At 62.8% G+C, this 114,541-nt stretch carries 98 protein-coding genes, 3 tRNA genes and 2 pseudogenes (2 of these 103 only partly in view); 54 read left to right on the forward strand and 49 right to left on the reverse strand.

The features are described from left to right. Positions 1-774, reverse strand: partial view of an ATP-binding protein gene (locus H3221_RS01400; RefSeq protein ID WP_196473756.1) — the 5' portion only. It extends 480 nt beyond the left edge of the window; the window shows 774 of its 1,254 coding nt (coding positions 1-774); the start codon lies at positions 772-774; its stop codon lies off the left edge, out of view. Positions 775-970: 196 nt separating this feature from the next. On the opposite strand from H3221_RS01400, the gene H3221_RS01405 reads away from it, so the two are divergent. The 3 genes from H3221_RS01405 to H3221_RS01415 all read left to right on the forward strand — a co-directional run bounded on the left by H3221_RS01405 (position 971) and on the right by H3221_RS01415 (position 5,165). Continuing rightward, complete coding sequence (locus H3221_RS01405) at positions 971-1,684, forward strand: SIMPL domain-containing protein (protein WP_196473757.1); 714 nt, start codon at positions 971-973, stop codon at positions 1,682-1,684. 225 nt (positions 1,685-1,909) lie between these two features. Next, entirely contained in the window at positions 1,910-3,508 is a 1,599-nt protein-coding gene (locus H3221_RS01410) for an ABC transporter substrate-binding protein (protein ID WP_196473758.1), read from the forward strand. A 61-nt stretch (positions 3,509-3,569) separates the two neighbouring features. Next, positions 3,570-5,165, forward strand: a complete 1,596-nt coding sequence (locus H3221_RS01415) for an ABC transporter substrate-binding protein (protein WP_196473759.1) — start codon at positions 3,570-3,572, stop codon at positions 5,163-5,165. 58 nt (positions 5,166-5,223) lie between these two features. Here the strand turns inward: H3221_RS01415 and H3221_RS01420 are convergent, their stop codons facing one another. Beyond that, entirely contained in the window at positions 5,224-6,453 is a 1,230-nt protein-coding gene (locus H3221_RS01420; RefSeq protein ID WP_196473760.1) for a M24 family metallopeptidase, read from the reverse strand. Between the two features lie 187 nt (positions 6,454-6,640). Between H3221_RS01420 and H3221_RS01425 the strand changes: the two genes are divergently transcribed. The 6 genes from H3221_RS01425 to H3221_RS01450 all read left to right on the forward strand — a co-directional run bounded on the left by H3221_RS01425 (position 6,641) and on the right by H3221_RS01450 (position 13,202). Next, on the forward strand, positions 6,641-7,207 hold the full coding sequence (locus H3221_RS01425; protein WP_196473761.1) for a cupin domain-containing protein: 567 nt from the start codon (positions 6,641-6,643) through the stop codon (positions 7,205-7,207). A 172-nt stretch (positions 7,208-7,379) separates the two neighbouring features. Further along, complete coding sequence (locus H3221_RS01430) at positions 7,380-8,975, forward strand: ABC transporter substrate-binding protein (RefSeq protein ID WP_196473762.1); 1,596 nt, start codon at positions 7,380-7,382, stop codon at positions 8,973-8,975. A gap of 148 nt (positions 8,976-9,123) precedes the next feature. After that, positions 9,124-10,134 (forward strand): ABC transporter permease subunit, encoded by a 1,011-nt coding sequence (locus H3221_RS01435; protein WP_196473763.1) that lies wholly within the window; start codon positions 9,124-9,126, stop codon positions 10,132-10,134. 117 nt (positions 10,135-10,251) lie between these two features. Further along, on the forward strand, positions 10,252-11,154 hold the full coding sequence (locus H3221_RS01440; protein WP_196473764.1) for an ABC transporter permease subunit: 903 nt from the start codon (positions 10,252-10,254) through the stop codon (positions 11,152-11,154). 102 nt (positions 11,155-11,256) lie between these two features. Further along, on the forward strand, positions 11,257-12,231 hold the full coding sequence (locus tag H3221_RS01445) for an ABC transporter ATP-binding protein (RefSeq protein ID WP_196473765.1): 975 nt from the start codon (positions 11,257-11,259) through the stop codon (positions 12,229-12,231). Further along, positions 12,231-13,202, forward strand: a complete 972-nt coding sequence (locus tag H3221_RS01450) for a peptide ABC transporter ATP-binding protein (protein ID WP_196473766.1) — start codon at positions 12,231-12,233, stop codon at positions 13,200-13,202. The genes H3221_RS01445 and H3221_RS01450 overlap by 1 nt, the downstream gene beginning before the upstream one ends. A gap of 90 nt (positions 13,203-13,292) precedes the next feature. Here H3221_RS01450 and H3221_RS01455 read toward each other — a convergent pair whose 3' ends face one another. Then, complete coding sequence (locus tag H3221_RS01455) at positions 13,293-14,465, reverse strand: HD domain-containing phosphohydrolase (RefSeq protein ID WP_196473923.1); 1,173 nt, start codon at positions 14,463-14,465, stop codon at positions 13,293-13,295. Positions 14,466-14,636: 171 nt separating this feature from the next. Between H3221_RS01455 and ada the strand changes: the two genes are divergently transcribed. Beyond that, positions 14,637-15,659: a bifunctional DNA-binding transcriptional regulator/O6-methylguanine-DNA methyltransferase Ada gene (ada, locus tag H3221_RS01460; RefSeq protein WP_196473767.1), complete on the forward strand. Its 1,023-nt coding sequence runs from the start codon at positions 14,637-14,639 to the stop codon at positions 15,657-15,659. A 41-nt stretch (positions 15,660-15,700) separates the two neighbouring features. On the opposite strand, the gene H3221_RS01465 is transcribed toward ada, so the two are convergent. Beyond that, the gene (locus tag H3221_RS01465) at positions 15,701-16,252 is read right to left on the reverse strand and encodes a DJ-1 family glyoxalase III (RefSeq protein ID WP_196473768.1); all 552 of its coding nucleotides are present in this window, start codon (positions 16,250-16,252) and stop codon (positions 15,701-15,703) included. A 199-nt stretch (positions 16,253-16,451) separates the two neighbouring features. On the opposite strand from H3221_RS01465, the gene H3221_RS01470 reads away from it, so the two are divergent. Both H3221_RS01470 and trmA read left to right on the forward strand, forming a co-directional pair. Further along, positions 16,452-17,744, forward strand: coding sequence for an NCS2 family permease (locus tag H3221_RS01470; protein WP_112211801.1), 1,293 nt, complete (start codon positions 16,452-16,454; stop codon positions 17,742-17,744). A 211-nt stretch (positions 17,745-17,955) separates the two neighbouring features. Then, entirely contained in the window at positions 17,956-19,044 is a 1,089-nt protein-coding gene (trmA, locus tag H3221_RS01475; RefSeq protein ID WP_196473769.1) for a tRNA (uridine(54)-C5)-methyltransferase TrmA, read from the forward strand. A 3-nt stretch (positions 19,045-19,047) separates the two neighbouring features. Here the strand turns inward: trmA and H3221_RS01480 are convergent, their stop codons facing one another. Both H3221_RS01480 and H3221_RS01485 read right to left on the reverse strand, forming a co-directional pair. Then, positions 19,048-19,512, reverse strand: a complete 465-nt coding sequence (locus H3221_RS01480) for a hypothetical protein (RefSeq protein ID WP_196473770.1) — start codon at positions 19,510-19,512, stop codon at positions 19,048-19,050. A gap of 101 nt (positions 19,513-19,613) precedes the next feature. Beyond that, a complete protein-coding gene (locus H3221_RS01485; RefSeq protein WP_196473771.1) occupies positions 19,614-19,991 on the reverse strand; it encodes a DUF4345 family protein in 378 nt (125 codons plus the stop codon). A 129-nt stretch (positions 19,992-20,120) separates the two neighbouring features. On the opposite strand from H3221_RS01485, the gene H3221_RS01490 reads away from it, so the two are divergent. Together H3221_RS01490 and ypfJ are read left to right on the forward strand one after the other, a co-directional pair. Further along, positions 20,121-20,555, forward strand: coding sequence for a DUF411 domain-containing protein (locus H3221_RS01490; protein WP_196473772.1), 435 nt, complete (start codon positions 20,121-20,123; stop codon positions 20,553-20,555). A 50-nt stretch (positions 20,556-20,605) separates the two neighbouring features. Beyond that, complete coding sequence (gene ypfJ / locus H3221_RS01495) at positions 20,606-21,466, forward strand: KPN_02809 family neutral zinc metallopeptidase (RefSeq protein WP_196473773.1); 861 nt, start codon at positions 20,606-20,608, stop codon at positions 21,464-21,466. A 9-nt stretch (positions 21,467-21,475) separates the two neighbouring features. Here the strand turns inward: ypfJ and H3221_RS01500 are convergent, their stop codons facing one another. From H3221_RS01500 to H3221_RS01510, 3 genes are all read right to left on the reverse strand, one after another. Further along, on the reverse strand, positions 21,476-22,645 hold the full coding sequence (locus tag H3221_RS01500; protein WP_196473774.1) for a Bcr/CflA family multidrug efflux MFS transporter: 1,170 nt from the start codon (positions 22,643-22,645) through the stop codon (positions 21,476-21,478). A 105-nt stretch (positions 22,646-22,750) separates the two neighbouring features. Next, on the reverse strand, positions 22,751-25,873 hold the full coding sequence (locus H3221_RS01505) for an efflux RND transporter permease subunit (RefSeq protein WP_192980026.1): 3,123 nt from the start codon (positions 25,871-25,873) through the stop codon (positions 22,751-22,753). Positions 25,874-25,878: 5 nt separating this feature from the next. Continuing rightward, positions 25,879-27,030, reverse strand: a complete 1,152-nt coding sequence (locus H3221_RS01510; RefSeq protein ID WP_196473775.1) for an efflux RND transporter periplasmic adaptor subunit — start codon at positions 27,028-27,030, stop codon at positions 25,879-25,881. A 124-nt stretch (positions 27,031-27,154) separates the two neighbouring features. Here H3221_RS01510 and H3221_RS01515 point away from each other — a divergent pair, with 124 nt between their 5' ends. Then, entirely contained in the window at positions 27,155-27,775 is a 621-nt protein-coding gene (locus H3221_RS01515; RefSeq protein ID WP_196473776.1) for a TetR family transcriptional regulator, read from the forward strand. 12 nt (positions 27,776-27,787) lie between these two features. Here the strand turns inward: H3221_RS01515 and H3221_RS01520 are convergent, their stop codons facing one another. Beyond that, complete coding sequence (locus H3221_RS01520; RefSeq protein WP_160019429.1) at positions 27,788-27,985, reverse strand: heavy-metal-associated domain-containing protein; 198 nt, start codon at positions 27,983-27,985, stop codon at positions 27,788-27,790. A 113-nt stretch (positions 27,986-28,098) separates the two neighbouring features. Here H3221_RS01520 and H3221_RS01525 point away from each other — a divergent pair, with 113 nt between their 5' ends. From H3221_RS01525 to cueR, 3 genes are all read left to right on the forward strand, one after another. After that, positions 28,099-28,491 carry a hypothetical protein gene (locus tag H3221_RS01525; RefSeq protein ID WP_196473777.1) on the forward strand — a complete coding sequence of 131 codons (393 nt, stop codon included), beginning with the start codon at positions 28,099-28,101 and terminating at the stop codon, positions 28,489-28,491. Between the two features lie 63 nt (positions 28,492-28,554). Next, positions 28,555-30,936: a heavy metal translocating P-type ATPase gene (locus H3221_RS01530; protein WP_196473778.1), complete on the forward strand. Its 2,382-nt coding sequence runs from the start codon at positions 28,555-28,557 to the stop codon at positions 30,934-30,936. Continuing rightward, positions 30,933-31,370 (forward strand): Cu(I)-responsive transcriptional regulator, encoded by a 438-nt coding sequence (gene cueR / locus H3221_RS01535; protein ID WP_196473779.1) that lies wholly within the window; start codon positions 30,933-30,935, stop codon positions 31,368-31,370. The genes H3221_RS01530 and cueR overlap by 4 nt, the downstream gene beginning before the upstream one ends. Before the next feature lie 119 nt (positions 31,371-31,489). Here cueR and H3221_RS01540 read toward each other — a convergent pair whose 3' ends face one another. Together H3221_RS01540 and H3221_RS01545 are read right to left on the reverse strand one after the other, a co-directional pair. Continuing rightward, complete coding sequence (locus tag H3221_RS01540; RefSeq protein ID WP_196473780.1) at positions 31,490-32,377, reverse strand: PA4780 family RIO1-like protein kinase; 888 nt, start codon at positions 32,375-32,377, stop codon at positions 31,490-31,492. 89 nt (positions 32,378-32,466) lie between these two features. Continuing rightward, on the reverse strand, positions 32,467-33,354 hold the full coding sequence (locus tag H3221_RS01545) for a LysR family transcriptional regulator (RefSeq protein ID WP_196473781.1): 888 nt from the start codon (positions 33,352-33,354) through the stop codon (positions 32,467-32,469). A 100-nt stretch (positions 33,355-33,454) separates the two neighbouring features. Here H3221_RS01545 and H3221_RS01550 point away from each other — a divergent pair, with 100 nt between their 5' ends. Together H3221_RS01550 and H3221_RS01555 are read left to right on the forward strand one after the other, a co-directional pair. Beyond that, positions 33,455-34,096 (forward strand): NAD(P)-dependent oxidoreductase, encoded by a 642-nt coding sequence (locus H3221_RS01550; RefSeq protein WP_196473782.1) that lies wholly within the window; start codon positions 33,455-33,457, stop codon positions 34,094-34,096. A gap of 61 nt (positions 34,097-34,157) precedes the next feature. Continuing rightward, on the forward strand, positions 34,158-34,448 hold the full coding sequence (locus tag H3221_RS01555) for a DUF2218 domain-containing protein (RefSeq protein WP_196473783.1): 291 nt from the start codon (positions 34,158-34,160) through the stop codon (positions 34,446-34,448). 4 nt (positions 34,449-34,452) lie between these two features. Here the strand turns inward: H3221_RS01555 and H3221_RS01560 are convergent, their stop codons facing one another. Beyond that, positions 34,453-35,196, reverse strand: a complete 744-nt coding sequence (locus tag H3221_RS01560; RefSeq protein ID WP_196473784.1) for a 5-oxoprolinase subunit PxpA — start codon at positions 35,194-35,196, stop codon at positions 34,453-34,455. Positions 35,197-35,424: 228 nt separating this feature from the next. On the opposite strand from H3221_RS01560, the gene H3221_RS01565 reads away from it, so the two are divergent. Continuing rightward, positions 35,425-37,632 carry a TonB-dependent receptor domain-containing protein gene (locus tag H3221_RS01565; RefSeq protein ID WP_196473785.1) on the forward strand — a complete coding sequence of 736 codons (2,208 nt, stop codon included), beginning with the start codon at positions 35,425-35,427 and terminating at the stop codon, positions 37,630-37,632. A 151-nt stretch (positions 37,633-37,783) separates the two neighbouring features. Here H3221_RS01565 and H3221_RS01570 read toward each other — a convergent pair whose 3' ends face one another. Together H3221_RS01570 and H3221_RS01575 are read right to left on the reverse strand one after the other, a co-directional pair. Continuing rightward, on the reverse strand, positions 37,784-38,947 hold the full coding sequence (locus H3221_RS01570) for a type III PLP-dependent enzyme (protein WP_196473786.1): 1,164 nt from the start codon (positions 38,945-38,947) through the stop codon (positions 37,784-37,786). Between the two features lie 419 nt (positions 38,948-39,366). After that, positions 39,367-41,895: a PepSY domain-containing protein gene (locus H3221_RS01575; RefSeq protein ID WP_196473787.1), complete on the reverse strand. Its 2,529-nt coding sequence runs from the start codon at positions 41,893-41,895 to the stop codon at positions 39,367-39,369. A gap of 236 nt (positions 41,896-42,131) precedes the next feature. On the opposite strand from H3221_RS01575, the gene H3221_RS01580 reads away from it, so the two are divergent. The 3 genes from H3221_RS01580 to cobB all read left to right on the forward strand — a co-directional run bounded on the left by H3221_RS01580 (position 42,132) and on the right by cobB (position 44,975). Further along, the gene (locus H3221_RS01580) at positions 42,132-43,715 is read left to right on the forward strand and encodes a peptide chain release factor 3 (protein WP_196473788.1); all 1,584 of its coding nucleotides are present in this window, start codon (positions 42,132-42,134) and stop codon (positions 43,713-43,715) included. 210 nt (positions 43,716-43,925) lie between these two features. Then, on the forward strand, positions 43,926-44,231 hold the full coding sequence (locus H3221_RS01585) for a hypothetical protein (RefSeq protein WP_196473789.1): 306 nt from the start codon (positions 43,926-43,928) through the stop codon (positions 44,229-44,231). Between the two features lie 36 nt (positions 44,232-44,267). Further along, positions 44,268-44,975 (forward strand): Sir2 family NAD+-dependent deacetylase, encoded by a 708-nt coding sequence (gene cobB, locus H3221_RS01590; RefSeq protein ID WP_196473790.1) that lies wholly within the window; start codon positions 44,268-44,270, stop codon positions 44,973-44,975. A 114-nt stretch (positions 44,976-45,089) separates the two neighbouring features. Here cobB and H3221_RS01595 read toward each other — a convergent pair whose 3' ends face one another. The 4 genes from H3221_RS01595 to ptsP form a co-directional block, all read right to left on the reverse strand. Then, on the reverse strand, positions 45,090-47,264 hold the full coding sequence (locus tag H3221_RS01595) for a hypothetical protein (RefSeq protein WP_196473791.1): 2,175 nt from the start codon (positions 47,262-47,264) through the stop codon (positions 45,090-45,092). A 148-nt stretch (positions 47,265-47,412) separates the two neighbouring features. Beyond that, positions 47,413-49,140: a fructose-specific PTS transporter subunit EIIC gene (locus tag H3221_RS01600; protein WP_196473792.1), complete on the reverse strand. Its 1,728-nt coding sequence runs from the start codon at positions 49,138-49,140 to the stop codon at positions 47,413-47,415. 12 nt (positions 49,141-49,152) lie between these two features. Next, positions 49,153-50,073 carry a 1-phosphofructokinase gene (pfkB, locus tag H3221_RS01605; protein ID WP_196473793.1) on the reverse strand — a complete coding sequence of 307 codons (921 nt, stop codon included), beginning with the start codon at positions 50,071-50,073 and terminating at the stop codon, positions 49,153-49,155. After that, positions 50,073-52,934 carry a phosphoenolpyruvate--protein phosphotransferase gene (gene ptsP, locus H3221_RS01610; protein WP_196473794.1) on the reverse strand — a complete coding sequence of 954 codons (2,862 nt, stop codon included), beginning with the start codon at positions 52,932-52,934 and terminating at the stop codon, positions 50,073-50,075. The genes pfkB and ptsP overlap by 1 nt, the downstream gene beginning before the upstream one ends. A 238-nt stretch (positions 52,935-53,172) precedes the next feature. Here ptsP and cra point away from each other — a divergent pair, with 238 nt between their 5' ends. Beyond that, complete coding sequence (gene cra / locus H3221_RS01615) at positions 53,173-54,165, forward strand: catabolite repressor/activator (protein ID WP_196473795.1); 993 nt, start codon at positions 53,173-53,175, stop codon at positions 54,163-54,165. 41 nt (positions 54,166-54,206) lie between these two features. Here cra and H3221_RS01620 read toward each other — a convergent pair whose 3' ends face one another. Continuing rightward, positions 54,207-56,261: an AsmA family protein gene (locus tag H3221_RS01620; RefSeq protein ID WP_196473796.1), complete on the reverse strand. Its 2,055-nt coding sequence runs from the start codon at positions 56,259-56,261 to the stop codon at positions 54,207-54,209. A gap of 136 nt (positions 56,262-56,397) precedes the next feature. On the opposite strand from H3221_RS01620, the gene H3221_RS01625 reads away from it, so the two are divergent. Then, on the forward strand, positions 56,398-57,177 hold the full coding sequence (locus H3221_RS01625) for a TatD family hydrolase (protein ID WP_196473797.1): 780 nt from the start codon (positions 56,398-56,400) through the stop codon (positions 57,175-57,177). Positions 57,178-57,344: 167 nt separating this feature from the next. Here the strand turns inward: H3221_RS01625 and H3221_RS25715 are convergent, their stop codons facing one another. The 5 genes and pseudogenes from H3221_RS25715 to H3221_RS01645 all read right to left on the reverse strand — a co-directional run bounded on the left by H3221_RS25715 (position 57,345) and on the right by H3221_RS01645 (position 63,837). Then, entirely contained in the window at positions 57,345-58,058 is a 714-nt protein-coding gene (locus H3221_RS25715; RefSeq protein ID WP_373423169.1) for a methyl-accepting chemotaxis protein, read from the reverse strand. 141 nt (positions 58,059-58,199) lie between these two features. After that, positions 58,200-59,342, reverse strand: a pseudogene (locus H3221_RS25720) (HAMP domain-containing protein); the annotation flags it as partial. A 416-nt stretch (positions 59,343-59,758) separates the two neighbouring features. Next, entirely contained in the window at positions 59,759-60,592 is an 834-nt protein-coding gene (gene ampE / locus H3221_RS01635; protein ID WP_196473799.1) for a regulatory signaling modulator protein AmpE, read from the reverse strand. Between the two features lie 2 nt (positions 60,593-60,594). Beyond that, entirely contained in the window at positions 60,595-61,146 is a 552-nt protein-coding gene (gene ampD, locus H3221_RS01640; protein WP_192980066.1) for a 1,6-anhydro-N-acetylmuramyl-L-alanine amidase AmpD, read from the reverse strand. 390 nt (positions 61,147-61,536) lie between these two features. Next, positions 61,537-63,837 carry a DUF1631 domain-containing protein gene (locus H3221_RS01645; protein ID WP_196473800.1) on the reverse strand — a complete coding sequence of 767 codons (2,301 nt, stop codon included), beginning with the start codon at positions 63,835-63,837 and terminating at the stop codon, positions 61,537-61,539. Between the two features lie 403 nt (positions 63,838-64,240). Here H3221_RS01645 and nadC point away from each other — a divergent pair, with 403 nt between their 5' ends. Further along, entirely contained in the window at positions 64,241-65,089 is an 849-nt protein-coding gene (gene nadC, locus H3221_RS01650) for a carboxylating nicotinate-nucleotide diphosphorylase (RefSeq protein ID WP_196473801.1), read from the forward strand. 277 nt (positions 65,090-65,366) lie between these two features. Here nadC and H3221_RS01655 read toward each other — a convergent pair whose 3' ends face one another. Then, positions 65,367-65,696, reverse strand: coding sequence for a nucleotidyltransferase family protein (locus H3221_RS01655; protein ID WP_196473802.1), 330 nt, complete (start codon positions 65,694-65,696; stop codon positions 65,367-65,369). Beyond that, entirely contained in the window at positions 65,693-66,112 is a 420-nt protein-coding gene (locus H3221_RS01660) for a nucleotidyltransferase substrate binding protein (RefSeq protein ID WP_196473803.1), read from the reverse strand. The genes H3221_RS01655 and H3221_RS01660 overlap by 4 nt, the downstream gene beginning before the upstream one ends. A 167-nt stretch (positions 66,113-66,279) precedes the next feature. Here H3221_RS01660 and H3221_RS01665 point away from each other — a divergent pair. After that, positions 66,280-66,618: pseudogene (locus tag H3221_RS01665) on the forward strand (nicotinate-nucleotide diphosphorylase); the annotation flags it as partial. Between the two features lie 308 nt (positions 66,619-66,926). Beyond that, the gene (locus tag H3221_RS01670; protein ID WP_196473804.1) at positions 66,927-67,217 is read left to right on the forward strand and encodes a hypothetical protein; all 291 of its coding nucleotides are present in this window, start codon (positions 66,927-66,929) and stop codon (positions 67,215-67,217) included. Positions 67,218-67,235: 18 nt separating this feature from the next. Here H3221_RS01670 and H3221_RS01675 read toward each other — a convergent pair whose 3' ends face one another. Continuing rightward, a complete protein-coding gene (locus H3221_RS01675) occupies positions 67,236-67,712 on the reverse strand; it encodes a pilin (protein ID WP_196473805.1) in 477 nt (158 codons plus the stop codon). Positions 67,713-67,936: 224 nt separating this feature from the next. Here H3221_RS01675 and pilB point away from each other — a divergent pair, with 224 nt between their 5' ends. From pilB to yacG, 5 genes are all read left to right on the forward strand, one after another. Then, positions 67,937-69,640, forward strand: a complete 1,704-nt coding sequence (gene pilB, locus H3221_RS01680) for a type IV-A pilus assembly ATPase PilB (RefSeq protein ID WP_196473806.1) — start codon at positions 67,937-67,939, stop codon at positions 69,638-69,640. Positions 69,641-69,642: 2 nt separating this feature from the next. Next, positions 69,643-70,863, forward strand: a complete 1,221-nt coding sequence (locus H3221_RS01685) for a type II secretion system F family protein (RefSeq protein WP_196473807.1) — start codon at positions 69,643-69,645, stop codon at positions 70,861-70,863. Then, positions 70,864-71,733 carry a prepilin peptidase gene (locus tag H3221_RS01690; protein WP_196473808.1) on the forward strand — a complete coding sequence of 290 codons (870 nt, stop codon included), beginning with the start codon at positions 70,864-70,866 and terminating at the stop codon, positions 71,731-71,733. Between the two features lie 177 nt (positions 71,734-71,910). After that, entirely contained in the window at positions 71,911-72,519 is a 609-nt protein-coding gene (gene coaE, locus H3221_RS01695; protein ID WP_196473809.1) for a dephospho-CoA kinase, read from the forward strand. Then, on the forward strand, positions 72,516-72,710 hold the full coding sequence (gene yacG, locus H3221_RS01700; protein ID WP_075745447.1) for a DNA gyrase inhibitor YacG: 195 nt from the start codon (positions 72,516-72,518) through the stop codon (positions 72,708-72,710). Before coaE ends, yacG begins: the two co-directional genes overlap by 4 nt. Before the next feature lie 104 nt (positions 72,711-72,814). Here yacG and H3221_RS01705 read toward each other — a convergent pair whose 3' ends face one another. Both H3221_RS01705 and H3221_RS01710 read right to left on the reverse strand, forming a co-directional pair. Then, the gene (locus H3221_RS01705) at positions 72,815-73,030 is read right to left on the reverse strand and encodes a hypothetical protein (protein WP_196473810.1); all 216 of its coding nucleotides are present in this window, start codon (positions 73,028-73,030) and stop codon (positions 72,815-72,817) included. Positions 73,031-73,137: 107 nt separating this feature from the next. Next, entirely contained in the window at positions 73,138-73,827 is a 690-nt protein-coding gene (locus H3221_RS01710; RefSeq protein ID WP_196473924.1) for an energy-coupling factor ABC transporter permease, read from the reverse strand. A gap of 208 nt (positions 73,828-74,035) precedes the next feature. Here H3221_RS01710 and H3221_RS01715 point away from each other — a divergent pair, with 208 nt between their 5' ends. The 4 genes from H3221_RS01715 to H3221_RS01730 all read left to right on the forward strand — a co-directional run bounded on the left by H3221_RS01715 (position 74,036) and on the right by H3221_RS01730 (position 76,773). Then, complete coding sequence (locus H3221_RS01715; protein WP_196473811.1) at positions 74,036-74,665, forward strand: DUF1780 domain-containing protein; 630 nt, start codon at positions 74,036-74,038, stop codon at positions 74,663-74,665. Then, complete coding sequence (locus H3221_RS01720; RefSeq protein ID WP_196473812.1) at positions 74,662-75,210, forward strand: MOSC domain-containing protein; 549 nt, start codon at positions 74,662-74,664, stop codon at positions 75,208-75,210. Before H3221_RS01715 ends, H3221_RS01720 begins: the two co-directional genes overlap by 4 nt. Positions 75,211-75,234: 24 nt before the next feature. Then, a complete protein-coding gene (locus H3221_RS01725) occupies positions 75,235-75,408 on the forward strand; it encodes a DUF3094 family protein (RefSeq protein ID WP_075745439.1) in 174 nt (57 codons plus the stop codon). 63 nt (positions 75,409-75,471) lie between these two features. Continuing rightward, the gene (locus H3221_RS01730; RefSeq protein WP_196473813.1) at positions 75,472-76,773 is read left to right on the forward strand and encodes an NAD(P)/FAD-dependent oxidoreductase; all 1,302 of its coding nucleotides are present in this window, start codon (positions 75,472-75,474) and stop codon (positions 76,771-76,773) included. Between the two features lie 265 nt (positions 76,774-77,038). Here H3221_RS01730 and H3221_RS01735 read toward each other — a convergent pair. The 3 genes from H3221_RS01735 to H3221_RS01745 form a co-directional block, all read right to left on the reverse strand. Next, positions 77,039-77,114 (reverse strand) — tRNA-Lys (locus H3221_RS01735). 5 nt (positions 77,115-77,119) lie between these two features. Then, a tRNA-Pro gene (locus H3221_RS01740) sits at positions 77,120-77,196 on the reverse strand. A 9-nt stretch (positions 77,197-77,205) separates the two neighbouring features. Beyond that, a tRNA-Asn gene (locus tag H3221_RS01745) sits at positions 77,206-77,281 on the reverse strand. 206 nt (positions 77,282-77,487) lie between these two features. Between H3221_RS01745 and H3221_RS01750 the strand changes: the two genes are divergently transcribed. Together H3221_RS01750 and H3221_RS01755 are read left to right on the forward strand one after the other, a co-directional pair. After that, entirely contained in the window at positions 77,488-79,812 is a 2,325-nt protein-coding gene (locus tag H3221_RS01750; RefSeq protein ID WP_196473814.1) for a DUF1631 domain-containing protein, read from the forward strand. A gap of 9 nt (positions 79,813-79,821) precedes the next feature. Continuing rightward, positions 79,822-80,154 (forward strand): PilZ domain-containing protein, encoded by a 333-nt coding sequence (locus H3221_RS01755; protein WP_196473815.1) that lies wholly within the window; start codon positions 79,822-79,824, stop codon positions 80,152-80,154. A 263-nt stretch (positions 80,155-80,417) separates the two neighbouring features. Here H3221_RS01755 and ettA read toward each other — a convergent pair whose 3' ends face one another. Next, positions 80,418-82,082, reverse strand: a complete 1,665-nt coding sequence (gene ettA, locus H3221_RS01760; protein ID WP_196473816.1) for an energy-dependent translational throttle protein EttA — start codon at positions 82,080-82,082, stop codon at positions 80,418-80,420. 403 nt (positions 82,083-82,485) lie between these two features. Between ettA and H3221_RS01765 the strand changes: the two genes are divergently transcribed. Further along, positions 82,486-86,691 carry an EAL domain-containing protein gene (locus H3221_RS01765; protein ID WP_397427942.1) on the forward strand — a complete coding sequence of 1,402 codons (4,206 nt, stop codon included), beginning with the start codon at positions 82,486-82,488 and terminating at the stop codon, positions 86,689-86,691. Positions 86,692-86,838: 147 nt separating this feature from the next. Further along, complete coding sequence (glyA, locus tag H3221_RS01770; RefSeq protein WP_004425032.1) at positions 86,839-88,092, forward strand: serine hydroxymethyltransferase; 1,254 nt, start codon at positions 86,839-86,841, stop codon at positions 88,090-88,092. 154 nt (positions 88,093-88,246) lie between these two features. Here the strand turns inward: glyA and H3221_RS01775 are convergent, their stop codons facing one another. After that, positions 88,247-88,753 carry a DUF3015 domain-containing protein gene (locus H3221_RS01775; RefSeq protein ID WP_196473817.1) on the reverse strand — a complete coding sequence of 169 codons (507 nt, stop codon included), beginning with the start codon at positions 88,751-88,753 and terminating at the stop codon, positions 88,247-88,249. Between the two features lie 165 nt (positions 88,754-88,918). Here H3221_RS01775 and H3221_RS01780 point away from each other — a divergent pair, with 165 nt between their 5' ends. Further along, positions 88,919-89,290: a PilZ domain-containing protein gene (locus H3221_RS01780; protein ID WP_196473818.1), complete on the forward strand. Its 372-nt coding sequence runs from the start codon at positions 88,919-88,921 to the stop codon at positions 89,288-89,290. Here the strand turns inward: H3221_RS01780 and H3221_RS01785 are convergent, their stop codons facing one another. Further along, positions 89,291-89,620 carry a GTP-binding protein gene (locus H3221_RS01785; protein WP_224490452.1) on the reverse strand — a complete coding sequence of 110 codons (330 nt, stop codon included), beginning with the start codon at positions 89,618-89,620 and terminating at the stop codon, positions 89,291-89,293. Between the two features lie 138 nt (positions 89,621-89,758). On the opposite strand from H3221_RS01785, the gene H3221_RS01790 reads away from it, so the two are divergent. Next, positions 89,759-90,100 (forward strand): response regulator transcription factor, encoded by a 342-nt coding sequence (locus H3221_RS01790; RefSeq protein ID WP_224490481.1) that lies wholly within the window; start codon positions 89,759-89,761, stop codon positions 90,098-90,100. Between the two features lie 23 nt (positions 90,101-90,123). On the opposite strand, the gene H3221_RS01795 is transcribed toward H3221_RS01790, so the two are convergent. The 3 genes from H3221_RS01795 to radA all read right to left on the reverse strand — a co-directional run bounded on the left by H3221_RS01795 (position 90,124) and on the right by radA (position 95,810). Next, positions 90,124-90,270: a hypothetical protein gene (locus H3221_RS01795; protein WP_196473821.1), complete on the reverse strand. Its 147-nt coding sequence runs from the start codon at positions 90,268-90,270 to the stop codon at positions 90,124-90,126. 214 nt (positions 90,271-90,484) lie between these two features. Then, positions 90,485-93,433 carry an autotransporter family protein gene (locus H3221_RS01800; protein WP_196473822.1) on the reverse strand — a complete coding sequence of 983 codons (2,949 nt, stop codon included), beginning with the start codon at positions 93,431-93,433 and terminating at the stop codon, positions 90,485-90,487. Between the two features lie 1,018 nt (positions 93,434-94,451). After that, positions 94,452-95,810, reverse strand: a complete 1,359-nt coding sequence (gene radA, locus H3221_RS01805) for a DNA repair protein RadA (RefSeq protein ID WP_196473823.1) — start codon at positions 95,808-95,810, stop codon at positions 94,452-94,454. 92 nt (positions 95,811-95,902) lie between these two features. On the opposite strand from radA, the gene H3221_RS01810 reads away from it, so the two are divergent. After that, a complete protein-coding gene (locus tag H3221_RS01810; protein WP_196473824.1) occupies positions 95,903-96,397 on the forward strand; it encodes a GNAT family N-acetyltransferase in 495 nt (164 codons plus the stop codon). 116 nt (positions 96,398-96,513) lie between these two features. Here the strand turns inward: H3221_RS01810 and H3221_RS01815 are convergent, their stop codons facing one another. Beyond that, positions 96,514-96,792, reverse strand: a complete 279-nt coding sequence (locus H3221_RS01815; RefSeq protein ID WP_160019337.1) for a YdcH family protein — start codon at positions 96,790-96,792, stop codon at positions 96,514-96,516. Between the two features lie 68 nt (positions 96,793-96,860). Then, the gene (locus H3221_RS01820; protein WP_021487975.1) at positions 96,861-97,109 is read right to left on the reverse strand and encodes a YdcH family protein; all 249 of its coding nucleotides are present in this window, start codon (positions 97,107-97,109) and stop codon (positions 96,861-96,863) included. A 197-nt stretch (positions 97,110-97,306) separates the two neighbouring features. On the opposite strand from H3221_RS01820, the gene H3221_RS01825 reads away from it, so the two are divergent. Next, positions 97,307-98,332, forward strand: coding sequence for a CNNM domain-containing protein (locus tag H3221_RS01825; protein WP_196473825.1), 1,026 nt, complete (start codon positions 97,307-97,309; stop codon positions 98,330-98,332). Here H3221_RS01825 and H3221_RS01830 read toward each other — a convergent pair whose 3' ends face one another. After that, on the reverse strand, positions 98,333-99,109 hold the full coding sequence (locus H3221_RS01830; RefSeq protein ID WP_196473826.1) for a ferredoxin--NADP reductase: 777 nt from the start codon (positions 99,107-99,109) through the stop codon (positions 98,333-98,335). A 69-nt stretch (positions 99,110-99,178) separates the two neighbouring features. On the opposite strand from H3221_RS01830, the gene H3221_RS01835 reads away from it, so the two are divergent. Then, positions 99,179-100,303 (forward strand): methyltransferase, encoded by a 1,125-nt coding sequence (locus tag H3221_RS01835; RefSeq protein WP_196473827.1) that lies wholly within the window; start codon positions 99,179-99,181, stop codon positions 100,301-100,303. Between the two features lie 5 nt (positions 100,304-100,308). On the opposite strand, the gene H3221_RS01840 is transcribed toward H3221_RS01835, so the two are convergent. The 6 genes from H3221_RS01840 to H3221_RS01865 all read right to left on the reverse strand — a co-directional run bounded on the left by H3221_RS01840 (position 100,309) and on the right by H3221_RS01865 (position 107,573). After that, the gene (locus H3221_RS01840) at positions 100,309-101,628 is read right to left on the reverse strand and encodes a TldD/PmbA family protein (protein WP_196473828.1); all 1,320 of its coding nucleotides are present in this window, start codon (positions 101,626-101,628) and stop codon (positions 100,309-100,311) included. Beyond that, the gene (locus H3221_RS01845; RefSeq protein ID WP_196473829.1) at positions 101,628-103,070 is read right to left on the reverse strand and encodes a TldD/PmbA family protein; all 1,443 of its coding nucleotides are present in this window, start codon (positions 103,068-103,070) and stop codon (positions 101,628-101,630) included. The genes H3221_RS01840 and H3221_RS01845 overlap by 1 nt, the downstream gene beginning before the upstream one ends. A 70-nt stretch (positions 103,071-103,140) precedes the next feature. Beyond that, entirely contained in the window at positions 103,141-103,290 is a 150-nt protein-coding gene (locus H3221_RS01850) for a DUF2474 domain-containing protein (RefSeq protein WP_196473926.1), read from the reverse strand. Positions 103,291-103,300: 10 nt separating this feature from the next. Beyond that, positions 103,301-104,308 carry a cytochrome d ubiquinol oxidase subunit II gene (gene cydB, locus H3221_RS01855; protein WP_192980091.1) on the reverse strand — a complete coding sequence of 336 codons (1,008 nt, stop codon included), beginning with the start codon at positions 104,306-104,308 and terminating at the stop codon, positions 103,301-103,303. A 2-nt stretch (positions 104,309-104,310) separates the two neighbouring features. After that, on the reverse strand, positions 104,311-105,750 hold the full coding sequence (locus H3221_RS01860) for a cytochrome ubiquinol oxidase subunit I (protein ID WP_196473830.1): 1,440 nt from the start codon (positions 105,748-105,750) through the stop codon (positions 104,311-104,313). A gap of 545 nt (positions 105,751-106,295) precedes the next feature. Beyond that, positions 106,296-107,573 carry an acetyl-CoA C-acetyltransferase gene (locus tag H3221_RS01865; RefSeq protein WP_196473831.1) on the reverse strand — a complete coding sequence of 426 codons (1,278 nt, stop codon included), beginning with the start codon at positions 107,571-107,573 and terminating at the stop codon, positions 106,296-106,298. 487 nt (positions 107,574-108,060) lie between these two features. Between H3221_RS01865 and H3221_RS01870 the strand changes: the two genes are divergently transcribed. Further along, positions 108,061-109,416 (forward strand): 3-oxoacyl-ACP reductase, encoded by a 1,356-nt coding sequence (locus tag H3221_RS01870; protein WP_196473832.1) that lies wholly within the window; start codon positions 108,061-108,063, stop codon positions 109,414-109,416. 141 nt (positions 109,417-109,557) lie between these two features. Here the strand turns inward: H3221_RS01870 and H3221_RS01875 are convergent, their stop codons facing one another. Further along, the gene (locus H3221_RS01875) at positions 109,558-110,550 is read right to left on the reverse strand and encodes an AraC family transcriptional regulator (protein WP_196473833.1); all 993 of its coding nucleotides are present in this window, start codon (positions 110,548-110,550) and stop codon (positions 109,558-109,560) included. 189 nt (positions 110,551-110,739) lie between these two features. On the opposite strand from H3221_RS01875, the gene H3221_RS01880 reads away from it, so the two are divergent. From H3221_RS01880 to H3221_RS01905, 6 genes are all read left to right on the forward strand, one after another. Then, positions 110,740-111,597 carry a MaoC family dehydratase gene (locus H3221_RS01880; RefSeq protein WP_196473834.1) on the forward strand — a complete coding sequence of 286 codons (858 nt, stop codon included), beginning with the start codon at positions 110,740-110,742 and terminating at the stop codon, positions 111,595-111,597. Between the two features lie 175 nt (positions 111,598-111,772). Next, positions 111,773-112,078 (forward strand): nucleotide pyrophosphohydrolase, encoded by a 306-nt coding sequence (locus H3221_RS01885; RefSeq protein WP_196473835.1) that lies wholly within the window; start codon positions 111,773-111,775, stop codon positions 112,076-112,078. Next, complete coding sequence (locus H3221_RS01890) at positions 112,075-112,824, forward strand: methyltransferase domain-containing protein (RefSeq protein WP_196473836.1); 750 nt, start codon at positions 112,075-112,077, stop codon at positions 112,822-112,824. Before H3221_RS01885 ends, H3221_RS01890 begins: the two co-directional genes overlap by 4 nt. 86 nt (positions 112,825-112,910) lie before the next feature. Then, a complete protein-coding gene (locus H3221_RS01895; protein ID WP_196473837.1) occupies positions 112,911-113,492 on the forward strand; it encodes a DUF4136 domain-containing protein in 582 nt (193 codons plus the stop codon). Between the two features lie 18 nt (positions 113,493-113,510). Beyond that, positions 113,511-114,068 (forward strand): DUF4136 domain-containing protein, encoded by a 558-nt coding sequence (locus H3221_RS01900; protein ID WP_397427948.1) that lies wholly within the window; start codon positions 113,511-113,513, stop codon positions 114,066-114,068. 16 nt (positions 114,069-114,084) lie between these two features. Beyond that, a protein-coding gene (locus H3221_RS01905; protein ID WP_196473839.1) for a GNAT family N-acetyltransferase crosses the window boundary here: on the forward strand, positions 114,085-114,541 show its 5' portion. The gene runs 29 nt beyond the window's last position; only the first 457 of its 486 coding nucleotides appear in the window; the start codon lies at positions 114,085-114,087; the stop codon falls past the right edge of the window.

Below are 114,541 nucleotides of genomic sequence, written 5' to 3' on the forward strand. Positions count from 1 at the left end.
TTGCTGCAGGGTGTACTTGCACAGCTTGACCTGCTCCTGCAGCAGGGCCAGATCATCCTGCAGCGCCGGCTTGTCGCGATACTCCTGGCGCAGCTCCTTGAGCAACACGCTCATGGTGGCCAGTGGCGTACCCAGTTCATGGGCGGCGCCGGCAGCCTGAGTGGCCACGGCCAGCAGTTGCTGGTCACGCAGGCCTTCCTCGCGGCGTTCGGCGCGCAGCTCGTCCTGACGGCGCAGCTCCTCGGCCATCTTGGCAACGAAGAAGGTGATCAGCGCAGCAGACAGGGCAAAGCTCAGCCACATGCCGTAGACCAACAGGCTCTCACGCGCGGCCGGCAGCTCGAGCGGATGGGTCCACACCAGCAGCAGTGTGTAACCGGCCAGCGCCAGGCCGGCCAGGACGATGGTGAACATCCAGGGTAGCGTTGCCGCGGCAATGGTCAACGGCACCAGATAATAGGACACAAAGGGGTTGGTCGAACCGCCCGAGTAATACAGCAGCACGCTGTGGATGATCAGATCGCAGCCCAGCTGCACGGCATACTCGACTTCGGTCACCGGCCAGGGACCGCGCAGGCGCATGGCCGTACCCAGGCACAACAGCAGAGAAACGCCAAGGGTGACCGATAATTGCAACCAGGGTAGCGGTAGCATGCCCGACTTGTAGGCGAGACCGACCGAGCCAGCCTGAGCGGCCAGCACCAGAATACGGATAAGGGTCAGCCGCCAGAGGTTCTGGCGGCTGGCGGAGAGTAATTGCACGGGTTCGAGCATGGCGACTCCATTGGTTGCACTGAGTATAACCAAGCCTGGCGCGGCTCTCCGCCGCTGCGGCAACCGGACGCACATTTCATCAAAGCCAGATTGGTGGGCAGGATGAAAAAAATGCTGCGGCATTAACCCGGATCGCGACTCGTCTTCGTCTAACCTCGGGAAACGGCCACAAGGCCATCGAAAAAGGAACAGCACCATGCGCACCATGACCCGTATCGCCACCGCCCTCGCCCTCACCGCCGCCAGCCTGGCCAGCAGCGGCCTGCTGGCCGCCGAGGCGCGCTACAACCAGATCGCCCTGCGCGCCGAGGTCAACCAGGAAGTGGCACACGATCTGATGCACGTCACCCTCTATACCGAAGCGCAGCACAGCGACCCGGCCAAACTGGCCGCCGAGATCACCACTACCCTCAACAAGACGCTGGAGCAGATCCGCCAGGTCAAGGGCGTGGCAGTCAAACTCGGCAGCCGCAACAGCTACCCGGTGTATGACGACAAGGGCCAGAAGATCACCGCCTGGCGCGAGCGCGCCGAGGTGCGTCTGGAAAGCGCTGACTTCGCCCGCTTGTCCACCCTCACCGGTGAATTGCTGCAATCGATGAAGATGGCCGGCATGGATTTCAGCATCGCCACCGACACCCGCAAGACCCGTGAAGATGCCATGCTCAAAGACGCCGTGAATGCCTTCAAGGCACGCGCGCAACTGGCCACCGAAGCGCTTGGCGGCAAGGGCTACAAGCTGGTCAGCCTGAACCTCAACACCGGTGGTTTCCAGCCGCCAATGGCCATGCGCAACTTCGAAGCCAAGGGCATGGCGATGATGGATTCTGCCCCCACACCGCAAATCGAAGCCGGTACCAGCCAGGTCACGGTCAGTGCCGACGGCGTCATCGAAGTGCAGATGCCCTGAACCCCGCTCCGCAACAAAGCAGCGCCGTTATCGTCAGATAACGGCGTTTCGCCATCTTTTCCCTGCAACATTTTCATAAATGCGACAGCAAATTACAGCGCTGTAGCGCTAACCATTTTCCGCGCGGCAACCCCCTTGCCTCGGGCACAAGGCCTGCATAGTTTCGGCGGTGGTCTCCACAAGAGGCTCCTCAAGGACCACAACCACAACAACGATGAGGTCAAGATGCGCAAGAACGCCATTCTCCAGGCTCTACTCACCGCTGGACTGATCGCCAGCGCTCCCCTCGCCAGCGCCGCCAACCTGGTGTTCTGCTCCGAAGGCAGCCCTGCCGGTTTCGACCCAGGCCTGTACACCACTGGCACCGACTTCGACGCCGCCGCAGAAACCATCTTCAACCGCCTGACCCAGTTCGAGCGCGGCGGCACCAAGGTCGAGCCCGGCCTGGCAGAAAGTTGGGAGGTGTCCGACGACGGTCTGATCTACACCTTCAAGCTGCGCCCCGGGGTGAAGTTCCACACCACCGAATACTTCAAGCCCAGCCGCGAACTCAATGCCGACGACGTGCTATTCACCTTCAGCCGCATGCTCGACAAGGAGCATCCGTTTCGCAAGGCGTACCCCACCGAGTTCCCCTACTTCACCGACATGGGCATGGACAGCAACATCGCCAAGCTGGAGAAGCTCGATGACATGACCGTGCGTTTCACCCTCAACGACGTGGACGCCGCCTTCGTGCAGAACCTGGCGATGAGCTTCGCCTCGATCCAGTCCGCCGAGTACGCCGACCAGCTGCTCAAGGCTGGCAAGGCCGCCGACATCAACCAGAAACCCATCGGCACCGGCCCCTTCGTGTTCAGTCGTTACCAGAAGGACGCGGTGATCCGCTACAAAGGCAACCAGGACTACTGGAAGCCCGATGACGTGAAGATCGACAACCTGATTTTCGCCATCAACACCGACTCGTCCGTGCGCATGCAGAAACTCAGGGCAGGCGAATGCCACGTCACCCTGTTCCCACGTCCGGCCGACATCGAGGCACTGCAGAAAGATCCCAAACTGCAGATGCCCGAACAGGCCGGCTTCAACGTCGGCTATATCGCCTACAACGTCACCCACCCACCGTTCGACAAGCTGGAAGTGCGTCAGGCGCTGGACATGGCGGTGAACAAACAGGCCATCCTCAATGCGGTCTACCAGAACGCCGGGCAACTGGCGGTCAACGGCATGCCGCCAACTCAGTGGTCGTATAACGAGGACATCAAGGACCCGGCCTTCGACCCGGAAAAGGCCAAGGAGCTACTCAAGGCCGCCGGCGTCAAGGAAGGTACCGAGGTCACCTTGTGGGCCATGCCGGTGCAGCGCCCGTACAACCCCAATGCCAAGCAGATCGCCGAAATGCTGCAGGCCGACTGGGCCAAAATCGGCATCAAGGCACGCATCGTCAGCTACGAATGGGGCGAGTACCTCAAGCGCGCCAAGGCCGGCGAACACGACGCCATGCTGATCGGCTGGAGCGGCGACAACGGTGACCCGGACAACTGGCTCGGCACCCTCTATGGTTGCGACGCGGTCGACGGCAACAACTTCTCCAAATGGTGCTTCGAGGACTACGACAAACTGGTCAAGGCCGCCAAGCGCACCACCGACGTGGCCGAACGCACCGAGCTGTACAAGCAGGCACAGGTGATCCTCAAGCGTGAGGTACCGATCACTCCGCTGGCACACTCCACCGTGTACCAGCCGATGCGCAAGGAAGTGCAGGACTTCCGCATCAGCCCGTTCGGCATCAACTCGTTCTATGGTGTAGGTGTCGGCAAGTAACACGCTGCAATCGACGCCCTGAAAGGGGCGCCGATTGCAGGACGTTCAACCAGGAGTCACCATGCCCACCTTTCCCCTACTGCGCAGCGCTCTGCTGGTTGCCGCGCTGCTTGCTGTTCAGGCCCAGGCGACCAACCTGGTGGTGTGCAGCGAAGCCAGCCCGGAAGGGTTCGACATCGTTCAATACACCGCTGCCACTACCGCCGACGCCACGGCGGAAACTCTGTTCGAACGTCTGGTGGCCTTCGCCCCCGGCAGCACCGAAATCGTGCCGGCATTGGCAGCAAGCTGGGAAATAGCCGATGACGGCCGGAGCTACACCTTCACGCTACGCAAAGGAGTTAAATTCCACGCCAACCAGGATTTCAGCCCCAGCCGCGAATTCAATGCCGATGACGTGCTGTGGAGCTTCCAGCGCCAGCTTGACCCGGCGCATCCCTGGCACGCACTGTCGCTGCGCGGCTTCCCCTACGCAGAGGCCATGGGCCTGGCACAGCTGATCGAGCGCATCGACACGCTCGACCAGCACCGCGTGCGCTTCGTCCTCAAACACCCGGAGGCGCCCTTCCTGGCCAACCTGGCCATGGGTTTCGCCTCCATCTACTCGGCCGAATACGCCGATTACCTGCTCGCCACTAACCAACCCGAACGCCTGAACAATGCCCCCATCGGCACCGGGCCTTTCGTTTTCGAGCGCTACGCCAAGGACGCTCAGATACGCTTTCGCGGCAACCCCGATTACTGGAATGGCGCACCCAAGGTCGAGCGCCTGGTGCTGGCCATCACCCCCGAGCCCAACGTGCGCCAGCAAAGGCTCAAGGCCGGCGATTGCCAGATCGCCCTCTACCCGCGTCCAGTGGATATACCGGCGCTGAAGGCCGACCCGAAACTGCAGGTACTGGAACTGGATTCGCTGCTAAGCGCCTATATCGGCATCAACACCCGCCACCCGCCGCTGGACGATGTGCGTGTGCGCCAGGCGTTGAATCTGGCGTTCGACAAGGCCACCTACATTCGCGCGCAGTATGGCGAAGGTAACGCCACACCGGCCGTGGCACCTTACCCGGCAACGCTCTGGGGGCATGATCCCACGCTCACCGACTGGCCGCACGATCCCGAGCGAGCCCGCCAACTGCTGGCCGAGGCTGGTCACGCTGATGGCTTCGCCCTGTCGATCTGGACCCGCCCCGGCGGCGGGCCAACCAACCCCAACCCCGGGATCGGCGCGCAGATGCTGCAGGCCGATCTCGCTGCCATCGGCATTCGCAGCGACATTCGCGTGTTCGAGTGGGGTGAGCTGATCAAGCGTGCCAAGAACGGCGAGCACGACCTGGTGTTCATGGGCTGGGCCGGCGACAACGGCGATCCGGACAACTTCCTCACCCCCAACCTCTCCTGCGCAGCCGCCGAGAGTGGCGAGAACCAGGCGGGTTGGTGCGACAAGGCCTTCGATGCCCTGATCACCCAGGCACGCCGCGAGCCCGAGCAGAGCAAACGCGCCGCGCTGTATCGTCAGGCACTGGCAATCTTCCATGAACAAGCGCCGTGGATAGCCCTGGCCCACCCGAAGCAGTTCGCAGCCCTGCGCAAGGGCGTCGAGGGCTTCGTGCTCAGCCCGATGGGCTCGAACAACTTTTCCAGGGTGAGCGTGCCATGAGCGGCCATGGCTCGGTCCCGATGAAAAGAGCTTACGGGCCGGCCCAGGCCTGGGCCGGTTAAACGCCCAGACCGAAGGGGTCGTCCACCGAATGGCTGGGCTGGGTAAACCAGCGCGGGCCGTCGGCGGCCATATAGAAGTGATCCTCGAGACGGATGCCAAACTCGCCCGGCACGCAGATCATCGGCTCGTTGCTGAAGCACATGCCTTCTGCCAGCGGGGTCTCATCGCCGCCGACCAGATACGGCCCTTCGTGAATGTCCAGGCCGATGCCGTGCCCCGTGCGGTGCGGCAGGCCTGGCAAGCTGTAGCCGGGCCCAAGCCCTGCCGCTTCCAGGCTACGCCGGGCCGCCGCGTCCACCGACGAACAGGGCGCTCCCAGGGTGGCCGCCTCGAACGCCGCCTGCTGAGCGGCTTTCTCCTTGTTCCAGAATTCGCGCTGACGCGCGCTGGGCGTGCCGAAAACGTAGCTGCGGGTGATGTCCGACAGGTAGCTGTGCACCTTGCAGCCGGTGTCGATCAGCACCATGTCGCCGTCCTTGAGCCGTTGCGCATGCTTGACCCCATGCGGAAAGGCACTGGCAGCACCGAACAGCACGATGCAGAAGATCGAGCCAGGCGCACCGACACGGCGGTGCGCCTGGTGGATGAACTCGGCGACCTCGGTGGTGCTGATACCTTCATGGAGGATGCTCGCAGCCGCCTTGTGCACTTCCAGGGTCATGTCCTTGGCGCGTTGCATCAGGGCGATTTCGGCTGGCGATTTGGATTGGCGGCAGGCCGTGGTGATGCCGCCGGCATCGACGAAACGATAACCGCTGGTCAGTTGGCGAATGCCCTCGAACATGAAAAAAGGCAAAGAAGAACAAAGACCTACCTTCGGCTGCGCACCATCATTGGGCAATATCCCCAGGCGCTTCAGGCAGTTCAGAAGTAACACGTAGGGGCTTTCGTGCTCCTGCCAGGTATTGATTACGCCGGGCACCACCTGAAAGTCTCGCACCGTGCCTTCCTCGAACGCAGGCGCCAGGTACTCCAGTGCGCCGCTGGCCGGCAGAATCGCACCGACCATGCGTTCGCTGGCATGCCACTGCACGCCGGTGAAGTACTGCAGGTTGCTACCGGCAGCCAGAAACAGCGCGGCGATATCCTGCTCGCGCATCAGCGCCTGAGCGCGGGCGATGCGTACCTGGTACTCCGCCTCGCTGATCGGCTCCGCGCCGTCCATCATGTTCTGCAGGCGCGCCAAGGCCTGCTCCGGCGTGCTGCCGCCCACTCCCAGTGTCATCTGCGCATCCTCGTCTGGCGCCCACGACGAACATCGTCACCGGGCAATTCGTTGCGGCAAAATTTAAGTGGAACTTAAATTTTGGTCAAAGTTTTTTTCAGCCAGACTTAAAAAGCTCCCCGGTATCAGGCTGAAGTCCCAGTAGCTCATGGGTATACTGCGCTGATCCGAACAGCGAGCCACCTCCATGACCGCAGATCGCATTGGCGAACGCTTGCGCCGCTACCGGCGGGCCGCCGGCAAGACCCTCAATCAGGTAGCGGCAGACGCCGGTCTGACCGCCAGCTTCCTGTCCCAGGCAGAACGCAACCTGACCGGCGTATCGCTATCCTCGCTGGCGAGCATCGCCAAGTCACTCGATGTACCGCTCAACGTGCTGTTCGACCAGCCCACCCAGGCGCAGCCGGATTCTCACGTCAACGAACGGGTGCGCTACACCGTAGGCGGCCAGTTGCTGGCCTATGAGCGCCTGTCCAGTTCATTTCCCGGCAACTCGATCAACGCGGTGAAGATGAACATTCCGGTGGGCTATCGGTCTGAATTGATCGCGCATGAAGGCGTGGAATTCTCCTACGTACTCAGCGGGCAGATCGTCTACACCATCGAGGGTCGCGACTACCCCCTCGGCCCCGGCGACTCGGTGCATTTCGATGCCGGCAAGCTGCATCGCCTGGCCAATACTGGCGATGCCCCGGCCGAAGTGCTGACCATGACCACCATGGCGCTTTTCGGCGATCACCCCGCCAACGAGTGACCTTTTGCCCCAATTCAGGGCAAATATGCGCAATGTTAGTGCTGCTTAATTTTTGTTGACCACAATTTCAGCATGACTTAATCTCGAGCTCGACCCGGTGGGCTATCCGCCTTCACCGCATTACGAGCTCGCGCTGCACCCAGGCGCGAACAAAAAGAAAAAAGAGGTTCGCATGCGTATGCCCCCCCTGTGCACGGCCCTGCTCACCGCAGGACTGCTCACCAGCGCTTCGTTCACCCACGCCAACAACCTGGTGTATTGCTCCGAAGGCAGTCCGGGTGGTTTCGACCCCGGCCAGTACACCACCGGCACCGACTTCGATGCAGCCTCGGAAACCATCTTCAACCGCCTCGCCGAATTCGAGCGCGGCGGCACCAAGGCACAACCGGCCCTCGCCACCTCCTGGGACGTCAGCGAAGACGGCCTGACCTATACCTTCCATTTGCGCGAAGGGGTCAAGTTCCACACCACCGATTACTTCAAGCCGACACGCGACTTCAACGCCGACGATGTGCTGTTCACCTACCAGCGCATGCTCGATCGCAACCACCCGTTCCGCCAGGCATACCCCAGCGAGTTCCCCTACTTCACCGATATGGGCCTGGACAAGAACATCGCCAGCATCGAGAAGACCGACGACATGACCGTGGTCTTCACCCTCAACGCCGTGGATGCGGCTTTCGTGCAGAACCTGGCGATGAACTTCGCCGCCGTGCATTCGGCCGAGTACGCGGACCAGTTGCTCAAGGTGGGCAAGGCCGCCGAGATCAACCAGAAACCCATCGGTACTGGCCCATTCGTGTTCAGCCGTTATCAGAAGGACGCGGTTATCCGTTTCAAGGGCAACACGCAGTACTGGGCACCCGAACAGGTGAAGATCGATAACCTGATCTTCTCCATCAATACCGACGCCTCGGTACGCGCACAGAAGCTGCGCGCCGGTGAATGCCACATCACCCTCAACCCGCGCCCTGCCGACCTCCAGGGCCTGCAGGCCGACAAGAACCTCAAAGTACCGACCGAGCCTGGCTACAACCTCGGCTACATCGCCTACAACGTCACCCGTGCGCCGTTCGACAAGCGCGAAGTGCGTCAGGCGCTGGACATGGCCGTGAACAAGGCGGCGATCATCGACGCCGTGTACCAGGGCGCCGGCCAGCTGGCCGTGAACGGCATGCCACCGACCCAGTGGTCCTACGACGAGTCGATCAAGGATGCCGCCTACGACCCGGAGAAAGCCAAGGCGTTGCTCAAGGCCGCCGGCGTGAAAGAAGGTACCGAGATCACCCTGTGGGCCATGCCGGTACAGCGTCCCTACAACCCCAATGCGCGGCTGATGGCCGAGATGCTGCAAAACGACTGGGCCAAGATCGGCATCAAAGCCCGCATCGTCAGCTACGAGTGGGGCGAGTACATCAAGCGTGCCCATGCTGGTGAACACGACGCCATGCTGATCGGCTGGACCGGCGACAACGGTGACCCGGACAACTGGCTCGGTACCCTGTATGGCTGCGCCTCGGTAGACGGCAACAACTTCTCCAAGTGGTGCGACAGCGAATACGACAAGCTGGTGGTTGCCGCCAAGCGCGTGACCGATCAGGAACAACGCAGCGAGCTGTATCGTCAGGCCCAGGTGGTTCTCAAGCGCGAAGTGCCGATCACACCGATCGCTCACTCCACGGTCTACCAACCGATGCGCACCAGCGTCAAAGGCTTCCAGATCAGTCCCTTCGGTCGCAACAGCTTCATCGGTGTCAGCAACGACTGATAGCCGGCTGTGCGAGCGCCCCCGAACGACGCCCCGGGCAAACGCCCGGGTCACGTCGTGATCGAACAGCTAACCTGCAACGTGCTCGACGCAATCGCCAGAATTCCAGGCGGCTCGATACCGTTCTGATTAGGAGTTACCCACCGCCATGCTGAGCTTCATTGCACGCCGCCTGGGCTTGCTGATCCCCACCTTCTTCGGCGTCACCTTGCTGACCTTCGCGTTGATTCGCCTGATCCCCGGTGACCCGGTGGAAGTCATGATGGGCGAACGCCGCGTCGATCCGGAAATGCACGCTCAGGCCATGGAGCGCCTGGGGCTGAACAAGCCACTCTATGCGCAATATTTCGACTACATCGGCCAGCTCGCCAGCGGCAACCTCGGCGAATCGCTGCGCTCGCGCGAAAGCGTATGGAAAGAGTTCCTCACCCTGTTTCCCGCCACCGTCGAACTGGCATTGGCCGCCTTGCTGTTCGCCGGCACTCTGGGGGTGATCGCCGGTGTCATCGCGGCACTCAAGCGCGGTTCGCTGTTCGACCATGGCGTGATGGGTATCTCGCTGACCGGCTATTCGATGCCGATCTTCTGGTGGGGCTTGCTGCTGATCATGTTCTTCTCGGTGGGTCTGGGCTGGACGCCGGTGTCCGGGCGTATCGACCTGCTCTACGATATCCCGCCGATCACCGGCTTCATGCTGATCGACACGCTGCTGAGTGATGAACAAGGTGCCTTCGTCGACGCCCTGCACCACCTGATCCTGCCGGCCATCGTGCTCGGCACCATTCCGCTGGCGGTGATCGCACGAATGACTCGCTCAGCCATGCTCGAAGTACTGCGCGAGGACTACATCCGCACCGCGCGGGCCAAGGGCCTGTCGCCGACGCGCGTGGTGTTCGTCCATGGTCTGCGCAATGCCTTGATCCCGGTGCTGACCGTGTTCGGTCTGCAGGTCGGCGCCCTGCTCGCCGGCGCCGTACTGACCGAAACCATCTTCTCCTGGCCGGGTATCGGCAAATGGCTGATCGAAGCCATCGGTGCCCGCGACTATCCGGTGGTACAGAACGGCATCCTGCTGATCGCCTGCCTGGTGATCCTGGTCAACTTCACCGTGGACATCCTCTATGGCCTGGCCAATCCACGTATTCGCCATCAGAAATAGGGACGGCGCGATGAAGAATCATAAAGATTGCGTAGGGTGGACGACGCTTCACCCGTCCACCGCGGCCTCTTCACGGTGGATGAAAAAAGCGTCATCCACCCTACGCGAGGTGCGCCCATGAGCACCGTCACCAATCTCGACCAGAGCCTGCTCTACCCCTCGCCACTGAAAGAGTTCTGGCAAGCCTTCAGCCACAACAAAGGCGCCGTCTGTGGCCTCGGCTTCATGCTGCTGATGGTGTTCTGCGCACTGTTCGCGCCCTGGGTCGCGCCGCATAACCCCAGCGAACAGTACCGCGACTTCCTGCTCACTCCGCCGGTCTGGCTGGATGGTGGTCAGTGGCAGTTCCTGCTCGGCACCGATGAGCTGGGTCGCGACCTGCTCTCGCGCCTGATCCACGGAGCACGCCTGTCGCTGCTGATCGGCCTGGCTTCGGTGGTGCTGTCGCTGCTTCCCGGCATCCTGCTGGGTCTGGTCGCCGGTTTCTTCCCGCGCCTGCTCGGCCCCGGCATCATGCGCCTGATGGACATCATGCTGGCGCTGCCGTCGCTGCTGCTGGCAGTGGCCATCGTCGCGATCCTCGGCCCTGGGCTGATCAACACCATTTTCGCCATCGCCATCGTCTCGCTGCCCTCATACGTACGCCTGACCCGCGCGGCCGTGATGGGTGAACTGAACCGCGACTACGTCACCGCCGCACAACTGGCCGGCGCCAGCCTGCCACGGCTGATGTTCTTCACCGTGCTGCCCAACTGCATGGCGCCGCTGATCGTGCAGGCCACTCTGAGTTTTTCCTCGGCGATTCTCGACGCCGCCGCGCTGGGTTTTCTGGGCCTCGGCGTACAACCGCCGACACCCGAGTGGGGCACCATGCTCGCGTCGGCGCGCGACTACATCGAACGCGCCTGGTGGGTCGTAAGCCTGCCTGGCCTGGCGATTCTGCTCAGCGTGCTGGCAATCAACCTGATGGGCGACGGCCTGCGCGACGCCCTTGACCCGAAACTGAAGAACGCCATCTGAGGAGGCCCATATGCACAAGATGATCTCGATGCGCATGGCGCACCCTGCTGCACGGCCCCGTAGGGTGCGCCGCGCGCACCACAGCGGACTGGAGACCACACCATGAGCCTGCTGGATATCCGCAACCTGTCGGTGCGCTTTGGCGCGTCCGACGCCGTGCCGGTGGTCGACGGGCTCGACCTCAGTGTGGAAAAGGGCGAAGTGCTGGCCATCGTCGGCGAGTCCGGCTCCGGCAAGTCGGTGACCATGATGGCGCTGATGGGCCTGATCGACGCGCCCGGCATCGTCCAGGCCGATTGCATGCAGTTCGACAATACCGACATGCTGCGCCTGAAGGGCCGGCAGCGTCGGCGTATCGTCGGCAAGGACCTGTCCATGGTCTTCCAGGACCCGATGACCGCGCTCAACCCCAGTTACACCGTGGGTTTCCAGATCGAGGAAGTACTGCATCAGCACCTCGGCCTGAAAGGGAAAGCGGCGCGTGCTCGCGCCCTTGAGCTACTCGAGAGGGTCGAGATACCCGGTGCCGCCAGTCGCCTCGATGCCTACCCGCATCAGCTTTCCGGCGGCATGAGTCAGCGCGTGGCAATCGCCATGGCGATTGCCGCCGAACCCAAGCTGCTGATCGCTGACGAGCCCACGACTGCGCTGGACGTGACCATCCAGGCGCAGATCATGGAACTGCTGCTGGATCTGCAACGCGACCAGGGCATGGCCCTGGTGCTGATCACCCACGACCTTGCCGTGGTGGCCGAAACCGCCCAGCGCGTCTGCGTGATGTACGCCGGGCAAGCGGTGGAACTGGGCCAGGTGCCGACCCTGTTCGATGCCCCCAGCCATCCATACACCGAAGCGTTGCTCAAGGCGATCCCTGAACATAGCGCCGGCGCCCATCGCCTGGCGACCCTGCCCGGTATCGTCCCCGGCCGCTATGACCGCCCACAGGGCTGCCTGCTGTCACCGCGCTGCCCCTATGTGCAGCCACGTTGCCGCGACGAGCGCCCGACGCTGGACGCACACGAGCGAGGCGCCGCGCGCTGCTTCTTTCCTCTTGCACCCACGGCGGAGGTGGCCTGATGAGCACCGTACTTCAAGCCCGTGAGCTGACCCGTCACTACAGCGTTTCCCGTGGTCTGTTCAAACCGGCAGCTTTGGTGCAGGCGCTCAACGGCGTGTCCTTCAGTCTGCAGGCCGGCAAGACCCTGGCTGTGGTTGGCGAGTCCGGCTGCGGCAAGTCCACCCTGGCCCGCGCCCTGACGCTGATCGAAGAGCCCAGCTCCGGAAGCCTGCAGATCGCCGGGCACGAAGTGACCGGTGCCAACCATGCCGAGCGCAAACAGCTGCGCCGCGACGTGCAGATGGTGTTCCAGAACCCCTACGCCTCGCTCAATCCGCGACAGAAGATCGGTGACCAACTGGCCGAACCGCTGCTGATCAACACCCACCTTTCGCGCGCCGAGCGCCGTGAGAAGGTGCAGGCGATGATGCAGCAGGTGGGGCTGCGTCCGGAGCACTATCAGCGCTACCCGCACATGTTCTCCGGCGGCCAGCGCCAGCGTATCGCCCTGGCCCGCGCCATGATGCTGCAGCCCAAGGTGCTGGTAGCGGACGAACCGACCTCGGCGCTGGACGTGTCGATCCAGGCCCAGGTACTCAACCTGTTCATGGATCTACAGGAGCAGTACCAGACCGGCTACGTGTTCATCTCGCACAACCTCGCGGTGGTGCGTCATGTCGCCGACGACGTGCTGGTGATGTACCTCGGCCGCCCGGTAGAGATGGGCCCGGCCGTGGCGCTATACGCGCGCCCGCTGCATCCCTACACCCGCGCCCTGCTGTCGGCGACGCCGGCGATTCATCCGGACCCGGAAAAGCCACGGATGAAGATCAGCGGTGAGCTGCCCAATCCGCTGAACCCGCCGTCCGGCTGCGCCTTCCACAAGCGCTGCCCACATGCCGACGAGCGCTGCCGTAGCGAGCGCCCGGAGCTGCGTCTGATCGATACGCGGCAGGTGGCCTGCCACCATGTGGAGCGGATCGTCGACTAGCAGACATGGCGCGCCGCGCGGCAGGGTCTCGGGGTGCGCACGGCGCACCCGGCAAGTCAAATGCCGGCCGCCGGTCCCACCGACGCCGCGTCATGACGTCGGAGGCAGCGTCAACTCGATGTTTTCTGCCAGCGAGTCTTCCAGCCGCTGCAGCTCCACGCCGACCGCAGCGGCGTCGTCAGCCAGAGTTTCGGCGATATGCAGGAACTCCGCCGTGGCTTCGACGAAGGCCAACACCACCATGGGGTCGAAGCGCGTGCCGCTGGCCGCGCTGATCTGCGCCACCGCCTGCTCCAGGCTGATGGGTGGCCGGTAAGGATGCCGGCAGCTCAGCTCTTCGAAGTGACCTACCAGCGCCATCAGACGCGCCGAAAGCGGAATCTGCTCGCCTGACAACCCCTGCGGATAGCCTTTGCCGTCCCAACGCTCATGTTGGCCGTAGACGATGTCTTTGGCATCGGAAAGAAAATCGGTGACGCTGCCCAGCTTGCGCTCGGCTCGCTGCAACGCGTCCCGTCCGGCGATCACCCCCTCGCTCAGCAGGCGCAGGTCATTTTCATCCGGTTCGCCATGATTGAGCAGTACGCGATCCGGAAGGGTCAGCCGGTCGATCACATGCAACATGGCCGACTTGCCCAACTGGGCGATGCGCTCCTCGCTCAGAGACGCCGACAAGGCCGGCTGCTGCCGCGCGAATGCAGCGGTCAGGCAGGTCATGTAGCGCTCGATACGCTCCAGGCGACGACTGCTCGGGTTGTCACGCATGACGGCAACGCTGGCCATGGCCTCGATGGTGACATCCTGCAGGTTCTGGATATCGCGCGTGCGACGCTTGACCTCGAGTTCCAGATACTCGCTCTTGTCACGCAGGTAATCGGTGGCCGCCTTGACCTGCAACTGCGCTCGAACGCGCGCGAGCACGATGGGCGCGCTGACCGGTTTGGTGATGTAGTCGGCGGCGCCAAGGTCGAAACCCAACTGCTCGTCGGCGGCATCGCTGCGACCGGTGACCAGGATCAGCGGGATATGACAGGTCTGCGGGTCGGTTCTGAGCCCGCGACAGAGCGCGTAATCGTCCTGCCAGCCCAGCAGAATCAGGTCTGGCTGCGGCCGCGACCTGGCCGCGTGTAGCGCCTCCTTGCTGCCAACCAGCCGCACCTGATAACGGTCGACCAAAAGCGCGCCGAGGCGCTGGCGCGCATCGACTGCATCGTCCACAACCAGAATCAGCTCCTGCTCCAGCCTATCGAGCATCCCGCGCATGGCGATCTCCGTTGGCACCTGCTTATCCATCATTAAAGGCGCTGGGCTTCAGTTGCGCTCACGCCGTCGTACAAATGACCTCGGCAGAGCTTTGAAAGTGCAATGCGGATTGGCAGGACAGCTAACGCAGTCGACAATTATCAGCAAGATCGCTAGCAGAAGGGCTGCTCCATGCTCGACCAGGAACGCTGTTGGCAGGCCGTTTGCGAACGTGATGAGGCGTTCGACGGATGCTTCGTTTTCACCGTACGCAGCACCGGCATCTATTGCCGGCCGAACTGCCCTGCGCGGCGGCCACGGCGCGACAACGTGAGCTTCCATGCCGATGCCGCCAGTGCCGAGGCCGCCGGCTTTCGCCCGTGCAAGCGCTGCTCACCGCAGGGGCAAAGTCCGGCTCAGCAACTCGATACGCTGGTTGCGGCCGCCTGTGAGCTTCTGAATGGCGAGCAACGCCTGACGCTGCCACAGCTGGCAGCCCGCATCGGCCTGTCGCCATCGCACCTGGCCCGTACGTTCAAGGTGCGGACCGGGATGACCCCCAATGCCTGGGCGGCGGCGCAGCGGCGCCAGCGTCTGGAGGCGCAACTGGGTGCAGCGGATAGCGTGCTCGATGCCGCCCTGGCTGCCGGCTATTCCGGGACCCGCGCGCTGTATGAACAACCCCAGGCCATGAGCCCCGCTCAGCGCCGCCAACGTGGTGCCGGCGAGCGCCTGCGCTACAGCATCGCCCCTTGCCCGCTCGGGCAGGTGCTACTGGCCACCAGCGACAGAGGCGTTTGTGCCTTGTTGTTCGGCGACGAGCCGGCAGCGCTGCGTGATGAGCTGCAACAGCGCTTCGCCGCCGCCCAGCTCGAGGAAGATGAACAGGGTCTGCGCAACTGGCTGCAGCAAGTGCTGGCGCAATTGCAGGAGCCGGAGCGTGCCGCTCACCTGCCTCTGGACATTCGTGGTACGGCCTTCCAACAGCGCGTCTGGCAGGCGCTGCAGACCATCCCCAGAGGCGAGACGCGCAGCTACGCCGAGCTGGCCGGGCAGTTGCACAGTCACCCGCGGGCGGTTGCCCGGGCCTGCGCCAGCAACGCCATCGGCCTGCTGCTGCCCTGCCACCGCGTGGTGGCCAGCGATGGCAGCCTCAGCGGCTATCGCTGGGGGCTGCAGCGCAAACGGCGGTTGCTGGAGCAGGAGCAGTCGTAGCGCTGTCGGTGCACACGGCGCACCAGCCCTTTCACCGATCTCTAGGCCAGCATCGCCTTGGCCACCTCGGTGCATGTGCCGCGCCCGACCAGTTGCTCCACCAGGGTCAGGGCAAACGCCAACGCCGTTCCCGGACCCTGGCTGGTGATGCAGTTGCCATCGACCACTACCGCCTCATCCACGAACGTGCAGCCGCTCAGTCGATCGCTGAATGCCGGGTAGCAGGTCATGCGCCGCTGCCTGAGCACCCCGTAGCGCTGCAACGCCAAGGCGGGCGCGGCGCAGATGGCAGCGAACAGCTCGCCCGCCTTGGCCTGCTGGCGTACGCGCTCGGCCAGTGGTTCGAAGTCAGCCAAATGCTGCGCACCCGGCATGCCACCGGGCAGGACGATCAGGTCGAAATCCTGCGCCAGCACGTCCACCAGCATGGCATCGGCAGTCAGGCGGGTGCCACGGGCGCAGGTGATCATCCTGCGTTCTTCGATACTCGCTACCAGTACCTCGATATCGGCGCGGCGCAGCACGTCGATCAAGGTCACGCATTCGAGATCTTCGACACCATCGGCGACTGCAATCAGTGCTCGTTTGCTCATCTCACCACTCCTTGAGGCAGAAAATGAAACTGTCCACCTGGTCATAAAAAGACACGGCAGACCAGAAATTCACCCGGCAAAACCTTGCTGGTATGATGCGCGGCTTTTGCCAGATCGAGCAATTTTCCGGCCTGCACGGACGAATGTGCTTTGCTTTGTGCAGATCAATTTCGGCGCGCTCGCGCCTCGGGGAGCCACCATGCTGGAAAGACTGTTCCAACTCAAAGCCCACAACACCACGGTGCGCACCGAGGTACTGGCCGGGATCACCACCTTCCTGACCATGGCCTACATTCTCTTCGTCAACCCGGAAATGCTGGCCAAGACCGGCATGGACCACGGCGCGGTGTTCGTCGCCACCTGCCTGGCTGGCGCCATCGGCTCGCTGATCATGGGTCTGCTGGCCAACTACCCGATCGCCCTGGCGCCCGGTATGGGCCTCAACGCCTTCTTCACCTATACCGTGGTGATGACCATGGGCTACAGCTGGCAGACCGCCCTGGGCGCGGTGTTCCTCTCCGGCGCAATCTTCTTCCTGCTGTCGATCTTCAAGATCCGCGAGTGGATCATCAACAGCATCCCGCTGGCGCTGCGCGCCGGTATCGCCGCCGGTATCGGCCTGTTCCTGGCGATCATCGCACTGAAGAACGCCGGCATCGTGGTCGATCACCCGGCCACCCTGGTCGGCCTCGGCGACATGAGCAAGGGCGGCGCGCTGCTGGCCTGCCTGGGCTTCTTCGTCATCGCCGCACTGGCCTATCGCAAGGTCACCGGCGCGGTGATGATCGGCATCCTGCTGGTCACCGGCCTGTCCATTGCCCTGGGTCTGTCCGAACTGCAAGGCGTCGTGTCGATGCCACCGTCGCTGATGCCGACCCTGCTGCAACTGGATATTGCCGGTGCGCTGGATATCGGCCTGATCAGCGTGATCTTCGCCTTCCTCTTCGTCGACCTGTTCGACACCTCCGGTACCCTGGTCGGCGTCGCGCAGAAGGCCAACCTGCTGGACAAGGACGGCAAGATGCCGCGCCTGGGCCGTGCCCTGCTGGCCGACAGCAGCGCGACCATGGCCGGCGCCGCGCTGGGCACCAGCACCACCACCAGCTATATCGAATCCGCGGCAGGTATCAGCGCTGGCGGGCGTACCGGCCTGACCGCCTGCGTGGTGGCTGCGCTGTTCCTCCTGGCCCTGTTCTTCGCCCCGCTGGCTGGTGCCGTTCCAGCCTACGCCACCGCGCCAGCGCTGCTGTTCGTCGCCGTACTGATGATGAGCAGCCTGGCGCAGATCGATTGGGACGACCTGACCGTCGCCGCGCCGGTGGTGGTCGCCGCCCTGGCCATGCCGCTGACCTTCTCCATCGCCAACGGCATTGCTTTCGGCTTCATCGCCTGGACCGCGGTAAAGGTACTGGCCGGGCGCTGGCGCGAGCTGAACCCGGCAATGTGGGTGCTCTCGGCCCTGTTCGTCGTCAAGCTGGCCTACTTCGCCTGATCAGTGCACAAGGTGGATGACCAAAGAAGTAGGGTGGACATCGCTTTTCATGTCCACCAATGCCCTCCTTCCAGCTGCACAAACGGTGGATGAAAAAGGCGTCATCCACCCTACATATTCATCCATCCGCCCATGCCGACGAGCGACCCAAGGCACGCGACCATCGCCTCCGCTACAATGGCGCCCCGTTTTCCTGCCCCATGAGTGACCGATGAGCCGCCCCGCATTCGACCCCGCCACCTACGACGCCCAACTCGCCGAGAAGAAGGCACGCCTGGTCGAACTGCTGGCGCCCTTCGGCGCACCGGAGCCTGCGGTGTTCGACTCGCCGCGCGAGCACTACCGCATGCGCGCCGAGTTCCGCCTGTGGCGTGAAGACGGTCAGCGCCACTACGCGATGTTCGCACCGGGCGACAAGCACACGCCGATCCTGCTCGACGATTTCCCCATCGCCAGCCTGCGCATCAACGCGCTGATGCCGCGCCTGCGCGCCGCCTGGCAGGCCAGTGAGACGCTGTCGTTCAAACTGTTCCAGGTGGAGTTCCTCACCACCCTGGCCGGTGATGCACTGATCACCCTGGCCTACCACCGCCCGCTGGACGACGCCTGGCAAGCCGAGGCCGAACGCCTGGCCGCCGAGCTGAATGTCAGCCTGGTCGGCCGCTCCCGTGGCCAGCGTCTGGTGATCGGCCGCGACTATGTAGAAGAAGAACTGAGCGTGGCCGGACGCAGTTTCCGCTACCGCCAACCGGAAGGCGCCTTCACCCAGCCCAATGGCCGGGTGTGCGAGAAGATGCTGGGCTGGGCCTATGACGTGCTCGGCGAGCGTAACGACGACCTGCTGGAGCTGTACTGCGGCAACGGCAACTTCACCCTGCCGCTGGCCACCCGCGTACGTCGCGTGCTGGCCACCGAGATCAGCAAGACCTCGGTGAACGCCGCCCTGGCCAACCTGGACGGCAACGGCGTGAACAACGTCGAGCTGGTGCGCCTGTCCGCCGAGGAGCTGACCCAGGCGTTGAACGAGGTGCGCCCGTTCCGCCGCCTGGCCGGCATCGACCTCAAGAGTTATACGTTTGGCAGCGTATTCGTCGACCCGCCGCGCGCAGGCATGGACCCGGATACCTGCGAGCTGACCCGACGCTTCGAGCGCATTCTGTACATCTCCTGCAACCCGGAGACCCTGGCCGCCAACATCGCCCAGCTGAGCGACACCCACAAGGTGACGCGCAGCGCCCTGTTCGACCAGTTCCCTTACACCCACCATATGGAAGCGGGTGTGTTGCTGGAAAGGCGCTGAGATTCAGGTTGCTGGTTGCGTGCTATCCAACAGGGCAATGGCGTAGCCATTGAGCGATAGCACCAGCGCGTGACCTTTGGCGAGTACCACCTCTGCCTCGTTATCCTGAGCCAGCAGAACCTCGCGCAGCGTGTAGGGAATCTCGACAGGAACCCCATCGATCGTGGTGGTTTCAGAATTGGCGCCGCTCATGCTGTAGCGAACGACTTTGCCCTCGCCTTTCAAGCGATAAACTTCGTCAGTCAACGGTTCGTAAGAAGGCGCCATGGTGCCCAGATAGCCAAGCCCTTTGGCGAACTCGGCCAGGCTGTCACGCTCGTTCTGCTGCAAGGTACGATGAGATTTGCCATGCAGGCGCAGATCCTGAAGATTCATGCGCCCCGAGAGATGCTCGCCAAAGAAGCGGGTGGCATTGAATGCAAAGAAGGCAATCAAGCCAAGGCCGATCAGGCCCATAACGATGTCCATATCAAAGGTCCTTGTTCACGGAATATTGCACCGCGCATTTTCTTGCCAAGTGCCCCCTACAGCAAGCGTGCCGCGCCGTATCGTGCCGCACGTCTCTCGCGCTAGAGACCGCGCAACGCCCACCAGGCCAGCCCGGCCGACACCACCTCGAGCAGCAGCGCATAGAGGTTGAAGGTCTGCTGCGCACCACCATCCAGCCACAGCCCGGCAGCACGCGCCAGCGCCAGCACGCTGTACAGCAGCACCAGCAGAAGCAGCGCCGGGCGCAGCAGGTCCAGGCGCAGCAGCGCCATCGCCAGGTAAGCCGCCAGCCCCAGTTGCAGCCCGCCGTAATAGGCGCGCACTTCGGTTACCGCCGCGTTGCCCATCAGCAGTGCGCCGCTGAAACTGGCCATTTCCTCGGGACGAATGAAGTAGGCCAGCCCCAGCACGAGCAAGGCAGCGATCTGGATCGACAGGACGATTCGGGCGAAGAGCATCGGCAGGTTCCAGGCAATGGGTGACTGTCGCCAGCATAGGCCGCCACGGGTCGCGACGCATAGTCGCAATGGCTTGGGCCGTCGCGATACCGGCGCTATGCTGAGCACTCGATTATCTGGAGCCTTGCCATGCGCCGTTCTCTGCTCGCCCTCTGTCTGTTCACCAGCCTCGCTCATGCCAACGAGCCACTGACCATCGATGTACACCGCGATGCCAATTGTGGCTGCTGCAAGGCCTGGATCAGCCATCTGCAGGACAATGGCTTCACCGTCAACGACCATGTCGAGGCCGACATGGTCGCCGTCAAACAGCGACTCGGCGTTCCGCCTCGCCTGGCTTCCTGCCACACCGGCGTGATCGACGGCAAATTCGTCGAAGGCCACGTGCCGGCGGCCGACATTCTCAAACTGCGTGAGCGCGCGGACCTGATCGGCGCTGCCGTACCTGGCATGCCCATGGGCTCACCGGGCATGGAATATGGTGATCGCGCCGACGCCTATCAGGTCATCGGCCTGGATCGCGCGCGCCAGGATCAGCTGCTGAACGACTATCCCGCCAACTGAGTCGGCGCGCGCAGCTACACTGCTGCGATAACCAACCAGGGAGTGCGGCCATGCGCTGGCAACGCGGTAGACGTAGTGACAACGTGGTGGATGCGCGCGGCCGTTCCGGCAGGCGACTCGGCGGCGGCCTGAGCCTCGGCGGTGTGGCGGTGATCGTCATCGTCGGCCTGCTGATGGGCCAGGACCCGCTGCAGATTCTCGGTCAGATCGCCGGCCAGGCCACCCAGCCGCAGGTTACCCAGACGCAGAGTGCGCCAGCAGCGAACGGCGAGCAGAGCGAGTTCGTCCGCGCCATTCTCGGCGATACCGAAGACACCTGGCGCGAGCTGTTCCAGCAGGCCGGCCAGCAATATCGCGATCCGCAACTGGTGCTGTTCTCCGACGGCGTGAATTCTGCCTGTGGTTTTGCCAGCTCGGCAGTCGGCCCCTTCTACTGCCCAGGCGATCAGCGCGTGTATCTGGACATGGCGTTTTTCCGCGAGATGGAGCAGCGCTTCTCCGCAGCCGGCGATTTCGCCCAGGCCTACGTGATCGCCCATGAGATCGGCCACCACGTGCAAACCCTGCTGGGCGTCTCGGCCAAGGTCAATGCGGCGCGCCAACGTGGCGACCGCGTCGAGGGCGACGGCGGCCTCCTGGTGCGTCAGGAACTTCAGGCCGACTGCCTGGCCGGGGTCTGGGCGCATCACGCACAACGCCGGCATGACTGGCTGGAGGCCGGCGACCTCGAAGAAGCACTGAACGCAGCCAGCGCCATCGGTGATGACCGCCTGCAGAAGCAGTCGCGCGGTCAGGTGGTGCCGGATGCCTTCACCCATGGCACCTCGCAGCAGCGCGTGCGCTGGTTCAGCACCGGTTTCGAGAGTGGTCAGCCGGGGCGTTGCGACACCTTCAAGGCGGCGCGCCTGTAACGCCCCGGATCAAACCACGAAACGCTTGCTCCACCAGGCGAAGCCGCAGGCACCAGCGCCGCACAGGGCGATCACCAGCGCCATGGGCATGGCCGAACCATCGTGCAGGAAGGCCACCAACGCCGAAGCGCTGGCCGCCACGCTGAACTGCATGCTGCCCAGCAACCCGGATGCGCTGCCGGCATGACGGCCTTGCCCGGCCATGGCGCAAGCCGTGGCATTGGGCAACACGCAACCGAGGCTGGCCACGCAGATGAACAGCGGAATCAGCAGCGACCACAACTCGGCCGGTTGCCACAGCGCCAACGCCAGCAGGCACAAGCCACTGGCCAGGTACACCAGCACCATGCGTCGCAGCCACAGCGCCGGACCGCCGTGCAGCACCAGACGCGCATTGACCTGCGCCATGATCACGAAGCCTGCCGCGTTGCTGCCGAACAGCCAGCCGTAGTGTTCGGCCGGCACGCCGTACAGTTCGATGAATACGAAGGGCGAGCCGGCGATGTAGGCGAACATACCGGCCATCGCCACACCGCCGGCCAGGCTGTAGCCCATGAACGGCGCATTTTCCAGCAACGCTCGGTACTGGCCGAAGGCACCACTCAGCGGCGCCGGTTGCAGATGCTGCGGACGGGTCTCCGGCAACCACAGCAGCACGGCCAGCAGGCACAGCCCGGCAAAGATCGCCAGGCTGTGGAAGATCGACGGCCAGCCCAGCGTATTGAGCAGCAGCCCGCCCCCCAGGGGCGCGAGAATCGGCGCCAGGCCCATCACCAGCACCAGTTGCGAGAACACCTTGGCCGAAGCCAGCGGATCGCACAGGTCGCGCACTACCGCGCGGGTGATCACCATCCCGGCGCAGCCGCCGAGGGCCTGGACGAAGCGTGCCGTCACCAGCCATTCCAGGTTCGTCGCCAGGGCACAGGCCAGCGACGCCACGGTGAACAACGCCACTCCGACCAGCAGCGGCACACGGCGACCGAAGCGATCCGCCAATGGCCCGTAGAACAACTGACCAATGGCGATCCCGACGAAATAGGCCGCCAGCGACAGCTGAATATGTTCGACATCGGTGCCGAACTGCTGCGCCAGGGTGGGGAAGCTCGGCAGGTAGAAATCGATGGCCAAGGGGCCGAAGGCGCTCAGCGCGCCCAGGATCAGCAGGGTTCGCAGGTTCATGAATAGTCCGGAAAAATGTTAGCCGGCTAATCATCTCACCGACCAGTCCGCGGATGAAAGCGCGGATCGCCGAACGACGGTTCGCGCTCATCGATACGACGGCTGTTATTCCCGGGCCTTGCCGCGCTGGCTCACCCGTTGCGCCGCCGACTCCACCAGCAGGTAGAACATCGGGATGAGGAAAGTGGCCAACAGCGTGGCCGCGAGCATGCCGCCGATCACCCCGGTACCGATGGAATGACGACTGGCCGAGCCAGCGCCGGAGCTGATGGCCAGAGGCACGCAGCCGAGAATGAACGCCAGCGAGGTCATCACGATGGGGCGGAAACGCAGCTTGGCCGCCTCCAGTGCCGAGTCGAAGATGCTCTTGCCTTCGGCGCGCAGCAGCACGGCGAACTCGACGATGAGAATGGCGTTCTTCGCCGCCAGACCGATCAGGGTGACCAGGCCGACCTGGAAGTACACGTCATTCTGAATACCGCGCAGCCACACCGCGAGAATCGCCCCGAAGACCGCGAACGGCACAGCGGTAACCACCGCCAACGGCAGCGTCCAGCGCTCGTACTGCGCCGCGAGAATGAGGAATACCAGAATCAGGCCGAAGACAAAGGCCTGGGTTCCCGAGCCCTGAGTCGCCAGCTCCTGATAGGCCGAGCCGATCCAGCCCAGGCTGTAGTTCTCGCCCAGCACCTCATCGGCCACTTCCTGCATCGCCGCCAGCGCCTGCCCGGAGCTGTAGCCCGGCGCTGGGCCGCCGAGCACCTTGGCCGAGGGATAGACGTTGAAACGGTCATAGGAGTCCGGCCCGAGGATGCGCCGCACCCGCAGCAGGGTCGACAGCGGCACCAGATCGCCGCTGCTGGAGCGTACGTAGACCTGGCCAAGGTCTTCCGGCTTGCGGCGGAACTCCGACTCTGACTGCAGGCTGACCTGCCAGGTACGCCCGTAGAGGGTGAAGTCGTTGACGTAGTAACTGCCGAAGGTGGCCTGCATCGCGGTGAACACATCGCTGACGCTGACGCCAAGGGCGCGCGTCTTGGTGCGATCCAGGTCGATGTAATACTGCGGCACGTTGGCGCTGAAGGTGCTCTGGATACCGGCCAGTTCCGGCCGTTTGCTGGCGGCCTCGACGAAAGCCTGGACCTTCTCGCCGAGTTGCTCGACGCTGCCACCGGAGCGATCCTGAATGAAGGACTCGAAGCCGCCGGTGGTACTCATGCCGGTGATCGGCGGTGGGTTGAACGACAACACCAGACCATCCTTCTGCGCGGCGCCCATGCCCATGAACTCGCGCGTCAGGTTGCGCGCATCGAGCTCGGGCGTAGTACGCTCGCTCCAGTCCTTGAGCGGCACGAAGGACACCCCGGCGTTGCTGCGCACACCGAAGGTGAGCACGTCGAAACCGGCGAACGTCACCACATCCTGCACCGCCGGATGCTCCATCAGCTGCTGGCTCACCGCACCACTCAACGCCTCGGTGCGATTGAGCGAAGCGGCTGGCGGCAGGTAGTAGGCGTTGATCACATAGCCCTGATCCTCATCGGGCACCAGCGAGCCGGGCACCCGCGAGAACAGCAGCATGACCAGCGCGATCATCCCGCCGAACAGCAGCAGGCCGACCAGCGAACGCTTGAGGAAGAAGCGCACCCCGGCGCCGTAGCCCTCGGTGGCCTTGTCGAAGAAGCGGTTGAAGGCGCGAAACGGCGCTGCCGGTTCGTGATGGCCGGGCTTGAGCAGCAGCGCGCAGAGCGCGGGGGAAAGGGTCAGGGCGACGATGCCGGAAATCACCACCGACACCGCGATGGTGATCGCGAACTGCTTGTACATCTGTCCCGCCAGGCCGCCGAGGAAGCCCACCGGCACGAACACCGCACAGAGTACCAGGACGATCGCGATGATCGGCCCGGTCACCTCCTCCATCGCCTTGATCGAAGCCTCGCGCGCGTTCAGGTTTTCGGTTCGCATTACCCGTTCGACGTTCTCGATCACCACGATGGCGTCATCCACCACGATGCCAATGGCCAACACCATGCCGAACAGCGTCAGCAGGTTGATGGAGAAGCCCAGCATGTACATGCCGGCGAAGGTGCCAACCAGCGACACCGGAATGGCCAACACCGGAATCAGCGTGGCACGCCAATTCTGCAGGAACACGAACACCACCAGCACCACCAGCACCAGCGCTTCGAAGAAGGTGTGGATCACCTCTGTGATCGAGACCTGGACGAACTTGGTAGTGTCGTAGGGAATCTTGTAGGCGATGCCTTCGGGGAAGCGCTTGGCAAGACGCTGCATGGTGCGCTCGACCGCCTCGGCGGTATCCAGAGCATTGGCGCCGGGCTGCAGATAGATACCGAAGGCGGCGTTCTGCTGGCCATTGAGGGTGGTGACCAGCGAGTAATCCTGCGCACCCAGCTCGACCCGCGCCACGTCCTTGAGCAATAGGCTGGCACCGGTGTCGTCGGTGCGCAGGATGACGCTCTCGAATTCCTTCGGGTCGGTGAAACGCCCTTGCGTGGTGACCGTATAAGTGAAGTCCTGCGGTTCCTTCAGCGGCTGCTGGCCGAAGCTGCCGGCAGCGAACTGCGAGTTCTGCTCGCGGATGGCGTTCACCACATCAGTGGGCGTGAGGTTGTACTGCGCCAGCTTGTCCGGGCGCAGCCAGATGCGCATGGAATAGTCCTTGGAGCCGAACTGGCTGGCATCGCCAACGCCCTTGAGGCGCTTGAGCTCGTCGATGACATTGATCAACGCGTAGTTGCTGATGAAGATCGGGTCACGCGAATCATCCGGCGAGTAGAGGGTGATCACCTGGAGAATGTCGGAAGACTTCTTCTCCACCTTCACGCCCTGGCGGCGCACCTCCTCCGGCAGCTTGGCCAGTGCAGCCTGTACCTTGTTGTTGACGTTGATGGTGGCCTGGTCAGGGTCGGTGCCGACCTCGAAGTACACCGTCAGGCTCATCGCCCCGCTGCTGGAGGAGTTGGACAGCTGGTAGATCATGTTCTCGACGCCATTTATCTGCTGTTCCAGCGGCGCCGCCACGGTTTCGGCGATGACCTGCGAACTGGCACCAGGGTAAGAGGCGCTGACCGACACCTGCGGCGGCAGGATTTCCGGGTATTGGGCAATGGGCAACGCGCGCATCGCAGCCAGGCCGGCGAGCACGATGACGATGGAGATGACGGTGGCGAATACCGGACGGTCGATGAAGAAGCGCGAGATCATGGCCGTTACTCCTGCGCCGGGCTGGCTGGCGTGGCTGCCTTCGCCTCCTCGACCTGCACCGGGCTGTCCGGTCGCACCTTGGCCAGGCCGTCGACTATCACCCGCTCACCATCGCTGACGCCGGCCAGAATCACCCAGCGTCCGCCGGCCGTATCGCCCGTGGTGACCTGGCGCATGCGCGCGACGCTCTGTTCGTCCACCACGTAGACGAAGGTGCCACGCGGCCCCTGAGCGACAGCGCGCTCCGGTACGGTGATGGCGTTGGGGCGGGTCAGCCCCATGACCTGTACGCGCACGAACTGCCCGGGCAACAGCTTCTGCTCGGGGTTCGGCACCACGCCACGGGCGCTGACGGTGCCGGTGCCGCGGTCGATCAAGCTGTCGGTGAAGTCCACCTCGCCCTCAGTCGGATAGACCGAGCCGTCACCAAAATGTACTTCCACGCTGAGCTTGCCGCTGGCCGGCGGTACCAGACTGCCTTCGGACAGTTCGCGGCGCAGGCGCTCGGCCTCGGCGTCCGGGTAGGCGAAGTTGACGAAGATCGGGTCGAGCTGGGTGATCTGCGTCAGCAGGCTGGCACTGGGATCGCCGGCGACGATCAGACTGCCTTCGGAGACGCTTTCCTTGCTGGTGATGCCGGTGATCGGCGCCTTGACCGTGGTGTAGTCGAGATCGATCTGACGCGACTGCACCTCGGCCTGGGCCGCTTCGATATTGGCTTTGCTCTGCTCGAAATTGGAGACGGCATTGTCCAGCTCGCTCTCACTGGCGAAGCCTTTTTTCTGCAGTTCACGGATGCGCTTGAGGTCACGATCGGTCTGCCGAAAACGCGCCTGCTCCTGCGCCAGGGCACCCTTGGCACGGGCCAGAGCAGCCTCGTAGGGGCGAGGATCGATACGAAACAGCACCTGATCCTTCTGCACCCGACTACCCTCCTGATAGGTGCGTTCCTGCAGGATGCCACCGACCTGAGCCCGGACCTGCACCTCGCGGTAACCGGCGGTTCGCGCCGGATACTCCAGCACGATGGGCAGTTCGCCGGCCTTGACCTGCTCGACCGTCACCGCTGTAGGTGGCGCATCGGCGGCCTGGACGCTCGCGGCCAGCAAGACCAGGCTGAAGGGCAGGCAGATACCGACCAAACGAACGAAGGGCATGAGGCATTCCTCTCCTTGGCTAGACACGGGACAGAAGCAGGACAACCAAGCCCGCCACCAGCAGGCGGGGCAAAATCGGTAAACTCGGCACAATCTGAGCCTAGTTCCAATTAACCGGATCGCCATGCGTAGAACCAAAGAAGATGCGGAGAAAACCCGCTGCGCCATCCTCGCTGCTGCGGAACAGTTGTTCCTCGAGCGCGGGGTCGCCCATACCAGCCTCGAACATATCGCCAGACATGCTGGGGTTACGCGCGGTGCGGTTTATTGGCACTTCCAGAACAAGGCGCACCTGTTCCACGAGATGCTCAACCAGGTTCGCCTGCCGCTGGAGCCACTGGCCCAACAACTGGCGGCGGTCGATGGCCTGTCATCGCTGCAGTTGCTGCGCGATCTGTGCATAGAAGCCATGGCCAATCTGGTGCTCGACGAACAGCGCCGGCGCATCCTCACCGTGCTGCTGCGCCGCTGCGAGTTCACCGAGGAGCTGCGCGAGGCCGAGGAGCGTCACGAGACCTTCGTCAATCAGTTCATCGACCTGTGCGAACAGCAGTTCGCCCTGTCGACCGTGCAACCGCACCTGCAGCCGGGCATCACCCCGCGCCTGGCCTCGCGCACGCTGCACGCGCTGCTCGTTGGCCTGTTCAGTGACTGGCTGCGCGATCCCAATCTGTTCGATGCCCAGGCCGATACCCCGGCGATGATCGACAGCTGCTTTCGCGGCCTGATGCGGCAGTGGCCCTAGCAGACCTGAGTTCTACGCAGGCGCAACCTCGTAGCCCTCGTCGCGAATCGCTGTCTGTATCTGTGCGGCATCCAGGCCTGCCTCGACCCGCACCAGACCCGCAGCCAGATCGACCTCGACCCTGGCCGTCTGCTCCAGCGCCTGGATCGCCTGGGTGACGGCCCGCACGCAGTGACCGCACGACATTCCGCTAACCTTGAATTGCTGCATGACTGACTCCTTGAATCGGTGGTTGATGGGTGTAGTCTCGACCTTGCCACGATGGCAAGGTCAAGCCCTTGCTTCATGTCACCCGCCCCGGTTTCTGCATGAGGACCCTCGCCATGCGCCTGCTCTGCTCCGCCCTTGCCCTGCTGATGGTGCCTCTGGCTCAGGCAGAACCACTGGCACCGCTGCCCTCGACAAGTCAGGGCGAAGGCTACGCGGTGTTGATCGTCTCGCGCGAACGCCTTGAGGTGGCCACCACCTGCGAGGTCGCCCTGTATGTGCATGATCAGATGGCCGCACGCCTGCATCAGGGCCAGTCGGTGTCTTTCAACCTGCCGCCTGGCCGCGTCTCACTGCGCCTTGGCCTGACCGGTACCGGCCCCTGTCAGGACGGTATCAACCAGCTCGCAGGCCAATCGCTGGAACTGCAGGCCGGCGAAGTGCGCCGCTACCGCATCGCCATGGGCAGCGATGGCCTGCGACTGCATGCCGCGCCGATGCTGAACTGAAGACTTGACCTTGCCATGGGGGCAAGGTTGATCCTGTAGCCACGACGTTACGGGAGCCAAACCATGTCCACCTTCGACCTGCCCATTCAGGGTATGACCTGCGCCAGTTGCGCTGGCCGTATCGAGCGCGCGTTGCGCAAGCTGCCGCAGGTAAGCAGCGTGAGCGTCAACCTGTCCAGCGAGCAGGCTCGCATCGAAGCGCCTGACGATAGCCTTGCGCAGCTGATCACCACCATCGAGGGCGCCGGTTACAGCGTGCCCAGCCAGCCTCTGGAGCTGAGCATCGAAGGCATGACCTGCGCCAGTTGCGTCGGCCGCATCGAGCGCGCCCTTGGCAAACTGCCGGGCATCAGCCAGGTAGCCGTCAATCTTGCCGACGAGAAGGCGCGCCTGCAGGTGCTCGCCGGTTTCGACCCGCAACTGGCGTTGAAGGCCATAGCGGCTGCCGGATACAAGGCCAGCCTGTTGGACGAGCACCCGACCACGGATCAGGCGCAGCGCCGCTTGCAGCGGGAACGCCTGACCTTGATGGCGGCCATCGCCCTGACCCTGCCACTGGTAGTGCCGATGCTGGTCGAACCCTTCGGTCTGCACTGGATGCTGCCGGCCTGGACGCAGTTCCTGCTCGCCACGCCTGTGCAGTTCATCTTCGGTGCGCGTTTTTACCGCGCCGCCTGGCAGGCGCTGAAAGCCCGTGCCGGCAACATGGATCAACTGGTGGCCATCGGCACCAGCGCCGGTTACGGCCTGAGTCTGTACCAGTGGGCCGTGACGCCAGCTGGACAGATGCCGCACCTGTACTTCGAGGCCTCGGCGGTGATCATCAGCCTGATCCTGCTCGGCAAATACCTGGAGAGTCGCGCCAAGCGCCAGACCGCCGGTGCCATTCGTGCCTTGCAGGCATTGCGCCCGGATCACGCGGTGCGCCTGACCGATGGACGTGAAGAGCGCGTCGCCATCGACGCACTGGTGCTCGGCGACCGGATTCTGGTCAAGCCCGGCGAACGCTTCCCGGTCGACGGCCAGGTGCTGGAAGGCAACAGCCATGCGGACGAAGCGCTGATCAGCGGTGAAAGCCTGCCGGTGGCCAAGCAGCCGGGCGACAAGGTGACGGCCGGTGCCATCAACGGTGAAGGTCGCCTGCTGCTGGAAACCACTGCCCTCGGTGCCGAAACGGTGCTGTCACGGATCATCCGCCTGGTGGAAGACGCCCAGGCTGCCAAGGCGCCGATCCAGAAGCTGGTGGACAAGGTCAGCCAGGTATTCGTCCCGGCGGTGCTGCTGATCGCCCTGGCCACGCTGCTGGGCTGGCTGGCGTTTGGCGCCTCGCTGGAAAACGCCCTGCTCAACGCCGTCGCCGTGCTGGTGATTGCCTGCCCCTGCGCGCTGGGCCTGGCCACGCCGACCGCGATCATGGCCGGCACCGGCGTCGCCGCGCGCCACGGAATCCTGATCAAGGACGCAGAGGCACTGGAGGTGGCGCATGCCGTGCAACACATTGCCTTCGACAAGACCGGCACCCTCACCGAAGGCAAGCCACGCATCGTCCATATCGGCCTGGGCGAAGCCAGCGAAGAAGAACTGCTGCGCCTGGCCGGCGCTCTGCAACAGGGCAGCGAACACCCGCTTGCCAAGGCCGTGCTGCAGCGCTGCGCAGAACAGCACATCACCCTGCCGGCACTGAGCGACAGCCGAGCGCTGGCAGGCCGCGGCATCGCCGGTGATGTCGAGGGTCGCAGCCTGCAACTGGGCAGCAGCCGTCTGCTGGAGGAAAACCAGTTACAGGCCGGCGCGCTCGTCACATCGGCGCAAAGCTGGGAAGCCGAAGGCCGTACGCTGTCCTGGCTGATCGAAACCGGCAGCAGGCCACGCCTGCTCGGCCTGCTGGCCTTCGGTGATCAACTCAAGGAAGGCGCCGCCGACGCCATCGCCGAGCTGCGCGAACAGGGCATCACCAGCCACCTGATCAGTGGCGATAATCAAGGCAGCGTGGCGGCGGTGGCCAGCGTGCTGGGCATCGACGAACCCCACGCCCAGGTATTGCCGGCGGACAAGGCACGGCTGATCGGTGAACTGCGTCAGCACGGCACCGTGGCCATGGTCGGCGACGGCATCAACGACGCACCGGCGCTGGCCGCAGCGGACGTCGGCATCGCCATGGGTGGTGGCACCGATGCCGCCATGCATGCCGCCGGCATCACCCTGATGCGCGGCGACCCGCGCCTGGTGCCGGCCGCCCTGGATATCAGCCGGCGCACCTACGCCAAGATCCGCCAGAATCTGTTCTGGGCCTTCATCTATAACCTGATCGGCATTCCCCTGGCTGCGGCCGGCCTGCTCAACCCGATGTTCGCCGGCGCCGCCATGGCGCTATCCAGCGTCAGCGTGGTGAGCAACGCGCTGCTGCTCAATCGCTGGAAGCCGAAGGGAGATCAAATGCGATGAACATCGGCCAAGCCGCCAAGCACACCGGCCTCAGCGCCAAGATGATTCGTTACTACGAGTCCATCGACCTGCTGCCCCATGCCGGGCGCTCGGAGAGTGGCTATCGGCAGTACGGCACGGCCGACCTGCACCGCTTGGCGTTCATCAAGCGTGCGCGGGATCTGGGCTTTTCTCTGGAGGAGGTGGGAAAGCTGCTAGCCCTGTGGCAGGACAAGCGGCGCGCCAGTGCCGATGTGAAGGCGCTGGCCGAGGAACATATCGCGGAGTTGGAACGCAAGATCACCGAGATGAGTGCGCTGCGCGATACGCTGTTGGAGCTGGCGAACAGTTGCCAGGGTAACGACCGGCCGGACTGCCCGATATTGAGGGGGATCGAACAAGGCGTGGGCTGCGACGCTGCGAAATGCTCGCCTCGGAACGAAGGCGCTTCGTAGCCCGAATGCAATCCGGGGCAAGCGAGTGCCACGCCTGATCCTGACGCCCACCGCCCCCGGTGCGCACGGCGCACCCTACGAAGCCAAGCACGCTCAGCGCATATTAGAGAGGGACCGTTCTAGCGCATCCAGGGCGGGATCGGTTCGGCGTCCTTGGGCTCGTCGTCGGCGTTGAGCAGGGCTTGCTTCTTCGCTTCCTCGGCCAACGCAGCCTTGATCTCGCGCATCACTGCATCGATATCGGCGGCGTCCTCGGGCTCGGCGAACTCCCCCGTCAACTCCGTATCCGGTTGCAGCTTGCCAGCCTCGTAAAGCGCCCACATTTCCTTGGCATATTTGGTGTACTTGAGCTCGGGGGCAAACTGGCCGAAGTAATCGGCCATGTTGCGCACGTCGCGCTCGAGCATGCTGAAGGCGTGGTTGTTCGCGGCGGCGTCCACGGCCTGCGGCAGATCAATGATCACCGGCCCCTCAGGGCCGAGCAGCACGTTGAATTCCGACAGGTCGCCGTGCACCAGGCCTGCGCAGAGCATCTTGACGATTTCCTGGATCATGAAAGCGTGGAATTCACGCGCATCATCCGGATGCAGATCGACGTCATTGAGCCGCGGCGCAACATCGCCCTCGCCGTCGCCCACCAACTCCATCAGCAGCACACCATCGAGAAAGTCATAGGGCTTGGGTACCCGCACACCGGCACTGGCCAGGCGAAAGAGCGCCGCCACCTCGGCATTCTGCCAGGCCTGCTCCTGCTCCTTGCGCCCGTATTTGCTGCCCTTGGCCATGGCCCGCGCCTGACGGCTGCCACGGACCTTGCGGCCCTCCTGATACTCGGAAGCCTGGCGAAAACTGCGTTTGTTGGCTTCCTTGTAGACCTTGGCGCAGCGCAGCTCATCGCCGCAGCGCACCACATAAACCGCTGCTTCCTTACCGCTCATAAGCGGTCGCAGCACCTCGTCCACCAGGCCATCTTCGACCAGGGGTTCAATACGTTTGGGCGTCTTCATCGGTGTGGATCACGGGTCCTTTTTGGCCAGGGGCGGGACGTTCAGGGGCCATCCTCTCACAGCACGGGGCAGATGCCGACTCCCACCGCTCAGGCGCTGACCAGATGACGCCTGAGCGCCTCGATGGCATAGCGCACTTTGGCCGGTTGAGCCTCGCGCCTTGGCGTGACGATATACAGGCCGATAGGTTCGAGATGCCAATCCGGCAGTAATGGCAACAGCTCGCCGCGAGCCAGCAGTTCACGGACTTCCGGCTCCGGCTGCAACGACACGCCCATACCCGCCAGGGTGAACTGACGCGCGGCCAGAATGTTGTTACAGCTGATGCGCATCTCCAGCCGCAGCCGCTGCTGCACCCCACCGGGTCCATGCAGGGTCAGGTGCTGGCTGTTCTCCAGACACAGGCCGATCCAGTCGAGCCTGAGCAACTGCGACGGTTCGACCGGTAAACCGACGCGCGCCAGGTAGGCAGGAGCCGCGCACGGGATCATGCGCCAGTCGGTCACGTAGCGGGCCACCAGGCTGGAGTCCTCCTGACGGCCGACACGGATGGCGAGATCGATACGCGACTCGATCAGGTCGATCTGCTCATCGTGAAAGAACAGGCTCAGGCTCAGCCCCGGATGAGCACTGAGCAACGGTGCCAGTGCTTCGCTCAGCAGCGGCCCGGAGAACCCGACCGGCGCGGCAATACGCAGCTCGCCCACCGGCGCATCACGTTGCTCGGCCAGACGCTGCTCGGCTTGCTCGGCCAGTTCGACGATCTGTCGGCAGCTTTCATAGAACTGCGCTCCTGCCTCGGTCAGGGTCAGCTTACGCGTGGTGCGGTGCAGCAGCGTGACGCCAGTGGCTTCCTCCAGCCGGCGAACCTGCTGGCTGACTGCCGAAGCCGTCATGCCCATGGCTCCGGCAGCCGCCACCATCGATCCCCGCTCCACCACCATGGCGAAAAGCGCCATGCGTTTGAGCTGCTCCATTATAAAGCCCTGCTTAATTATCCAAGTTCATCAGGCCACTTTTTTCGGTGTTTATCCAGCAGTGATCATGTGTCCACTGCCACTCTTCGAGATTACCTCAATGAAAATCGCACTGATTGGTGCCACTGGTTATACCGGCACACCATTGTTGCAAGAGGCACTGGGCCGTGGTCATCAGGTCACCGCGCTGGTACGTCATCCGCAAAAGCTGAACGCACACCCGCAACTCAACGCCGTTCAGGCGGATGTCCACGACAGCGCCACGCTGGCTCAGCAGTTACGCGGCCACGACGCGGTGATCAGCGCCTTCAACCCAGGCTGGGGCATTGCGGATATTCGCGAGCAATTCGTCGCCGGCAGCCGCTCGATCATCGCGGCGAGCAAGCAGGCCGGCGTCAAGCGCCTGCTGGTGGTCGGTGGTGCCGGCAGCCTGTACATCGCTCCCGGCGTGCAACTGATCGACACCCCGGAGTTTCCTGCCGAGTACAAGGAAGGCGCCGAAGGTGCGCGCCAAGCACTGAACCTGCTGCGTGAAGATCCGGAGCTGGAGTGGACCTTTCTCTCGCCAGCCGCCCTGCTCGTTCCGGGGCCACGCACCGGCAAGTTCCGCCTGGGCCGTAACGAGTTGCTGATGAATGGCGAAGAGCCGGGCAGCATCTCGGTGGCCGACCTGGCCGTAGCAATGCTGGACGAAGTCGAGCAGCCGCAGCACGTTCGTCAACGCTTTACCCTGGCGTACTGAGCCGCGTCGCACTGTCGCAACACTGTAACCACCGGAAATACACAGCCCAAGAGGATTTTGCATGCCCCCCTTCAGCAGCAGCGCCTTCGTCACTACGGATACTCCGGCGCGCTACATCAGCCGTCTGTGCAAGCACTTCGCACACAAGATTCCGGTCAGCTTCGACGAGCAGCAGGGCCGCATCGAGTTCGACGCCGGACTCGCGACCTTGAAGGCAGAACACCAGGGCTTGCGCCTGCGGGTTGAAAGCGCCAGCAGTGAAGACCTGCAACGCCTGGAGGGCGTCGTCGGCAGCCACTTCGAGCGCTTTGCCTGGCAGGAAGAGCTGACCCTGGACTGGCAGCCCAACTGATCCCTCACAGCGCATCCAGCCGAGCGCGCAAGCGGCGCAACACCGCCAGCGACTCAGGATTGTCGCCATGCACGCACAGGCTATCGGCCCGCAGCCGCAGCGGTTTGCCATCGATATCGGCGAAAGAATCGCCGCTGGCGATGGCCAATGCCTGACCAAGGATGCGCTCGGGGTCCTGGTGCACTGCACCACTGAGCCGGCGCGGTGCCAATTGACCATCTGACAAGTAGGCGCGATCAGCGAATGCCTCGAACATGAGCGGTACATCGGCTTCGTCGGCCAGGCGCAACTCCCGTTCATTGTCAGCCAGCGCCAGCACCATCAGCGGCAGGCCCTTGCGGTAGCTGGCACAGGCATCGAGTACCGCCGTCAGCAGCGCGTCATCACGCACCAGATCGTTGTAAAGCGCGCCATGCGGTTTGACGTAAGCCAGCTGACAGCCGCCTGCCCGGCAAAAGGCATCCAGTGCCCCGACCTGATACAACACCAGTGCGCGGACCTCTTCCGGCGAGCACTGCAGATGACGTCGACCGAAGCCTTGCAGATCCGGATAGGAAGGGTGAGCGCCAATACGCACGCCGTGCGCCACAGCAAGCTCGACTGTGCGCGCCATGATCAATGGATCGCCGGCATGGAAGCCGCAAGCCAGGTTGGCCTGATCGATCAGCGGCATGGCCAGCGCGTCGTCGCCCATGCGCCAGGCGCCGAAGCCCTCGCCCATGTCGCAGTTCAGGAGAATACGGTTCATGCCGGCAGCTTAGGGCGCCAGGAACGCATGCGTAAAGCACGCGCCACATCCGAGAATTAATCGCATTTACAAAATTTACATCTGCCTGCAGGCCAATCGTTACGGCCTCTCCAGCCGGATGCCCTGTCCATCGGTATCATCCGCAATTGAACCTTATATGCAAATCACTATCATCCAGGCCGTCTGCAACCGTTCCGACTGCACCCTCTTACTGCCAGGAGTAGATCGATGTCCGCCCTCAATTCCCGCACCGCCCTGGCCAGCGCCATTGCGCTGGCCGCCAGTTTCGGCGCCCAGGCCAACGAGCCTATCGCCCTGGGCGATGTGGTCGTCAGTGCTTCCGGCTTCGAACAGAAGATCACCGAAGCCCCCGCCAGCATCAGTGTGATCAGCCGCGAGGAGTTGCAACAGAAGCGCTACAACAACCTGGCACAGGCATTGGGTGACGTCGAGGGTATCGACATAGGCCAGGGCACCGGAAAAACTGGCGGGCTGAACATCAGCATCCGTGGCATGCCCAGCCAATACACCCTGATCCTGATCGATGGCCGCCGACAGAACGCAGCCGGCAACGTCACCCCTAACGGTTTCAACGAGACGTCCACCAGCTTCATGCCGCCGCTGTCCGCCATCGAACGTATCGAAGTGATTCGTGGGCCCATGTCGACCCTTTATGGTTCCGATGCCATGGGCGGGGTGATCAACATCATCACCCGTAAAGTCGGCAAGGAGTGGACCGGCTCTTTGACCCAGGATTACACCTATCAGGAGAATCGCGATTTCGGCGATACCCGCAGCACCAGCATCTATGCCAGTGGCCCGCTGGTGGACGACCTGCTCGGCCTGCAGGTACGAGGCAGCGTGTTCAATCGTGAAGAGTCCGATCTGAGCTACGGCAATGGCGTTGAAGTCAGCAAGCGCGGCCCATCTCCAGTCGATGGCGGGACCAACAATCTGGGCGCACGCCTGACGCTCACCCCGCACGAGAATCACGACTTCGGCCTGGACATCGAGCGCAGCCGCCAGAAGTACAACAACGACGAGTGCCAGCTCGGCAGCCTGGATGGTTTGAACCGTAACTGCACGGCCAGCGCCACCACCGCCAACGGCTATGCCGACGAATTACGCTTCGAGCGTGAGCAGATTGCCCTGACCCACAGCGCAAGACTGGGCTTTGGCACTCTGGATTCCAGCCTGATGCACAACCGTACCGAAACCATCGGCCGCACCATTCCAGGTAACGTTATCGGCAACAGCTCCGGCATCCCGGGCACCCTCATCGGTGACGACCGAGATCTGGAAACCACCAATCTGGTTTTCGACACCAAACTCGTAGCGCCAATTGGCGAATCGCACGTTGCGACGCTCGGCGGTCAGTGGTGGAAAGCCGAAATGACCGACGGCATCGCCCTGGACGATTTCGAGCAGAAAACCTGGGCACTCTTCGCCGAGGATGAATGGCGCCTGCGTGATGATCTGGCACTGACACTGGGCGCTCGTTATGACGACCACGAAGCCTTCGGCGGCCACGTCAGCCCGCGCGCTTATCTGGTATGGAATACAACCGACAACTGGACGCTCAAGGGTGGTGTCAGCCGTGGCTATCGCACGCCGGATCTGAATGATCTACACAGCGGCATCAACGGCGTCACCGGCCAGGGCACCATCATCACCATCGGCAACCCGAACCTGGAGCCCGAAACCACCACCAGCACCGAATTCGGTGTGTACTTCGACAGCCTGGCCGGCTTCAATGCCAACGCCACCCTGTTCCATAACAAGTTCAAGGACAAGATCGCCACCGGTGACCCGGTTGCCGACCCGCTGTGTGCTGGCAACACCGGTGGTACCTGCGCCCAGCAGATCAACATCGACGAAGCCGTGACCCAGGGCCTGGAACTCGCCGCGAGCTGGAACTTCGCCCCGGCCTGGACACTTTCAGGCAACTACACCTACACCGACAGCGAGCAGAAAAGCGGCGACAATAAAGGCGAACCGCTGACCAATACGCCTGAGCACCTGGCCAATGCCAAGCTCGCCTGGCAGACCACTGATCGCCTCAACCTCTGGCTCAAGAGCGAGTACCGTGGTGAACGTGCCCGATTTACCTCCAGGTACGAAAATCTGGCCAATGCCAATGGCAGCTACTCCACCAACCAGTCGATCTACGACACGCTGGGCAAGAACACCAAGGCCTATACCTTGTTCCACCTGGGTGGCTCGTTCAAAGCCTCGGAAAACGTGACGCTCAACGCGGCAATCTACAACCTGCTCGACAAGGACTTCGTCAAAGGCAAGGCCTACACCACCTACGCCAACAGTGGTGCAGCCAACGGTACGGCCTACGGGACGGACTACATCCAGAGCACCCAGTCCACCACTGGCGTGATGGAAGAAGGGCGTCGCCTGTGGCTGTCGGCAGTCGTCGAATTCTGACCACAACCGTAAAAAGCAAAACGCCCACACGAGGTGGGCGTTATCACCCGTAAGGTGCGCTGCGCGCACCAGCACTATCAGGCGGTGCGCACGGTGCACCCTACGCGGCATGGACTCCAGGCTACGGTAGTAACCTAAGGTTTGCAGTGCCTTACAGGTAGTAGGACTTCAGCGGCGGGAAGCCATTGAACTCCACGGCGCTGTAGCTGGTGGTGTAGGCACCGGTGGACAGCCAGTACAGGCGGTCACCGCTGGCCAGGTTAAGCGGCAGGCCGTACTTGTAGTTCTCGTACATGATGTCGGCGCTGTCGCAGGTCGGCCCGGCAATCACCACCTCTTCCATCTCGCCCTTCTTCTCGGTCCAGATCGGGAACTTGATGGCTTCGTCCATGGTTTCGATCAGGCCGCTGAACTTGCCCACGTCGGCATAGACCCAGCGCTCGACCGCAGTACGCGACTTGCGTGCCACCAGCACCACCTCGGAAACCAGTACGCCGGCGTTGGCGATCAGCGAGCGTCCCGGCTCGAGGATGATTTCCGGCAGTTCGTCGCCGAAGTCTTCCTTGAGGAAGCGGGTGATTTCCTCGGCGTAGGTTTCCAGGTCATTGGTGCGCTGGATGTAGTTGGCAGGGAAGCCGCCACCCATGTTGATCATCTGCAGGGTGATGCCGTCTTCTTCCTTGAGGCGCTCGAAGATCACCTTGACCTTGGCGATGGCAGCATCCCAGACGTCGATATCACGCTGCTGGCTGCCGACGTGGAAGGAGATGCCATAAGGCACCAGGCCCAGCTGCTTGGCCAGGATCAACAGGTCCAGGGCCATGTCCGGCTGGCAGCCGAATTTGCGCGACAGCGGCCAGTCGGCGCTGGTGGAGCCTTCGGTGAGGATGCGCACGTAGATCTTCGAACCCGGCGCGGCCTTGGCGATGTTGCGCAGGTCGGCCTCGGAGTCGGTGGCGAACAGGCGCACGCCCTTGTCGAAGAAGTAGCGAATATCACGGGACTTCTTGATGGTGTTGCCGTAGCTGATGCGCTCCGGGCCAACGCCGGTGGCCATGACCTTGTCCAGCTCGTAGATCGAGGCGATGTCGAAGCTCGAGCCCTTGTCGCGCAGCAGCTCGATGATCTCGCTGGCCGGGTTGGCCTTGACCGCGTAGTAGATCTTGGCGAACGGGAAGCAGTTGCCCAGTTGATCGTAGGCATCGGCGATGATCTGTCTGTCGATCACCACGAACGGGGTTTCGTGCTGATCGGCGAACGCCTTCATGCGCTGGAAAGTGGCGGGTGCGTAGTAGTCTTCGACCTTGATCGACATGCTGGGGACTCCAATGGCAAAACCGGGAACACATTGATTCGGGCAGCAGAACCGCTTACAGGTTCCGCTACGTGTCGGGGCTGGCCGCGCTAAACGCTGGCCTGAACGTCTGACAGTTTCCCCACTTTGGTTCGCCTACTTCCCAAGGCATGTCGCCGAGCATCACCGGTACCGACCCTTCGCCGGCCGGCAACCTCTCGTCGTCAGTACTTGAGCCGGATGGATCGTTTCCAGCATGGACGTTCGGGCGCGGACTTTAAGACCATGCGCCCCTCAGATCAACCGGAAATTACCCCTAATTTCATCTCGTTCCGGATATCACACAAAACGTCCTGAAATGCTGAACAGGCGGGGCTTTCAGCCAGTTTGGCGCAGCTGTGTTTCAGCGCCATTGCAGTACCGATAACACCCCCGCTATTTCAGTACACGTCACGACGATAGCGACCTTCCTCGATCAGCGCCTGCACCGCCTCGTCGCCGAGCAGGTCGCGCAACGCCGCATCCACACCGCCGGCCATGCCCTGCAGGCTGCCGCATATGTAAAGGGCAGCCCCTTCGTCCAGCCAGGCACGCAGGCGCTCGTGTTGCTCGCGCAACAGATCCTGCACGTAGCGCTTCTCGGTCTGGTCACGGGAGAACGCCAGATCCAGATGCTGCAGCTCGCCTGCAGCCAGCGCCGTCTGCAGCTCGTCACCACAGAAGAAATCGCAGGCGCGGTTGCGCTCGCCGAACAGCAGCCAGTTGCGCCCCTGCCCCGCCAGCGCACGTGCCCGCAGCAGCGAACGCAGTCCGGCCAGGCCGGTGCCATTGCCGATCAGCACCAGCGGGCGATTGTCGTCCGGCAGGTGGAAGCCGCTGTTGCGCCGCACCCGTGCCAGTAGCTGCCCCCCTTCGGGCAGGTACTCGGTCAACCAGCCAGACCCCAGGCCGAGACTGCCATCAGCCTGCACCGCCTGGCGCACGATCAACTGCAGCACGCCATCGGCCGCCACCGAGGCGATGGAGTATTCACGCGTACCCAGCGGCACCAGTGCATCGACCAGCGCCTGGGCATGCAGGCCAACCAGATGAGCGAAGCTGTCCGGCAACTGGCGTTCGGCCAGGGCTTCACCCAGCCTCGTCGTCTGCCCATCGAGCGTCACCGGCTCGAGGCCTTCGAAACCGGAGTGCTGCAGCCAGGCCTGCACCCGCGCAGGCGCATGCCGTGGGCGAATTTCCAGGATGTCGCCGGCCTGCCAGGTGCTCTGTGCCGGCGGCGTCAGGCCAATGAAGAACACCGGTGCACCCTGGCTGCATGGGTTGAGCAGGCGCCGTTCGGCCAGCGTCCAGTTCTGCCAGGGCAGTTGTTCGAAACGAATCGGCGCGGCGCCGGTCAGCTCGCTCAACTGCTGTTGCCAGCGCTGCAGCGCGGCCTGATCGGCGCCATCGACTTCGATGCTGTCGAACAGCCGCTGCGCGCCCTGCAAGCCCAGCCAGTCGTTGATACGCCGGGCAAAGCCGCAGAAGTGCTGATACTGCCGGTCACCCAGCGCCAGCACGGCATAACTCAGTTGTTCGAGTGGCAGCGAGACGCCCAGCACCTTGCGCTCGAAGCCCTGCGCGGCATCCGGCGCCTCGCCGTCGCCAAAGGTGCTGACCACGAACAGCGCCTTCTGCGCCTGACGCAGGCTGTCGGCATCGACGCGCGACAGTGGCTCGACCCGCACCGGGATGCCGGCGGCCTGCAACTGCCCGGCGCTCTGCCAGGCCAACTGCTCGGCGAAGCCGCTCTGGCTGGCGAAGCCGACCAGCCAACCATCGCAGGCATCGTCGCCCTTCAACGCAGAGCGTGCCGCCAGCGCTGCACGCTTCTTGCGCCGGCGATCCAGATACAGCAGCCAACCGGTAATGAAGAACAGCGGCATGGCCGCCGTGGCCAGCATCATCAGAATGCGCCCCGGCATGCCGAAGTACTCGCCGACGTGCAGCGCGTAGATGCTGGCCAGCAGCTGCGCCTTGAAGCTCTTGTCGGCGTAGCGTTCATGACGGCTGACTTCGCCGCTTTTCGGATCGATCTGGAACTGGTTGAAGGCACGCACATGCTCGGCGCCATCGAGCATGTAGAAGACCGTCGCCGGCTGCCCGGCCACCGGCGGCAGGCGCAGGTTCCAGGCAACCAGCTTGGGCCCGGCAGTCTGCTGGATGCTCTGCCACACGGCATCGTAGTCGACTTCCGGCGCGTGGTCGCTGGGCGCCTGGCGGCCGCCACGGCCACGCTCGCCGCGTTGCTCGGGCGGGGTATCGGAGAGCATGCGTGTCAGCCCCTCGCGGTACCAGTCATAGGACCAGTAGAGACCGGTGAGACCGGCGCAGAGGTAGAACAGCAGCGCCCAGGTGCCCGCAACGGCGTGCAGGTCCCAGTTGAAGCTGCGACCTTTCTTCCTCCAGTCCAGAGTCAGCCAGGTGCGCCAGCTCAAGGCCTTGCGCGGCCAGCGCAGGTAAAGACCTGACAGGCAGAAGAACATCAGCGCAATCGTACTGGCAGCCGTGATCTGCTTGCCCAGTTCGCCCATGGACAGGAAGCGGTGCAGCATCAGCATCAGGTGGAAGAAGTCCTGGCCAACGGGCTCGGCCAGGACTTCACCAGTGTAGGGGTCGAACACGATGCGCGGCCCACGCCGCTCGCCCGGCGCAGGTACAAGAAAAGCGGTGCCAGGTCCGTCATGGCGACTATCGACCCACAACCCGGTGACGCGATCAGCGGTAGCGGCCTCGATCTTCGCCGCCAGTTCACCGGGTGTGAGATGCCCCTGTGCGCTGGGCTGGATCTGCCAGCGCTCGGCGTTGAGCGCCCGGGTTATCTCGCCCTCGAAGCTGTAGAGAGCACCGGTGATGCCCATGACGGCCAGCACCAGGCCGGCGCTGATGCCAAAGAACCAGTGCAACTGGAAGATGATTTTCTTGAACACGACGGAGCCACCCTTGCTCTGACCCACTGCGAAGGGCGGCCACTCTATATGGGAATAATTTTCATAACCATTCATTTACGCGTTATTTACGCATCTACGGTGCGGCCCGGCGGCATCACCTACCAGCCCATCTGAAAACCGATAGCCGCTCTCCGCCAGAGCTCGCAGTTATCGGTATAATCGCGCGTTTTACGGGTGCCAAGGCACCCTCAACGACTCCATCCAGGCACGTATTCATGACCACCCAGGCCGCAGAAGTCGCCAAGCGCCGCACCTTCGCCATCATTTCCCACCCGGACGCCGGTAAGACCACCATCACCGAGAAGTTGCTGCTGATGGGCAAGGCAATCGAGGTTGCCGGCACCGTGAAGTCGCGTAAATCCGACCGACATGCCACTTCCGACTGGATGGAGATGGAGAAGCAGCGCGGCATCTCCATCACCACCTCGGTGATGCAGTTCCCCTACCGCGAGCACATGATCAACCTGCTCGACACCCCCGGCCACGAAGACTTTTCCGAGGATACCTACCGCACCCTTACCGCCGTAGACAGCGCGCTGATGGTGCTCGACGGCGGTAAGGGCGTCGAGCCACGTACCATCGCCCTGATGGACGTGTGCCGCCTGCGCGATACGCCCATCGTCAGTTTCATCAACAAACTCGACCGCGACATCCGCGACCCCATCGAACTGCTCGACGAGATCGAGGCGGTGCTCAACATCAAGGCAGCGCCGATCACCTGGCCGATCGGCTGCTACAAGGATTTCAAGGGTGTCTACCACCTGACCGGCGACTACATCATCGTCTACACCCCGGGTCATGGCCACGAGCGCACCGCAGTCAAGATCATCGAGAAGCTGGATTCCGAAGAGGCTCGCAACCATCTCGGCGACATGTACGAGCGCTTCGTCGAAGAGCTGGAACTGGTGCAGGGCGCCTGCCACGCGTTCGAACCTGAAGCCTTCCTCAAAGGCACGATGACTCCGGTATTCTTCGGCACCGCACTGGGCAACTTCGGTGTCGATCATGTGCTCGACGCCGTGGTCGATTGGGCGCCGCGCCCACTGCCACGCGCGGCCAACGAGCGCACTGTGGAGCCGACCGAGGAGAAGTTCTCTGGCTTCGTGTTCAAGATACAGGCGAACATGGACCCGAAACACCGCGACCGCATCGCCTTCATGCGCATCTGCTCGGGCAAATACACACAGGGTATGAAGATGCGCCACGCGCGCCTGGGCAAGGACGTGCGCGTCGGCGACGCCCTGACCTTCTTCTCCAGCGAGCGCGAGCACCTGGAAGAGGCCTACGCCGGCGACATCATCGGCCTGCACAACCACGGCACCATCCAGATCGGCGACACCTTCACCGAAGGCGAAAACCTGGGTTTCACCGGCATCCCACACTTCGCCCCGGAACTGTTCCGCCGCGTGCGCCTGAAGGACCCGCTGAAATCCAAGCAGCTGCGCCAGGGCCTGCAGGAGCTGGCCGAGGAAGGCGCCACCCAGGTGTTCTTCCCCGAGCGCAACAACGACATCATCCTCGGTGCGGTCGGTGTGCTGCAGTTCGACGTGGTCGCCAGCCGTCTGAAGGAGGAATACAAGGTCGAGTGCGCCTACGAGGCGATCAACGTCTGGTCGGCCCGCTGGATCGAGTGCAGCGACGAGAAGAAGCTCAAGGAATTCAAGGACAAGGCCCATGAGAACCTCGCCGTTGACGGCGGCGGCCACCTCACCTACCTGGCCCCGACCCGCGTCAACCTCAGTCTGATGGAAGAGCGCTGGCCGGAAGTCAAATTCCGCGCAACGCGCGAGCATCACTGATCGTCGCACTGCACAGGGCCACAAACGCCAATCCGTAGGGTGGATGACGCTCTTTCATCCACCGATAAGATTGCAGATGGTGGATGGATGAAGCGTCATCCACCCTACGCGGCAGATGTGAGCCGGATGCTGACACCCGCGGCAAGCGTCCGATAGCCGAAATAGCGGTCACCAGCTACTCTCGCTTTCTCGACTACAGGAGTTCTCGATATGCGTGCTGCCCTTCTTTCTCTGCTCTTCACCGCTGGCATCGCCCAGGCTGGCGTGCTGGTCAACTCGACGGTATGGGTGGTTGCACTCAAGTGCAGCGGCTACCAACAGTGCTACGCGTCCAGCAACGGCTCCTACACCGGCAACCTCAATGGTGCGCGACGCTTTGACGATGCCGCTTCAGCCGAACGTTTTATCAGCAGCTTCACCAGCAGCATTCGCGACAAGAGCCCCCAGATTCAATCCATTGTTGAGCAGGTGTGCGTACAGCCAGCTGACAACCGCACCAACGGCAAGCCCTGCTGAAGCGCCGCACCTAATGGGATCTGCTTCGGAGCCAACATGTCCCATCCCAATATCGTCATCCTCACTGGCGCCGGTATCTCCGCCGAGAGCGGCATTCGCACCTTCCGCGCCGCCGACGGCCTCTGGGAAGACCACCGCATCGAAGAGGTGGCCACGCCCGAAGGCTTCGCGCGTAACCCGTCACTGGTGCAACGTTTCTACGACATGCGCCGTGCCCAGCTGCGCGACCCGGCCATAGCACCGAATGCCGGGCACCTGGCCCTGGCCGAGCTGGAGGCTGGTTGGCAGGGCGAGTTCCTGCTGGTCACGCAGAACGTCGACAACCTCCACGAACGCGCCGGTTCCAAACGCCTGCTGCACATGCACGGTGAGTTGCAATCGATGCTCTGCAGCAACAGCCAGCAGCGTTTTCCATTGCTGGAGGACATGCCTGTCACGCAGCCCTGCACATGCTGCGGGCTGGTCGGCACCTTGCGCCCGGATATCGTCTGGTTCGGCGAGATGCCCTATCACATGGAGCGCATCTGCGACGCGCTGGAGCAGTGCGAGCTGTTCGTCAGCATCGGTACCTCGGGCCACGTCTACCCGGCGGCGGGTTTCGTCGAACAGGCGCGTCGCGCGGGCGCGCATACGCTGGAGATCAATCTGGAGCCGAGCCAGGGCCATTCGCTGTTCGCGGAAAAACGCTACGGCCCGGCCACCGAGCAACTACCGCGCTGGGTGGCGGAGCTGTTGGCGGGTTGAGCGGGAACGTAGGGCGGGTGAAACCCGCCGATTATCGAGCCGGCGGGTTGCACCCGCCCTACGCTTATCAACTGACTGCCCCTCTCCCACAAGCGGGAGAGGGGAGACGAGCACCTACTGCGCAGCGGCGTCGACAGGCGCAGCCGCTTCGGCCGGCACCTCCGGCTCCGGGCTGAACACGCCATTGTTCCAGGCGTAGTACCCCACCCCCAGCGCCAGCAGCAACGCCAGTATCCAGGGCCACACCAGCGATTTGTTGGCATAGGGATCGCGCAATGCACGGTCGCTGCCCTTGGGCAGTTCCGCCATCTGCGTGAGCGCGGTGCCGAAGGGAATACTGATGCGCGCCTGGGCATTCACCGCCCAGCCGTTGCCATCGAGGATCGGCCCCAGGCTGCGGCGACGCAGCTTGAACCAGGCCAGCAGCATGGCCGGGCCGGAGATGGCCAGCAGCACGCAGAACAGCAGCAATGGAACCTGCCACAAGGCCAGCGACAGAATCCCTGTGACCACCGCCGCCAGCGCCGTGCCCAGGGCACCGACAGCCAGGCCGATGGCCGCGAAGATACCGGCGAACTTGGCGATATCGAAGGCCGGGGTAGGCGTGACGGCTGCCCCGGTTTCGCCGACCTTGGCTGCGGTCTTGCTGACCATGTCGGCGTCGCGACTGGCCGCGAGCTTCTGCACCTGATCGGAGACCAGCTTGGAAACACGTCGATACGGCGACCAGAACGCCTCGCGAATGCTGATCGCGTGCTGTACCACCTTGACCACGGTGGCATCCCAGTCGTTGCCCTCGCGGTCATAGAACAGGCCGTGGCGCCCCGCCTGCAGATCACCTTCGCCACCGGCAGTCACCGCCACCACGATATTCAGCGTCTCCTTGCCCCTCACCGGCTCACCGCGACGGGTGCAGGCGCAGTAGAGCAGGAAGCAGTCGCTGGCCGCCGCCACCTTGGCGTGGGCCTCGACGTTGTCGACCTCGACCACCAGCTCGCAGCTCTTGCCGTCGATGTAGAGCACGCCCGCCTGGAACACGGCCTTTTCCTGACGCGAATAGAACGCCTGGAAGGACACGAAGTTGCGCAGTAGCGTGACCAGTCCATGGCGCAGGCGAATCAGCTTGTCCAGCTCGACCAACCCGTCCGCCGCTTCGGCCACGGTCTTGTCCTTTTCCACCAGCGCCAGCAGGCGCGCTTCGGCGCCTTGCTCCACCAGCTCGAGAATACGTCCGCGCTCGAGCACCTCGGCAATCGCCACGTTCGGCGTCTCGGCGCGCCAGGCCAGGTAGTTGCCGCACAGTGCGACCAGATGCTGCCACTGCTCGCGCGAGAGGCTGTCCTGCTCGCCATACACCGGCACCACCACGCGCTGACGGAACGCGTCGATGGCGGGCTGCCAGGCAGGGTTGAGACTTTTGCTCAGCGGCAGCTCCTCGCCGTGCTGCACGGTTGCCAGGGGCAGATCGGCCACCTCACTGGCATCCGCCAGCGACAGCGAGGCCAGACGCACCAGTTCCTCTTCCCTGGCGTTCATCAGGGCGGCGGCGCGCGGATCGAACTCGGCCATGGCCACGCGGGTGAAGTAATCGTCGATCTTGGCGCGCACGGCACTCAGTGCCTCGACAGCGGCCACGGTACCCTCACCGAACGCATCCAGCCCCTGCTCGGCAGCACGCGCATGCCAGGCATGCAGCTGCCGCGCCTGATCGAAGAAGGCAGCGATCTGCTCGGCGCCGACGGCCGGCTCGCCACTGCGGTCGGTCTGCGCACCCAGGCAGGCGATGATGTCGGCGATGGCGGCCTTGAGTTCGGTATCGTCGGTAAAGGTCGCCGGTACCAGGCCGTCGCCGTTGGCCTGCTGCGGTGGGAACAGCTTCGCCAGATCAGCGGTATCGGCAGGCGTCAGGCTCTCGCCATCGGGCCGACCGAGCACGCCCAGCAGGCGCTGCGCAGCCAGACGCAAACGTGCACCCACGGCATCGTCGGTGAGCGACGACAGTTGCAGCGGACCGTCGTGGAACAGCGCGGCGGGGTCGGCCAGACGCGCCAGCGTCCAATCGACCACATCGAGCATTTCCGGGGCGCGGATGCGACCGTCATTGTTCTGGTCGATGTACTGCAGCATGCGCCGATCCAGCTCCAGGTTGTTCACCGGGCAAGCCAGGCTGGCCCAGAGTTTCTGGTCCAGGCCGCGCAAGGCAGCGAGGTCGGCGGGCGTTTCCAGTTGCACCTGATCGAAGCCGCCGGCACGGAAGAAGCGCCAGCGATGCGCGAGAGCTTGAGTCATCTACAGAAGGTCCTTTCTTTGTGAGGGCGACTGCGCCACGAAGCCTGCTGAGGACCGTCGCAGCGCATCGGCGCACCGCTCCCCTCAACAGACACCTACTTGCCCGGCGCTGTTCGACTCAGTGTAACCGAGGCAACGGACCCTGCGCTTATTGCGCGCCGACCGCCATCGGCTGTGCCTCGGGCTGTTTGATCAGCGCATAGAGCACCCCGGTCACCAGGCTGCCAGCGACGATGGCGAGCAGGTATAGCAGCGCGTGATTGATCGCGTTGGGAATCAGCAGCACGAACAGACCGCCGTGCGGCGCCATCAGCTTGCAGCCGAAGTACATCGACAGCGCGCCGGTCAGCGCACCACCGGCAATACTGGCCGGGATCACCCGCAGCGGGTCCTTGGCGGCGAAGGGAATCGCCCCTTCGGAGATGAAGCACAGCCCCAAAACTCCGGCTGCCTTGCCGGCCTGACGTTCGCTCTGGGCGAATTTGCGCCGCGCCAGCACAGTGGCGATGGCCATGCCGATGGGCGGCACCATGCCGGCTGCCATGGTCGCCGCCATCGGTGCATAACTGCTCGACGCCAGCAGGCCGACGGAGAAGGCATAGGCCGCCTTGTTGATCGGCCCGCCGAGATCGACGCACATCATGCCGCCGAGCAACACACCCAGCAGGATCGCATTGGTGCTGCCCATGCCGTCGAGAAAGGCGGTGAGTCCCGCCAGCATGCCCGCCACCGGACTGCCGACCAGATAGATCATCACCAACCCGGTGAACAGGCTGGCCACCAGCGGGATGATCAGAATCGGCTTGAGCGCCTCGACGCTGGCCGGCAGGCGCACCCAATGGGCGATGGCCTTGGCCGAATAGCCGGCAAGGAAACCGGCGATGATGCCGCCGATGAAACCGGCGCCCAGCGAACTGGCCAGCAGCCCGCCGATCATCCCCGGTGCCAGGCCCGGACGGTCGGCGATGGAATAGGCAATGTAGCCGGCCAGCAGTGGCACCATCAGTTGAAAGGCGCTCTCGCCGCCAATCTTCATCAGCGCGGCGGCCAGGGTGCCCTCCTCCTTGAATGCCTCGATACCGAAGACGAACGAGAGGGCGATCAGCAGACCACCCGCCACCACCATCGGCAGCATGTAGGACACGCCAGTGAGGAGGTGTTTGTAGGGGCCGGTTTTCTCGCCACTACTGGCGACGGCCTTGCCCTCGGCGGGTGCGGCTTCGCTCAGCGGCCGTGCCTCGTTCAAGGCCCGCTCCAGTGTCTGTTGCGGCTGTTTCAGTGCCACGCCGGTGCCGCAGCGGTAGACCTTCTTGGCGGTGAAACGGCTGGTATCCACCTCGATATCGGTGGCCAGCAGCACGGCATCGGCCGCTGCGATGGCGGCATCGTCGAGCAGGTTGCGCGCACCGACCGAGCCGCGGGTTTCCACCTGCAGCTCGATGCCCATGCGCAGCGCCGCCTGCTGCAGCGCCTCGGCAGCCATGAAGGTATGCGCCACACCGGTCGGGCAGGCGGTCACAGCGACCAGTCGGCGACGACTGCCCGCACCAGACTCGCGGCTTTCGCCATAGGGCTGAGCGCGCTCGGCGGCGTCACGCAGAAAACGCTGCGGGTCGGCCAGTGCCTCGGCTGGCGAAGCCTGCAGCAGGCGCTTGCCGGCAAAGCGCGCCAACGGCAGCTCACCGGTCTTGACCACCAGCACCCAGTCGGCAGCGGCGATTTCGGCTTCGCTCAGCGGGGAGCCAATGGCACGCGCGTCATGCACCTCGACACGGGTTTGCCAGCCCAGGCGCTCGGCCGCAGCCTGCAACAGGCGCGAACACAGCACGCTGGTGACCTGGCCATTGGGGCAGGCGGTGACGATCAGCAGATTCATGGTGGGTGCCTCTTATTGTTCTAAAGGCTGCAGTTGCACGGCCGCTTCGAGACGGGCCAACTGCTCGCGATCATGGATACCGAAGCCGATCTGGGTGACCGCCTGCGCCGCCACCGCCGTGGCCAGGCGCAAGGTGCGCGCGGCCGGCCAGCCTTCGAGCAGGCCATGCAGGCTGGCCGCCAGCAGCGAGTCGCCGGCACCGACCGTACTGGCGACTTCGACACGCGGCGGTACGGCTCGCAGGGCGATATCCGGCCCATGCCAGTCGACGCCATCTGCACCACGCGACAACAGCACGTGCTCGATGCCCTGCGCACGCAGCGTCTGCACGGCAGCAGACAGGTCGCTGCCGCACACCTCGGACAGTTCCTGTTCGTTGGGCTTGATCAGCCAGGGCGTGACGCCCAGGGCCGCCTGCAGGGCTGCACCACTGCTGTCCACTGCCAGCGCTACGCCGCTGGCCTTGATGCGCCGCAACAGACCGGCGAACCACTGCGGGGTGACGCCACGTGGCAGACTGCCGGCGACCACCACGGCGTCATGCCCGGCGAGCAGCGGTTCCAGCTCAGCCTCCAGGCGTTGCAGGTGTTTGTCCTCGACCTGCGGGCCAGGGCCGTTGAGGTCGGTGATGCAGCCATCGGCCTCGGCCAGCTTGATGTTACTGCGCGTCTCGCCCGGCACGCGGACGAACAGGTCGTGAAAACCGCGCTTGTGTATCAGGTTCTCGAACGGCGCGGCATTGGCGCGGCCGAGAAAGCCACCCACGCTCAAGGTATGGCCAAGATCGGCCAGCACCTGGGCGACGTTCAGGCCCTTGCCGGCGGCGTGGCTGCGCAGCTCATGGCAGCGGTTGATCGCGCCGGGCTGCAGGCGGTCGAGACGCAGGGTCAGGTCCAGCGCCGGGTTCAGGGTCAGGGTCAGGATTCGGGCCATCAGTGCATCTCCGCCACCAGCGCGCGAACGGCGCTGGCACTGTCCAGGGTCAGGGCGCGGTCGGCCAGGGTTCGCGCCTGGCGGCTGTCCAGCTCACGCACGCGCGCCTTGACCAACGCAATGGAACGCGGCGTCACGCTCAGTTCGTCCACGCCGAGACCAACCAGCAGCGGTACGGCCAGTCGGTCGCTGGCCAGTTCGCCGCAGATGCCGACCCACTTGCCTTGCGCATGGGCAGCGGTCACGGTCATCTCGATCAGGCGCAGCACGGCCGGGTGCAGGCCATCGGCCTGCGCCGACAGCTGCGGATGGCCACGGTCGATGGCCAGGCAGTACTGAGTCAGGTCATTGGTGCCGATGCTGAAGAAGTCCACCTCGCGCGCCAGCACCGGCGCCAGCAGCGCCGCCGAGGGCACTTCGATCATGATGCCGAGCTGCAAGTCGCGCACCTCGATCTCTTCGCGCAGGCGCTGCACCATGTCACGCGCCGCACGCCACTCCTCCACCGAACCGACCATGGGGAACATGATCCGCAGCGGGCGGCCATCGGCCGAGGCGAGCAAGGCGCGCAACTGGGTTTCCAGAATGTCCGGGCGCTGCAGGCTCAGGCGGATGCCGCGCACACCCAGGAAAGGATTTTCTTCGGCCGGCATCGGCCAGTACGGCAGCGGCTTGTCGCCGCCGACATCCAGCGTACGCACCACCAGCGGGCGCCCGTCCAGCGCATCGAGCACGCGCCGGTACTCGCGCTCCTGCGCAGCGTGATCCGGCGCCTGGGCATGCTCCATGAACACCAGCTCGGTGCGCAGCAGGCCAACGGCTTCCGCGCCCAGTTCCACAGCGTCGGCGGTTTCGCCGCTGGCCCCGATATTGGCTGCCACCTCGACACGCACGCCATCGCGAGTCTGCGCATCGTTGAAGCGCTCGGCATGCGCCTGCTCGCGACGCTGCTGCGCCGTCTCACGTTCATGCAGCGCCTGGTCGCGCTCTGCAGCATCCGGGGCAATACGCAGCAGACCGCTGTCGCCATCGAGCAGCAGCGGCGTGCCTTGCGCCAGCGCCAGCACGCCATCGCCAGCACCGACCACGGCGGGAATCCCCAGGGCGCGGGCGATGATCGCACTGTGCGCGGTGGCGCCACCCTGGGCGGTCAGGATGCCGGCCACACGCTGACGGTCGAGACCGGCGACGTCCGACGGCACGACTTCAGCCATCACCAGGATGTAAGGCTCGTTCGGCTCGCTGGGCAGCTCGACGCCACACAGGTGCGCCAGTACACGGTTGCCGATATCACGCAGGTCAGCAGCCCGCTCGGCCAGCAATGGGTCATGCAGCGCTTCCTGACGCTTGGCAGCTGCCTCGACTTCGACCTGCCAGGCTGCTTCGGCGCTTGCACCCTTGCCCAGGCGCGCCTCGACGTCTTCGCGCAGCGCCGGATCGGCGAGCATGGCCAGGTGGGCACTGAAGATTTCCCGGATGCTCGCCACACCGGCGCCATCGACCAGGCGCTGGATCTGCGCAGCGACAGCGGCCAGGGCTGCATCCAGGCGCGCGCGCTCCTGCTCGACACCCAGGCCTTGCTCAGCGAAATGAAACGCTGGCGGCGTGCGCACCAACGCCGGGCCGATGGCGATGCCGGGCGAGGCGCCGACCGCCTGCAGACGGCTACCGGCAACGGGAGCAACCGCTTCGACAGGTTCCAGCTGCGCAGCGACTTCGGGCAGCGCGTCGCTCAGCGGCTCGACCGTTTCACCCAGGCCACTTTCCAGCGCGGCGCGAATGGCCGGCAGTGCACGCTCGGCAATCGCCGGTTCGGCGCTGAATTCGAGCATCTGACCACGCCGCGCGCCCAGCGCCAGCAGGCGGCTGAGGCTCTTGGCCGAGACGCCGGCGCCCGTATCACCGAGCAGGCGCACGCGGGTCTCACCGGCGAAGCCCTGCGCCAGTTCGCTCAGCGCCTTGGCCGGGCGCGCATGCAGACCATGGGCATTGAGCAGCGGCACGCTGAGGCTGGGCCAGTCCGGTGGCACCTCACCGCCCAGCGCCTCGATTACCTGGCGGCTGTCGCTGGCTTCGCTGAACGCGGCCGCGCGACCACCGATCAGCACATCGCACAACCGCTCCAACGCCTGACGATGCGCCTCGCCCTGGCTGGCCAGGCAGAACAGACCGCGCAACGCCTCACCGCGAAAAGTCAGCGGCTGCGCTGGCGTGACGAACGCCAGGCCGGGCCGCTCGACGCTGGCCTCGCTGTGCAGCCACCACAGGCCATCGCCCAGCGGCAGCGGCTCGCCCCGCGCCAGCCCGAGAGCGAAGCCACTGCGCGCGCAGCCGGCCTGGCGCAACAGTCGCGCGCCCTGCCAGAGCAATTCGTCGAAGTCTTCAACCGGCTGCGCCAGCGCCACCAGTTGACCGTCCAGTGCCAGTGCCTGCGGTGCGCCCTGCAGCAGTTCGAGTATCTGCGCCGGCTCGCGGGCTTCGCGCAGCGCCTGGCCCAGATCGCCTTCACCCAGGGCACGGGTCAGCAGTTGCAGCAGGTGCAGGTGTTCATCGGATTGCGCGGCAATGGCAATGGCCAGGTAGACCTGCTGGCCATTACCCCAGTCCACACCGGCGGGGAACTGGATCAGGCTGACGCCGGTGCGCAGCACCTGATCGCGGGTCTGCGGTGTGCCATGGGGGATGGCGATGCCCTGGCCGAGAAAGGTCGAACCCTGAGCTTCGCGTGCCTGCAGGCCGTCGAGATAAGCCGCCGTGGCCAGGCCGGCACTGGCCAGCGCATCGCCGAGCATGGCCAGGGCTTCGCCCTTGTTCGCCGCCGCCCGGCCCATCTGGATTTGGCTGGCATCGAGTTCGAGCATGGGGGCCTCCGGCTTGGATTCTTGTTTTGATTAAGAAGGGTGTTCACGGGCTCGACGCTCACTTACGCCACCCAAACACTTTCAAGACTAGCTGATGAATTGCACTGCTGAAACGATTCATCAAGCGCTGGCACCTTATCCGATAATGGGTAATCCTTGAAGCCCGGTCGTCGTCGAGTCGGTGTAGACTCGCCGCGCTCGCACGCTCGAAACTTCTTCCCAGCATGGTGCTGCGCCCGTGAAACTCAGCGACATCGCCCGCCTGGCCCAGGTCTCCGTGACCACCGCCAGCTACGTAATCAACGGTCAGGCCGAACGTCGGCGCATCAGCCCTGCCACCGTGGCCAAAGTGCTGGCAGTGGTCGAGGAACATGGCTATCGCCCGGATCAGCAGGCCGCCAGCCTGCGCCGCGGGCAAAGCCGCTGCCTGGGTTTCATCCTGCCGGACCTGGAAAACCCCAGTTATGCGCGCCTGGCCAAACTGCTCGAACAGAAGGCGCGCGCCGCCGGCTACCAGCTGCTGATCGCCAGCTCCGACGATGACCCGAGCAGCGAGCGGCAGTTGCTCGAGCTGTTCCGCTCACGCCGCTGCGAGGCGCTGATCGTCGCCAGCTGCCTGCCTGCGGATGATCCGCTGTATCCGGCCATCGTCGCCGCCGGCCTACCGGTCGTGGCCGTGGACCGCGCGCTGTCGCCCACTCACATTCGCTCGGTGGTCAGTGATGACGAGCAGGCCGGGCACACCCTGACCGAAAGCCTGCTGACACCCAAACCCCGGCATATCGCCCTGCTCGGCGCGCGCGCGGAGCTGGTCATCAGTCAGGCGCGCGAACGTGGCTTCCGTTCGGCATTGAAAGGTTTCGACGGACGCATCAGCGTTTATCACGGCGAGCTGTTCAGTCGCGCTTGCGGCTACCGACAGATGCAAACACTGCTGGAGGAAGTCGGCTCGCCGGATGCGCTGCTGACCACCGCCTACGTGCTGCTCGAAGGGGTGTTCGATGCGCTACGCGAACAGGGCAGCGAACAATGGCCGTCAGTGCGCCTGGCCACCTTCGGCGATACCCAGTTGCTGGATTTTCTGCCGCTGCGAGTCAATGCCATGAGCCAGCAGCACGAATGCATCGCCGAACGCGCGCTGGCCTGGACACTGCGGGCGGTGGAACACAATGACTATCAGCCCGGCATCGAGGCCATCGGCCGCCGCTTCAAGGACCGAACCCAGAGGTAGGGAGCGCCATGCGCACCCTACACCTCGTTCTGATGCGCCTGCTAACCACCCTGAATCTTCTGCAGCAGTGGCGCGCACTGGCTCGGCTCGTCGCCAGCGCTGGGTGCCACCAGCGCCAGCAACCCGGCCGCTGGCGCCACAGCGACGCCCAGCGCCACCAGGCCAACACCACGCAGTGCCAGCGGCGTAGCCTGCACACCCGGCGACGGCTCCTTGAACGTACCGCGCACATAGAGCGGCGAGCGCAGGGAAAAGATGCGAAAACCCTTGGTCGATGGCGTGATGGTGAAATCCAGCCGCTCGTTGGCAAAGTTGGCGCTGCCGTCGACCTTGATCACCGCATTGTCGGTGTCGATGACGAACAGCCGCGTGCTCATCAACCCCTGCTTGATACCGAAATCAGCCGCCGCACAATGGATCCTCACATCCTCGTCGCCGAACAGCCTGCCGACCAGGTAATTGCCGACGTTCAACCCGGCGATCTCCATCAGCCCGCGACTCACCGCCCCATCATTGATCAGCATCTTCAGTTCGCCATCGGCGCTGCCGAGCAATGCGGCCACCGAGTTGCCGCGGCCGCTGATGCGCGCATCGCCGTTGAGCGCACCGAGGCTGGTCTGCATCGGCGCAAAGGTTGGAAACAACTGCTTGAGCTTGAGCTCGCGGGCACGCAGACGCATCTGCCCCTGCAACGGCGTGGTGGCGCCATTGAGGCGAATATGCGAATCGAGCTCGCCACCGGCCATGCCGAAACGCAGCGGTTCCAGACTCAGCGTGCCGTCATCGAGCACCACATGAGTGTCGAGATCGGTGATCGGCAACTGCTCGCTGTGCACGATGCGCTTGCCAACGAAACGCACATCGGCGTCCATCGCGCGCCAGCGGTCGGTACGAAACTCGGAGACGGGCAGCGCCTTGTTCGCCGGCTGCACGTCCTGCTCGCCACGCTCGCGCTTGTCTGCGCTGGAGTCGGCGCCGATCAGCGGTGCCAGATCACTGAACAGCAGTTGGTTGGAGGTCAGTCGGCCGGACAGCTTCGGTCGCGGCTCGCGAGCCACGAACGTCAGGTCGCCCTGGACATCGCTGTCGCCGATCTGGCCGTTGAAACCGAGGTAGCGAAAGATCGCCCCGTCGGCATCGCGCAAGTCGGCCTGCAGGCGACCATCGGTGCTGTACCGCGGGGTATCCGGCAAGGTCACGCCGGTCAGCGGATACAGCTGACCGAGGCTCGCGCCGGACAGTCGCAAACGCAGATCCAGTGCGCCCAGATTCTGCGGATCGGTCAGGCTGCCAGCCAGCACGATGCGGGTCGCGCCAATGCGCACATCGGCCTGCAACGGGAACGGCTGCGACGCGTCATGCAACGCCAGCAGGCCACCGACCTTGCCGTTACCGGTCAACGGCTGCCCGCGAAAATTGCCCTGGGTCTGCCAGGCGAAGGCGTAATCCTGGGCGCTGGCATTGCTCTCGGCCAGGCGCTCGGCCGCGCTATTGCCAACGATCTCGGCGAATGGGATCGGTTCGCCAAGCGGCTGGATAAGTACCTCCAGGCGAGTATTGCTGACCTTGTCGTCGAGCTTCACCTGCCCCTTGTCGAAAGCTATGGTGCCGATATCCAGCGTCCAGGCGCCGGGCTGACCAGTGTCGTCCGCCGCCTCTGTGCCCAAGTCGAACACCCAGTTGGCGCGGCCATCGGCCTTGCGCTGCAGATCGACGACCGGTGCGCCTAGCTCGATACTGGGGATGCTGACCGTCTTCCATAGCAGCGGCAGGGGCGACAGACGCAAACGCACGCTGTCGAGGCTGACGAAGGTATCGCCCGGCGCCCAGTCCGGGTTGCCCAGGCGCAACTGCTCGGCAGCAAAATGGGGCCAGGGTAGCCAGGCGCTCAACCCCTGCTGACCGGCTTCACGCTGCCAGACCACGCGCAGATCGCCCTCGATGGCGAACGGCCGATTCAGGGCCGCAGAAACCTGTTCATTGATCAGCGGCCGCGCCCGATTCCAATCGAACAGCACCAGAAACAGCATCAACGCCGCCAGTAACAACAGGAAAACGGCGAACGATGCGCCTACAAACTTGCGCAAATGACGCACCCAGCGACCTCCTTATTTCACTGCCCGAGTGAAAATCGTCCATGTCCATACGACTGAAAAGATTCGCCAACGCTCCCTTGTTCTGGCGTGAAAGGGGAAAATAGCTGATTCTGAATGCCCGCTGGTGAGCAGACCGATGCGCCTGATCGACACCCATACGCACCTGGACTTCCCCGACTTCGACGCCGACCGCGACGAAGTACTCGCGCGCAGCCGCGCGCTGGGTGTGCAGCGCATGGTGGTGCTGGGCGTCTACCAGGCCAACTGGCAGCGGCTGTGGCAGTTGGTCGAGGCCAACGAAAACCTGCATGCCGCGTTCGGCCTGCATCCGGTCTACCTGGACGATCATCACCCGCAGCATCTCCCTGAGCTGCGCGACTGGCTGGGAAAGCTGGCCGGGCATCGCCAGCTGTGCGCCGTCGGTGAGTTCGGTCTGGATTACTACCTGGAACACCTGGACCGGCAGCGCCAGCAGGCGCTGTTCGAAGCGCAGCTGCAACTGGCCGCCGAGTTCGAACTGCCGGCGCTGCTGCACGTGCGCCGTGCCCATGCAGCGACCATCGCCACACTCAAACGCTTTCGCCTGGCGCGCGGCGGCATCATCCACGCCTTTGCCGGCAGCCATGAGGAAGCTCGTGAGTACATCAAGCTGGGCTTTCGCCTCGGCCTCGGCGGCGCCGCCACCTGGCCGCAGGCCAATCGCCTGCACAAGGTGGTCGCACAACTACCACTGGAAGCCATCGTGCTTGAAACCGACGCCCCGGACATGGCCCCCGCTATGTATCCCAACCAGCGCAACAGCCCGGAATACCTGGCGGACATCTGCAGCGAACTGGCAACACTGCGCGGCGTGACGGCCGAAGAACTGGCAGCGGCCAGCAGCCGCAATGCGGATGAGTTGTTCGGCTGGAGGTAGAGCTTTCCAGATGGGGCGGCGGTAAAGCCCTGTAGGAGCGAATGTATTGGCTATGTCTGCGTTAGCTGTTGCCAAGCGGCCTAGGAAGGCTCGGAGCCTTGTAGGGTGGATCGGGCGGCGATCCGTTTTAGCCCACGCTGACCGCCAGTGGTGGGCTGAAGCCCACCCTACACACGGAATGCGCCGATCAACTGCTTGAGACGCGAAACCAGCTCGCTCAGCTCGCGGCTGGCCTGCTCGGTCTGGCTGGCACCGGCAGCGGTGCGCTCGCCCGCATGGTTGATCTCGACGATGTTCTGGTCGATATCGTGCGCCACCGCCGTCTGCTGCTCGGCCGCCGCAGCGATCTGCTGGTTCTGGTCGACGATCATGCCCACCGCACCGAGGATATTTTCCAGGGCCTGCTGCACCTTGGCCGACTGGCTGACCGTGCCATCCGCCATCTGGTGACTGGCGTTCATCGCCTTCACCGCCGCCCCCACACCGCCCTGCAGCTTGGCGATCATCGCCTCGATCTCTTCGGTGGACTGCTGCGTGCGCTTGGCCAGGTTGCGCACCTCGTCAGCCACCACAGCGAAACCGCGCCCCTGCTCACCCGCACGCGCCGCCTCGATGGCAGCATTGAGCGCCAGCAGATTGGTCTGCTCGGCGATCCCTTTGATCACATCGAGCACCTGGCTGATCGCCGCACTGTCACTGGCCAACTGATTGATCACCGCCACCGACTGGTCGATTTCACCGGCAAGACGCTGGATCGCACCGACCTGCTGCTCGACCAACGCGCGGCCGCTGACTGTTTCCTGATTCACGCTCTGCGCGCTACCGACCGCTGCGGCGGCGCTGCGCGCCACCTCCTGGGCAGTGGCGGACATCTGGTTCATCGCCGTGGCCACCTGCTCGATCTGCGCACGCTGACCGGCCACCGCCTGGTTACTCTCGCCTGAAACCAGCTCGACGCGATCCGCCTGGCCGCCGACCTCGCCCACCGTATGCCCGACGCGCTCGATCAGGTCATGGATGCGCAACACAGTCTGGTTGAATACCTGCCCCAGCTCGCCCAGCTCGTCTCGGCTCTGCGCCTGGAAGTTGGCCGTCATATCGCCTGCGGCAACCCTGTCCATCACCTTGCCCAGGTTTTTCAGGGTCGAGCGGGTGGACACGTAGAAGCCGCTGTAGAGGTAGACGATCAGCAGGAACACCACCACCAGCGCCACCACCAGCAACACCATCTGCGCACGGTTCTCGGCCAGCCGCTTGCTCAACTGGCTGTCGAGGAACGCCAGCAGGCCGTCGTTGAAGGCGTAGGTCTTGGCCATTTCCTGGCTGACCTGATCGTAGAACTGAGGCCAGGGCGTATCCAGACTGTCGGCGATGATCACCTGATCCTCGAACAGCACGCCGCTGTCCTTCAGACTCTGGCGACTGGCTTCGGCCAGACTGCCAAGCCCGTTCTGCGCAGCGACGTTACCGGCCAGTGCCTCCTGCAGATTCAGGCCGTACTCGGCGTGCAGCTTCTCCAGCTGCAGCAGCAGGTCATCGAACTGGGTGCTGGCTGCGGAATTGAGAAAACCCTGCCCCAGGGAATAGGCGCCGATGGCACGGCCTTGACTGAGCACATCGGTGATCTGCGGGGTGACGTTGGTGATCAGCTCGGTGATCTGCCGCACCTGGCGTTGCGGGTCCTGGCTCAACCCCGCCTGACTGGCCACCAGCTTGATGAAGACCTGGGAAGACCCCAGCAGCTTCTCGACGATGACGGTCTTGCTCTGCAAAGAGGTCTCGGCCTCTGCGCCTTTCAGCTCGGCCAGCAATTCGTCGCGCTTGGCGACGAACTCCGCTGCCTGCTCGGTATCGCTGGTCACCGGCTGCAGCCCTTGCAGGCCGGCATTGAGCGACTGCTGCAGTTGATCTATACGCCCCTCCAGATCCCCCGCCTGACCGGACTGACCGATCATCGAATTGATCTGCACCAGATCGTTGAGGCTTTCAAGATCACGGCGCAGCTGCAGGCTGCTGCCAAGTAGCTCGAGGCTTTCCAGGGCAGTCTGGGTGCCGACGAACTGACGATAGGAGTCGCGCACCAGATAGAAGTTGGTGACGAGCATGGGCAGGAAGAATAAAACGCTGATCAGGCTGAACTTCATGCCGAAGCTGAGGCGATTCATCAGCGCGATGGCCGGATACAACACGGTCTTCACTAGACGTCTCCAGTTGCCATTATTGTTATAGGTATCGCTTGGATCGCCGCCGAGCCTCTCACGGGCTGATCACGGCGTCCTGTGTCGACCGACCTGCGGCGCGCCGATCCATGCGGCGAATACAGGCAGATAAATGTGACGAAAATCACCAAACAGGGTCGACTACGGCCTCCTTATACCCCTTATCGACACGCGCCTCTGTAACTTAAGGTTAAACGCGCGCCCAGAGAGTCCAACCAAGGCCATGCAGGTGGGGCGAATGCTGTTTTCGCCATTCGCCGCAGGGCGCGGCTTCCACAAAGCCAGCACGTAGGGCGGGTGCAACCCGCCACTGTGCGTGACAGCAGGCTGCCCCCGCCTTGCATACCGCTTGGGCAGGATCTCTAGATGAACAGCACCCAGACCGCGTAACCGGCGTACCAGACCACTGCAGCACGTATCAGCAGTTGCCACAGCTGATCCAGGGTCTCGACGCCTTCCTCGCCCATCACCGGCGGCGGCATCTCACCGGCCGCACGCCCGGCCTTGATCACCAGCTGCGCAGCAGAAATATCCCAGCTGAGCAGCTCATGCAGCAAAGCGCGGCTGACGGCGACGAAGTTGCCGACCAGCGCGAAACTGGAAGCCAGTACCCGTGCCGGCAGCCAATCAAAGGCGTGGCGCAGTTGCACGGCGCGCTCACGTAAAGCCGCTTGCTCCGCATGCTCGGCACTCAAGGCCAACAGCCGATAAGCCAACGCCGCCATGGGCCCGAGCAGCAGATACCAGAAGATAACGGCGAAGAAGCTTTGATAGGCCTGCCATAGCAGATGCCCCTGAACCTGCTGCAGCAACTCGGTGCCCTCCTCCGGCTGCAGCGAAAGATCACGTTCAGCCACATGGTAAGCCGCCTGACCGTCACCACGGCGCCAGGCATCGCGAAACGGCCCCAACGCCGCAAGCAGATCGCCACGCCCCAGGCTGTAGATCAGCACCAGCAAATGCACGGGCAAAGCCAGCCAGCCGTAGGCCAGAGGCTTGAGGATCAGCAGCACCAGCCCCAACGCCAATACCGGCAACAGCACCAGAATGGCCAGGCACAGCCACGGAGCCTGCTGCAGACCGCCTTGTTGCAGGCGCTGCAGTTGCGCCAACCAGGGGCCGTCCTGCTGGATGCGCAGACGCCAGGCGGAAAATTTCTCGACCCACAGCACCAGCAGAATCACCAGAAAACTCATTGCTACCTCTCCTTCAATTCGGCGTGCAGACGCGACCAGTCGAACGCTGCCCCCGGGTCGGTCTTGCGCCCAGGTGCGATATCGCTGTGGCCACGGATACGTTGCGTCGATAGCGCCGGGTAGGCGTCCAGCAACTGTCGCGTCAGCTCGGCCAGCCTGGCGTACTGAGCGTCGGTGTAGGGCAGATCATCCGTCCCTTCCAGCTCCACGCCCAGGGAAAAATCATTGCAGTTGTCGCGCCCCTCGAACCAGGAAATCCCGGCGTGCCAGGCACGATCCAGACAGGAGACGAATTGCGTCAGCCCGCCATCACGCTCGATGAAGAAATGCGCGGAAACCTGCAGGGACGCGATCTCGGCGAAGAAAGGATGCTCATGCACGGGCAAGCGGTTCTGAAAGAACGCCTGCACCTTGCCGGTACCGAACTGCCCAGGCGGCAGACTGATGTTGTGCACCACCAGCAGGGAGATCTCGCCACCCGGGCGAGCGTTGAAATTCGGCGACGGGCAGTGAGGGATGCCCTGGAACCAGCCAGTTGAGGGGTCGAGCTGCATGTGGCACTCCTGAACGTGTCACCACTCTAGAGCAGGTGGCTACGGCGGCCAAGCGCGAGGCCGCAACAGGATGTGCAAAGACGGGAAATATCCAGGGAAACTCAGAAAAACCCATTTATCGTCACGCCCGCGAAGGCAGGAGCCCAGGAGCAGCGCAGATTCTGGATTATTTCCCTTCGGGCCAGCGCGAGCGCCGTTCAGCGATAAAGCTGCTGTTGCACCTGCGCAGCAATGACGTTTTTTCAGAACATCCCGAGGATCAAGCTCTGTAGGAGCCGCGCCCCGCGGCGAATCGATATCGAGCACGCCGCACCATCGAAAAGCTTCGCCCCGGGGCGGGGCTCCTACCGGCCAAGCCGCTGCCAGGAGCGAAGCGCTCCCAGGCCAGGATCAGCTGTGCTTCAACTTGCGCAGATTGCCGATGACCGACTCCAGAGCGCGGTCGAACAGCAGCGCATCGTCAAGCAGGCGCACAGCGTTGCGGCGGAACTCCACCGCCAGCGCGTTGCGTGTCTTCTCCAGCACCTTCATGCCGGTGCGATTGACGAACACATACTTGCCAGTGGGTTTGATGATGGCCGCCAGCTTGCAGCGCAGCTTGTGCTCCTCATCTTCCTGGATTTCCACCCAGCTACCCACGCGCAGGCTGTCCACCTGCAGCAACGCTTCGTCGTCGTCCGGGAGCACAACGTCCGGCTCCTGCGGACGGGTCTGGCCCGGCGCAAGCAGAATGATCTCTTCGACCACCTCGACCATCGCCGGGGCGTCCTCGATCTCTTCGGCCGCCGGCAGCTCCAGCAGTGGCAGCTCGATGCCGGCTTCGCTCGGATCGGTATGCGCAGCATCCTCGGCAACGGCCGGTTCGGCTTCAGGCGCCGCGCGTTTGAAGCGCTGGAAGGCCTGCACATGCAGCACTTCCAACTGACTGAAGAATTCGCTGGTAGAGAACGGATCGAACGCTGCACTGGCCATGCCTTCGCGCAGCGCCTTGAGCAAGCCGGGCACCAGGTCCAGCAAACGCAGACGCGCCTCGGGATCTTCGTGCGGGGCAACGCTCCAGACCAGGTCATCCATGGTCTGCAGCGCAGCCTGCCATTCTTCCGACTCCACGCCATGCTTGAGGCAGGTGAGCATCAGCACCTTGCTCCAGGCTTCCTGCAGCAGACGCACCACCACTTCCGGCAGCGTCTTGCCCAGCAGCCGCTCGTTCAGTGCATGCTCGACCTGGCGGCGGGCCAGTTCAGCCTTGGCGCTGCCTTCCTCGGCGTCGCGGGTACGCTGCTCGAGCAGTTCGCTGCGACGACGCTCATCGCCCGTGAACGCCATGAACTCGGCCAGCAGCTCGGAGAAGATCGCCGGATCATCGACGAAATCGTTCAGCAGGCGCTGAACCACCTGTTCGATCTTCTGATAGAGGCTGTCACGCTGCGCATCGTCCTGATCGACCCACCCCAGCGCGGCAGAGGCGATTTCGTTGAGCAAGCGGCGCGCCGGATGGCTGCCACGGCTGAAGAAGGTCTTGTCCAGCACCGCCACCTTGAGCATCGGGATCTGCAGGCGGCCAATCAGTGCCTTGAGCGAATCCGGCAGGGTGCGGTCATCGAGAATGAACTCGAACAGCATCGACACCAGATTGATCACATCTTCGTCGACCTCGCCCACCACCCGCGCCTTGCCACTCTTGGCACTGGCACGTTCGAGCAATCGCTCCAGCTGGTCGCGAAGATCGAAATCCTCGACGCTGACCTGCGCCGGAGCCCGCTGCTGCATATGCGATAACAGGCGCATCAGGTCGCTGCTGGTGATCGGCATTGCATCGGCGGCCTGAGCCCGGCGTGGCATCGCCGTGCCGCGCACTTGCGAGAGCAGATCCTGCAGCGCACCGAACACTTCCTGCACACCCTGATCGGCGCCTTCGAGCAAGGGAATGCCTTCTTCGCCGGACGACTGGACATAAGCGGAAGCTGCCGGGCGCTGCTGACGGCGCGGCGGTGCGGATTTCAGTTCAGGCAGCACACCCGCGCTGACCAGCGCCTGATTGGCCTCGGCGTAAAGACTGTCGCAACTGCCGAGCACGTACTTTTCGAACAGCTTGAGGATGATCAGCTTGACCTTGATCTCCACACCCAGACTACTGCAGGCATCGAGGAAGTATTCGCTGAGCAGGGTCGGGCCGAGCGGGTTGCTCTTGTCGTCCAGCTTCTTGCTGATCACTGCATTGAGGCGCGTGGTGAGATGGCCCAAGGCAACAGCATCTCGGCTCATCACCTTGGCCACCATGGCGTCCAGCGCCACGGTTTCTTCCAGCTCGTCGTTCTGCACCAGGCTCAGGCTGTCGAACGACACGGCATCCAGGGCTGGCTGAGGCTTGCCGATTTCGTACTGATTGAGATTGGCGAAGGACTCGAACACCTTCTGCAGAAAACCGCGCTCGATGTTCTTGCGTTTCAGACGCAGGTCACGCATGGCCTCGAAGAACGCGTTCTGCTCGGCATTGCTGGTCGCCCGATCCGCCATCTCGAAGAGGGTATCGTCCGCGTTGTCGAACAGGCTCTGCAGGTTCTGCTTGAGCTGTTGCGCCGCTTTGTCACGCACCTGAATCAGCGCCACGGGCAGTCTTCCTACCGGCGAAGTTGGCGATTGCTCTGCGGTGGCCTTGTTCAGGTGCACCACATTCGCGTCGGTCTTCATTCTAGTCTCCCGCAGACTGCCCGAACTCGAGCTTCCTGGTCTGCACAGCGTCAACCGAGCGTCGTCCGTAACGTCAAAGGCCTGGCGTCAATAATGAAAAAAGTAAAGCCATTATAGGGAGGCCGCGCGCCATACCAAGCCAATTTTTCCTACAGACATGACCCAGATCACAGATAGCCACACGCCACCTCCAGACGGTAGCCCATACACGACAGCCGTATCTTTACAGCGTAACGCTGACAGCCCTGTGACGCTGCCCCGCTGGTCGGGCCGCGCCCGCCTTTTCAGGCGCTGCGACCCGCAGAGAATCCTTTTGCCCCGCGGTGGTTCCGAGCACACTCCAACCCATTGCCCTCCCCCTGCCTGCCTCTATAATCGCCGCTCGCCTACTCCGGAGCCGATCATGCCCAACCTGACCCTCGCCGACCTCAGCAGCGAAATCGAAGCCAACGTCCGCCGCGCCCTGGCCGAAGACATTGGCAGCGGCGACATCACGGCCCAGCTGATTCCGGCCGAGCGCCTGGCCAGCGCCCGCGTGATCACGCGTGAAGAGGCGGTAATTTGCGGCACAGCGTGGGTCGATGCAGTATTTCGCCAGCTCGACCCGCGCGTCGCGGTGCATTGGCAGGTGCAGGATGGCGACAAGGTCAGCGCCGACCAGACCCTGTTCCGCCTCGAAGGCCCGGCGCGCGCCCTGCTCAGCGGCGAGCGCAGCGCACTGAACTTCCTGCAGAGCCTGTCTGCCGTCGCCACCCGTTGCCGCCACTATGCCGACCTGGTAGAAGGCACCCAGGTAAAGCTGCTGGACACCCGCAAAACCCTGCCGGGCCTGCGTCTGGCGCAGAAATACGCCGTGACCTGCGGCGGCTGCCATAACCACCGCATCGGTTTGTACGACGCTTTCCTTATAAAGGAAAACCACATCGCCGCCTGCGGCGGCATCGCACAGGCCATCAACGCCGCCCACCAGATCGCCCCGGGCAAGCCGGTGGAAGTCGAAGTGGAAAGCCTGGAAGAACTGCGCGAAGCGCTGGAAGCCGGCGCCGATATCGTCATGCTCGACGAACTGTCACTCGAGGATATGCGCGAAGCCGTAAGACTCACCGCCGGCCGCGCCAAGCTCGAAGCTTCGGGCGGCATCAATGACAGCACCTTGCGCGTGATCGCCGAGACGGGCGTGGACTATATCTCGCTGGGGACGTTGACCAAGGATGTGAAGGCGGTAGATTTGTCGATGCGGTTGGTGCTGTAAGCCACCGACTCATTGCAAGAGCCGCGCCTCTCGGCGAATAGCAGCCTCACCGAAATCACACTGAGCTACAAAAAGCTCGCCCCGGGGCTCCTACAATTTCAGGGCCGCTGAAGGCATCGCGCAGGATGATTTGGCGAAGCGTAATCCGTGTTGACGCAGCGCCCATGCACCTAACACCAGAGACAATTCTCAAACCATTGCGCAGAGCTCAGCTATCTGTACCGCCAGCAGCTTCGTGGCAAACGATGGCGATGGAAGTTGCTACGGCGATTCCACCTTACGAATCCACCGTGCTGCGATCATAAAAGAGCACCCCGACGCGAGCAATGTGGTCGAGTAACGCCGGGTTATCGATACGATCCTTGAGAGAAAGATCGACCATCCAGGGCAGCAACAACTCGTCGACCTGGCTCTCCATGGCCAATAACTGCGCCAGTGAAAGCCCTTCCCCCTCAACCGTCAGATCGATATCCGACCCAACTCGATAATTACCTTTGGCACGTGAGCCATACAGAATGACTCGCTCGACCTGCGGACACGCGCGAAAAACAGCGCATAACTTCTCGACCGCATGCAGCGGCAACCCGAACCGACTCTCACCCGTCATAGTTCGCTGGCCAGTCCTTGCATCCGCTGCTGAAATTGCACGAAAAGATTCTGATAACGCTCCAGAATGCGCTCGGCGATCTCAATAGCGATGGATTCGTTGTAGGTATGGGCCGTCTGATTACGACTCTTGATCATCTCCATCCAGCCCTCACCATCGACGACCAGCCCCTGCTTGAACGCCGTGCGAATCGCATCGCGAGACCCCGTAATAGCCGGATTGCCCTGATAAACAAAATAATCTTTCATCAGATTCCAGGCCAACTCGAAAACAAACTCGAATGCCTGGATCAGCCCCAGTCGCTCCAACTCGCTGAGCGGACGACTCTGCACCAACTCAACCGCCCTTGTCAGTTGCCCAAGGGCACGCTGATAGTTGCTCAGTCGCTGTAGCCAGCGGATATCTTGATCAGTCATAGCAAACCCTTGCTCCATACCTGGAGTTGAAAGCTGCACCATCATGTCGCTCGCAATTCGCCGCTGCGCCCATTTTGATGGTTGCCACAGCGACAAATGACGGTCACGCCTCTGGCGATTCCATTCTACGAATCCGCCGTACCGCGAGACGAACCCCATACACAGAAATATTCGACACCTTCCTGATCAAGGAAAAACACATCGCCCAGGCCATCAACGCCGCCCGCCAGATCGCCCCGGGCAAGCCGGTGGAAGTGGAAAGCCTGGAAGAACTGCGCGAAGCGCTGGAAGCCGGCGCCGATATAGTCATGCTCGACCAACTGTCACTGGACGACATGCACGAAGCCTTAAGACTCACCGCCGGCCGCGCCAGGCTCGAAGCTTCGGACTGCATCAATGACAGCACCTTGCGCGCGGTCGCCGAGACGGGCGTGGATTACATCTCGCTGGGGACGTTGACCAAGGATGTGAAGGCGGTGGATTTGTCGATGCGATTGGTACTGTAAGCCACCAAGTCATTGCAGGAGCCGCGCCTCGCGGTGAATCGACCTCTCAATAAAATATACGAATCAACAAAAAACTTCCCGGAGCAGGACCTACAACTCCAGAGCAACGGAAGGTCATAAGCGAAGCATAATCCGTCATTACGCATCGACTAGACACTGAGATATCGGCACCTGCCCGCTTAAGTAAAAGCTCACTACTGCCTACGCCGCTATCCTCAGGCTATCAGAGTTAGCTGCGCAACAGATTACAACAGATGAGTCGATGAATTAGAAAGTCTGGAAGCGCTGGAGGCGGGAGCAGAACGCTCATGCTCAAAGAACTGCCACCGCGAGATAAGTGCAAGGCAGTAACACTTACCACCAACGGGATTGAATATACATCAAATCGATTCAAAGAAAGCACTTTGCACTCGATCAAAGAAACGGTAACAAAGGATTTAAGAGCAGTGAATGTAAAGATGAAGTCGACGCCATATACAGGCCTCCTAGCTATGCTCGCCTCACCACCATACGAAAACGCCCCGCGCAATGGCGGGGCGTACCACTCTAGAAACCAAATTTCTGCTGAAGTTAACTTAGCACCACAACAGCAATATTAATGATTTCTAAATCAGACATTAAGGACGGCACGCGGCGGGGAGATACTTTGCATCAACGTCAGTACCATCGGCGCCGATTGCTGCCTGAGTGCCGCTCGGGTTAGCAGCATAGCCACAAACCCAAGCAATATCGCCTGCGGCAGAAACCGCCGGACGGATAGAGAGAACGTTACCAGCCAGGTTGGCAGCATTGGCCTTGTTACCGTAGGTTACGGTAATCACGCCGTTTGCAGAGGTAATACCGGAAACATAAGACCCCTCAATCGTGTCATTGATGCCAAGCGCAGCATTGTTTGCAGGCCAAGCACCGCGGTCTGCATAAAACTCGGCAATCGAGGTTTTCAAACCACTTGCAAGCGAAGGACCCTCAGATGCCTGACCGCGAATTGTGTAATCTTGATAAGCCGGCAGCGCAATAGCGGCCAAGATACCAATGATCGCAACCACGATCATCAGTTCGATAAGGGTAAAACCCTTCTGCATTTGAGCTTTCATTCGTTAACTCTCCTAGAAATGGACAGGTCCAGCGACCTAACCATCCAGATGCAGCCCGCGTGCCAACTTCCAAAACACGCTAGACGGGACCGATTCAGCAAGTATGTCTCGCGTCACAACAACCTGTCCGGACACAAACTGACCCTTTTTGTCACCTGACAAACCGCGGTTTGGCAGTCGCCAGCATCTAGGCTATAAGGCAGGCATTGTGTGTGGAGCTCCCGATGAACGAAAGCGTATCCCTCTCCGGCCTGGCCAAGCAGATGGTACTGGCCGAGCTGCTGGACGAAAAAGCCGCTCAACAGGCGCAACAGCAGGCCCAGCGCAACAAGCTGTCGCTGGTGACCTACCTGGTGCAGAACAAGCTGGTAAAGAGCCGCGCCCTGGCCGAACTGGCCTCGGAGCAGTTCGGCGTCTCCTTTCTCGACCTCAACACCCTCGACAAGGAAAGCCAGCCACGTGACCTGATCAGCGAGAAACTGGTACGGCAACACCGTGTGCTGCCGCTGTGGCGGCGCGGCAACAAGCTGTTCGTCGGCCTCTCCGACCCCTCCAACCACCAGGCCGTCACCGATGTGCAGTTCAGCACCGGCCTGACCACAGAAGCCATCCTGGTCGAGGACGACAAACTCGGCGATGCCATCGACAAGTTCTTCGACTCGGCCAATAGCGGCATGGAAGACCTGGCCGATGTCGACCTTGACAGCCTGGATGTCCAGGCCGTGGATGACGACAAGCCTGTGGGCGATGCAGGCGCTGACGCTGACGACGCTCCAGTGGTGCGTTTCGTCAACAAGATGCTATTGGACGCCATCAAGGGCGGCTCTTCGGACCTGCACTTCGAACCTTACGAAAAGAACTATCGCGTCCGTTTTCGTACCGACGGCATTCTGCATGAGGCGGCCCGCCCACCCATCCAGTTGGCGCCGCGAATTTCCGCACGCCTCAAGGTGATGGCCGCGCTGGATATCTCCGAGCGGCGCAAGCCGCAGGATGGCCGGATCAAGATGAAAATCTCCAAGACCAAGGCCATCGACTTTCGCGTCAACACGCTACCCACACTGTGGGGCGAAAAGATCGTGATGCGAATTCTCGACCCCACCAGCGCGCAGATGGGCATCGACGCACTGGGCTACGAGGAAGAGCAGAAAGAACTCTATATGGCTGCCCTCAAGCAGCCCCAGGGCATGATTCTGGTGACCGGCCCCACCGGCTCGGGCAAAACCGTATCGCTCTACACCGGCCTGAACATCCTCAATACGCCCGATGTGAATATTTCCACCGCCGAAGACCCGGTGGAGATCAACCTGGAGGGCATCAACCAGGTCAACGTCAACCCCAAGCAAGGCATGGATTTCACCCAGGCGCTGCGCGCCTTCCTGCGTCAGGACCCGGATATCATCATGGTCGGCGAGATCCGCGACCTGGACACGGCCTCCATCGCCGTCAAGGCCGCACAGACCGGGCATATGGTGATGTCCACCCTGCACACCAACAGCGCCGCGGAAACCCTGACCCGCCTGCGCAATATGGGCGTGCCTTCGTTCAATATCGCCACCTCGGTCAACCTGATCATCGCCCAGCGCCTGGCGCGCAAGCTGTGCAGCAGCTGCAAGAAGGAAGTCAACGTACCCCGTGAAACCCTGCTGGCCGAAGGCTTCCCCGAAGACAAGATCGGCACCTTCAAGATTTATGGCCCCGTGGGCTGTGAAAACTGCAAGGGCGGTTACAAAGGGCGTGTCGGTATTTATGAAGTGGTTAAAAACACGCCCAACCTGCAGCGGATTATCATGGAAGAAGGCAACTCCATCGATATTGCCGCGCAGATGCGTAAAGACGGCTTTAATGACCTGCGCACCTCCGCTTTGCTCAAGGCCATGCAAGGGGTTACCAGCCTTGAGGAAGTCAACCGCGTGACCAAGGATTAACCATGGCCGAAAAAGCTCTCAAAACCAGCGCATTCAAGTGGGAAGGCAAAGACAGACGCGGCGCGGTCGTCTCTGGTGTCATCAATGGGCAGAACCCTGCGCTGGTAAAGGCACAACTGCGCAAGCAAGGCATCAATCCCACCAAAGTCAACAAACAGCTCAATCTCTCGATTCTGAGCGCAGGCAAAAAAATCAAACCCATGGATATCGCTCTGTTTACTCGACAGATGGCAACCATGATGAAGGCCGGGGTACCGCTGCTACAATCTTTCGATATTATCGGCGAGGGTTTTGATAACCCCAACATGCGCAAGCTCATCGAGGATGTGAAGCAAAATGTAGCGGCGGGCAATAGCTTTGCCGCCTCCCTTCGAAAAAGACCAGAATATTTTGATGAACTATACTGCAACTTGGTGGAATCTGGAGAACAAGCAGGCGCATTAGAAAACCTATTAGACCGAATCGCCACCTACAAAGAGAAAACCGAGGCACTCAAGGCTAAAATAAAGAAGGCTATGAACTACCCAATTGCAGTAATAGTCGTAGCCGTCATAGTTTCTTCAATTCTCCTTATAAAGGTCGTCCCACAATTTGAAGAGGTATTCTCTAGCTTTGGCGCAGAACTCCCAGCCTTTACAAAAATGGTGATTTCAATATCACAAGCGCTACAACAATGGTGGTTCATTATCTTAATAATGTTCTTTATTACTGCAATTATAATTCGAGCCTCTCTAAAACGATCACAAAAATTGCGCGACATGAAAGACAGAGGCGTTCTTAAGCTACCAATCGTTGGAGACATTCTATACAAATCAGCCGTAGCCCGTTTTGCACGTACTCTTTCAACGACCTTCGCTGCCGGCGTGCCATTGGTGGATGCACTCGACTCAGTGTCCGGCGCCACTGGCAATGTGGTATTCAAGAATGCCACAAACAAGATCAAGGCTGATGTCTCTACCGGCACGCAACTAAATTTTTCTATGCGGACTACCAACACCTTTCCCAGCATGGCAATTCAAATGACCGCCATCGGCGAAGAATCTGGAGCACTAGATGAGATGCTCGACAAAGTTGCCAGTTTCTACGAAGAGGAAGTTGATAATATGGTTGACGGACTGACCAGTCTTATGGAACCCATGATCATGGCTGTACTAGGCGTGTTGGTTGGTGGTCTCATCATTGCGATGTATCTACCGATTTTCCAACTGGGCTCCGTGGTTTAAATGCTCGTGATCAACTTTCTGGCCAGCCATGCGCTGGCCTTTGTTTTGTTTGCTCTGCTACTGGGCCTGCTGGTCGGCAGCTTCCTCAATGTAGTGATCTATCGCCTACCCGTGATGCTGCAACGCGACTGGCAGAGCCAGGCGCGCGAGGTGCTGGAGTTGCCGCCAGCACCAACCGCCCAGACCTTCAACCTGATCCTGCCCAACTCCTGCTGCCCGCAATGCGGCCATGAGATTCGCCCCTGGGAGAACATCCCGGTCATCAGCTACCTGTTCCTGCGCGGCAAGTGTTCGAACTGCAAGACGCCGATCAGCAAGCGTTACCCCATCGTCGAGCTGGCCTGCGGGCTGCTTTCCGCTTATGTCGCCTGGCATTTCGGGTTTACCTGGCAGGCGGGGGCGATGCTGGTGCTGGCCTGGGGGCTGCTGGCGATGAGCCTGATCGATGCCGATCACCAGATTCTGCCGGATGTGCTGGTGCTGCCACTGTTGTGGCTGGGCTTGATCGTCAATTACTTCGGGCTGTTCACCAGCCTGGAGGACGCGCTGTGGGGGGCGATTGCCGGCTATCTGAGCCTGTGGTCGGTGTACTGGCTGTTCAAGCTGATCACCGGCAAGGAAGGCATGGGTTACGGTGATTTCAAGCTCCTGGCGATGCTCGGCGCCTGGGGTGGCTGGCAGATTCTGCCGCTGACCATTCTGCTGTCGTCGCTGGTCGGGGCGGTGCTCGGGGTCATCATGCTGCGCATGCGCGGCAGCGATTCCGGCACGCCGATTCCCTTTGGCCCTTATCTGGCGATTGCCGGGTGGATCGCCCTGCTGTGGGGTGATGTGATTACCGGCAGTTATCTGAAGTTCGCCGGTTTTTGAGCTAATCCAGCAACATTCGCCACTCCCGCGAAGGCGGGAGCCCAAGCGTTATACTGATTCCGCAAACTGGGTCCCCGCCTTCGCGGGGATGACGGATCGCGGCACAAGCGATTCGCATCGCATCCAATTCCCCCCTACAATCGCGGCCTTGAGCAGTAACGAGGCCGCATTGGCGCTATGAAACCCTGGATACTCGGCCTGACTGGCGGCATTGGCAGCGGCAAGAGCGCCGTGGCGCAAGGCTTTATCGAACGTGGCGTGCACGTGGTGGACGCCGATCATGCGGCGCGCTGGGTGGTCGAACCGGGACGCCCGGCGCTGACCCGGATCGTCGAGCATTTCGGCGCCGGCGTACTGCAAGCCAATGGCGAACTGGACCGCGCCGCACTGCGCAAGCTGATATTTGCCGCCCCTGAGCAGCGCCGCTGGCTGGAAGGCCTGCTGCATCCGCTGATCGGCCAGGAGATCGTTCAGGTGCTGGCGCGCGCAGAATCGCCCTATGCCATTCTGGTGTCGCCACTGCTGATCGAGTCCGGCCAGCGGCAGATGACCCAACGCATATTGGTCGTCGACACGCCTGCCGAGCTGCAGCTGCAACGCACCATCGCGCGCGACCAGAGTTCGGAAGAACAGGTTCGCGCCATCATGCAGGCCCAGGCCAGCCGCGAAGAGCGCCTGCGCCATGCTCACGACGTGCTGATCAATGATCGTGATATGGCCTGGCTGGACGCGGAGGTCGAGCGCCTGCACACCTTCTATCTGACCCTGCGTGGAGGCCAGCCATGACCATTACCGTTCAATGCCCAACCTGTAGCGCACCCGTCGAGTGGAAAGCCGAAAACACCTACCGCCCCTTCTGCTGCGAGCGCTGCAAGCTGATCGATCTGGGCGCCTGGGCCGCCGAAGAGCATGCGATTCCCGGCAATGACCTGGAAGACGAGATATTCAGCGGCGAGCTGCCGACAAGGCCGCATTGACGCGCAATCGCGGCTGAAGCCGCTACTGCGGTAGCGCCTGGATACGCTACGTAACCCATCAGCATCGTGCGCGCAGGCGGTGCGCACGGCGCACCCTACGGTGCTCAGGGGCGCATGAAGGCGTAATCGCGATCATCGTCGAGGTTGTCGGCGAGAAACTGCAGTTCGCCAGCCAGTTCCTGAGCGTCGCGCAGCGCCTTGTTCTGCTGCACGATTTCCGCCAGCAGCGCGCGCAATACCATCAGGCGCTCGAAACCCTGCGCCTCGGCGTCGCGCACATCATCATGCAGAGCACTTCTGGCCCAGCTGTGAATACTCATGTTCAAGTCCCTCGGAAGCGGTTTTCACAGCATGGCGGCGGGCCCGCTCTGAGCCTTGATCAGGATCAATCCCGGCCGCGCCATTCAATCGGCCAATACAACGCCATTCACTCGCTGGGATCACCTTCCTTCCAGGGCGCTTGCAGATAGCGGCTACGGTTGAAGGTTTCCAGCCAGTCCGGGTAGAACACCACCAGTGCGGTGACGATGGTGCCGTTGATAAAGGCCTCGGGAAACGCCACCAGCCACAGGTAGCCGGCGAAGTCGTCCAGCCAGGGCGGCATGGGGAACAGCCCGTCCATCCACAACAGGGCAAGACCGCCGAGCAGCGTCATCAGCGTAGCCAACGCAGCTGGAAAGAAACCGCAGAAGAAGATGTAGACGAACAGGTTACGCGGCTGCGCGCGCTCGACGCGAATTGCGCACACCTCGGTGACCAGCACCGGAATAAGTACCAGCAGTACGCCGTTGATGCCGAGCGAGGCCAGGTCCATGCGACCGATAGCCAGCAGGCCAAGCTGCGCCGCCAGGCCAGCCAGTACGGCCAGTGGCCAGTCGAGCAACAGGGTTACCGCGGTCATGCCAATGAAGTGATAGGAAAGCCCGGAGTCGAAATCGCGGCGCACCAGCCATAGCAGAAACAGCGCGAGCATGGTGCCGAACAGCAGATGCTGGCGGCGCAGGTCACTGAACAGTTCGACCCACGGCGCCCGTGTTATCGCCCAGAGCAGCGCCAGCCCATAGACCAGCCAGCCGCCCAACAAGGTGGAGAAAGCCAGTAGATTGGAAGCGATCATGCGCACACCCTTCTCTTCATTCATCGCCGTGCCAGGGAGTCTACACCGGCACTCGGATTTGATTTTGCCGGCAGAGCAACTGCACTGGCGACTGCCCTGCCATTGATCGACAACAGCCAACAAAGCCCAGCTGGATTTCCACGCTCACTGGAACGACTGTAGTTGCCGGCACTGGCAAGCCAGCCTGCGCTGCAGCTAAGCTTCGGACATGGACGACTCCGACTATCTGCGCCTGCTGACGCACCAGGCCGAACAAGCCAATGCCTTCCTCTCCAACGCCAAGAAATGGGAGCGCGAGCGTTGGGTTTGTCAGCGCCTGCTGCAAGCGCTGAACGTGCGTCACCACAGCGACGACTTCACGCCCAGTGGCCAGGAGCCGCCGGATGTGCTGTTTCGCGATGCCAGTTTCGAAGTGTTTTTCGTGCTCGATGAAGGCCGGCGCCTGAATGACGAGTGGCGCGCCGAGCTGGAGCGGCGACGCAGCGCCTTTTCCCTGAGCCAGCTGGTACGCCGCGAAGCACGCCCCAAGCGCATTCCAGCCAGCGAGATGCAGGCGCGACTGGCGCCGACCTTACGCAAGAAGGCGCATAACTACCGCGAGCGCGGCATCGACCTCGGCGAACTCGACCTGGTCGCCTTCGTCAGCCTCAAGCGCGCCGTGCTCGATTGCAACAGCCACTTCCCGCCACCCACCGAATACCTGCGCCAGGGCTGGCGCTCGCTGTCGCTGGTCGGCCCGCGCTTCGCCCGTGTGCTGTTCGCTCACCCGGACGCGCCGGATTTTCTGCGGCAAAATCTCGGACGCAGCCTGCTGTTCGACATCGGTATCGGCCTATGAGCCCCTTGCAGGAGTTGCTGGCTGAGGTACCGCAGGTCGGCCAGGTGCGCTGGATAGGCGTGCGCCCCAGGGCGCGTGAGGCGATGCTCGAAGTCGAAGCTGTGGAAGCGCGGCGTGAAGCCGGCCTGACCGGCGATCACAGCCGCCCCGGACCGCGCAATGCGCGGCAGGTCACGCTGATCCAGTGGGAACACCTGGCCGTTGTCGCTGCCCTGCTCGGCCGCGACGCGCCCATGCCGCCGAGCGAGCTGCGCCGTAATATCGCGGTCGCCGGCATCAATCTGTTCAGTCTCAAGGGCCGGCGCTTTCGCATTGGCCAGGCGCTGCTGGAAACCACCGGCTGGTGCCAGCCGTGCGCCCGCCTGGAAGAACGCCTCGGTCGCGGCACCTTCCAGGCCATGCGCGGCCATGGCGGTATTACCGCTCGTGTGATCGAAGGCGGCATCATTCGCCTGGAGGACGCCGTAAGCGTTGAAATCCTTGCCCCATTATCTGACCCGCAGGACAACGACGCTCGCCAAGGCTGGCGGGCACGCCTAGAATAGCGGCATTCAAGCAGAGGCCCACCCATGACCAGTCGCCTGAGCCCCGAAGACCAGCAGAAAGTCGACCACTACCTGAGCGCACCGCAGCATCAGGTTGAACGTCAGCCGTTTCGCGTCTGGCGTCTGCTGGCGGTGGTCATGGTCGTGACCATTGGCCTGGGCCTGCTGAGCCGCCTTCTGAGTCGACTGGTGCTATGAGCTGCCTTGCGCTCGCCCTCTCGCACTCACAGCGCATTTTTCAAAGCCTTGTGAGCAATATCCATGTCCCATCGCATCGTGATTGTCGGCGGAGGCGCCGGCGGTTTGGAGCTGGCCACCCGTCTGGGTAGAAAACTGGGCAAGAGTGGCGCCGCCCGAATCATTCTGGTCGACGCCAACCTCACCCATATCTGGAAGCCCCTGCTGCACGAAGTGGCCGCCGGCTCGCTGAACTCCTCGGAAGACGAACTGAACTACGTGGCCCAGGCCAAGTGGAATCATTTCGAGTTCCAGCTCGGGCGCATGTCCGACCTCGACCGTGCCGGCAAGAGCATCACCCTGGCACCGACGCTGGATGACGACGGCCAGGTGCTGATGCCTGAGCGTCGGATCACTTACGACAGCCTGGTCATTGCCGTTGGCAGCACCACCAATGACTTCGGCACGCCTGGCGCCGCCGAGCACTGCATTTTCCTCGACACTCGCGCGCAGGCTGAGCGCTTCCATCGACGTATGCTCAGCCACTACCTGCGCGCGCACGCCAACGAGAGCGAAGACGGCTCGAAGATCGACATTGCCATCGTCGGCGCCGGTGCCACAGGGGTCGAACTGGCAGCAGAACTGCACCACGCCGCCAAGCAACTGGCTGCCTATGGCCTGAATCGCATTCGCCCCGAAGATATGCGCATCACCCTGATCGAAGCCGGGCCGCGTGTACTGCCTGCTCTGCCCGAGCGCATCGCGCGTCCGGTGCATAAGACCCTCGAGAAGCTCGGCGTCACCGTACTGACCGGCGCCGCCGTCAGTGAAGTGACTGCCGATGGCCTGAAAACCGCCGACGGCAACTTCATACCGGCCAGCCTGAAAGTCTGGGCTGCCGGCATCCGCGCCCCCGGCTTTCTCAAGGATCTCGATGGTCTGGAGAGCAACCGCATCAACCAGTTGCAGGTTCGTCCGACCCTGCAAACGACGCTCGATGACGACGTCTTCGCCTTCGGCGACTGCGCGGCCTGCCCACAGCCGGGCACCGAGGGTCGCAACGTGCCGCCACGCGCCCAGGCCGCGCATCAGCAGGCATCGCTGCTGGCCAAATCGCTACGCTTGAAGATCAGCGCCCAGCCGCTGCCGGAATACCGCTATCGCGACTACGGCTCGCTGATCTCGCTGTCGAGCTTCTCAGCGGTCGGTAACCTGATGGGCAACCTGACCGGCAGCGTCATGCTCGAAGGCTGGCTGGCACGGGTGTTCTACGTGTCGCTGTACCGCATGCACCAGATGGCCCTGTATGGCGTGCCACGCACCCTGCTGCTGATGCTCAGTGATCGCATCGGGCGCAGCACCGAGCCGCGTCTGAAACTGCACTGAAGCAGCGGAAACAGGCGTTGCAGGGTGGGCCGGGCGGCGATCCGCTTCAGCCCACCTCTCCCCCCGCTGGTGGGCTAAAGCCCACCCTACGAGCTAGAAGTGGACGCAGGGCGAGACAGGGGGAAACGAGCAGATGCGTAGCCCGGATGAAATCCGGGACGCTCTCGATACAGAACTGCCGCCCCGGGCCGCATTCGAGCCGCGTCGCAAAAACCAAACACGCAAACACGAAAAAGCCCGCACTAGGCGGGCTTGTTCGTTGTGGTGGTGGGTCGTGTAGGATTCGAACCTACGACCAATTGGTTAAAAGCCAACTGCTCTACCAACTGAGCTAACGACCCAAAAATGGTCGGGGTAGGGGGATTCGAACTCCCGACATCTTGCTCCCAAAGCAAGCGCGCTACCGGACTGCGCTATACCCCGATAGGAAGTTGGCTCCGCGACCTGGACTCGAACCAGGGACCCAATGATTAACAGTCATTTGCTCTACCGACTGAGCTATCGCGGAACTTCGGTCTTCCAGCTCTGCTGCGCTTCGGCTTTCGCTTTACCGCTTCAGAGGCGCGCCATTTTACGTAGCAAAATTTCCCTGTCAACCCCTGCAAACTGCTTTTATGACAATGCTTTGCAGGCAAGCCATGGACTACTATATGTTTCATCGAACTGCGGCACGACGCAGGACGCGCCAGCCGACGACGCCAGTCAGGACAGTCCATGAGCAACCAGGACAAGCCCCCCATTCACCCCAAGGTGGTCAGCCTCGCCAGCCGCGGTATACAGCCGCGCTTCAGCGATCTGGTACAAGCCTGCCGCAAACTGGTGATGAATCGACTGGCAGAGCATCTGAGCGGTGTATTCGGCCAAGTCGATGACACCCTGTTCGAGTGCGCCGAGAAAGCCGAGAACAACAAGGTGCAGACGTTGTTCTTCGACAACATGCGCGAGATCCGCCGCCAGCGTCCACAGATCGAGCGCAGCTACCACCAGGCCATCGCCAACAATTTTTCCGATTTCCTCGACGGCAAACTGCAGGATCAGACGCCGGCCGAAGTGGACCCCGAGCAGTTGGCCCTGGTGCAGAACGAGGATTACGAAGAAACCCTGCAAGTCACCAATATGGTCAGCCGGGTCAAGGCACGCTGCACCCAGCCGCTATTCGCTCTGGAGCAGCGCCTGGCGCTGCTCAACAACGGCCAGAAGCTCGGCGAGGACAGCAACCCTTTCGGCCCACAGGCCATTGCCCAGGCGTTTCGCGATGCGCTGGCGCCCTGCCCCTTCCCACTGCAGATCAAGACCATCCTGTACATGCTCTTCGATCGCCATGTGATGCAGAGCCTCGATTCACTCTATGCTGCTCTCAACCAGCGCCTGATCGATGCCGGCGTGCTGCCCAACCTCAAGTACAGCGCGCAGATCAACCCAAGCGTCAGCCGCCCCGATGCGCCTCAGGCAGAAGCCCCGCCCCCCCAACAACAAGCACCGGGCAGAGCGGGCGCGACGTCTGCCCCCGTGGAACCGGCGCTGTTCGACCTCGATCTCAGCGCACCGCCGCCGAGCGATCCGGCCGCGCTGTTCAGCGGCCTGTCCAGCCTGCTAGGCGAGCATCGCCAGAGCCACCCGGACGCCCCGCTGCTGGGCGGCACACGGAGCATCATCAGCTTTTCACCGCGCGAGGCCAGTCGTACCTACAGCGCCAGCGAATTGCTTGCTGCGCTCAATCGCATGCAACAGCAGTCGGCCCACGAACTGGCCCAACGCCTGCACCAACCGCAAGCCGTTGAAGGCCTCAAGGCCGACCTGCAGCAGCAATTGGAATCGCACAGCAGCCTGCCGGGCGACAGCAAGGTGTCCGATCAGGAAGCCGACGTGATCGACCTGGTTGGCATGCTGTTCGACTTCATCCTCGATGACGAAAACCTGCCGGACGCCTGCAAGACCGCACTTTCGCACCTGCATACGCCCTACCTGAAAATTGCGCTGCAGGACAAGGCGCTATTCACCCAGCACCACCATCCGGCGCGACGCCTGCTCAACACCATGGCTCAGGCCGGCGTGCTGTACGGCAACGAAGGCGACGAACGCGGCCTGCTGGCCAAGATGCAGTGGGTGGTCGAACGGGTGATTCACGGTTTCAGCGGTGACCTGGCGCTGTTCGACAGCCTGATCGAGGAGTTCAACGAATACGTCGAGACCCTGCGCCACAAGGTCGAACTGCGCGAGCGTCGCGCGGTCGAGGCGGCCAAGGGCCGTGACCGCCTGCTCGGGGCTCGCGAACAGGCGCTTCAGGTGATTCAGCGCTGCGTCGGGCAGCGCGACCTGCCAACCATCATCCGCAATTTCCTCGAACTGACCTGGGCCGATGTCCTGGTTTTCGTCTTGCTGCGCCACGGCGAGCAGAGCACGGAGTGGAAGCGCTCGTGCGAAGTGGCCGAGCAACTGGCCTGGAGCGGCACGCCGCTCGGCGAGGTCGAGGTGCTGCAATTGCAGGAACAGCGCGTGCCCATGCTCAGCGACCTGCGTAAGGGCCTGGAATTGCTCGGCGGCTACCATGAGGACGGCATCCGTCGCCTGCTGCAGGACCTGGTGGCCTGCCAGCACGCGGTGCAAGCCAAACAACCGCAGCTGGCCGCCCAGCTCAGACCCACCCTGCCAGAAAGCCCCCTGGGCGCCATGCTCGGTGAGGATGCCGACCTGGCTCGCCAGGCACCTTCGCGCAGCAAGCTCTCGGCACGCGCACAAGCTCTGGCCAAGGAACTGGCCAGCGTCGAATTCGGCACCTGGTTCGAGTTCGTCGAGGACGGCAAGAGCCGCGTACTCAAGCTTTCCTGGTTCAGCCCGACCACGCACAACTACATGTTCGTCGACCACAGTGGTCAACGCGTGGCGATCAAGCCGCTGACCCTGCTGGCCAGCGAGATGGAAAAGGGCCTGGCCCGCATCGTCACTCCCGAACGCGCGACGCCACTGGTCGATCGCGCGCTGACTGCCATTTACCGTGTGCTGCAGCGCTTCACTGGGCGCACGGCCGAACCCCGCTGAGGAATTTCCATGGAAGAGCGTCGTCAACACAGCCGCCATGGCACCGAAATGCAGCTGGAGGTCTTCGACCTGAACAGCGGGCAGCGCCTGGGCCGCATCGTCGACCTGTCTGCCGATGGTTTCATGCTGTTCAGTGACACCCCCCACACCGCCGACGCGGTGCTGGAATGCCGCCTGGTATGCACCTCAGGCAGCGATTCGGTACAAGAGGTACACCTGGGCGCCGACTGCCTGTGGAGCCGCCCCGGTGCCGACGGCCAGCATTGCTGGGCCGGCTTTCATATCATCGATCTGGCCGAGGATCAGGCCAAGGCGCTGGAAAGCCTGCTGGCCAGGCTCTGAAGTAGGGTGCGCTGTGCGCACCGATATTCCAGCGTAACCGGTGCGCACGGCGCCCCCTACGAAACCAGATAAGACGCCAAGGCAGCCTTTCGTGGGCCCCCGCCCCGGTTCGCGACGGGGCGCCGTGCGCCCACAACGAAAAACGGAGCCCGCAGGCTCCGTTTTTTCATCCCGGCATAACACCGGGATATCGCATAGCGGGTTACGCCGCGCACTCTGCTCATGAAACCAGCCGATTACATGCTTGGCGCCACTAATCCGCCCTACGCCAGCTTCTTGTAGCGCACGCGGTGCGGCTGCGCGGCGGCATCGCCCAGGCGCTTCTTGCGGTCGGCTTCGAACTCGGTGTAGTTGCCTTCGAAGAAGTTGACCTTGCCATCGTCCTCGTAGGAGAGGATATGCGTGGCGATGCGGTCGAGGAACCAGCGATCGTGGGAAATCACCACGGCGGCGCCCGGGAAGTCCAGCAGCGCCTCTTCCAACGCGCGCAGGGTTTCCACGTCGAGGTCGTTGGACGGTTCGTCGAGCAGCAGCACGTTGCCGCCCTGCTTCAGGGTCAGCGCCATGTGCAGGCGACCGCGCTCACCACCGGAGAGGTCCTTGACGAACTTCTGCTGGTCGGCACCCTTGAAGTTGAAGCGCCCGACGTAACCGCGCGACGGCACCTCGTAGTTGCCCACCTTGATCATGTCGAAGCCGTCGGAAATCTGCTCCCACACGGTCTTGTTGCCTTCGAGCATCTCGCGGCTCTGCTCGACGCTGGCGATCTGTACGGTCTCACCGATCTCGATATGGCCGGAATCCGGCTGCTCCTTGCCGGTGATCATGCGCAGCAGGGTCGACTTACCGGCGCCGTTACCGCCGATCACGCCGACGATGGCGCCTTTGGGAATGCTGAAGGACAGGTCGTCGATCAGCACGCGGTCGCCGAAGGACTTCGACACGTTGTGGAAGTCGATGACCTTGTCGCCCAGACGCGGACCGGCCGGGATGTAGATCTCGTTGGTCTCGCTGCGCTTCTGGAATTCCTGCGACTGCATTTCCTCGAAGCGTTGCAGACGCGCCTTGGACTTGGACTGACGCGCCTTGGCACCCTGGCGCACCCACTCCAGCTCGGCCTTCATCGCCTTGGCATGCGACGCCTCGGCCTTGGCTTCCTGAGCCAGACGGTTGGCCTTCGATTCCAGCCAGCCGGAGTAGTTGCCTTCGAAGGGGATACCGTGGCCGCGGTCGAGTTCGAGAATCCAGCCAGCGACGTTGTCGAGAAAGTAACGGTCGTGGGTGATGGCCACCACGGTGCCTGGGAAGTCGTGCAGGAAGCGCTCCAGCCAGGCGACCGAGTCGGCGTCCAGGTGGTTGGTCGGCTCGTCGAGCAGCAGCATGTCTGGTGCCGACAGCAACAGGCGGCACAGCGCCACGCGGCGTTTCTCACCACCGGACAGGTGCTCGATCTTGGCGTCCCAGGCCGGCAGACGCAGAGCGTCGGCGGCGACTTCCAGCTGGCGCTCCAGGTTATGGCCATCGGAAGCCTGCAGAATGGCTTCGAGTTTGGCCTGCTCGGCAGCCAGGGCGTCGAAGTCGGCGTCCGGCTCGGCATAAGCGGCGTAGACCTCGTCAAGACGGGCCTGGGCCTGCTTGATCTCGCCTACGGCCTCTTCGACGATGTCGCGCACCGTCTTGCTCGGATCGAGCTGTGGCTCCTGCGGCAGGTAGCCGACCTTGATCCCCGGCATCGGACGGGCTTCACCGTCGATCTCGGTGTCGACGCCGGCCATGATGCGCAGCAGCGTGGACTTACCGGCGCCGTTGAGGCCCAACACGCCGATCTTGGCGCCTGGGAAGAATGACAGGGAGATGTCCTTGAGAATTTCACGCTTCGGCGGGACGACCTTGCTGACCCGATGCATGCTGTAGACGTACTGAGCCATGGAGAACCTGACTGGTGAGAATGAGGGCTGAAAATGGCGGGCCTTGCAGGCACTGCGAAAGCGTTGCGAGTGACGAAACCGGCAACGCCAGCAGGCTGACCATCTGGCGCATGCCGGCCTGGCCGCCGTATTACCGGCTGCAGGCAGTTTTCACGAAGCCTGCAGCGGGGCGTTTGCAGAGACCTTAGCCCCTGCTGGAGCGAACGCCAAGTACCGCGCGGACAGTTCACGCGCGCGGCGCAAAACTACCGGAATGTGCGTGGCAGGGCAAACCTACGTTCGTCGGCGCAGCTGGCACTTGGCCACGTTTGCAGGCATTCTAGCCGGCTCGCGCGAGCGCAGGCATACCCGCGCGCCTCACAAAGCTCAAGATAGCCCAGCACCGGCTACAGGTTCACAGAACGTGTCGACTCCCTCATCCCTGCCTTCCTCCTCTCCGGGCGAGTCGCGCGCCGCATTGCGCCGTGCACTGGTGGTGCTGGTGCTGGCGATACTGGGATTGCTGGCGTGGCAACTGACCCAGGAATATCGCCAGTTGCTCGATAGCCAGAAGCAACTGAGCCAGGGTTACAGCACCCAATTGGCCAAGCATCTGAGTCTGAACATGCGCCTCAAGGCGCAGGCGGGCCAGGCGATGCTGCAGAGCAGCCCGGCGCGCGCTGGCGACGGCAGCGAATTGGTCACGGCATTGCGCAGCATCTTCCCGACCGTCAACAGCGTGGCCTGGCTCGATGCCAATGGGCAGTTGCTGGCCGACAGCGCCAGCGAGTCGCGCGACCTGAGTTTCGTTCGCAACCAGCAACAACGCAGTGGCGCGGCACCCTATCACTTCGCCTTCAGCTCACTGGAAGGCGGTGTGCTCTACCTGCTGCTGCGTCAGCCCGACGACAGCCACCGGATATTGCGCATGCGCACCAGTGCGCTGCGCGGCTGGCTGCGCGATCAGCACCAGAGCGAGCACAAATGGTTGCTCGAAGACCTGCTCAGTCACCGCGTGATAGCGCGCGCCGATGACCTGCAACAGGCTGGCGGCATCATCGCTCCGGTTACTGCGGCAGAGCAGGCACAAAGCCTCGATCTGATCGCCCTGCCCGGCAGCGACTGGCAACTGCGCGCCCTGTTCGATGCAGAACGCGCCGGCAACGAGCTGATGCCGACCCTGGCCGGCAAGTTCCTGCTGTTCACGCTGTGCAGCCTGCTTACCCTGCTGGCCCTGTACGGCCTGCAACGCGAGCAGCGCAGCCTGCAGCGCCTGAATACCGAAACACGCCGCTCGCTGCGCCAGGCCGCCAGTGCGCTCGGCGCCGTCGAAGAACGCATTCTGGTGACCCAGGCCGATGGCAAGGTGCGCTACCTGAACCCGCAGGCCGAAGCGCTGTTCGGGGTTCCCAGCGACGTGGCCGGGGAACTCCATCTGCTTGATCTGCTGCCCGATCTCGACCCGTTGCTGCTCAACAGCCCACAACTGAGCAACGATCTGGGGCCGGAGCTGATCAGAGTCGAAAGCGAGGGGCGCGAGCGGCTGTTCGCCGTGACCCGCAGCGATATCAGCGAAGTCGGGCGTCATGCCGGTTACGTCTGGGTGCTGCGCGATGTGACCGATGAGCAGCAGGCCATGCGCGTACTGCAGGAAACCCGCAGACGCTATCAGGACATCTTCGACGGCACCGGCGTAGCCCTCTGCGTGCTCGATCTCTCCGGCCTGCGCTGCCTGTTGCTGCAGCACAAATTACGCGATGCGGCGGGTCTGCAGCGCTGGTTGCAGGCCGATGCCGAGCATCAGCAACTACTGGTCGAGCAACTGCGCATTACCGAGGCCAACCAGGTGGCGCTCAACCTGCTCGGGGTCAAGTCCACCGAACAGGCCTGGCAGCAACTGATCGACAACGGCCCGGTACAGCCCGACGATCTGTGTTACCGCCTGGCCGTGGCCGTGCTCGAAGGCCCCAACCTGATGGAGCTGGAAACCCAGCTGGTCACTGCACAGGGCTTGCAGCGTCACGTCTGGCTGGTGCTGCGCCTGCCGGAAATGCTCCAGGACTATCAGGCCGTCACCCTGAGCATCAGCGACATCACCAGCCGCAAGCGTATCGAGCTGTCGCTGATCGAGCGTGAGCGCTTCTGGTCCGAAGTGGTGCGCTCGGTCCCCGACCTGCTCTACGTGCATGACATGCAGAACCGGCAGGTGCTGTTCAGCAACCACAGCCTCGGATTGCAACTGGGCTATAGCGTCAGCGAGCTCAAGGCGATGGGCGGAGATTTCTGGGAGCAGGTACTGCACCCGGACGACAGCGAATACTACTGGCGCATTCGCAACCTGCAGAAAGTGGTCGGCAACGGTCTGCTGCTCGAATCGGTGCTGCGCTGGCGTCACCGCAATGGCCAATGGCACTGGTTCAGCATCCGCGAGCAGGCCCTGGCGCGCGATGAACGCGGTCGAGTCAGCCGCCTGATCGGCGTGGCCAAGGACATCACCGAGCAGATCGAGCGCAACCAGTCGCTGCGTGACAGCGAGCAACGCTACCGCCTGCTGGCGGAAAGCATCAGCGACGTGATCGTCTCCACCGACGACAGCCTGACCCTGAACTACGTCAGCCCCTCGGTGGAGGCCATGCTCGGCTACAACGCCGAATGGGTGATGACCAACGGCCTGCAGGGCCTGGCGGCCAACCCGCAGCAGCTCGCCAGCCTCTACCTGCTGCTCGAGCGGATTCGCGATTCGCTCGGCGAGCGTGACCGCCTCGAGCGTCTGCGCGAGGAGCTGCCGGATCAGCTGTTCGTCTTCGACTGCCTGCGCGCCGACGGCCACAAGATCCCGGTGGAACTGCGCCTGGTGCTGATGTGGGACGAGAACGGTCGCTTCGAAGGCATCCTCGGCGTTGGCCGCGACATCAGCCAGCAACGCCGCGCGGAAAAAGACCTGCGCATGGCCGCCACGGTATTCGAACACTCCACCGCGGCGATTCTGGTGACCGACCCGGCCGGCTACATCGTTCAGGTCAACAAGGCCTTCAGCCGCGTCAGTGGTTATTCCGCCGGTCAGGTGCTCGACCAGCTTCCCGGCATGCTCACCGCCGACCGCCAGCAGGCGGCGCACCTGCAGTACATCCTCGGCCAACTCAACCAGCGCGGCAGTTGGGAGGGCGAAGTGTGGCTCAAGCGCAAGGGTGGGGAGAACTTCCCGGCCTGGGTCGGCATCACCGCAGTGCATGATGAGGAAGGCGACCTGGTCAGCTACGTGTGCTTCTTCAGCGACATCAGCGAGCGCAAGGCCAGCGAACAGCGCATCCATCGTCTGGCCTACTACGACGCCCTGACCCACCTGCCCAACCGCACCCTGTTCCAGGATCGTCTGCACAGCGCACTGCAGCATGCGGATCGGCATGATGAATGGGTGGTGCTGATGTTCCTCGACCTCGACCGTTTCAAGCCGATCAACGATTCGCTCGGCCACGCCGCCGGCGACCGCATGCTCAAGGACGTGGCCGTGCGCCTGTCGGCCTGCGTCGACGGTGACGACACCGTGGCGCGTATGGGCGGCGACGAATTTACCCTGCTGCTGCAGCCGCGCGCCACCCGCGAGGGTGCGCTCAATCGCGCCATTCATGTCGCCGAGCAGATTCTCTCCAGCCTGGCGCGCCCTTTCGTCCTCGAAGGCCGCGAATTCTTCGTCACCGCCAGTATCGGCATCGCCCTTGCCCCGCAGGACGGTAGCGAGCTGAGCCAACTGATGAAGAACGCCGATACCGCGATGTATCACGCCAAGGAGCGCGGCAAGAACAACTTCCAGTTCTACCAGGCCGACATGAACGCCAGTGCCCTGGAGCGCCTGGAGCTGGAAAGCGACCTGCGCCACGCTCAGGAACAGGGCCAGTTCGTCCTGCATTATCAGCCGCAGTTCTCCGGCGACGGCAATCGCCTGACCGGGGTCGAGGCGCTGCTGCGCTGGAGTCATCCGACACGCGGCCTGGTGCCGCCGGATGAGTTCATCCCGGTACTCGAAGAACTCGGCCTGGTGGTGCAGGTCGGCGAATGGGTGCTGGAAGAAGCCTGCCGTCAGCTCAAGGCGTGGCACGAGGAAAAGATCCGCATCCCCAAGATTTCGGTCAACCTGTCGGCCCGGCAGTTCGCCGAAGGCGACCTGAGCGCACGCATCGCCGCCATTCTGGACAGAACCGGAGTAGCCCCAGCCTGCCTGGAGCTGGAGCTGACCGAAAGCATACTGATGCGTGATGTCGCCAGCGCGATGCAGACTCTTGGTAACCTCAAGCACTTGGGCCTGTGCATTGCAGTGGATGACTTCGGCACCGGCTACTCGTCACTGAACTACCTCAAGCAGTTCCCCATCGACGTGTTGAAGATCGACCGCAGCTTCGTCGACGGCCTGCCTGATGGTGAGCAGGATGCGCAGATCGCCCGCGCCATCATCGCCATGGCGCACAGCCTGAACATGATGGTGATCGCCGAGGGGGTGGAGAGCCAGGCACAACTGGACTTCCTGCGTGAACACGACTGCGACGAAGTACAGGGCTTCCTGCTGGGCAGACCCATGCCTGCACGTCAGCTCACAGCCCAATTCAGCGGCGCAGCGCTGTTCATCCTCAGTTGACGGGCAGGACGCCAGCCCGCTCTAGGCCCCAACTCAGCATGAAGGCCATTTGTCAGGCTCATGACCGACCTTCATATGCCTGAATGCGACCTTTGCGGTAGAATCCGCCCCCTCTTTCTACCGCCCAGCTGATTTCAGGGGACCGCCATGTTCAGCCGTGATTTGACCCTCGCTCGTTATGACGCCGAACTCTTTGCCGCGATGGAGCAGGAAGCCCAGCGCCAGGAAGAGCACATCGAGCTGATCGCCTCGGAAAACTACACCAGCCCGGCGGTGATGGAAGCCCAGGGCAGCGTGCTGACCAACAAGTACGCCGAAGGCTATCCAGGCAAGCGTTACTACGGTGGTTGCGAGTACGTCGACGTGGTCGAGCAACTCGCCATCGACCGCGCCAAGGAGCTGTTCGGCGCCGACTACGCCAACGTCCAGCCTCACTCCGGCAGCCAGGCCAACAGCGCCGTGTATATGGCCCTGCTCAACGCTGGCGACACCGTGCTGGGCATGAGCCTGGCCCACGGTGGCCACCTGACCCACGGTGCCAGCGTCAGCTTCTCCGGCAAGATCTACAACGCCGTGCAGTACGGCATCAACGACCAGGGTCTGATCGACTATGACGAAGTCGAGCGCCTGGCCGTCGAACACAAGCCGAAGATGATCATCGCCGGCTTCAGCGCCTACTCGCAGGTTCTGGATTTCCCGCGTTTCCGTGCCATCGCCGACAAGGTCGGTGCCTACCTGTTCGTCGACATGGCCCACGTGGCCGGTCTGGTTGCGGCCGGTCTGTACCCGAACCCGGTGCCGTTCGCCGACGTGGTTACCACCACCACGCACAAGACCCTGCGCGGCCCGCGCGGCGGCCTGATCCTGGCGCGCAAGAACGAAGAGCTGGAGAAGAAGTTCAACTCCGCGGTATTCCCGGGCGGCCAGGGCGGCCCGCTGGAGCACGTCATCGCCGCCAAGGCGGTGTGCTTCAAGGAAGCGCTGCAGCCTGAGTTCAAGGCTTACCAGGCACAGGTGATCAAGAACGCCCAGACCATGGCCCAGGTGTTCATCGACAACGGCTACGACGTGGTCTCCGGCGGCACCGAGAACCACCTGTTCCTGCTCTCGCTGATCAAGCAGGACATCACCGGCAAGGATGCTGACGCAGCCCTGGGTCGCGCCTTCATCACCGTCAACAAGAACAGCGTACCGAACGATCCGCGCTCGCCGTTCGTCACCTCCGGCCTGCGTATCGGCACCCCTGCCGTCACCACTCGCGGCTTCAAGGAAGACGAGTGCCGTCAACTGGCAGGCTGGATCTGCGACGTGCTGGCCAACATCGGCAACGATGAAGTCGAAGGCCGCGTGCGTGAGCAGGTCAAGGCGCTGTGCGCGAAGTTCCCGGTCTATGGCAACTAAGACCGCTGGCCTGAAATGAAGAAGCCCGCCGATTGGCGGGCTTCTTTTTGCCTTGTCGATTTCCTTGTCGTGCTCGGGATACAGGCGGTGCGCACGGCGCACCCTACTGAACACCGCAAATCGTGCGCACCGACAACGAAGCGGGCGTTACCGCTTACGCGGGCTGTTTCACGTAGCGCGCCAGCTGCGCATCACGGCTCATCACATCAAGTGTGGCGGCCAGCACCTGCTCACTGGTGGCATCAGCTTCGCTGAAGATGCTGCCGAAGTTGTCGTGAGTGACCTTGGCGAAATGCGCACGATCCTGGGCTTCGACGCCCAGCAGGGTGGCATAGGCGTCCAGCGCCTCGCCCTGGCCCATTGCCATGTCTTCGGCGATGGAATCGAGCATGCCGTTCATCGCCAGCATGGAACGCCCGTTGTAGCCCAGCGCGCCGCTGGTGTCGCAACCGTTGGTACCCGACGTCATGCCGAAGGTGGCATTACCCGACGTACCATTGGTGGTGGTGGCCAGGAAATGCGGGGCCATGCCGCGCTGCCCTTCGAACAGCATGTTGCCCCAGCCGCAGCCATTGCCGCCCGCAGCGTCGGCGAATGCACCAACACTGGCCATGCTCAACAGGCCAAAGACCAAACCTTTACCCAGCAGTCGCTTGCTCATGTCTATCGCTCCGCAATATCGAGTAATAAAAACTACACAAGGAGCTTTGGCGAGACTTGGCCACCTGTCAAACTGGTGTGCCTCTGCTGTGCCCTGCGACACAGGGGCAAAGTACGGGGCCGTCAGCCTTGGCTATAGTGATGTAAATCCTTCAGGAGTATGGGCATGAGTGAATCAGCCAACGAGCGTCGGCGTTTTCAGCGCATCGCCTTCGACGCCCCCACCGTGCTCGTGCAAGGCGAACGGCACTGGGCAGCAGTGTTGCATGACCTTTCGCTCAAAGGGCTGATGGTCGAGACTCCGGCAAACTGGAACGCTGACCCAGATCAGCCGTTCGAAGCGCAGATCCAGCTCGGCGACGAGGCGCGGGTAAGGATGGAGGTGCTGCTGACACGTACCCAGGCGGGCTATCTGGGCTTCGTCTGCCGTCATATTGACCTGGATTCGATTAGCCATCTGCGTCGCCTGGTCGAGCTCAACCTGGGCGACGAAAGCTTGCTGGAACGTGAACTCGCCGCCCTGGGCGATCAGCCCTGATCAAGGCTGCCCAATCACTTCAGCGAAAACCTCGCGGATTTCATCTTCGGGCAGGTCGTCACCAATGAACATCAGCACGTTTCCGTGCGCTTCGCCCGCCTCCCACTCGCCATCACGGCCAGAGCTGTAAAGTCCCCGCTGGAGCACCAGACAACGCGGCTCGTCCACAATCGCGAGCACACCCTGGTAGCGCAGCAGCGCATCGCCGATACGCACCAGCAAGACCTCGGTGAACGCAAAGAGGCGTTTCAGATCCACCGGTTCAAAGCTCTCCAGCACCAACGTACGAGTACGGTGCCGACGCCAGCTTTGCTGAAGAAGCCGTGACACGGGTCGAGCGCGGACAACCCGACATCGTGCTGATGGATATTAGCCTGAATGGCGTCAGCGGCTGGAGCTGACAGCACTGCTCACCCGCTGTCATCCGAGGCTCAAGGTAGCGAGACTGAGCATGAACAGCGGCCGACAATGTGCCCGCCAATCCCGGCAGACAGGTGCCGCTGGCTATGTACTCAAGGATGCAAGATCAGGAGAAATGATTGCGGCGATCAAGGCGCTGGCAGAGACGCTGACTGGCTACACGTCAACGCCGCAGACAGAGCACTGACCCCGTTCAAGAGTCAGATACTGCAAATGATGGCGCAAGGCTTGAACAACAAAACCATGGCACGTGAATTGGCGATCAGCGTGCGGACGGTGGAACCCCATCGCCTGAATATCCGCCGTAAGCTGGATACCGAAAAACCTACCGATCTGATGCGTCAGGCCATGCAGTACAGCCGGCAACCCTGCCACCTTTACAACGACTGACACCTGTTCATACCCCGTAATGATCAGTGGGCGCGGCACACCACCTCGGCAGCCTTGCGACGCTGACGTCGCGCTTCGATACGTTTGGCCATGCGCTGTGCTTCACGGGATTGCGTGACCTGAACATCCGGATTGAACGCACGGGAAAAAAAGTCGAAGAACAGAAACATGATGTGGCCTCCTCATATGGACACACCAACATGCTGCACGCCGATAGCCGGCTATCTATTGATCTGCGTCAAGAGTCGCCAGTGCTTCAATTGCGGCAGGACGCCGCAATTGAAGCACTCTGCCTTCGAACGGAAAAAGCCCTTCGCACACCGAATGAGCGATGCTCATACCGGTTCGGAAGGGCTTCGGATGGTTGCCACTTTGCCTGGCAGATTACCAAGCGTAGCTCACGCCGATCGTTCCCTTGAACGCATGATTGTCGGAGCTGCCAGCCCCCAGAGCCGCGGCATAGCTGATCTCCCCAAACGTGCTCCAGTTGTCTTGCCGAGCGACGCTGCCACCTACACCCAACTCCCCCCAAAGAGGCCGGCTGTCCTGTTTGAGTCGAACCTTGGCGACATCGACTTCACTGCCGGAGAGGATGTCGTAACTAAGATTGGCAATGCCATACAGCTTCACCGGATTGTTCTGGCTATCGCTGTACCAGCTCACAGGCGGCTCAACCTGAATACCGACACGACCTTTGAGGCTATCGTTTTTAGCCTGAACGATGCGCGCACCATGCTCGTCAGTGAAGCTGTCGAAGTCGACGTGAGTCCATGCCAACTGAGCTTGCGGAACCACCGTCCAATCCGAACCGGCATCAAGACGTTTACCGATTTCCAGACTCATTACGGACGACCAGCCTTTGTTGCCACCCCCCGTCTTGTTCGACAGCTTGCTGTCATACCAGGTCAACTGTCCAACGGCATCGGCATAGAAGCCATTGTCATCCAGCCAGGTGGCACTGACGCCTACACCGTACCCGGTTGTAGTGATCTTGCCATTGCGCTTTTCGCCACGCGCCGGGTCACGGGTAACGTCGACATCACCATGCGACGTACCCAGGGTTGCGTAGAGACCGGCGTTGAGTACCCCGTGGTCATTCTGCAAGGCCGTGTTTTCATAGCCGAGCTGCATAAAACCGATGTGCTGGGTATACGGCGAACCTTTCCTGGGGTCATAAGAGCCGTATTCGCCTGCCACACGCCCCCAGGAACCAGCAGGGCTCGCCTCACTGCGGCGACCTTTCTCAGCGCCATCGGCAATACCGTTCAGCCAGATGCTATGGCCTCTACGCTGCTGCAGAGAGCCAAGGGTAGATAACGCATAGTTGCCGAGCTGATCGGAATAGACACGGACAGTCTGCGCTGAAGCACTCAGCGCTTGGTTACCAGGCCCTCCAGCGGACGAGGTATCGATGGAGCGCAGGAACCAGTCCTGATCGTTCATACCTGCATCGAGACCGCCTCGATACAGGCTGTACTCGAAAGCACCGGCCACCACCGGCGCATTGAGACGAAACGCATCGGCAGAGGTCGTCGCGCCATTGATGGTTTCGACAATCTGGATGCCGTTGGCCGTGGTGAGCGCACCAGGGCCGCCCACATTGGTGATCGACAGCGTGGTAGTACCCGTAGCGGTACCGCCATCGATAACGATGCGATCAGACGCTGATCCATCTGCGCCCAGGTAGGTGCTGAGGGCAATGACACCGCCGTTACCCACGTAGTTGTTCGTCGTGAAGGTGGCATTGGCGCTATCACCGATGCGGATTTCGCCCGTATTCGTCACGCTGTTCAGCGCGTGACTGAAACCGTTCAGGTCCAGCACGCCGCCAGCATCGATCGCATAGGTGGAGCTGGAACTGAATGCACCCGCATTGCCAGCAGCCAGTCGCCCAGCAGATACCCGCGTCTCTCCGCTGTAGACATTGGCGCCTGTAAGCGTCGTGGTCCCCGCGCCGATCTGCGACAGCCCACCTGTACCGGATATGACACCCGAGTAGGTGATGTCATCGGAACGGTTGAAGGCCAGCGTACCGTTGTTGACTACATCCCCTGTAATGGAGCCGGTGGTACCGCCTGTACCGATCTGCAACGTCCCGGAACTGATGCTCAGCGAACCGGATGTTGTCGAGACATCCCCGCCGACCTGCCAGAGCGATCCGGACACGTCCAGGCTGGAGAACCCTGAAAGATCACCTGAAACGAAACCCGCCCCCTGCAACTGCAGGCTATTGCCCATACCCGTGCTTACAGCTCCGCCATTGAGTACGGAGCCATCGGAAAGGGTCACGGTATTGTCGCTACCCGCAACAGCAACGGCTGTACCGCCGGTTCCGGTAATGGTTCCACTGTTGGTCAGACTGTTGTTATCCGTCTGCAGAGTCACACCCGTATTGCCGGAAATGAGTCCGGCATTGGTGATATTGGCGACACCGCTACCAACCAGCAGGCCGCTGGACGTGGCATCCGTACCGATGATCGAGCCCGTGTTGGTCGCCGTTATAGCCCCCTGACCCTGGGAAAAACTGACCCCAGTCCCCCCCGTGATCGTACCGGTGTTCACGAATGTGCCGGTACTCGCGGCCGTAGAACCCAGACGAACTTCCACACCGATGCCGCCGGCACCCGCAGACACCGTACCGTTCTGAATGACCGATGCCGAACCCGCAGCGCCCGTGGCAACAGCGCGAATACCGGTCGAGCCATCAGCGGTCAGATTGATTTCGCCGTCGTTGACGACGGAGACTGCATGGTCGACGCCGGCATCCTGGGCAAAGATACCGAAGGCAGCGTTCCCCGAGATAACGCCACTGGCGCCATTGGTGACAGAGGCATCGCCATTGGTGAATACGTAGATCGCCCGGCCGCCTGTTCCCTGCATCGAAACCGAACCATTGTTGACCAGCGTACCGGTCGAGTCACCCGAGGAGCCGCGAATGACAAGACCATAGGTGTTGTTCTGCGCGATGATGACGCTAGCCCCCTCCTCGACCGTGAGAGAGGCATTACCCGCGGTCGTGACTGACGGAACGCCCAGACCGATACCTACGGTGGTATCCGAGTTAGCACCAAGCGGATTGCCGCCGGTCGTATCGACTACCGTGCCTGAGGCCAGCGTTACATTATTATCTGCACCGGTATAGTTAATGCCATTCGCATAAGGGTTACCGGTGCTGCTGCACACGACGGTGGGACCGACACCACATTCATTGGCGCCCAGCGCCAATGTTGGAATACAGGCAAGGGCCGCCATTGCCGAACAAGAGGTCATCGCCAGAAGACGGGGCGACCGCACTTTCAAGGGATTCACGCCATGCTGTTTTACCTTATTCATAATTAATCCACACCATTCAAATTAATATAATTTTAACTTCAAGCACTCCCTGCTTAATCGGAAATCAATGCACCTGCTTACTTGCCTGCAATTTCCGAATCGCTCCATGCACCGCACGCAACAGACACTATTCAGCACTCAAGTCTCGACTCGACAACGCAGTTCACTGCAATGAAGAAATCTTGCTGGAAAGCGACTCCGCCTTTTCAAGAATGCAAATCACCTTGGAACACCTGAAGTCATTCACTCGCAGAGCGTCCATCACCAGGCAATATGTCCCGACGCTGTTTGCGCCATGAGCGCGATACCAACTGCCTTTCGTGTTATTTCGAAACAGCCATCAGCATTGCACTGACCGCTCCATCCAACCTGTAGAGCCGCTCACTGCCTCCAGTTCTCGCAACGGCGCATGGAAGAGGGCTAACAGGTTTTATCGGATGCCACCCTTGTTAAAGTCACTGCTGGTAAAGACAGACTTTTCAAGCGTGAAACTTGTGCACATAACGACTCCAGCGCCCATTAACTAACACATCACTGCATCAGGCACTTCAATAACGACATCACCACCACGCAAACAACCGAACACCTTCAAGCCTCAGTCGTTTGACGACATCTTCCTGACGAGACACGCTATAACAGATATTTATTGGGCAGCCGCGCGCACACCCACTGCAGGCAACATGCCCACACGAAAGTGCGCCGCACGCGTCAATATATGAGAAGCGTGCAACATACCCGCCGCATTCAAGATGAAGATTGGCTCGAACGAGATAACAAGGAAAACTTTATCGCACGCTTCCTGACCAGAAGCTGAACAAGCCAGGGCCAGGTATTAAGAATATTCTTAAAAAGTAATGTATCGTCACCCCGCGGACGCACGAGCGCAGAGAATCCGATGATTCTGGATTCTCGTCCGCACCGTAATGACAGTCTTGTCAGAACTTGTCCAAGGAAACTCGTCGACCGCCTAGCCAGCAGACTCGCCTACCGCACGGAGAACGACTCAGATCACAGAAGCTCAGTCGAACAACGCGTCAAGCGCTTGTTCCAGGCGCGTGACGGCGATGACCTGCAAGCCCGGCGGAGCTTCCTTGGGCGCATTGCCCTTGGGCACGATGGCACGCTTGAAGCCGTGCTTAGCCGCCTCCTTCAAACGCTCCTGACCACTTGGCACCGGACGAATCTCGCCAGACAGGCCGATCTCGCCGAACACCAGCAGGTCGTGCTGCAGCGGCCGGTTGCGCAGGCTGGAGATGACTGCCGCCATCAATGCCAGATCGGACGCCGTTTCCAGCACCTTGACCCCACCGACCACATTGAGGAACACGTCCTGGTCATAGGTCGGGATGCCACCGTGGCGGTGCAGCACTGCCAGCAGCATGGCCAGGCGATTCTGATCGAGGCCCAGGGTGACGCGGCGCGGGTTGCCCAGATGACTGGTGTCGACCAGCGCCTGCACCTCCACCAGCATCGGTCGCGAGCCTTCCCACGTGGCCATGACCACGCTACCGGGCACCGCTTCCTGCGCGCGGGTCAGGAAGATCGCCGAGGGGTTGGAGACTTCCTTCAGGCCCTTGTCGGTCATGCCGAACACGCCCAGTTCGTTGACCGCGCCGAAACGGTTCTTCACCGCCCGCAGCAGACGCAGACGACCATCGGACTCGCCCTCGAAATACAGTACGGTGTCGACCATGTGTTCCAACACGCGCGGTCCGGCCAACGCGCCTTCCTTGGTGACGTGGCCGACGAGAAAGATCGCCGTACCGCTCTGCTTGGCAAAACGCACCAGCAGCGCCGCACTTTCGCGCACCTGGGCCACACCGCCAGGCGCCGACTGCAGTTGCTCAGTGAAAATGGTCTGGATCGAGTCGATCACCATGACCTTGGGCTTTTCCTGGCGCACGGTGGCGATGATCGATTCGATGCAGGTTTCGGTCATCACCTTGAGTTTGTCCTGTGGCAGGTCCAGGCGGCGCGCACGCATGGCCACCTGCTGCTGCGACTCCTCACCGGTGACGTACAGCGCTGGGAAACGCTGGGCGATGTTGCACAGGGTCTGCAGCAGGATGGTCGACTTGCCGATGCCGGGGTCGCCACCGATCAGCACCACCGAGCCATCCACCAGGCCGCCACCGAGCACCCGATCCAGTTCACTGGAGGCGGTGGAAAAACGCGGAATTTCCTCGACACTGACTTCAGCCAGGGTTTTGATATTGGCCTTGTCGCCGGCCCAGCCAGTGCGCCCGCTGGGCGTGGCACCCTCGACCACTGTTTCGACCAGGGTATTCCAGGCGCCGCACTCACCACACTGTCCTGCCCATTTGGGAAAGGTGGCGCCGCACTCGGTGCAGCCGTACATGCGTTTTGCCTTGGCCATTGCGATCGATCCTGCCGCTGAACGAAGGCTGGAACGATACCGAACAACTGGATAAATTTACAGACCACAGCCACTCTGCCCGGAATGCACATATGCAGATCCAACTGCTGCCCACCAGCGCCGAACAGCTGCCGCTACTGGCCAACCTCTACCAGTTCTACGCCTACGAAAGCTCGGACTGGGAGCAGGAGGACGTGGAGACGGACGGTCGCTTCTACATCCATCAACCCCACCTGCAGCGCTATTGGCAGGAGCCGGGCTGGAGTGCGCAACTGATACTGGTCGACGGCTTCATTGCCGGCTTCCTGCTGATCGAACAGAGCGAGTTACCTGGTCTTGATGTGCCGGAATTCGCCGACCTGTTCATCCTGAAAAAGTATCGTCGCCAGGGCATCGGGCGCGCCGTGGTACAGCAGGTAATGGGCGATGGCAGGCCCTGGCTGCTGCGTTTCTACCGTCAGGATGAGTTGGCCTGCGCCTTCTGGCAGCAGCTTTTGAGCGAATGGACCAGGCCGGCGCGCCCGGTGTGGACAGAAGAAGAGGCGGACGGGCTGCTCACTTATCTGATCAACCCGCCCGTGCATTGAGGCCTTTCGGCTCCGACGGCGAAGTCAAGATGAGATCCGGGAAGACCAGTGCGCACGGCGCACCCTACCGGTAGCAATCTCGTAGGGTGCGCCGTGCCTGCCGCATTTTCCGGGCATCAACCCCGACAGCCATTGCCACAACCGCAGCACTGACCTGCAGCGCGTTTGAGCTGGCGCGCCAGTTCGTCCTTGATCGCTACACGATGGAGTTTCAGTGCGCTGAGGGTAACGTCATCGAGCAACTCGATACCGTCCTCTATACGGCAGATGCGCTTGTCCAGCGCTTCGTACTCTTCGGCCTGGCGAGAGAACTGTTCATCGCTCTGCCGCAGGCGCTGCAGTTCGTTGCGCAGTTCGGGGAAATCATGAACCAGCGGATGGTGGTCGACGTGCATGAGGAAGCCTCTGACAGGGAAGATGGCTCCAGCCTAGCGCTGCACGTCGACCATTCATTTGATCCGGATCAAGCACTGCCCGCCTTGCGCAGCAGATCGGCGATCTCGTCCTTGAGACCCACACGCTGCAGTTTGAGCCCCTGCAAGGTCAGGTCGTCGGCAGCTTCGCGACCGTCCTCTATTTCGTAGATGCGCTTGTCCAGCGCTTCATATTCGCCAGCCAGGCGAGGGAAGTGCGGATGACTTTGCATCAGCTTGCGCATGACGTCGCCTTGCTGAGGAAATTCGCGGGTCAACGGGTGATGTTCAAGCGGCATGGAGGACCTCCCCAGATAGTGTCCCTTTAGCCTAGTCGAAGCCTGGCTACGTGCAGGCAGTGAAACATCGGCAGAAGAGACGCCGGGCAGCAAACGCCAACCGTACCAGCATGACGAAATGAAATGTTGCAGCTTTTCTGCTGTTTTCCACTGCGCTTGCGCTAAATTGGCCGGCCATTGGCCACTTATCCCCCTACATGACACTCCTGATAGCGTTCGCTGTCCTCTCCATTCTGGTTTCGTTCATCTGTTCCATCCTCGAAGCCGCCCTGCTCTCCCTCACGCCCAGTTACATCGCTCAGCAGAAGGTTGCAAAACCGCAGCTGTACGAAAGACTGAAAGAGCTCAAAGACAAGATCGACCAGCCGCTGGCGGCCATCCTGACCCTCAATACCGTGGCGCATACCGTAGGTGCGACCGGTGTCGGTGCGCAGGTGGCAATCGTCTTCGGCGACGGTTACCTGGGTATCGCCTCGGCGGTCATGACCCTGTTGATCCTGGTGCTTTCGGAGATTCTGCCGAAGACCATCGGTGCCCGTTACTGGCGCGCCATGGCGCCCTTCCTGCCCAGCCTGCTGCGAGCGATGATCCTGCTGCTCAAGCCGTTCATCGTCATGTCGGACCTGATCATGCGTCTGTTCGGCGGCAAGGAGCCAGAGCACGACATTCGCCAGGAGATCAAGGCCCTGACCCTGCTTGGCCGCGAAGTGGGCAAGCTCGACGAAGACGAGCAACGGGTGATCAGCAACATCCTCGATCTGCACGAGATTCGTCTGCGCGACATCATGACGCCACGCATCGTCTGCGAATCCGCCGCACCAGATGAATCGATCGCCGCGTTCAAGGCGCGTGCCCGCGAGAGCCAGTTCTCCCGGTACCCGGTGATCGGCGAGGATGAGTCGCCGCTGGGCGTGGTGTTCCGTTATGACGCCCTGGCGGCCGAAAACGATGGCGAACCGATCACCCAGATCATGAAACCGCTCAAGGTCGTGCCGGACAGCATGAACGTGGAAACCCTGATGACCCTGCTCATGCAGGAGCGTCAGCACATGTGCCTGGTGTACGACGAGTTCGGTAGCTGGCATGGCCTGGTGACACTGGAAGACATCATGGAAACCATCATCGGCAAGCCGATTCTCGACGAGACCGACGATATCCCCAACATGCGCCGCTTCGCCAAACGCCGGTGGGAACATCGACTCAAGGCAATCCGCGAAGACTGATCACCAGTAGTTCTCCACCGCCACCTGACCCGGCCGCCGGGTCAGGCTCAGATTCAGGCCCCGCGCCTTCAGACGCTGACGAATATCGTCGATCATCTGCGGGTTGCCGCAGATCATCACTCGCGAATGCTTGGGCGCCAGCTGCAGGCCCGCTGCACGCTCCAACTCACCGTTGTCGAGCAGATCGGTGATACGCGCATTCAGGCAGTCCGGCGCCTGCTCGCGGGTGACCACCGGCAGGTAGGTGAGCTTGTCAGCGAATTCGGCCAGGTGTTCCAGCTCGCCAAAACTCCTGATCAGTGGCTGATAGGCCAGCTCGGCGAAGCTGCGCGCGCTGTACACCAGCACGATGCGCTCGAAGCGCTGCCACACTTCGAAGTCCTGCAGGATCGACAGGAACGGCGCGATGCCGGTACCACTGCCGAGCAACCAGAGATCACGGCCGTCGACGAAGCGGTCCAGAGTCAGGTAGCCGGTGGCCATCTTCTCCACCAGCAGGCTGTCGCCAACGCGCAGGCGGCTCAGCTCGCTGGTGAACTCGCCCGCAGGCACCACGATGGAGAAGAATTCCAGATGCTCGTCATGCGGTGCCGACACCAGCGAGTAGGCGCGCCAGACCACGCTGCCATCGGCTTTCTCCACGCCCATACGCACGAACTGCCCGGCGCGGAAACGAAAGCCCGGGTCACGGGTGGTGCGCAGGGTGAACAGGCTCGGCGTCAGGCTGTGTACCTGGAGCAGCGTCTGACGGGTGAACTTGTCGTCACTGACGGTCATAATCGCCCCCTTCATTGAATACCCGCTCAGTCTGGCGCAATCGGCCAGCGACAAACACCGAAGGTTTGCATGCCTACTCTCGAAACCCCCTTCGCCAGCCTCGAACTGCAGCGCCAGCCGCACCAGGCGAACGAACCGCTCCAAGCCTTCGATGCCGCCGACGAATACCTGCTGGGTCATCTTCATGAGCAAGGCATCGAGGCAGGCAGCCGTGTGCTGCTGCTCAACGACAGCTTCGGCGCCCTCGCCTGCTCGCTGGCCGGACACTGTCAGGTGACCAGCAGCGGCGATTCGCACCTGGGCTTTCTCGCCCTGCAGAAGAACCTCGCCAGCAATGGCCTGAGTGGCGACGCAGTCACCTGTCTGCCAAGTTGCGAAACACCGCAAGGGCCGTTCGACTGGGTGCTGATCCGCGTGCCGAAGACCCTGGCGCTGCTGGAGGAGCAACTGATTCGCCTGCACGGCCAGCTGGCGCCAGATGCCCGCGTGATCGCAGGGGCGATGATCAAGCACCTGCCGCGCGCCGCCGGTGATCTGCTGGAGCAATACGTCGGCCCGGTGCAGGCCTCGCTGGCGGTGAAGAAAGCCCGCCTGCTGGTCGCCACGCCTGAAACCAAGGCAATGCCGCACTCGCCCTACCCGACCCGCTACCGTCTGGATAAACCGGCGCTGGAGCTGGTCAACCACGCCAATGTGTTCTGTCGCGACGGCCTGGATATCGGCACCCGCGCCTTTCTTCCGCATCTGCCACGCCACCTCGGGCGCGTGCGCGTCGCCGATCTCGGTTGTGGCAACGGCGTGCTCGGCATCGCCTACGCCCTGGGCAGCCCGCAGGCGGAGCTGACGCTGGTGGACGAGTCCTATATGGCCGTGCAGTCGGCGCAGGAAAACTGGCGAGCGGCACTCGGTGAACGACCAGTGACCATACGCGCCGGCGACGGACTGGCCGAACAGCCCGCCGATTCGCTGGATATGGTGCTGTGCAACCCACCCTTCCACCAGCAGCAGGTGGTCGGCGACTTCCTTGCCTGGCGCATGTTCCAGCAAGCCCGCGCGGCGCTGGTCACCGGCGGTGAACTGTGGATCGTCGGCAACCGCCACCTGGGCTACCACGCCAAGCTGGCGCGCCTGTTCCGTGGCGTCGAGCAGGTGGCGGCCAATCCGAAATTCGTGGTGCTCAAGGCAAGAAAATAGACGCCCTACAAGGTCAGGGTAAATCGCGACAGCAACGCGCCCGGCAAGGCCATCGAGCCCGTCTGCCTGGCGCCGTAGGTACCGCCTGGCAGCAGCAACTCGGGTTCGCGGGTCAGGGCCTCCAGTTGCGGGCCGAGGAAGTCGAACAGCGCATCATCGAAACGCATGGTGTCCACCGGCGCCCGGATCTGCCCATCCTCGACCCAGAAGGTGGCGAAGCGGGTCATGCCGGTCAGGCGTGCGGCGGGCAGGTCGGAGAAATTGCCGTACCACAGGTTGCCGATGTACAGCCCGGTGCCGAGCCGTTGCAGCACGTCGTGCTCATCCAACTCACCGCCTCGCATGTACAAGGACAGCGGATATTCGCCGCTGCACGCGCCATTGGCGATCAATCCATATTCTGCGGCACTGCGCGAGCTGACCAGGCGTTCGCCAGGTCGCCCCTGGCTGATCAGGCGCAGCGGCTGGCGTGGACCTTCGGAGGTGAAAGCTGGCGCCAAGCCCCCCTCGATGCGTTCGTCCATCGTCACCAGCGGGCTGAGTTCGGCCTTGCCATTGAACAGACGCTGCAGGGGACTACCACCCGACGCCAGTGCCTGGGCGCCGAAGCCCCAGCAGCATAGGCTGACCAGTTCTTCCAGCGCAGCCGGCGCCAGATAGGCGCGATAGGCCCCTGGCTGCAGTACCTTGGCCGATCGACCGAGAAATTCCAGCTGTTGCCGCGCACGCTCCAGCTTGCGAACGAACGCCTGGGCGTCCCACTGCTCGCCGGCATAGGCGCTTTTCACGGCCTGGCCGTTACCGTGAAAGAGGCTGAACTCCACGTTGAAACTGCTCGCGGCGTACCAGCCGAACGCGCCCCAGGAACTGGCGAAGCCCTGATACTGCGGCCCGACGGCAAGAAAGCCGACCAGATCCAGGCCAGCCGCCGCCGCGACGATCTGCTGCGCCATGACCGCGCTATCGAGCCGCACTGCTTCGCCCACCAACTCGCTGCGCCAGGCCTCACGATTCGAGCGCAGATAAGGGTCGTCACTCAAGGTTGGCAGCACGCCACGCAGGCGCTGCAAGGCGTGCTGCAGGCGCGGCAAATCCTCGTCGAGCACGCCGCTGAGCGCCAGCTTGCTTTCGGCATGGCGCTGGCCCTGGTACAACGACAGGGTGACGTACGCCTGCTGCACCTGCCCGGCCTGGCGTACCTGGCCCTGGTTGAAACGGATGAAGCTGGACACCTCGGCGCCGTAGGCCAGGGTAAAACCCTCCTCGCCCACGACCTGCGCCTGCAGGTGCTCCAGCAACGCACTGAAATGCTGACGTGCGTCCATCAGGCTGCCCCTCCGAAAACGTCGATATCGGCGAAGACGCAGGCCGGCGAGGCATGCCCGACACGGATCACCTGGTTGGGTTCGCCCTTGCCGCAATAGGGCGTGCCCATCACCTCGAAGGTACTGACGTCGCCTACCGCGCGCAGGTTGCGCCAGAACCGCGAGCTGATGCCGCGGTAATTGGGGTTCTTCACCACGCCCTTGAGTTCGCCGTTTTCGATCAACTGGCCCCATTCGCAGCCGAACTGGAATTTGTTGCGCGCGTCGTCGATCGACCAGGAGCGGTTGTTGCTCATCAGGATGCCGCGCTCGATACCGCCGATCAGCTCGGCCTGGGTCTTGTCACCCGGCTCCAGATTGAGATTGGCCATGCGGTCGATGGGCGGCCGGTTCCAGCTGCACGCACGGCTGTTGGCCACACCCGGCAGGCCACTGCGCCACTGCGACAGCGTACCGCCGAGCGGGCGCTGGAGGATGCCACCGCGGATCAGGTAATGGCGCTGCGCCGGAGTGCCGTCGTCATCATGGCTGTAGCTGGCCAGCTCGCCTGGCACGCCCGGATCGAAGGTCACGTTGAGCAGCGACGAGCCGTAGGGGTAATGACCGAAATCTTCCTGGCGAATGAAACTGGTGCCGGCGAAGTTGCGCTCGTCACCGAGGATGCGGTCCAGCTCCAGTGGATGGCCGATGGACTCGTGGATCTGCAGGATCATCTGGTCCGGCATCAGCAGCAGGTCACGCGGACCGTTCGGGGTGTTGGGCGCCAGCAGCAGTTGCAATGCCTCGTCGGCAATGCGCTCGGCACTGCCGATCACGCCCAACTGCTGCAGCACCTCGGCACCGCCCTGCCGCGCCAGATGAGTGCCGCCAAAACTGCGACTCTGGCTGTCATGCTCGTCGCTGGCGGTGACGCCCACCTGCGGGAAGACGTAGCGCTGGGCACGGCGCAGGCAGGCGCCCGCGCTGTTGAGGTAGATCTGCTCATGGCAGGTGAAGGTCACACCAACGTGACTGTCGACCAGGCGCGCATCCTGTGGAATCCGCGCCGACTCGGCCATCAGCAACTCGAACCAGTGGCCGGCGCCTGCCAGCGGCTGCGCGTAACCCGGCATCACATCGTCGCGTTGCTCGGTGGGATGCGGCAGGCTGGCGAGGTCGAGCAGGTTGTGCCCGGCCAATCTGCGTGCCATCTGCTCGGCGCGCTCCAGCGCGGCCTGCAAGCCAGCCTGGCTGAGATCGCTGGTGGCCGCATAGGCTTCGACGCCGGCGATACGCACGGTGAGCATGGCGCCGGCATCGTCGACGAAGGACGGCGCCTGCGCCACATGCCGCCGCACCCAGTAGGATTCCCGGCTCTCGCGCACATGGCGCAGCGACCAGAAATCCGCGCAGCTTTTCAGCCCGGCGAAGCGGCGTTGCAGGGTATCGCTGAGGGCGAACATCGGGCCTCCTTGGCTGGCGACGAAAGGAGGCAGTATGGGAACAATCGGTTGGGCGGATCAACCGCCAGGCTCAGCCCGGCGTTCCCAATCCCGCCGCGCTCATGAACTGGCGCAACAGCCAGGCCACGACACCCAGCGCAGTGACGCTGCAGGCCCAGATCAGCACCAGCCAACCCAGACGCTGCCACAACGGTTTTTTATCCTGCTCGACCTTGGTCATTTCACGGCCCTCAGTGATAGCCATCATCCACCGTCACCTTGCCGCGAAACACGTAATAGCTCCAGGCGGTGTACATGAGGATGAAGGGAATGATGAACAACGCGCCCACCAGCATGAAGCCCTGGCTCTGCGGCGGTGCAGCGGCCTCCCAGATGCTGATCGACGGCGGAATCACGTTCGGCCACAGGCTGATGCCCAGGCCGCTGTAGCCGAGGAAGATCAGCGCCAGGGTGAGCAGGAATGGCGAGTAGTTGGCGTTGCTGGCCACGGCCCGCAGCAGCGCCCAGGTGCACAGCAGCACCAGCACCGGTACCGGCATGAACCAGAACAGGTTGGGCAGGCTGAACCAGCGCTCGGCAATATCCGGGTGGGCAAATGGCGTCCACAGGCTGACGATGCCGGTCACTCCCAGTACCACGAAAACCAGAGGGCGCCCCAGGTCATGCATCTGCTGTTGCAGGCGACCTTCGGTCTTCATGATCAGCCAGGTGCAACCGAGCAATGCGTAGGCGGCGATCAGCGCCAGGCCGCAGAACACCGAGAATGGCGTCAGCCAGTCGAACGCGCCTCCGGCGAAGCTGCGATTGACCACCTCGAAACCGTCGATATAGGCCCCCAGTGCCACGCCCTGGAAGAAGGTGGCAGTCAGCGAGCCACCAATGAAGGCCTTATCCCACAGATGGCGCTTGGCGGCCTTGGCCTTGAAGCGAAACTCGAAGGCCACACCACGGAAGATCAGCCCCAGCAACATCAGGATCAGCGGCAAATAAAGCGCGTCGAGTACAACCGCATAGGCCAGCGGGAAGGCGCCGAATAGCCCTGCCCCGCCGAGTACCAGCCAGGTCTCGTTGCCGTCCCAGACCGGCGCGACGGTGTTCATCATCACGTCGCGCTCGCCGTCGTCGCGAACGAAGGGAAAGAGGATGCCGATGCCCAGATCGAAGCCATCCATCACCACATACATCATCACACCGAAGGCGATGATCACCGCCCAGATCAGCGGAAGGTCGATACCCATGTTCAGTTCCTCTCCGGCAAGGTGTCGGTTTCGCCATCTTCCAGGCCTTCTTCGGCAGCCGAGAGCGGACGCGCTGGCGTACGCGGTTGGCCAGGCCCGCCCTCTGAGGTTTCCTTGCCCTCATCGATCTTCGGCCCCTTGCGCACCAGGCGCAGCATGTAGCCGATACCCGCACCGAACAGCACGAAATAGACCACCACGAACAGCGCCAGAGTGAGGCCCAGCTGCGCCGCACTATGCCCTGATGAAGCATCGGCGGTACGCATCAGGCCATGAACGATCCACGGCTGGCGACCGATCTCGGTGGTGTACCAGCCGGCGAGGATGGCGATGATCCCGCTCGGGCCCATCCAAACGGCCAGGTGCAGGAACGGACGGCAGGTATACAGCCGCTCGCCCCGACGCAACCAGGTACCCCAGATTCCGACGAAGATCATCATCAGGCCCATGGCGACCATGATGCGGAAGGTCCAGAAGACGATAGTGGAATTGGCCCGATCCTCCGGCGGGAAGTCCTTCAGCGCGGGCACCTGCTTGTCCAGGCTATGAGTGAGGATCAGGCTGCCGAGCGCGGGGATCTCCACCTTGAAGCGGGTTTCCTCGCGCTCCATGTCCGGCCAGCCGAACAGAATCAGCGGCGTCGGCTCGTCGCCGATATTCTCCCAGTGGCCTTCGATGGCCGCGATCTTCGCCGGCTGGTACTTGAGCGTATTGAGGCCGTGCAGGTCGCCGATAAAGGCCTGCACCGGCGCCACCAGCAAGGCCATCCACAGCGCCATCGAGAGCATCTTGCGGATTGCCGGGTTGTCACGCCCGCGCAGCAGGTGCCAGGCCGCCGAAGCACCGACGAAGAAAGCGGTGGCGAGGAACGCCGCCGTGGCCATGTGCGCCAGGCGATAGGGGAACGACGGGTTGAACACCACGGCGAACCAGTCCACCGGAATTACCCGTCCGTCGATGATCTCGAAGCCTTGCGGCGTATGCATCCAGCTGTTGGAAGCGAGGATCCAGAAGGTCGAGATCAGCGTGCCGATGGCCACCATCACCGTGGAGAAGAAGTGCAGGCCCGGCCCGACGCGATTCCAGCCGAACAGCATGACGCCAAGGAAGCCAGCTTCGAGGAAGAACGCGGTGAGCACCTCGTAGGTCAGCAGCGGCCCGGTGACCGCCCCGGCAAAGTCGGAGAAGGCGCTCCAGTTGGTGCCGAACTGATAGGCCATGACCAGGCCGGAGACCACGCCCATGCCGAAGTTGACCGCGAAGATCTTCGACCAGAAGTGGTAAAGATCGCGATACAGCGTATTGCCGGTCTTCAACCACAGACCTTCGAGCACCGCCAGGTAGCTGGCCAGACCGATGGTGATGGCCGGAAAGACGATGTGGAAGGAAATGGTGAAGGCAAACTGGATTCGGGCGAGATCAAGCGCCTCTAGGCCGAACATGTCACATCCTCATTCAGGGTTATTTCGGCCCCAGCACGCAAAGCCGATCCATAGACTCCAGATCTTGGAGTCAAACGAGCTGAAATTGTTCTTATGGAAGTGGTATGCAGCCGAGAAGCTGCTGAGTAAAGCGCGAAAAGGCGTATTGATCTGGATCAATGCGCACTAAAAGACTAGCCGCTAAAGGCGCAACTGGCGCTGTGGTGATTTGCCGCGCGACAGGCCACCGCAGCGCTGAGAGAGGCGCCATCCCTGGGGTAGGTTAGCGGCGCTGAACGGCGATCCTGCTGGTGTCGATTAAAACAGTGCGCTCGGATGGCCGCCCCACGTAACCCACCAGGCACAGCGAATAAGCCGGTAACCGTGACAAGCGGCTAACCCACCCTACAGGAGACCGAGCCATTTTTGACGTGGACGCTCTCAAGAGCTACCGCCAGGAATCGCATCCAGACAAAAAAAGGGCGGCCACGCGCTATGCGGGCCGCCCGAATCACGGAGTTGCTTACATCGAATGATCGCGATGACTTGCGACCACCCGTATTGGATTACCGCTCGAGGATTGCCGTCACACCCTGACCACCGGCCGCGCAGATGGAAATCAGGCCGCGCCCCTCGCCGGCCACCGCCAGCAGCTTGGCCAAGTTGGCGACAATGCGTCCGCCAGTGGCTGCGAACGGATGACCGGCGGCCAGCGAGCTGCCCTTGACGTTCATCTTGCTGCGGTCGATGGAGCCCAGCGCGGCGTCCAGGCCCAGGCGCTCCTTGCAGTAGTCCGCGTCTTCCCAGGCCTTGAGCGTGCACAGCACCTGCGCGGCGAAGGCCTCGTGGATCTCGTAGTAATCAAAGTCCTGCAGGGTCAGGCCATTGCGCGCCAGCAGACGCGGTACCGCGTACACCGGTGCCATGAGCAGGCCCTCCTTGCCCTGGACGAAATCCACCGCCGCCGCCTCGCCATCACGCAGGTAGGCCAGCACCGGCAGGCCGCGGGCCTTGGCCCATTCCTCGCTGGCCAGCAGCACCAGCGAGGCGCCATCGGTCAGCGGCGTGGAGTTGGCTGGGGTCAGCGTGCCACGCGGACCACGTTCGAAACAGGGCTTGAGGGTCGCAAGCTTCTCCGCGCTGATGTCCGGACGCAGGTTCTGGTCGCGGGTCAGGCCGAGAAACGGCGTCATCAGGTCATCGTGCCAACCTTCGGCGTAGGACGCCGCGAGCTTCTGGTGACTGGCCAGTGCCAGCTGATCCTGCTCGTCACGCGGGATGGCCCAGCGCTGCGCCATCAACTCGCAGTGCTCGCCCATCGACAACCCGGTACGCGGCTCGCCGTTGCGCGGAATGTGCGGTGCCAAGTGGCGCGGGCGAATCTTCAGCAAGCTCTTGATCTTGTCACCGGTGCTTTTACCGCGATTGGCCTCCAGCAGAATCTGCCGCAGCCCCTCGTTGACGCCGATGGGTGCGTCGGAGGTGGTGTCAACACCGCCGGCGATGCCGCAGTCGATCTGCCCGAGGGCGATCTTGTTGGCCACCAGAATCGCCGCTTCAAGACCAGTACCGCAGGCCTGCTGCAGGTCGTAGGCCGGGGTTTCCGGCGCCAGGCGCGAGCCCAGCACGCACTCGCGGGTCAGGTTGAAGTCCCGCGAGTGCTTGAGTACGGCACCGGCCACTACCTCGCCAAGGCGCTCACCATGCAGATTGAAGCGCTCCACCAGCCCTTCGAGGGCGCTGGTCAGCATCTCCTGATTGCTTGCCCTGGCGTAGACGGTGTTGGAACGGGCGAACGGGATACGGTTGCCGCCTACGATGGCGACCCGGCGCAACTGGGTCATGGGGACTCCTTGCTGGTCGAGAAATCGAGGAAACCTGTGGCGAACTATTGCCCGTCCGCCGGTTCCCAGAAACATGAGACGTAGAATCTGTTCACGATCTCGCGAGCTAGAGCCATACAAGGCGCTACGCCAGTAACAGCCTCCGGCTGGTCAAAACAGGCGAGGAGCGCTCGGAGTCGCGCTCGACTTTACGAGCTGTAAATGAGCAGTACTCGCTTTGCTCGCCCTCCGGGCCGCGCTTAAGCGCGTTAGCCGCAAGCGGCTTCCGACCGGGCTGGCGCTCCAGGCTGTTTTTAACGCAGTAGGGCCGACGCGCAGCAGATCGTGAACAGGTTCTGACACTGTAGCCTTCTGACCGCACAGGCTAAACCTCAAACAGGTGCGAACATTGGCCGCCTTGCCGGCATGTGAGGCAACAGAGTCAATTGCGCTTGGCCGACTGCCGCGTACAGTGACACGACTTTCGATTCGCCCGCAGGAGCCCTTCATGTCCGATCGTTACCTCGCTTTCGCCAACTCCTCCACCGGCCGCCGCCTGGTTGGCGCCCTCGGCCTGCCGGCGCCTGTGCGCCTGGAACGCTGGATGGCTGGCCGCGTGCGACCGGTAGACGGCGCACTGCTGCTCGGTGCTGAAGGCGAACTGCTCCAGGCCGTGATGCCCTTCGCCAACAAGCTCACCGATCAATTGTTCTCAGCTCGCGACGGCCAGTTCGATCTGCCACGCTGGACTGCCGAGCACGGCCCCAAACTCAAGGCACTGGTATTCGACGCCAGCCACCTGACCCGTTTCGAGCAACTGATCGAGCTGCGCGATTTCTTCCAGCCCACCTTCAAGGGGTTGGCCAATAGCCCTCGCGTAGTGGTGCTGGGGCGTGCGCCCGAATCACTCAAAGACCCGGTCGCCGCCAGCGTGCAGCGTTCACTGGAAGGTTTTACCCGCTCGCTGGGCAAGGAAATCCGTCGCGGTGGCAGCGTGCAGTTGCTCTATATCGGCAAGGGTGGCGAGCAGCAACTGGAAGGCGCGCTGCGCTTCTTCCTCTCGCCGAAAAGCGCCTACGTCTCCGGTCAGGTACTGCGTCTCGGTGCCTGCGGCGAACAGGTCAAGGACTGGACACGCCCATTGGCTGGCAAGAAGGCGCTGGTCACCGGCGCCTCACGTGGTATCGGTGCTTCCATTGCCGAAGTTCTCGCCCGTGACGGCGCCGAGGTCGTACTGCTCGATGTGCCACAGGCTGCCGATGCGCTACAGGCGCTGGCGGCGCGCCTGGGCGGGCGCGCGGTGACTCTGGATATCTGCGCCGACGATGCGCCACAGCGTCTGGTCGAGGCGTTGCCCGACGGCCTCGACATCGTCGTGCACAACGCCGGCATCACCCGCGACAAGACCCTGGCGAAAATGAGCGACGCGTTCTGGAACTCGGTAATCGACGTCAACCTCAAGGCGCCGCAGGTGCTGACCCAGGCGCTGCTGGACGCCGACAAACTGCATGACAACGGCCGCGTGGTGCTGATCGCCTCGATCAGCGGCATCGCCGGCAACATGGGCCAGACCAACTACGCGGTGAGCAAGGCTGGCGTGATCGGCCTGGCTCAGGCCTGGGCACCGGCCCTGGCGAAGAAAGGCATCAGCATCAACGCGGTGGCCCCCGGTTTCATCGAAACCCAGATGACCGCCGCCATTCCGCTGGGCATCCGCGAAGCAGGCCGACGGATGAATTCGATGAGTCAGGGCGGCCTGCCGCAGGACGTCGCCGAAGCCGTGGCCTGGTTCGCCCAACCGGGCTCGGGCGCAGTGACCGCACAGGTGCTGCGCGTGTGCGGGCAGAGCCTGCTCGGTGCCTGAGACCGTTGGGCTGGTGGGCTGAAGCGGATCGCCGCCCGGCCCCCCCTACTGCCAGGGCGATTCATGTAGGGTGCGCCGCGCGCACCGAGGCCATCACCTTTATCCCGTGGGTGTATGGTGCGAACGACGCACCCTACGACTTCACACCTTGCCGCGCTTGCGAAACTCCACCGGTGTTTCCCCGACCCAGCGCTTGAACGCGCGGTAGAAGGTGCTCGGCTCGGAGAAGCCGGTACGCTCGACTATCACTTCGATGCGCTCGTCGGTCTTCAGCAACAGCTCCTTGGCCAGGCGGCAGCGGTAATCTGTGATCAGATCGTTGAAGCGCACACCGGCCATGGCCAGGCGCTCGCGCAGGCGCCGCGCCGGCATGTTCAAGCGCGCCGCTACCTGCTCCAGGGTGGCGCCACCATCGACCAACAACTCGGCGATCAGTTCTCGCACCTGACGCACCAGGTCCAGCCTCTCCACTTCCGCCAATTGCCGCCGCGCCAGCGACTCGTGCATACGCAACAATTCCGGCGCAGCGTGGCGCGAGACCTTGTCCAGCACCGCGGCGTCGAACAGCAATGCGCAGTCCTCGGCGCCGAGGCGCACCGGGCAACCATAAACCGCCAGGTAGCGCTCTGCAGGTGCACCCTCGAGATGCATGAAGCGCACTTCACGCGGGCGAAAATCGTTTTCGGTCAAGGCAGTGAACAGACGGATCACCGCTCCCGCCAACATCTCCGGAAAATGGCGCGGCGTATCGGCTTCCAGGCCCAGCGTCAGCACGGCCATATCACCGTCAACATGCAAACGCGCGTTGAGGGTGTCGGAGAGCAGGCGCACGTAGCGCAGCGCATGGCGCAGGCCCGCGCCAAAGGTTTCGCTGGAGAGAAAAAGGTATTCCAGAAGCAGGCCATGGAAAGCAGGCAGATGCTGGGCCAGGTACAGCCCCACATGCTCCTCGTCGCACTCTTCGCTGGCGGCTTTCCAGAACGCTGCCTGGGCCGCATGGGGAAAACGGCCAGCCGGCAGCCCGCCAGGAGGCAGGCCAACACGCACCAGCACACGGTCAGGATCGGTTCCGCTGGCACGCAGAGCATCGATTACCGGGCGCATCAGCGCCACATCGTCGGTCAGGTCACGCATGATTCCTGCTGTTCTTCTTATTGGTGAGCATTACTCGTGAACGGCGCCATCTTAGGGGCAGCGAGCCGCCGCGCGCAAACCACGTCGCAGACGGATTGGCTAGCCTGCGCACACGCTGGGCAGAACAGCCAATGCCAGCGTGGGTCTGAGGGTTAAGCTGCTGTCACTCATTCGCCAAGGAGTCCGCCAATGGCCATCGACTGGCTCGACCTCGATACACCACCGGCCCTGCCTGGTCTGTTCCTGCGCGCCGCCCTACGCCGCAAGGTGACTGGCCGCCAACTGCCCAACATCGGTCTGCGCTGCCGCGTGGAGGTGGACCCGAAGCACCTGGCGCGCTATCGCCAGGTCTGCGCCATCGCAGACAGCCCATACCTGCCACCTGTCTATCCGCACGTGCTCGCTTTCGGCCTGCAGATGAAGTTGCTCACCGACCGCCGCTTTCCCTTCCCGCTCCTGGGCCTTGTGCATCTGCAGAATCGTATCCGCGTGTTGCGTCCGCTGGGTGGGCTGGGCCCGTTCCAGATCAGCGTGCAGATCGCCGATTTGCAACCCCACGACAAGGGCGCCACCTTCAGCCTGATCACCCGACTGGAAGACCAACTCGGCCTGCTCTGGGAAGGTGATAGCCGCATCCTCTGCCGCGCCCTGCGCCTCGAAGGGCAAGCGCAGCCAAATGTCGAACAGCAGCCGCTGGAGCTGTCGCCACTGGCCGATTGGGCCGCACCCGCCGACACTGGCCGGCGCTATGCGCGCGTGGCCGGCGACTACAACCCGATCCACCTGTTCGCCGTGACGGCACGTCTGTTCGGCTTCCCTCGCGCAATCGCCCATGGCCTGTGGAACAAGGCGCGCAGCCTGTCAGCGCTGCACGCGCACCTGCCGCAGACCGGCTACGAGGTGGAGGTACGCTTCCAGAAACCCGTGCTGCTGCCCACCCACGTTGCCCTGCAGGCCAGCGAGTCTGCCGCCAGCGGCCAGTTCCGCCTGATCGGCGAGGGCGACATCGCGCACATGGCCGGGAGTTGGCAGCCGCTGACTGTCTGACGTAGCCCGATGTTATCCGGGAGCTGATATCGAGAACATCCGCCCCGGATTGCATCCGGCTAAGGGCGATGAGCTCGCTCCCACAAAAGTCGCTGCTCTGCCGACGTCTTCCCACCAACGACTTGCGGTCGCCTCCGTTCGAGCCGAAGCTATGCGGCTCGAACGGAGCCGCACCATGAACCTCGCCGAACTCACCGCCCGCATGCACGCCATTCGCGATCACAACGACTGGCGTCGTTACCAAAGCCCGAAGAACCTGGTCATGGCCGCTAGCGTGGAGATGGCCGAGCTGGTGGAAATATTCCAGTGGCTGAGCGAGGAGCAATCTCGTCAATTGTCTGCCGATCAGCTCGCCCATGCCGGCCAGGAAGTGGCCGACGTGCTGCTCTACCTTCTGCAACTGTGCAGTGAGCTGGGCCTCGACATGAACCAGGTAGTGCTCGACAAGCTCGCCGACAACGAACGGCGCTTCCTCAAATGAGCGACCGCCACTTCGACGAGCTCGCCACCCGCTTCGCCGAGAAGATCTACGGCGGCGCCAAGGGTGCCGTTCGCCTCGCTGTGCTGCAGGCCGACCTGGCCGAGACGCTGCCGGATCGCCCGCTGCGGGTGCTGGACGTCGGCGCCGGCCTGGGCCACATGAGTCTGTGGCTGGCCCAGCGTGGTCACCAGGTCACCCTGGCCGAACCCGCCGAGCCCATGCTCGAAGGTGCACGCCAGCGCTTCGCCGAAGCCGGACAGAACGCCACGTTCATTCAAGCGCCCTGGCAGGAACTGCTCGGCCAGCTGCAAGAGCCCTTCGATCTGGTGCTATGTCACGCCGTTCTGGAGTGGCTGTCCGAACCAGCGGCCATCCTGCCGGTGTTGCACCAGCTGACTGCAAGGAATGGCTGGCTGTCGCTGGCCTTCTATAACAAGGACGCGCTGATCTACCGCAACCTGCTCAAGGGCCATTTTCGCAAGCTGCGCAAGGAACACTTCGCCGGTGAGAAACAAAGCCTGACACCGCAACGACCGGTAGACCCACGCGAGCTGGCCACGCAACTCGTCGCCCACTGGCAGGTCGAAAGCCGTAGCGGCGTGCGCGTATTCCACGATTACATGCCGCAGCAATTCCAGGCCAAGGCCGAACTGATCGACCTGCTGGAAATGGAACTGGCGCACCGCCGCCACCCCAGCTTCGAGGGGCTCGGTCGCTACCTGCACTGGATCTGCCGACCACGCTGAAACCGTGGCGCACGCGTTGGACGAAGCCGACAGTCCGGCGTAGCCTGAAGCCACCGGGGATGTCGCGCGCGACTACGGAGACGACCATGCGCACCGCCATAGCCATACTCATCCTGCCGCTGCTGGTCGCCTGCCAGAGCCAGAATCCTTACCAGGCCGAATCGCTGCCGATGCCGCCGGCACCGCCTGGCGCGGCCACGACCTTCGACCGCAGCGCCTATCCCGCTGCGCCACGCGACTACGGCCGCTACCGTAGCTGGAGTTGGCTCGATGGCCGTGCGCCTGGCGGTGATCAACTGGCTGACAGCATCAGTGCCGGCCTCGACCAGTACGGCCTGCGCCCGGCACTCAACGGCCCGGGCGACGTGCTGGTCAACGCCCGTATCAGCCAGGAAACCCGCCTGCGCCAGTATCAGGACAACGTCGGTGGCTACTATGGCACCGGCAGCCACTGGGATCGCCACTACGGTGCCTACGGCGGCGTACCCATCGTGCGCACGTACGAGCAGAAAGTGGCCGTGGTGCGCATCGAACTGATCGACCCACGCGACCGCCAGGTGGTCTGGTCCGGTAGCGGCGAAGCCGTCGCCGGCAAGGACCAGGCGGCGCAGGCCGACGCCATGCGCGCGGCGATCCGCAGTGCGCTGGACGGCTATCCCCCCTATTGATCGACTGCCCCGGAGAGCATCATGCGTAACCTGCCCTACCTGATCGCTGCCCTGCTGCTGAGTGGCTGCGCCAGCGTCAGCCTGGAGCGCGACTTCGACCCCAGCCGCGACTTCGGCGCCTACCGTAGTTGGAGCTGGATGGATGAGAAACTCACTTATCAGCCCGACGACGTTCGCCTGAAGAGCGATATCACCGAGGCACGCATCAGCCAGGCCGTTGCCGAACAACTCGACCAGCGCGGCCTGCGCCAGGCCGCCGATGGCCAGGGTGATCTGAAAGTACAGAGCGTGCTGATCGTCGACGAGCGCCAGGATCAGATCACCACCCAGTACGGTGGTGGCTGGGGTGGTTATTGGGGGGGCTACTGGGGCGGCCCGGCCTTCACCGAAACGCGCCGCGTGGACTATAAGGTCGCGACCCTGCAGATCGACCTGTACGACGCCAAGGACGGAAAACTGGTGTGGCGCGGTAGCGGTGAGCAGCTAATGCGCAGCCAGCCGCCAACGCCCGCCGAGCGCGAACGCGCGATCCGCGAAACCGTCACCCAGGTGCTCTCGCAGTATCCACCGCGCTGAACAAGGACCACCCCGTTTGAACGCACACTTGCAACACCGTCCGGCCGCGGCCACCGACCTCGGTGACGTGGTCGGCTTCCCGCAGACCGTCGATGAACTGTTCTTCTGCTACCCCAAGGCCATCTGGCCGCTGAACGTCGGCCAGCTCGCTGCAGCCATCGCCGAGCGGCGTGAAAGCACGGTGGTGGAACTGGATGGAAAAATCGCCGGCTTCGCCAACTTCTACCAATGGCAGCACGGCGAGTTCTGCGCCCTGGGCAACTTGATGGTGGCGCCCTGGGCGCGAAGCCAGGGGGTGGCTCAGCACCTGGTAGAAGTGATGGAACAAATCGCCCGCGAGCGCTACAAGGCACCGCTGATGAAGGTGTCGTGCTTCAACGCCAACACTGTCGGCCTGCTGCTCTACACCCGCCTCGGCTACCAGACCGTCGGCATCGTCGAACGCCGCGCGCCGGATGGCAGCCGCGTGGCCC

The sequence above is a fragment of the Pseudomonas chaetocerotis genome, assembly GCF_015712105.2.
Classification (GTDB): Bacteria; Pseudomonadota; Gammaproteobacteria; order Pseudomonadales; family Pseudomonadaceae; genus Aquipseudomonas; species Aquipseudomonas chaetocerotis.

What these genes read in the sequence shown, in the direction of transcription:
- H3221_RS01435 (WP_196473763.1), top strand. Translation starts at nt 9,124, where the DNA reads ATGCTGAGCTTCATTGCACGCCGCCTGGGCTTGCTGATCCCCACCTTC.
- ampD (WP_192980066.1), bottom strand. Translation starts at nt 61,146, where the DNA reads ATGCAGCTCGACCCCTCAACTGGCTGGTTCCAGGGCATCCCTCACTGC.
- H3221_RS01780 (WP_196473818.1), top strand. Translation starts at nt 88,919, where the DNA reads ATGAGTGAATCAGCCAACGAGCGTCGGCGTTTTCAGCGCATCGCCTTC.
- pfkB (WP_196473793.1), bottom strand. Translation starts at nt 50,073, where the DNA reads ATGGCCCGAATCCTGACCCTGACCCTGAACCCGGCGCTGGACCTGACC.
- H3221_RS01420 (WP_196473760.1), bottom strand. Translation starts at nt 6,453, where the DNA reads ATGACACTGGGAGTGGGCGGCAGCACGCCGGAGCAGGCCTTGGCGCGC.
- H3221_RS01470 (WP_112211801.1), top strand. Translation starts at nt 16,452, where the DNA reads ATGCTGGAAAGACTGTTCCAACTCAAAGCCCACAACACCACGGTGCGC.
- H3221_RS01895 (WP_196473837.1), top strand. Translation starts at nt 112,911, where the DNA reads ATGCGCACCGCCATAGCCATACTCATCCTGCCGCTGCTGGTCGCCTGC.
- ampE (WP_196473799.1), bottom strand. Translation starts at nt 60,592, where the DNA reads ATGAGTTTTCTGGTGATTCTGCTGGTGCTGTGGGTCGAGAAATTTTCC.
- H3221_RS25715 (WP_373423169.1), bottom strand. Translation starts at nt 58,058, where the DNA reads ATGAACCAGATGTCCGCCACTGCCCAGGAGGTGGCGCGCAGCGCCGCC.
- H3221_RS01580 (WP_196473788.1), top strand. Translation starts at nt 42,132, where the DNA reads ATGACCACCCAGGCCGCAGAAGTCGCCAAGCGCCGCACCTTCGCCATC.
- H3221_RS01835 (WP_196473827.1), top strand. Translation starts at nt 99,179, where the DNA reads ATGCCTACTCTCGAAACCCCCTTCGCCAGCCTCGAACTGCAGCGCCAG.
- H3221_RS01415 (WP_196473759.1), top strand. Translation starts at nt 3,570, where the DNA reads ATGCCCACCTTTCCCCTACTGCGCAGCGCTCTGCTGGTTGCCGCGCTG.
- cobB (WP_196473790.1), top strand. Translation starts at nt 44,268, where the DNA reads ATGTCCCATCCCAATATCGTCATCCTCACTGGCGCCGGTATCTCCGCC.
- H3221_RS01450 (WP_196473766.1), top strand. Translation starts at nt 12,231, where the DNA reads ATGAGCACCGTACTTCAAGCCCGTGAGCTGACCCGTCACTACAGCGTT.
- H3221_RS01755 (WP_196473815.1), top strand. Translation starts at nt 79,822, where the DNA reads ATGGAAGAGCGTCGTCAACACAGCCGCCATGGCACCGAAATGCAGCTG.
- nadC (WP_196473801.1), top strand. Translation starts at nt 64,241, where the DNA reads ATGCCCAACCTGACCCTCGCCGACCTCAGCAGCGAAATCGAAGCCAAC.
- H3221_RS01465 (WP_196473768.1), bottom strand. Translation starts at nt 16,252, where the DNA reads ATGAGCAAACGAGCACTGATTGCAGTCGCCGATGGTGTCGAAGATCTC.
- H3221_RS01570 (WP_196473786.1), bottom strand. Translation starts at nt 38,947, where the DNA reads ATGTCGATCAAGGTCGAAGACTACTACGCACCCGCCACTTTCCAGCGC.
- H3221_RS01540 (WP_196473780.1), bottom strand. Translation starts at nt 32,377, where the DNA reads ATGAAGACGCCCAAACGTATTGAACCCCTGGTCGAAGATGGCCTGGTG.
- H3221_RS01550 (WP_196473782.1), top strand. Translation starts at nt 33,455, where the DNA reads ATGAAAATCGCACTGATTGGTGCCACTGGTTATACCGGCACACCATTG.
- H3221_RS01585 (WP_196473789.1), top strand. Translation starts at nt 43,926, where the DNA reads ATGCGTGCTGCCCTTCTTTCTCTGCTCTTCACCGCTGGCATCGCCCAG.
- H3221_RS01500 (WP_196473774.1), bottom strand. Translation starts at nt 22,645, where the DNA reads ATGAACCTGCGAACCCTGCTGATCCTGGGCGCGCTGAGCGCCTTCGGC.
- H3221_RS01485 (WP_196473771.1), bottom strand. Translation starts at nt 19,991, where the DNA reads ATGCTCTTCGCCCGAATCGTCCTGTCGATCCAGATCGCTGCCTTGCTC.
- H3221_RS01750 (WP_196473814.1), top strand. Translation starts at nt 77,488, where the DNA reads ATGAGCAACCAGGACAAGCCCCCCATTCACCCCAAGGTGGTCAGCCTC.
- cueR (WP_196473779.1), top strand. Translation starts at nt 30,933, where the DNA reads ATGAACATCGGCCAAGCCGCCAAGCACACCGGCCTCAGCGCCAAGATG.
- H3221_RS01645 (WP_196473800.1), bottom strand. Translation starts at nt 63,837, where the DNA reads ATGAAGACCGACGCGAATGTGGTGCACCTGAACAAGGCCACCGCAGAG.
- yacG (WP_075745447.1), top strand. Translation starts at nt 72,516, where the DNA reads ATGACCATTACCGTTCAATGCCCAACCTGTAGCGCACCCGTCGAGTGG.
- radA (WP_196473823.1), bottom strand. Translation starts at nt 95,810, where the DNA reads ATGGCCAAGGCAAAACGCATGTACGGCTGCACCGAGTGCGGCGCCACC.
- H3221_RS01565 (WP_196473785.1), top strand. Translation starts at nt 35,425, where the DNA reads ATGTCCGCCCTCAATTCCCGCACCGCCCTGGCCAGCGCCATTGCGCTG.
- H3221_RS01600 (WP_196473792.1), bottom strand. Translation starts at nt 49,140, where the DNA reads ATGAATCTGCTGATCGTCACCGCCTGCCCCAATGGCCAGGTCACCAGC.
- H3221_RS01675 (WP_196473805.1), bottom strand. Translation starts at nt 67,712, where the DNA reads ATGAAAGCTCAAATGCAGAAGGGTTTTACCCTTATCGAACTGATGATC.
- H3221_RS01840 (WP_196473828.1), bottom strand. Translation starts at nt 101,628, where the DNA reads ATGGACGCACGTCAGCATTTCAGTGCGTTGCTGGAGCACCTGCAGGCG.
- H3221_RS01445 (WP_196473765.1), top strand. Translation starts at nt 11,257, where the DNA reads ATGAGCCTGCTGGATATCCGCAACCTGTCGGTGCGCTTTGGCGCGTCC.
- H3221_RS01560 (WP_196473784.1), bottom strand. Translation starts at nt 35,196, where the DNA reads ATGAACCGTATTCTCCTGAACTGCGACATGGGCGAGGGCTTCGGCGCC.
- H3221_RS01775 (WP_196473817.1), bottom strand. Translation starts at nt 88,753, where the DNA reads ATGAGCAAGCGACTGCTGGGTAAAGGTTTGGTCTTTGGCCTGTTGAGC.
- ada (WP_196473767.1), top strand. Translation starts at nt 14,637, where the DNA reads ATGCTCGACCAGGAACGCTGTTGGCAGGCCGTTTGCGAACGTGATGAG.
- H3221_RS01865 (WP_196473831.1), bottom strand. Translation starts at nt 107,573, where the DNA reads ATGACCCAGTTGCGCCGGGTCGCCATCGTAGGCGGCAACCGTATCCCG.
- H3221_RS01810 (WP_196473824.1), top strand. Translation starts at nt 95,903, where the DNA reads ATGCAGATCCAACTGCTGCCCACCAGCGCCGAACAGCTGCCGCTACTG.
- H3221_RS01890 (WP_196473836.1), top strand. Translation starts at nt 112,075, where the DNA reads ATGAGCGACCGCCACTTCGACGAGCTCGCCACCCGCTTCGCCGAGAAG.
- H3221_RS01825 (WP_196473825.1), top strand. Translation starts at nt 97,307, where the DNA reads ATGACACTCCTGATAGCGTTCGCTGTCCTCTCCATTCTGGTTTCGTTC.
- H3221_RS01730 (WP_196473813.1), top strand. Translation starts at nt 75,472, where the DNA reads ATGTCCCATCGCATCGTGATTGTCGGCGGAGGCGCCGGCGGTTTGGAG.
- H3221_RS01860 (WP_196473830.1), bottom strand. Translation starts at nt 105,750, where the DNA reads ATGTTCGGCCTAGAGGCGCTTGATCTCGCCCGAATCCAGTTTGCCTTC.
- H3221_RS01430 (WP_196473762.1), top strand. Translation starts at nt 7,380, where the DNA reads ATGCGTATGCCCCCCCTGTGCACGGCCCTGCTCACCGCAGGACTGCTC.
- H3221_RS01480 (WP_196473770.1), bottom strand. Translation starts at nt 19,512, where the DNA reads ATGGACATCGTTATGGGCCTGATCGGCCTTGGCTTGATTGCCTTCTTT.
- H3221_RS01870 (WP_196473832.1), top strand. Translation starts at nt 108,061, where the DNA reads ATGTCCGATCGTTACCTCGCTTTCGCCAACTCCTCCACCGGCCGCCGC.
- H3221_RS01520 (WP_160019429.1), bottom strand. Translation starts at nt 27,985, where the DNA reads ATGCAGCAATTCAAGGTTAGCGGAATGTCGTGCGGTCACTGCGTGCGG.
- H3221_RS01530 (WP_196473778.1), top strand. Translation starts at nt 28,555, where the DNA reads ATGTCCACCTTCGACCTGCCCATTCAGGGTATGACCTGCGCCAGTTGC.
- H3221_RS01800 (WP_196473822.1), bottom strand. Translation starts at nt 93,433, where the DNA reads ATGAATAAGGTAAAACAGCATGGCGTGAATCCCTTGAAAGTGCGGTCG.
- H3221_RS01440 (WP_196473764.1), top strand. Translation starts at nt 10,252, where the DNA reads ATGAGCACCGTCACCAATCTCGACCAGAGCCTGCTCTACCCCTCGCCA.
- H3221_RS01820 (WP_021487975.1), bottom strand. Translation starts at nt 97,109, where the DNA reads ATGCCGCTTGAACATCACCCGTTGACCCGCGAATTTCCTCAGCAAGGC.
- trmA (WP_196473769.1), top strand. Translation starts at nt 17,956, where the DNA reads ATGAGCCGCCCCGCATTCGACCCCGCCACCTACGACGCCCAACTCGCC.
- H3221_RS01720 (WP_196473812.1), top strand. Translation starts at nt 74,662, where the DNA reads ATGAGCCCCTTGCAGGAGTTGCTGGCTGAGGTACCGCAGGTCGGCCAG.
- coaE (WP_196473809.1), top strand. Translation starts at nt 71,911, where the DNA reads ATGAAACCCTGGATACTCGGCCTGACTGGCGGCATTGGCAGCGGCAAG.
- H3221_RS01510 (WP_196473775.1), bottom strand. Translation starts at nt 27,030, where the DNA reads ATGCCCTTCGTTCGTTTGGTCGGTATCTGCCTGCCCTTCAGCCTGGTC.
- H3221_RS01715 (WP_196473811.1), top strand. Translation starts at nt 74,036, where the DNA reads ATGGACGACTCCGACTATCTGCGCCTGCTGACGCACCAGGCCGAACAA.
- ypfJ (WP_196473773.1), top strand. Translation starts at nt 20,606, where the DNA reads ATGCGCTGGCAACGCGGTAGACGTAGTGACAACGTGGTGGATGCGCGC.
- H3221_RS01655 (WP_196473802.1), bottom strand. Translation starts at nt 65,696, where the DNA reads ATGACGGGTGAGAGTCGGTTCGGGTTGCCGCTGCATGCGGTCGAGAAG.
- H3221_RS01850 (WP_196473926.1), bottom strand. Translation starts at nt 103,290, where the DNA reads ATGACCAAGGTCGAGCAGGATAAAAAACCGTTGTGGCAGCGTCTGGGT.
- H3221_RS01595 (WP_196473791.1), bottom strand. Translation starts at nt 47,264, where the DNA reads ATGACTCAAGCTCTCGCGCATCGCTGGCGCTTCTTCCGTGCCGGCGGC.
- pilB (WP_196473806.1), top strand. Translation starts at nt 67,937, where the DNA reads ATGAACGAAAGCGTATCCCTCTCCGGCCTGGCCAAGCAGATGGTACTG.
- H3221_RS01490 (WP_196473772.1), top strand. Translation starts at nt 20,121, where the DNA reads ATGCGCCGTTCTCTGCTCGCCCTCTGTCTGTTCACCAGCCTCGCTCAT.
- ettA (WP_196473816.1), bottom strand. Translation starts at nt 82,082, where the DNA reads ATGGCTCAGTACGTCTACAGCATGCATCGGGTCAGCAAGGTCGTCCCG.
- H3221_RS01525 (WP_196473777.1), top strand. Translation starts at nt 28,099, where the DNA reads ATGCGCCTGCTCTGCTCCGCCCTTGCCCTGCTGATGGTGCCTCTGGCT.
- H3221_RS01670 (WP_196473804.1), top strand. Translation starts at nt 66,927, where the DNA reads ATGCTCAAAGAACTGCCACCGCGAGATAAGTGCAAGGCAGTAACACTT.
- H3221_RS01405 (WP_196473757.1), top strand. Translation starts at nt 971, where the DNA reads ATGCGCACCATGACCCGTATCGCCACCGCCCTCGCCCTCACCGCCGCC.
- H3221_RS01710 (WP_196473924.1), bottom strand. Translation starts at nt 73,827, where the DNA reads ATGATCGCTTCCAATCTACTGGCTTTCTCCACCTTGTTGGGCGGCTGG.
- H3221_RS01705 (WP_196473810.1), bottom strand. Translation starts at nt 73,030, where the DNA reads ATGAGTATTCACAGCTGGGCCAGAAGTGCTCTGCATGATGATGTGCGC.
- H3221_RS01660 (WP_196473803.1), bottom strand. Translation starts at nt 66,112, where the DNA reads ATGACTGATCAAGATATCCGCTGGCTACAGCGACTGAGCAACTATCAG.
- H3221_RS01410 (WP_196473758.1), top strand. Translation starts at nt 1,910, where the DNA reads ATGCGCAAGAACGCCATTCTCCAGGCTCTACTCACCGCTGGACTGATC.
- H3221_RS01685 (WP_196473807.1), top strand. Translation starts at nt 69,643, where the DNA reads ATGGCCGAAAAAGCTCTCAAAACCAGCGCATTCAAGTGGGAAGGCAAA.
- H3221_RS01880 (WP_196473834.1), top strand. Translation starts at nt 110,740, where the DNA reads ATGGCCATCGACTGGCTCGACCTCGATACACCACCGGCCCTGCCTGGT.
- H3221_RS01790 (WP_224490481.1), top strand. Translation starts at nt 89,759, where the DNA reads ATGTGCCCGCCAATCCCGGCAGACAGGTGCCGCTGGCTATGTACTCAA.
- H3221_RS01725 (WP_075745439.1), top strand. Translation starts at nt 75,235, where the DNA reads ATGACCAGTCGCCTGAGCCCCGAAGACCAGCAGAAAGTCGACCACTAC.
- H3221_RS01815 (WP_160019337.1), bottom strand. Translation starts at nt 96,792, where the DNA reads ATGCACGTCGACCACCATCCGCTGGTTCATGATTTCCCCGAACTGCGC.
- H3221_RS01845 (WP_196473829.1), bottom strand. Translation starts at nt 103,070, where the DNA reads ATGTTCGCCCTCAGCGATACCCTGCAACGCCGCTTCGCCGGGCTGAAA.
- H3221_RS01505 (WP_192980026.1), bottom strand. Translation starts at nt 25,873, where the DNA reads ATGATCTCGCGCTTCTTCATCGACCGTCCGGTATTCGCCACCGTCATC.
- glyA (WP_004425032.1), top strand. Translation starts at nt 86,839, where the DNA reads ATGTTCAGCCGTGATTTGACCCTCGCTCGTTATGACGCCGAACTCTTT.
- H3221_RS01690 (WP_196473808.1), top strand. Translation starts at nt 70,864, where the DNA reads ATGCTCGTGATCAACTTTCTGGCCAGCCATGCGCTGGCCTTTGTTTTG.
- H3221_RS01875 (WP_196473833.1), bottom strand. Translation starts at nt 110,550, where the DNA reads ATGCGTGACCTGACCGACGATGTGGCGCTGATGCGCCCGGTAATCGAT.
- cydB (WP_192980091.1), bottom strand. Translation starts at nt 104,308, where the DNA reads ATGGGTATCGACCTTCCGCTGATCTGGGCGGTGATCATCGCCTTCGGT.
- H3221_RS01795 (WP_196473821.1), bottom strand. Translation starts at nt 90,270, where the DNA reads ATGTTTCTGTTCTTCGACTTTTTTTCCCGTGCGTTCAATCCGGATGTT.
- H3221_RS01555 (WP_196473783.1), top strand. Translation starts at nt 34,158, where the DNA reads ATGCCCCCCTTCAGCAGCAGCGCCTTCGTCACTACGGATACTCCGGCG.
- H3221_RS01455 (WP_196473923.1), bottom strand. Translation starts at nt 14,465, where the DNA reads ATGCGCGGGATGCTCGATAGGCTGGAGCAGGAGCTGATTCTGGTTGTG.
- H3221_RS01885 (WP_196473835.1), top strand. Translation starts at nt 111,773, where the DNA reads ATGAACCTCGCCGAACTCACCGCCCGCATGCACGCCATTCGCGATCAC.
- ptsP (WP_196473794.1), bottom strand. Translation starts at nt 52,934, where the DNA reads ATGCTCGAACTCGATGCCAGCCAAATCCAGATGGGCCGGGCGGCGGCG.
- H3221_RS01625 (WP_196473797.1), top strand. Translation starts at nt 56,398, where the DNA reads ATGCGCCTGATCGACACCCATACGCACCTGGACTTCCCCGACTTCGAC.
- H3221_RS01545 (WP_196473781.1), bottom strand. Translation starts at nt 33,354, where the DNA reads ATGGAGCAGCTCAAACGCATGGCGCTTTTCGCCATGGTGGTGGAGCGG.
- H3221_RS01515 (WP_196473776.1), top strand. Translation starts at nt 27,155, where the DNA reads ATGCGTAGAACCAAAGAAGATGCGGAGAAAACCCGCTGCGCCATCCTC.
- H3221_RS01425 (WP_196473761.1), top strand. Translation starts at nt 6,641, where the DNA reads ATGACCGCAGATCGCATTGGCGAACGCTTGCGCCGCTACCGGCGGGCC.
- H3221_RS01830 (WP_196473826.1), bottom strand. Translation starts at nt 99,109, where the DNA reads ATGACCGTCAGTGACGACAAGTTCACCCGTCAGACGCTGCTCCAGGTA.